At 72.7% G+C, this 115,343-nt stretch carries 42 protein-coding genes and 4 pseudogenes (1 of these 46 running past the window's edge); 31 read left to right on the plus strand and 15 right to left on the minus strand.

Going from position 1 to position 115,343, the window contains the following annotated elements; all coding sequences use genetic code 11:
* The 3 genes from ACIP89_RS33440 to abc-f form a co-directional block, all read left to right on the plus strand.
* Positions 1-95: adenosylhomocysteinase (locus ACIP89_RS33440; protein WP_388403288.1), on the plus strand; the 95-nt coding region annotated here is incomplete at its 5' end.
* A gap of 181 nt (positions 96-276) precedes the next feature.
* Positions 277-1,098 (plus strand): BTAD domain-containing putative transcriptional regulator, encoded by an 822-nt coding sequence (locus ACIP89_RS33445; protein WP_401932214.1) that lies wholly within the window; start codon positions 277-279, stop codon positions 1,096-1,098.
* Between the two features lie 384 nt (positions 1,099-1,482).
* On the plus strand, positions 1,483-3,138 hold the full coding sequence (gene abc-f / locus ACIP89_RS33450; RefSeq protein WP_401932212.1) for a ribosomal protection-like ABC-F family protein: 1,656 nt from the start codon (positions 1,483-1,485) through the stop codon (positions 3,136-3,138).
* Here the strand turns inward: abc-f and ACIP89_RS33455 are convergent.
* The 10 genes from ACIP89_RS33455 to ACIP89_RS33500 form a co-directional block, all read right to left on the minus strand.
* Positions 3,128-4,120, minus strand: coding sequence for a Gfo/Idh/MocA family protein (locus ACIP89_RS33455; protein ID WP_402118137.1), 993 nt, complete (start codon positions 4,118-4,120; stop codon positions 3,128-3,130). The genes abc-f and ACIP89_RS33455 overlap by 11 nt on opposite strands.
* A 32-nt stretch (positions 4,121-4,152) precedes the next feature.
* A complete protein-coding gene (locus ACIP89_RS33460) occupies positions 4,153-5,586 on the minus strand; it encodes an NDP-hexose 2,3-dehydratase family protein (RefSeq protein WP_401932209.1) in 1,434 nt (477 codons plus the stop codon).
* Positions 5,576-6,358, minus strand: a complete 783-nt coding sequence (locus ACIP89_RS33465; RefSeq protein WP_402118139.1) for a thioesterase II family protein — start codon at positions 6,356-6,358, stop codon at positions 5,576-5,578. The genes ACIP89_RS33460 and ACIP89_RS33465 overlap by 11 nt, the downstream gene beginning before the upstream one ends.
* Positions 6,355-6,948: a dTDP-4-dehydrorhamnose 3,5-epimerase family protein gene (locus ACIP89_RS33470; RefSeq protein ID WP_401934586.1), complete on the minus strand. Its 594-nt coding sequence runs from the start codon at positions 6,946-6,948 to the stop codon at positions 6,355-6,357. The genes ACIP89_RS33465 and ACIP89_RS33470 overlap by 4 nt, the downstream gene beginning before the upstream one ends.
* Positions 6,938-7,978 carry a dTDP-glucose 4,6-dehydratase gene (rfbB, locus tag ACIP89_RS33475; RefSeq protein ID WP_401932219.1) on the minus strand — a complete coding sequence of 347 codons (1,041 nt, stop codon included), beginning with the start codon at positions 7,976-7,978 and terminating at the stop codon, positions 6,938-6,940. The genes ACIP89_RS33470 and rfbB overlap by 11 nt, the downstream gene beginning before the upstream one ends.
* 70 nt (positions 7,979-8,048) lie before the next feature.
* Positions 8,049-8,954, minus strand: coding sequence for a glucose-1-phosphate thymidylyltransferase RfbA (gene rfbA, locus ACIP89_RS33480; protein WP_401932218.1), 906 nt, complete (start codon positions 8,952-8,954; stop codon positions 8,049-8,051).
* Positions 8,955-9,009: 55 nt separating this feature from the next.
* The gene (locus ACIP89_RS33485) at positions 9,010-10,149 is read right to left on the minus strand and encodes a DegT/DnrJ/EryC1/StrS family aminotransferase (protein ID WP_401934588.1); all 1,140 of its coding nucleotides are present in this window, start codon (positions 10,147-10,149) and stop codon (positions 9,010-9,012) included.
* Positions 10,146-10,592 (minus strand): sugar 3,4-ketoisomerase, encoded by a 447-nt coding sequence (locus ACIP89_RS33490; protein ID WP_401932201.1) that lies wholly within the window; start codon positions 10,590-10,592, stop codon positions 10,146-10,148. The genes ACIP89_RS33485 and ACIP89_RS33490 overlap by 4 nt, the downstream gene beginning before the upstream one ends.
* Before the next feature lie 53 nt (positions 10,593-10,645).
* The gene (locus ACIP89_RS33495) at positions 10,646-11,902 is read right to left on the minus strand and encodes a cytochrome P450 (RefSeq protein WP_402118141.1); all 1,257 of its coding nucleotides are present in this window, start codon (positions 11,900-11,902) and stop codon (positions 10,646-10,648) included.
* 58 nt (positions 11,903-11,960) lie between these two features.
* Positions 11,961-13,190: a macrolide family glycosyltransferase gene (locus tag ACIP89_RS33500; protein ID WP_401932196.1), complete on the minus strand. Its 1,230-nt coding sequence runs from the start codon at positions 13,188-13,190 to the stop codon at positions 11,961-11,963.
* A 381-nt stretch (positions 13,191-13,571) separates the two neighbouring features.
* On the opposite strand from ACIP89_RS33500, the gene ACIP89_RS33505 reads away from it, so the two are divergent.
* From ACIP89_RS33505 to ACIP89_RS33555, 11 genes and pseudogenes are all read left to right on the plus strand, one after another.
* The gene (locus tag ACIP89_RS33505) at positions 13,572-14,783 is read left to right on the plus strand and encodes a cytochrome P450 (RefSeq protein ID WP_401932194.1); all 1,212 of its coding nucleotides are present in this window, start codon (positions 13,572-13,574) and stop codon (positions 14,781-14,783) included.
* A 102-nt stretch (positions 14,784-14,885) separates the two neighbouring features.
* Entirely contained in the window at positions 14,886-27,854 is a 12,969-nt protein-coding gene (locus ACIP89_RS33510; protein WP_402118143.1) for an SDR family NAD(P)-dependent oxidoreductase, read from the plus strand.
* Positions 27,855-27,958: 104 nt separating this feature from the next.
* Positions 27,959-33,664: pseudogene (locus ACIP89_RS33515) on the plus strand (SDR family NAD(P)-dependent oxidoreductase); the annotation flags it as partial.
* The gene (locus ACIP89_RS33520; protein WP_402118145.1) at positions 33,645-44,786 is read left to right on the plus strand and encodes an SDR family NAD(P)-dependent oxidoreductase; all 11,142 of its coding nucleotides are present in this window, start codon (positions 33,645-33,647) and stop codon (positions 44,784-44,786) included. The pseudogene ACIP89_RS33515 and the gene ACIP89_RS33520, both read left to right, overlap by 20 nt.
* 29 nt (positions 44,787-44,815) lie before the next feature.
* On the plus strand, positions 44,816-49,576 hold the full coding sequence (locus ACIP89_RS33525) for a type I polyketide synthase (RefSeq protein WP_402118146.1): 4,761 nt from the start codon (positions 44,816-44,818) through the stop codon (positions 49,574-49,576).
* 78 nt (positions 49,577-49,654) lie between these two features.
* Positions 49,655-55,168 carry an SDR family NAD(P)-dependent oxidoreductase gene (locus ACIP89_RS33530; RefSeq protein WP_402118148.1) on the plus strand — a complete coding sequence of 1,838 codons (5,514 nt, stop codon included), beginning with the start codon at positions 49,655-49,657 and terminating at the stop codon, positions 55,166-55,168.
* A gap of 13 nt (positions 55,169-55,181) precedes the next feature.
* On the plus strand, positions 55,182-56,390 hold the full coding sequence (locus ACIP89_RS33535; RefSeq protein ID WP_402118149.1) for a hypothetical protein: 1,209 nt from the start codon (positions 55,182-55,184) through the stop codon (positions 56,388-56,390).
* 85 nt (positions 56,391-56,475) lie between these two features.
* Positions 56,476-57,783, plus strand: coding sequence for an activator-dependent family glycosyltransferase (locus ACIP89_RS33540; protein WP_401931444.1), 1,308 nt, complete (start codon positions 56,476-56,478; stop codon positions 57,781-57,783).
* The gene (locus tag ACIP89_RS33545) at positions 57,780-58,523 is read left to right on the plus strand and encodes a class I SAM-dependent methyltransferase (protein ID WP_401931445.1); all 744 of its coding nucleotides are present in this window, start codon (positions 57,780-57,782) and stop codon (positions 58,521-58,523) included. The genes ACIP89_RS33540 and ACIP89_RS33545 overlap by 4 nt, the downstream gene beginning before the upstream one ends.
* Before the next feature lie 7 nt (positions 58,524-58,530).
* Complete coding sequence (locus tag ACIP89_RS33550; protein ID WP_402118151.1) at positions 58,531-59,205, plus strand: 4'-phosphopantetheinyl transferase; 675 nt, start codon at positions 58,531-58,533, stop codon at positions 59,203-59,205.
* A gap of 345 nt (positions 59,206-59,550) precedes the next feature.
* A complete protein-coding gene (locus ACIP89_RS33555; protein WP_402118153.1) occupies positions 59,551-61,497 on the plus strand; it encodes a helix-turn-helix domain-containing protein in 1,947 nt (648 codons plus the stop codon).
* Positions 61,498-61,996: 499 nt separating this feature from the next.
* On the opposite strand, the pseudogene ACIP89_RS33560 reads toward ACIP89_RS33555, so the two are convergent.
* A pseudogene (locus tag ACIP89_RS33560) lies at positions 61,997-62,701 on the minus strand (IS701 family transposase); the annotation flags it as partial.
* A gap of 475 nt (positions 62,702-63,176) precedes the next feature.
* Between ACIP89_RS33560 and hflX the strand changes: the two are divergent.
* Positions 63,177-64,589: a GTPase HflX gene (hflX, locus tag ACIP89_RS33565; protein WP_401931451.1), complete on the plus strand. Its 1,413-nt coding sequence runs from the start codon at positions 63,177-63,179 to the stop codon at positions 64,587-64,589.
* A gap of 69 nt (positions 64,590-64,658) precedes the next feature.
* On the opposite strand, the gene rfbH is transcribed toward hflX, so the two are convergent.
* Positions 64,659-65,960 (minus strand): lipopolysaccharide biosynthesis protein RfbH, encoded by a 1,302-nt coding sequence (gene rfbH / locus ACIP89_RS33570; protein ID WP_401931453.1) that lies wholly within the window; start codon positions 65,958-65,960, stop codon positions 64,659-64,661.
* Positions 65,961-66,170: 210 nt separating this feature from the next.
* Between rfbH and ACIP89_RS33575 the strand changes: the two genes are divergently transcribed.
* Positions 66,171-66,413, plus strand: a complete 243-nt coding sequence (locus ACIP89_RS33575) for a DUF5302 domain-containing protein (RefSeq protein ID WP_401931454.1) — start codon at positions 66,171-66,173, stop codon at positions 66,411-66,413.
* Between the two features lie 973 nt (positions 66,414-67,386).
* Complete coding sequence (locus tag ACIP89_RS33580; RefSeq protein ID WP_401931456.1) at positions 67,387-67,692, plus strand: hypothetical protein; 306 nt, start codon at positions 67,387-67,389, stop codon at positions 67,690-67,692.
* An 810-nt stretch (positions 67,693-68,502) separates the two neighbouring features.
* Here ACIP89_RS33580 and ACIP89_RS33585 read toward each other — a convergent pair.
* Positions 68,503-69,060 (minus strand): DUF3291 domain-containing protein, encoded by a 558-nt coding sequence (locus ACIP89_RS33585; protein WP_402118154.1) that lies wholly within the window; start codon positions 69,058-69,060, stop codon positions 68,503-68,505.
* A gap of 402 nt (positions 69,061-69,462) precedes the next feature.
* Between ACIP89_RS33585 and ACIP89_RS33590 the strand changes: the two genes are divergently transcribed.
* From ACIP89_RS33590 to ACIP89_RS33615, 6 genes and pseudogenes are all read left to right on the plus strand, one after another.
* Positions 69,463-71,040, plus strand: coding sequence for a class I adenylate-forming enzyme family protein (locus ACIP89_RS33590; protein ID WP_402118156.1), 1,578 nt, complete (start codon positions 69,463-69,465; stop codon positions 71,038-71,040).
* A gap of 66 nt (positions 71,041-71,106) precedes the next feature.
* Entirely contained in the window at positions 71,107-72,393 is a 1,287-nt protein-coding gene (hemA, locus tag ACIP89_RS33595) for a 5-aminolevulinate synthase (RefSeq protein ID WP_401931461.1), read from the plus strand.
* Positions 72,393-73,943, plus strand: a complete 1,551-nt coding sequence (locus ACIP89_RS33600; protein WP_401932165.1) for a long-chain fatty acid--CoA ligase — start codon at positions 72,393-72,395, stop codon at positions 73,941-73,943. The genes hemA and ACIP89_RS33600 overlap by 1 nt, the downstream gene beginning before the upstream one ends.
* 82 nt (positions 73,944-74,025) lie before the next feature.
* Positions 74,026-92,604 carry an SDR family NAD(P)-dependent oxidoreductase gene (locus ACIP89_RS33605; protein ID WP_402118157.1) on the plus strand — a complete coding sequence of 6,193 codons (18,579 nt, stop codon included), beginning with the start codon at positions 74,026-74,028 and terminating at the stop codon, positions 92,602-92,604.
* 41 nt (positions 92,605-92,645) lie between these two features.
* Positions 92,646-104,027: pseudogene (locus ACIP89_RS33610) on the plus strand (SDR family NAD(P)-dependent oxidoreductase); the annotation flags it as partial.
* A gap of 184 nt (positions 104,028-104,211) precedes the next feature.
* A complete protein-coding gene (locus tag ACIP89_RS33615; RefSeq protein WP_402118159.1) occupies positions 104,212-106,239 on the plus strand; it encodes a HelD family protein in 2,028 nt (675 codons plus the stop codon).
* Positions 106,240-106,280: 41 nt separating this feature from the next.
* Here the strand turns inward: ACIP89_RS33615 and ACIP89_RS33620 are convergent, their stop codons facing one another.
* Positions 106,281-106,853 (minus strand): TetR/AcrR family transcriptional regulator, encoded by a 573-nt coding sequence (locus ACIP89_RS33620; protein ID WP_401932158.1) that lies wholly within the window; start codon positions 106,851-106,853, stop codon positions 106,281-106,283.
* A gap of 144 nt (positions 106,854-106,997) precedes the next feature.
* Here ACIP89_RS33620 and ACIP89_RS33625 point away from each other — a divergent pair, with 144 nt between their 5' ends.
* The 5 genes and pseudogenes from ACIP89_RS33625 to ACIP89_RS33645 all read left to right on the plus strand — a co-directional run bounded on the left by ACIP89_RS33625 (position 106,998) and on the right by ACIP89_RS33645 (position 111,547).
* The gene (locus ACIP89_RS33625; protein ID WP_401931471.1) at positions 106,998-108,467 is read left to right on the plus strand and encodes an MFS transporter; all 1,470 of its coding nucleotides are present in this window, start codon (positions 106,998-107,000) and stop codon (positions 108,465-108,467) included.
* A 503-nt stretch (positions 108,468-108,970) separates the two neighbouring features.
* Entirely contained in the window at positions 108,971-109,387 is a 417-nt protein-coding gene (locus ACIP89_RS33630) for an HAD family hydrolase (RefSeq protein ID WP_402118178.1), read from the plus strand.
* A 222-nt stretch (positions 109,388-109,609) separates the two neighbouring features.
* A complete protein-coding gene (locus tag ACIP89_RS33635; RefSeq protein ID WP_402118161.1) occupies positions 109,610-110,194 on the plus strand; it encodes a short chain dehydrogenase in 585 nt (194 codons plus the stop codon).
* A 19-nt stretch (positions 110,195-110,213) separates the two neighbouring features.
* Positions 110,214-110,849: pseudogene (locus ACIP89_RS33640) on the plus strand (transposase); the annotation flags it as partial.
* A 98-nt stretch (positions 110,850-110,947) separates the two neighbouring features.
* Entirely contained in the window at positions 110,948-111,547 is a 600-nt protein-coding gene (locus ACIP89_RS33645; protein ID WP_402118162.1) for an SMI1/KNR4 family protein, read from the plus strand.
* A gap of 194 nt (positions 111,548-111,741) precedes the next feature.
* On the opposite strand, the gene ACIP89_RS33650 is transcribed toward ACIP89_RS33645, so the two are convergent.
* Positions 111,742-113,211, minus strand: a complete 1,470-nt coding sequence (locus ACIP89_RS33650) for an FAD-dependent monooxygenase (RefSeq protein ID WP_402118163.1) — start codon at positions 113,209-113,211, stop codon at positions 111,742-111,744.
* Between the two features lie 68 nt (positions 113,212-113,279).
* On the opposite strand from ACIP89_RS33650, the gene ACIP89_RS33655 reads away from it, so the two are divergent.
* The 3 genes from ACIP89_RS33655 to ACIP89_RS33665 form a co-directional block, all read left to right on the plus strand.
* Complete coding sequence (locus ACIP89_RS33655; protein WP_402118165.1) at positions 113,280-113,903, plus strand: TetR/AcrR family transcriptional regulator C-terminal domain-containing protein; 624 nt, start codon at positions 113,280-113,282, stop codon at positions 113,901-113,903.
* Positions 113,904-114,193: 290 nt separating this feature from the next.
* A complete protein-coding gene (locus ACIP89_RS33660) occupies positions 114,194-114,532 on the plus strand; it encodes a PRC-barrel domain containing protein (protein ID WP_402118179.1) in 339 nt (112 codons plus the stop codon).
* 522 nt (positions 114,533-115,054) lie between these two features.
* Positions 115,055-115,343, plus strand: partial view of a hypothetical protein gene (locus ACIP89_RS33665; protein ID WP_402118166.1) — the 5' portion only. Its footprint extends 1,079 nt past the window's final position; 289 of the gene's 1,368 nt are visible here — the first part of the coding sequence; it begins with the start codon at positions 115,055-115,057; its stop codon lies off the right edge, out of view.

The following is a 115,343-nucleotide window of genomic DNA, read 5'->3' on the forward strand; positions in this document are numbered from 1 at the left end:
TCGGCGTGAAGCTCACGACGCTGCGCCCGGAGCAGGCGGCGTACATCGGTGTCGAGGTCGACGGCCCGTACAAGTCCGACCACTACCGCTACTGACCTGGGAATCCGGTCAACCGACCGAGGGAGACCGTGCCAGCTCTTCCTTCCCTGGAAGGGCCGGCAATAGAGACCGGCTCGACAGGCGCTGGAGAAATCCGGGCCCGCCCCCGGTACTTCGCTAGCGTTCGTCGGCGAAGCCTGAAAATCGATGCGAACTCGACCACGTACGGAGGAAACCGTGAGGATTCAGGTTCTGGGTCCGTTGAGTGCCGAGGTCAACGGGGGATCGATTGTTCCGACGGCAGGGAAGCCGCGCCAGATCCTGGCTCTTCTCGCGTTGTACCCGGGACGGGTGATCCCCGTGCCGACGCTGATGGAGGAGATCTGGGGAACCGGGCTCCCGCAGAGCGCCCTCACCACCCTCCAGACCTACATCCTCCAGTTGCGCCGCCGGCTGGGCACGGCCATGGGGCCGGGCGCCCCCGGCGGGGCCAAGGACGTGCTCGCCACCCGGCACGGCGGCTACCTGATGCAGATCGCCCCCGAGACGGTCGACGTGCACGAGTACGAGGGGCTGGTCGCCAAGGGGCAGCGGGCCTTCGAGGCCGGCGAGGACGAACAGGCCGCCGCCCTGCTGCGCACGGCGCTCGCCCTGTGGCAGGGTCCGGCGCTCGTCGACGTCCGCGTCGGCCCGATCCTGGAGATAGAGGTCATGCGGCTGGAGGAGAGCCGGCTGGTGACGGTGGAGCGCCGGATCGACGCGGACCTCCGCCTCGGCCGGCACACCGAACTCATCGTCGAACTGGCCGAACTGATAGCGCGTCACCCGCAGCACGAGGGACTGCACTCGCAGGCCATGGTGGCGCTCTACCGCTCCGGCCGCCAGGCGTCCGCGCTCGACGTCTACCGGCGTCTGCGCACCCGGCTCATCGACGACCTCGGTGTCGAGCCCTCACCACAACTCCAGCGCCTGCACCGGGCGATGCTCATGGTGGACCCCGCACTGGACATGGCCTCCGGACCGCGCCGCAGCTCCACGTTCGACCTCTACGCCGCGTAGAATGCCGCCCGGGGCAAACGGGTTCGAGCGGATCTCAAGCGCGGTGTGCGAAGGTCCGGCCGAGGGCCGGCGCCAACAGCCGCGCCGAGCCGGAGAACCCGCGCACGCCGACAACCCTGCCCGAGCGCATCCGTCGGCGGACCGGTCGAGGGGGATGAGTTCCTCCACCCCGCGTCCGGGGCCCTCCCGCACGGCGTGGTCTTGCGGGAGGAAGGCCGTGCGGAAGATCCTCGGTGAGGGCGCCGAGGACGGCGCGGGCCCCGTACCTACGTCAGGGAGGCACTCGGCCGCAACCACACCGGGAAGCTCAACCTCGCCAAGCAGTTCGCGGAGAGTCCGGTCCCCGCTCTCCGACCCCGCACCACCAGGAGTACGCATATGCGCATGTCCTCGCCCACGGCATCACGGGCGCATTCCCAGCTCACGCTGGAGGAGGTCATCAAGCGGTACGACGACCACGTCGTGCTCGACCGGGTGTCCCTCACCGTCAAGCCGGGTGAGAAGGCCGGCGTCATCGGCGACAACGGCTCAGGCAAGTCCACCCTGCTCCGGCTGATCGCCGGAGCCGAGGCCGCGGACAACGGCGAGGTGACCGTCACCGCCCCCGGCGGCGTCGGCTACCTGCCGCAGCGCCTCGACATGCCGGCCGGAGCCACCGTCAGGGATGTCCTCGACCGCGCCTTCGCGGACCTGCGTGCCGTGGAGAAGCGTCTCCACGAGGTCGAGGACGCGCTGGTGGACGACGACCCGGAGCTCCTCGCCGAGTACGGGAACCTGCTCGCGGAGTTCGAGGACCGCGGCGGCTACGAGGCCGATGCCCGTGCGGACACGGCGCTGCACGGCCTCGGACTGCCCGGACTCGACCGCGACCGTCCGGTGGACACCCTCTCCGGCGGCGAGCGATCCCGGCTGGCGCTGGCCGCCACCCTGGCCGCCGCCCCCGAGCTGCTGCTCCTCGACGAGCCCACCAACGACCTCGACGACCAGGCCGTGGACTGGCTGGAGAAGCGACTCCAGGACCACCGCGGCACCATCGTCGTCATCACCCACGACCGCGCCTTCCTGGAGGCCGTCACCTCCGCCATCCTGGAGGTCGACCCCGACCGGAAGACCGTCAACCGGTACGGCAACGGCTACCAGGGCTACCTCGCCGCCAAGGCCGCCGCCCGCGCCCGCTGGGAGCGGGAGTACGAGGAGCACCTCGCCGAGATCGAACGGCAGGAGACCCGCGCGGCCACGGCGGGACGGATGCTGGCCTCCATCGCCAAGAAGGGCCCCTGGGCCTTCAGCGGTTCCGAGCACCACCGGGCCAGGTCCTCCTCGTCCTCGACCTCCAGCAAGGCCCGCAACGCCAACGAGCGGCTGAACCGCCTCCACACCGACCCGGTGCCGAAGCCGCCGGAGCCGCTGCGCTTCACCGCCGACATCGTGGTGGGCGACGAGACCGCGGAGGTGCCGGAGGGCCCCCTCACCGAGGTCTCCGGCTTGCGCGTCGACGGGCGCCTCGCCCTCGACTCGCTCTCCCTCGCCCATGGCGAGCGGCTGCTGATCACCGGACCCAACGGCGCGGGCAAGAGCACCCTGCTGCGGGTGCTCGCCGGCGACCTGGAGCCCGACGCGGGTACCGTGCGGCGGGCCGAGCGGATCGGCTGGCTGCGCCAGGACGAACTGCCCAAGGACCCCCGGCGCACGGTGCTCGCGGAGTTCGCCGACGGCCGCCTCGGCCACGCCGACGAGTACACCGAGCAACTGCTTTCCCTGGGCCTGTTCCGGGAGTCGGAGTTCAGCCTCCCGGTCGGCTCCCTGTCCGTGGGCCAGCGTCGCCGCATCGACCTGGCGCGGCTGGTCACCCGGCCCGTGGACCTGCTGCTCCTGGACGAGCCCACCAACCACCTGTCCCCGCTGCTCGTCGAGGAGCTGGAGCAGGCCCTGGTGGACTACACGGGGACCGTGGTGGTCGTCACGCACGACCGGCGGATGCGCCGGGCCTTCCGGGGCTCGCACCTCGAACTGAGCGGGAAAGCCGCCGTCACCGGCTGACGCGGACCGCCGCCGCGCGGATCTCGTCCAGCAGCCCGGCCTGCCGCCGTGATTCCTCACCGAGGAGCGGCAGGCCGGGCCGCCGCGCGCCGGGTGCGCGCACGGACGCGGCGAAGAACCGCAGTACCGCCTCGAAATGGTCCTCTGCGGGCACCCGGATCTCGGTCTGCCCGGTGCCGGTGGCCAGCCGGACCACCGGCTCGTGATCGGGCGCCGTCGTGTACACGTGGTCCACGGACAGGGTGCCGGCGCTGCCCTGGATCTCGTACCAGGACCGGTAGTGGTGCTCCATGCCGAACCGGAGCTGCGCCACCGCGCCCTCCGGGGCGGCCAGCAGTACGGCCCCGGACAGGTCCACGCCGTACTCCTCGTCGGTGCGCAGCACCGCGCCGGCCACGGTCAGTCCGCAGCCGAGGAAGCGCAGGGCGGCCCGCAGCGGGTAGACCCCGCTGTCGAGCAGGGCCCCGCCCCCGGTCCGCGGGTCGTAGCGCGTGTCACTCGGCGGGCGCGGCGGGATCGTGAACGCCGCCGAGACGGCGCGCACCTCGCCCAGGACCCCGTCCGCGAGGAGGCCCGCGACCCGCCGCTGGGTGCCGTGGTGGAGGAACATGAAGTTCTCCAGCAGCACCAGGCCGCGCTCCCGCGCCAGTTCGTACAGGGCCTCGGCCTCCGCACCGCGGGTCGCGAGCGGCTTCTCCACCAGGACGTGCTTGCCGGCGCGCAGGGCACGTTCGGCCCAAGCGGCGTGGTGCATGGTGGGCAGGCAGAGGTAGACGGCGTCCACCTCCGCCCGCCCGAGCAGGTCCTCGTACGAGCGCGCGGGGGTGCCCCCGAACAGGTCCGCGAACGCCTTGGCCCGCGCGGGGTCGCGGGCGGCCGTGGCGGCCAGTTCGAGTCCGGGGGTGCGCAGCAGCGCGGGCAGGGTGCGGCGCGCGGCGATGTCGCCGCAGCCGAGGAGTCCCAGGCGCAGGGGAGCGGGCATGACGTCCTCGGTGGGAGGGGGCGGAGGGGCGGTCAGTACAGGGTGTGGGCACAGACGACGAGTGTGCGCAGTTCGACGTTGAGGTAGTTGCCGTGCGCCATCAGCTCGGTGAGCTGGGAGAAGGTCACCCAGGCGTAGTCGCGCGGCACGTCCTCGCTGAACTCCCCCGGCACTTCGAGGATCGTGTACCTGTTCTCCGCGTGGTAGAAGCGGCCGCCCTCCTCGGACTGCACCGCGTCGTAGTGGATCCGCGCGGCCGGGGCGGCCAGTACGTCCGCGAGGAAGGGCGGGTACGGATCGGTCCCCGGGCCCGTGTGGTCGGCGGGCCGGCAGTGCACGGTCGGCGCCAGCTCGGCCACGTTCAGGTGCCCGACGTCCACCCGGGCCTGCACCAGGGCGTGCAGGGTGCCGTTGATCCGCTTGACGATCAGGGCCATCAGGCCGGGCACCTGAGGCTGGATCAGGGGCTGGGTCCAGGAGGCGACCTCGCGGTTGCTGGCCGAGATGTCGGCCCCGATCACCCGGAACCGGCGTCCCCCGGCGTGCCCGATCTCCTCGTCCGTGAACGTCCAGCCGTCCTCGGCGACCTCGGCGAGCGGCACCCGGTGCTGGACCAGCTCGCGCAGTGCCCGTATGCCGGTGAGCCAGCTGAGCACCTCGCCGGTGTCGTGCACCGAGGGGGCCGACAGGCCGTGGAAGGAGCGCAGGACCGGATCCAGGTCCACGCCGTCGGGTTCCGCGCCGGCGGTGGGCAGGCAGGCCAGGATGGAGCGGGTGTCCATGTTGACCACGTTGTCCAGCCGCAGCAGGCGCAGCAACTGTCCGAAGGTCAGCCAGCGGAAGCCGTCGCCGATGTCCCCGGTGCTGGTGTCCTCGTCGATCTCGATGATCATGTTGCGGTTGCGCTTGGCGAGGAACCAGTCGGCCTGCTCTGACTGGAGCACGTCCACGAGGACCCGCGCCCGCCCCCGTTCGAGGAACAGGTCCAGGAACGGGATGCCGAGCCCCTGGTGGACCCCGGTGAAGTTGCTGCGCGTGGCCTGCACGGTGGGGGAGAGCTGGAGGGTGTTGATGTTGCCCGGCTCCATCTTGGCCTGCATCAGGAAGTGCAGGACGCCGTCGATCTCCTTCACGACGATGCCGAGCAGGCCGACCTCCGGCTGGACGATGATCGGCTGCTTCCAGCCCCGCTCCGGCAGCCCGTCCGCGGTGACGTGCAGGCCCTCCACGGCGAAGAAGCGGCCCGACTCGTGGCGCAGGTTGCCGTCGCCGTCGAAGTACCAGCCCCGCAGCGCGGCGAACGGTACCCGGGTGACCCGGAAGCTGCCCGCGCGGGCCTGTTCGGCCAGCCAGCCCAGCACCTGGTCCATGGGCGTGGCCGCGCTGTCGGGGGTACGGGCCGACACCAGCAGGCGGTGCGCGGTGTCCGTTCGGTCTGCGGTCCGGGCCAGGGTGTCAGCGGACATGTTCCAGCGCCTCCTCGATGATGTGGCAGACGGATTCCGAGCGGTCGTTGAGGAAGAAGTGCCCGCCAGGAAGCACGTGCAGGTCCACCGGGCCCCCGGCCACCTCCGACCAGCGCCGCGCGTCGTCGACGGACACGTTGGGGTCGCTGTCCCCGGTGAGCACCGTCAGCGGCACGGACAGCGGCGCTCCGGCGCGGTGCCGGTAGGCGCCCGCCATCCCGTAGTCGTTGCGGAGCGCGGGCAGCACCATCCGCAGCAGCTCCTCGTCCTGGAGGAGCGCCGGATCGGTGCCCTGCAACGCGGAGATACGGGAGATCAGGGCCCGGTCGTCCAGCAGGTGCGCGGTGTCCGTGCGCGGCACCGTGGGTGCGCGACGGCCGGATACGAACAGGTGCACGGGCTCCGTGCCGGAGCCGGTCAGCCGGCGCGCGGTCTCGTACGCCAGGGTGCCGCCCAGGCTGTGCCCGAACAGGGCGAACGGGCGGCCGGTCCACTCCCGCAGCTCCGGCAGCACCGCCTCGGCCAGGGCGTCGACGGACTGGATGAAGGGTTCCCCGCGCCGGTCCTGACGGCCCGGGTACTGCACCGCCAGGACCTCGACGCCGGAGTCGGCGAGACTGTCGGCGAAGCGCAGATAGGCGGTGGCGGAGCCGCCGGCGTGCGGGAAGCAGACCAGCCGGACGGCCGGGTCCTCGACGGGCCGGTAGCGGCGCAGCCACACGCCGGAGGGGGAGGAGGGGGAAGCGGGCTCGCGGGTGGCGGGAACGGTCACGGCCGGATCAGCTCCCCGCCCGTCGGTACGTACCGCGGCAGCCTGCCGGAGGCGACGACCTCCGCGAGGGAGGGCGCGGCCGCGTCCTTGGCGGAGCGCACCGGCGGTTCCGCGAGCTCCCACGGCAGGCCCAGTCCGGGATCGAGCGCGTCGAGGTCGACCATGGCCCCGGGCACGTACTCCGCGGACAACAGGTAGTTGACGCAGGTGCCGTCCTCCAGGGCCAGGAAGGCGTGGCCGATGCCGCCGGACATGTAGAGGGCGATGCCGTCCCCGGCGTCCAGCCGGTTCACGGCGTACCGGCCGAAGGACGGCGAGCCCTGACGGAGATCGACCATCACGTCGAGGATCGAGCCCCGGACACAGGTCACCAGCTTCCCGGCGTCGGCCGGAACGTCGTTGCAGTGCACCCCGCGCAGGACGCCGCGCCGCGAGACGGAGTTGTTGACCTGGCGGACCTCGAAGGGCAGCCCGGTCGCCGCCGTCAGCTCACTGTGCCTGGCGGCCTCGTAGAAGTGGCCGCGCTCGTCCTCGAACCGCTCCGGCAGCAGCCGGTACGTGCCGGGTATGCCGGTCTCGTCAATGCGCACGGGCACCTGCCCGCTGCTCCGCGTCCCGCCCGGCGGCGGCCGCCCCCGGGAGTGCGGCACGCTCCTTCAGCGGCTCCCACCACGCCCGGTTCTCCCGGTACCAGGCCACCGTGGCCGCCAGGCCCTCGGCGAAGGGCACCCGCGGCTCGTATCCCAGCTCGCGGGAGATCTTCGAGATGTCCACCGAGTACCGGCGGTCGTGCGCGGCCCGGTCGGTGACCCTCCGCACCGCCGACCGGTCCCGGCCGCACAACTCCAGCAGGTGTCCGGTCAGTTCGAGGTTGGTCAGCTCCGTGCCGCCGCCGATGTTGTAGATCTCGCCGGCCCGGCCCTTCGCGGCGACCAGGGCGATGCCCCGGCAGTGGTCGTCCACGTGCAGCCAGTCGCGGCTGTTGAGGCCGTCGCCGTACAGGGGCACGTCGAGCCCGTCGACCAGGTTGGTGGTGAACAGCGGGATCGCCTTCTCCGGGAACTGGTAGGGGCCGTAGTTGTTGGAGCAGCGCGTCACGCACACCTCCAGGCCGTGCGTGCGGTGGAAGGCCAGCGCCATCAGGTCGGAGGAGGCCTTGGAGGCCGCGTACGGGGAGTTGGGCAGCAGCGGGTGCTCCTCCGGCCACGAGCCCGAGTCGATCGAGCCGTACACCTCGTCCGTGGAGACGTGCACGAAGCGCGCGGTCTCCGCCTCGACGGCCGCCTGGAGGAGGGTCTGGGTGCCGAGCACGTTGGTGCGCACGAACTCGGAGGCGTCGGCGATCGAGCGGTCCACGTGCGACTCGGCCGCGAAGTGCACCACCAAGCCGGTCCCGGCCATCAGCCGCCCGACCAGCTCCCTGTCGCAGATGTCGCCGTGGACGAACTCCAGACCCGGGTGGTCGCGGACCGGGTCGAGGTTGGCGGGATTCCCGGCGTAGGTGAGGGCGTCCAGCACCACCACCCGTGACCCGTCGAGGTCCGGATAGGCCCCGGACAGCAGTTCTCTGACGAAGTGCGAGCCAATGAAGCCCGCGCCTCCGGTCACCAGGACTCGCATCTCCAACAGGCCTTTCCGGGGAAGGGGACGGGACGGTGGGTTCAGTGGGTTCAGTGGGTTCAGTGGGGGGTCAGGCGGCCGAGGAGTCGGCGGCCTGGCCTTCGGCGGCGGCCCGGCGGGCGATGTCCCGCACGTAGTCGCCGTAGCTGGAGGCGCCCAGGTCGCTGCCGAGGGCGAAGCACTGTTCCGGGCTGATGAAACCCGTCCGCAGGGCGATCTCCTCCACGCAGGCGATCCGCTCGCCCTGGCGCTGCTCCAGCAGCTGTACGTACTGCCCGGCCTGCAGGAGCGAGTCGTGGGTCCCCATGTCCAGCCAGGCGAACCCCCGGCCCAGCGGGTTCAGCCGGGCCCGGCCCTGGGCCAGGTACGCGCGGTTGACGTCGGTGATCTCCAGCTCGCCGCGGGCCGAGGGCGTCAGCCGGCGGGCGATGTCCACCACGTCGTTGTCGTAGAGGTAGAGGCCGGTCACCGCGAGGTTGGAGCGCGGCTTGACCGGCTTCTCCACCAGGGAGAGCAGGGAGCCGTCGGCGTCGATCTCGCCGACCCCGTACCGCTGGGGGTCCTTGACCGGGTAGCCGAACAGCTCGCAGCCGTCCAGGCGGGCCGCGGCCTGCGCGATCAGCTGGGAGAAGCCGGGGCCGTGGAAGACGTTGTCCCCGAGGATCAGCGCCACTTGGCTGTCGCCGATGTGCTCCTCGCCGATGAGGAAGGCCTCCGCGATGCCGTGGGGCTCCTCCTGCTGGGCGTAGCTCAGGCGGATGCCGAGCTGTCGTCCGTCGCCGAGCAGCGCGCGGAACATCTCCAGGTGGTCCTTGGCGGAGATGATCTGGATGTCGCGGATACCCGCCAGCATCAGCACCGACAGCGGGTAGTAGATCATCGGCTTGTCGTACACCGGCAGCAGCTGCTTGGACAGCGCGCCGGTCAGCGGGCGCAGCCGGGTGCCGCTGCCACCCGCCAGGACGATGCCCTTCATCGGACGGCGGGAGGCGGGGTCGCCGAGTGCCGAGAGGGCCGGGACCTTCATGACGTCAGACATGGCTGTTCTCCGTGGCGTGACGGACCGCCGCGATGACGGTCTCCGCGTCCCGCGCGATCAGTTGCGGGCCCATGGGCAGGCTCAGCACCTCCGCCGCCAGCCGCTCGGAGCGGGGCAGTGGCGCGGACGGGGTGCGCGCGTAGGCGCCGGATCGGTGGACGGCGATCGGGTAGTGGACCAGGCTCTCCACCCCGGCCCCGGTCAGGGCCTGCCGCAGCTCCTCGCGGTGCGCGGTGCGCAGCACGTACTGGTGCCAGACGGGCTCGGCCCAGGACCGGACGGCCGGCGGGACCACCCCCGGCAGGCCGGAGAGGCCCTCGGTGTAGCGTGCGGCGATCGTGCCCCGGCGCGCGTTCCACGCGTCGAGGTACGGCAGTTTCGCCCGGAGCGCCGCCGCCTGCATCTCGTCCAGCCGGGAGTTGGTGCCGCGCACCTCGTGCCGGTACTTCTCGCGGGAGCCGTAGTTGCGCAGCAGCCGGATCTTCCCGGCGAGCTCCGGGTCGGAGGTGACCACGGCCCCGGCGTCGCCCAGCGCGCCCAGGTTCTTGCCCGGGTAGAAGCTGAACGCCGCCGCGTACCGCGAGCCGATCCGCCGGCCCCTGTAGCGGGCCCCGTGCGCCTGGGCCGCGTCCTCCACGACCGGAATGCCCCGGGGCGCGGTGACGGCCTCGATCGCGTCGAGGTCCACCGGGTGCCCGTACAGGTGCACCGGCATGACCGCCCTGGTCCGCGGGGTGATCGCGGCCGCGAGGCGGTCGGGATCGATCAGGTACGAATCGGCCTCCGGCTCCACGGGGACCGGGCGGGCCCCCGTGGCGGACACCGCGAGCCAGGTCGCGATGTACGTGTGCCCGGGGACGACCACCTCGTCGCCCTCACCGATGCCCAGCGCCCGCAGCGTCAGCTCCAGGGCGGCCAGGCCGCTGCCGACGCCGACGCAGTGCGCGTTCTCGCAGTACCGGGCGTACTCCTCCTCGAACGCCTCCAGCTCGGGGCCGAGGAGGTAGCGTCCGGAGCGCGACACCCGCAGTACGGCGGCGTCGATCTCCGCCTGCACACCGTCGAGGGCGTGCAGGTCCCGCAGGTCGTGGAAGGGAACGCGTGCCGGGCGGGCCGGCGCCGGGGCCGTCACAGCCCCCTCCTCGCGTGCCGCAGGAACTCGTCGTAGTCGCGGTAGTAGTCCGACTCGTCGTAGTGCCGCGAGGCCAGGACCACGCTGACCGCGTCTTCCGAGAAGTCGCTCAGGTTCCGCCACACCATCGGCCCGATGTACAGGCCCCGGCCGGCGTCGTCGAGACGGTGCTCCGCCTGGTTCACCCCGTCGTCCACGGTGATCGTGAAACTGCCGTGGACGGCGATGACGAGCTGCTCCAGCGCCCGGTGCGCGTGCCCGCCGCGGGACGAGCCGGTGTCCAGACCGTGCAGGTAGTACACCCGCTCGATCGGGAAGCCCGCCGTCCACTCGGACTCGACGACCGAGAGGTTGCCCCGTGCGTCGTTGTGCTGCTCCAACTCGATGAAGGCACAGGGCTTGACCCTGCCCACCTTCGGTTCTGTGATGATGCCCACCGACATGCGATCGCGCTCCCTGGTTGCCCTGTCCGGCCGGTGCCTCAGGCGCGGCTGGATCAGCCGCGGACGACGGAGACGGGGAGGTGACGCGGGGTCAGCTGGTCCGCCTCGTAGAACTCCGCCTTGTCCAGGTCGACCTCGAACGACGAGAAGGCGTCGAGGACCAGGTTGAGGAACACCTTCGCCTCCATCCGGGCCAGGAACGCGCCGAGGCAGTGGTGGATGCCGTGGCCGAAGGCCATGTGCTTGTTCGCGGTCCGGCGGACGTCGAAGGTGTCCGGGTCCGGGAACTGCCCTGCATCGCGGTTGGCCGAGGCGCTCCACGCCGTGACCATCTGGCCGGCCTTCATCGGGACGCCGAGGATGTCGGTGTCCTCCTTCAGCAGCCGGAAGATGTTGTTGAAGGGGCTGCGGTAGCGCAGCGTCTCCTCCACCGCGCCCGGGATCAGCGAGCGGTCGGCCCGCAGCTCGGCCTGCACCTCGGGGTGCTGGTCCAGCACGATGAACAGGTTGCCGAGCAGGGTCGCGCTGGAGATGTGGCCCGCCGTGAGCAGCAGCGCCACGATGTTGACGATCTCCTCGTCGGTGAGGCGGCGGCCGTCGACCTCGGACTCGATGAGCCCGCTCATCAGGTCGTCGGACGGTGTGGCCCGCTTCTCGGCGATCTTCGCGTACAGGTACGCGGCCCACTCCTTGATGGCGGGGCCCATGGTCTCCGCGAAGTCGGCCGGGAGGTTGGGGTACTCCATGCCCTCGTTGTTGAGGATCACGTCCACCCACTCGCGGAACAGGTCCTGGTCCGAGGCCGGGACGCCCAGCAGCTCGGCGATCACCGTCACCGGCAGCGGGTACGCCAGATCCGTCACCACGTCGATCTCGGTGCGGTCGCCGAAGTCTGCGAGGAGCTTGCCGGTGATCTCCGCGATACGCGGCTCCAGCGCGGCCATCCGGCGCGGGGTGAACGCCTGGCTGACCAGCTTGCGCAGCGGGCCGTGCTTCGGCGGGTCGATGCCGCCGAAGGTGCCCGGTCCCATCAGCAGAGCCAGCTCCTCCGGCACCGGGAAGACCGGCGAGAAGTCGGAGGAGAAGATCTGCGGGTTGGTGGAGACGGTGTTGTAGTCCTCGTACGAGAACACCTGCCACGCGAAACGCGTCGAGTCCCAGAACACGGGGGCCTCGGCGCGGCAACGCGCGAACCACTCCAGCAGCCCCTCGGCGTCGGCCTCGGCCGGCTGCGCCAGCGGGTGCGGCGCCTCGGTCTCCGGGATGTCCGCGGCCACGGCCTCTGTGTCCTCGGCGATCTGTGTCGTCATATCGGCTTCCTCAGCTGGTATTCGGCAAGAGTCTGGAAAGGGGGGAGGGGCGGGCGGTTCAGCCGACGGCGGGCGCCGGCACCAGGAGCCGCTCGACCGCGTCGGCGGCCGCGGTCGGGCCGCCCGCGGACTCGATCTCCTGCCGCAGCCACGCCACCTTCGCGGCGACGGACTCGTCGGCGGCCAGGGCGAGCACGGTCTCGCGGATCTTCTCCGGGGAGATGTCCTTGCGCAGGATCTTGGCGCCCACGCCCAGTTGCTCCACCCGGGTCGCCGTCGCGTGCAGCTCCGCCATCTGCGGCACCGAGATGACCGGGACGCCCTCGGAGACGGCCTGGAGCACGGTGCTCGTACCGCCGTGGTTGATCATCAGGGACGCGTGCTTGAGCACGGCCCCCTGCGGCACGAAGGAGTGCACCCGCACGTTCGGCGGCAGCTCGCCGAGACCGCCCTCCGCGACCCCGCCGGCGTGTGCGACCACCACGTCCCAGTCCAGGTCCGCGAAGGCGTCGACGCAGGCGCGGAAGAACTCCGGCTGCTTGTTGTACAGGGTGCCCAGGCTGACCAGCGCGAGCGGGCGGCCCGTGGTGGGCGCCTCCCAGTCGCCGTGGAAGCTGTTGTCGCTCGTGCACGGGCCGACGAAGGCGACCTCCTCACCGAAGGTCTCGCCCGCGTACTGGAAGGAACGCGGCAGGTAGACCAGCGCGGGACCCGAGTGCACGTCCTGCGCGAACTCCCCGATGCTCTTCTCGACGCCGTGCTCGGCCAGCAGGCCGGCGACGGCACCGAACAGCTCCCCGGTCTCCGGGTCCTCCTGCTGCTCCTCCGCCGTGTCGACCGGCGGGTGCAGGGACCAGTGCTCGTTGGCCACGTACGTCGGTGTGCTGCGGATGACCGGCACGCCCCACTTCGCCGCCAGGACGGCCCCGCTCCAGAAGGAGGACGGGTCGCACACGAACACGTCCGGACGGCCCTCGGACTCGAAGTGGGCCTCGAACCGTGGAAGCGTCTGCCGGGTCAGCTCCAGCATCCACTTCATCATGTTCACGAACTCCTGCTGGTCCGTGTACTCGGCGGAGTCCTGCTGCGGCACCATCGTGGCCAGGAAGCGGTCCTGGTCCATCGGGTAGGGGACGAACTCCGCCCCCGTCGCGAGCACCCGTTCGCCGTAGCTCTCGGACAGGGCGTAGGTGACCCGGTGGCCGCGCGCGACGAGTTCCCGGGCGACGGACAGCGTCGGGTTGACGTGACCGGCCGCAGGGAGAATGAAGAAGGCGATATGTGCCATCGGGGCAGCCTTTCGAGGCAAAACGGATACGGCTTTTCGATGCAGCTCTTCGATGTGACTCTTCAGCGCAACTTTTCGGCGAAAATCTTCGGCGCAAGTCTTCGGTACTTCGGTGCAGGTCTTCGGTGCAACGGAAAATTACGGCCCCTCACTTGTGCGGCGCAAGGGGAGACCTGACACAGTCGTCTGCGTTTCTCCATTCTGAACAGCCCGTGTCGTGCCCGGCTCAAATCGCTGTCGTGCGCTGCTTGTGCATCGCTAAAATCCGACTCGAATTTCCTGGCCAATTCGCGGTGACTTGACACAATCAAAAACTCGCCGATGGCAATGGTGCGGTGCTGCTGTTCGGTGTCAGGGTCCGCGTACAGAGGAGATTCAGTCATGACCTGCCCTCATGCCGTCGCCGGATCCGTCCGGACGTATCCGTTCGGCGACCGAGTAGACCTCGCGCTCGACCCCGCGTACGCCGAACTCCGGTCCGGCGAGCCCGTGGCACGGGTCCGCATGCCCTACGGCGGCGAGGCGTGGCTCCTGACACGGCACGCGGACATCAAAAAGGCCTCGGCCGACCCTCGGCTGAGCATGCACGCGGGCGCCGACAAGGACGTGCCCCGCGCCGCCCCCCGCGGACTCGACTCCGTCGGCCTCATGGGCATGCCCCCCGAGGACCACGCCCGGCTGCGCCGGCTCGTCTCCCGCGCCTTCACCGCCCGCCGCGTGGCCGAGATGCGCCCCCGCATCGCCGAGATCACCCACGCCCTCGTCGACGACCTGGTCGCCGACGGCGGGCCCGCCGACCTCGTCCAGAAGCTCGCGCTGCCCCTGCCCACCTCGGTCATCTGCGAAATGCTCGGTATCCCCCACGAGGACCAGCACATCTTCCGGGCCTTCACCGAGGCCCTGATGTCCGCCAGCCGCTACACCGACGAGCAGGTCGGCCAGGCCGCCGAGGAGTACGCCGACTACCTGCGCGGATACGTGGTCAAGCGGCGCGCGCAGCCCGAGGACGACCTCCTCAGCGCCCTCGTCCTGGCCCACGACGAGGGCGAACGCCTCTCCGAGAACGAACTGCTCATGCTCATCGGCGGCATGCTCATCGGCGGCCACGAGACCACCGCCAGCCAGATCGCCGGCCACGTCCTGGTCCTCCTGCGGGACCGCGGCCGCTACGAGCGGCTGTGCGCCACCCCCGGACTCGTGCCCGCAGCCGTGGAGGAGCTCCTGCGCGTCGTCCCGCTGTGGAACAGCGTCGGACCCACCCGCGTCGCCACCGAGGACGTCGAGATCGGCGGCGTGACCATCCGCGCCGGCGAGGCCGTCGTCTACTCCCTCGCCTCCGCCAACCACGACGGGACCGTGTTCGAGGACGCCGCCGGCGTCGTCCTCGACCGTGAGCCCAACCAGCACCTCGCCTTCGGCCAGGGCCCGCACTTCTGCCTCGGCGCCCCGCTGGCCCGCGCCGAACTCCAGTGCGCCCTGGAAGTCCTCACCGGCCGGCTGCCCGGACTGCGCCTCGCCGTGCCCGCCGACGAACTCGCCTGGCACCGGGACATGCTCGTCCGCGGACTCGTGGAGCTCCCCGTCACGTGGTGACGGGCGCTCCGGCACCCGGCCTCCCCGGCAGTACCGACCCTCCCGGGTCCTCCGAAACCGCTCGTGGATTTTCCGCACCTCATCTCTGGCTATGGAGAATTAATGACCCCCAAGACCGGTGAACAGCTCGTGGGTGACAACGACATAGCCGTCGTGGGGATGGCGTGCCGACTGCCCGGGGCCGATACACCCGAGGAATTCTGGCAGCTCCTCCGAACCGGAAACCACGGAATCACCCGGCAGGAGGACGGCACCTGGCGGGCCGCCCTGGAGAACCACGGGGAATTCGAGGCGGAGTTCTTCGGGATGAGCCCGGCACAGGCCGCCGCCACCGACCCGCAGCAGCGACTCGTACTCGAACTCGGCTGGGAGGCCCTGGAGCACGCCGGAATCGTCCCCGGCCGGCTCTCCGGCACCCGCACCGCCGTGTACGTCGGAGTCGCCTCCGACGACTACGCGGCCCTCGCCCTCGCCCACGCCGACACCGCTGGCGGCTACAGCGCGGCCGGCCTGCACCGGGCCATGACCGCCAACCGGCTCTCGTACCACCTCGGACTGCGCGGCCCCAGCATGGCCGTCGACACCGCCCAGTCCTCCTCGCTCGTCGCCGTGCACCTCGCCTGCCAGGGACTGCTCCGCGGCGAGAGCGACCTCGCCGTGGTCGCCGGAGTCAACCTCATCCTGTCCGGCCACAGCACCACCACCATGGAGTTGATGGGCGCCCTCTCCCCGGACGGCCGCTGCCACACCTTCGACGCCCGCGCCAACGGTTACGTACGCGGGGAGGGCGGCGTCTGCGTCGTCCTCAAGCCGCTGCGCCAGGCCCTCGCCGACGGCGACCGCGTCCACTGCGTCGTCAAGGGCGGCGCCATCAACAACGACGGCGGCGGCCCCAGCCTGACCACCCCGCACCGGGACGCCCAGGAGGCCGTCCTCCGCGAGGCGTACGAGCGCGCCGGCGTCCGCCCCGAGGACGTCGACTACGTCGAACTCCACGGCACCGGCACCCGCGCCGGCGACCCCGTGGAGGCCGCGGCCCTCGGCGCCGTCATCGGCACCGCCCGCACCCCCGGCGCCCCGCTCGTCGTCGGCTCCGCCAAGACCAACGTCGGCCACCTCGAAGGCGCCGCCGGCATCGTCGGCTTCCTCAAGGCCGCGCTCGCCGTCCGAGAGGGCGAACTCCCGCCCAGCCTCAACTACGAGATCCCGAACCCCGACATCCCGCTCGACGAGCTCAACCTGAGTGTCCGGACCGACCTGCGGACCTGGCCGACGGACGAGGGCTCCCGGCCGCGCCGGGCCGGCGTGTCCTCCTTCGGCATGGGCGGCACCAACGCGCACCTGGTGCTGGAGCAGGCCCCGGCCCCGCTCCCGGCCGAGCCCGCCACCCGTACCCTGCCCGTCCTCCCCGTCATCGTCACGGGCCGCACCGCGGAGGGCCTGCGCGACCAGGCCGCCCAGCTCAGCGCGTACGTCGAACACGGCCCGGAGCACAGCCTCCTGGACACGGCCTGGACCCAGGCAGCCGCCCGCACCGTCTTCGGCCACCGCGCCGTGGTCCTGGCCGGCGACCGCGAGGAACTCCTCACCCGCCTGGAGCGCTCCGCCGTCCACGGGGTCGCGGGCGAGACGGGTCGTCGGGTGTTGGTGTTTCCGGGTCAGGGGACGCAGTGGGTGGGGATGGGTGCGGGGCTGTTGGAGTCCTCGCCGGTGTTCGCTGCCCGGTTGCGTGAGTGTGCGGATGCGTTGGCGCCGTTCGTTGATTTTGATGTGGTTGAGGTGGTGCGTGCGGGGGGTTCGCTGGACGGTGTGGGTGTGGTGCAGCCGGTGACGTGGGCTGTGATGGTGTCGCTCGCTGAGGTGTGGCGTTCTCTTGGGGTTGTTCCGGATGCGGTGGTGGGGCATTCGCAGGGGGAGATAGCGGCGGCTGCGGTGTCGGGTGCGTTGTCTCTTGAGGATGCTGCCCGGGTGGTGGCGTTGCGGGCGGGGGTGATCGGCCGTGAGCTGGCCGGGCTCGGTGGGATGGCGTCGATTCCCCTGCCACTCGCGCAGGTCGAGGAACGTCTTGCCGGTGTCGAGTGGACGGGTCGGCTGAGTGTGGCCGCGGTGAATGGTCCGTCGAGCACGGTGGTGTCGGGTGACGCCGACGCGATCACGGAGATCGTGGCCGCGTATGTGGGTGAGGGGGTGCGGGCTCGTCAGGTTCCGGTCGACTACGCCTCGCACTCCGCGCACGTGGAGCGGATCGAGGCCGAACTCCTCGATGTGCTGGCTCCGGTCGCGCCGCGTCGTTCGGAGATTCCGTTCTACTCCACGGTGACCGGTGAGCTGGTTGATACGACGCAGCTGGACGCCTCGTACTGGTACCGCAATCTCCGTCAGACCGTCCGTTTCGAGGAGACGGTCCGGCTGCTCCTGGACCGGGGCTTCGGCACCTTCGTCGAATCCAGTGCCCACCCGGTGCTTGGTATCGGTGTTCAGGAATGTGCTGATGCGGCCGGGCTCGATGTGCTGATCAGTGGTTCGTTGCGGCGTGAGGAGGGTGGCTGGGAGCGGTTCCTGACCTCGGCGGCCGAGTTGTTCGTCCGGGGCATCGACATCGACTGGAGTGTCCTCTTCGACGGCACCGGGGCCAGGACCGTAGACCTGCCCACCTACGCCTTCCAACGCACCCGCCACTGGCTCACCGAGGACGGCTCCGCGGAGCAGGGCCGGGCCTCCGTGGCCGATGCCGACGAGACCCTGCTCAGCCGCGAGCTGCGCGGACGTTCCGAGGTCGAACAGCTGCACCACGTACTGGAGTTGGTGCGCGTCCACGCCGCCGCCGTACGCGGCCGGGCCACCGGCGATTCGATCGCGCCCGAGAAGACCTTCAAGCAGCAGGGCTTCGAGTCCGTCAACGGCATCGAGCTGCGCAACCGGCTGCGGGCCGCGACCGGCGTACGTCTGCCCGCCACCCTGATCTACGACTGCCCGACCCCCCTGGCCGTCGCCCGACTGATCCGCGACGCCGCCGCCGAGGCCGCCACGGCGGCTCCGGCCGCGCCGCCCGCGGCCCCGGCCGGGGTACCGGCCCGCCGGGAGCAGCCGGCCTCCGGCCAGGACGAGGACGCCATCGTGATCGTGGGGATGGCGTGCCGTTTCCCGGGTGGGGTGGGTTCGCCGGAGGGGTTGTGGGAGTTGGTGTCGTCGGGGGTGGATGCGGTGTCGCCGTTCCCGGGTGACCGTGGTTGGGGTGTGGAGTCGCTGTTCGATCCCGAGCCGGGGGTTGCGGGGCGTTCGTATGTGCGTGAGGGGGGTTTCCTTCACGGTGCGGGTGGGTTCGATGCGGGGTTCTTCGGTATTTCGCCGCGTGAGGCGGTGGCGATGGATCCGCAGCAGCGGTTGCTGCTGGAGACGTCGTGGGAGGCGTTGGAGCGGGCGGGTGTTCCGGCCGACTCGCTGAAGGGCTCCCGCACCGGCGTCTTCGTCGGCGCCATGACCCAGGAGTACGGTCCGCGCCTCTACGAGAACGCCCAGGGCTACGAGGGCTACTTGCTCACCGGCAACACGGCCAGCGTCATGTCCGGTCGTATCTCCTATGCGCTGGGTCTCGAAGGCCCTGCGGTCACGGTCGATACGGCTTGTTCCTCCTCGCTGGTGGCCCTCCACCTCGCCGCGCAGTCGCTGCGTTCGGGCGAGTGCGACTTCGCTCTCGCCGGCGGCGCCTCGGTGATGGCGAGCCCTGGCATGTTCGTGGAGTTCTCGCAGCAGCGGGGGCTGGCGTCGGACGGTCGGTGCAAGGCGTTCGCGGAGAGTGCGGACGGTACGGGCTGGGCCGAGGGTGTGGGTGTGCTGTTGGTGGAGCGTCTGTCGGACGCGGTGGCCCGGGGGCATCGTGTGCTGGCGGTGGTGCGGGGTTCTGCGGTGAATCAGGACGGTGCGAGCAATGGTCTGACGGCGCCGAACGGTCCTTCGCAGCAGCGGGTGATCAGGGCGGCGCTGGCCAATGCCGGCCTGGGGACCGCGGATGTGGATGTGGTCGAGGCGCATGGCACGGGGACCCGGTTGGGTGACCCGATCGAGGCTCAGGCTTTGTTGGCCACGTATGGGCGGCGTCCGGTGGAGCAGCCGTTGTGGCTGGGTTCGTTGAAGTCGAACATCGGTCATGCGCAGGCTGCTGCTGGTGTGGGTGGTGTCATCAAGATGGTGATGGCGCTCCAGGAGGGTGTGCTGCCTCGGACGTTGCATGTGGATGCGCCGTCCTCGCAGGTGGACTGGGATGCGGGTGCGGTCGAGCTGCTGACCGAGTCGCGTCCGTGGCCGGAGACCGGGCGTTCACGCCGCGCGGGTGTCTCGTCCTTCGGTGTGAGCGGGACCAATGCGCACGTGATTCTGGAGCAGGCTCCTGTGCCGGATGCGGTGGCGGAGCCGGTGGTTCGTGAGTTGCCGGTGGTTCCGTTGGTGGTGTCCGCGAAGTCGGCGGCCGCTTTGGAGGCGCAGTCTTCCCGGTTGCGGGCCCGGTTGGAGGCGGATTCCGCGCTGCGTCCGCTCGATGTGGGCCTGAGTCTTGCCGCCGGGCGCTCGCACCTGGAGCACCGTTCGGTCTCCCTCGGGGACTTGAAGGTTGAGGGTGTGGCCGGGGCACCGGGTCGTCGGGTGTTGGTGTTTCCGGGTCAGGGGACGCAGTGGGTGGGGATGGGTGCGGGGCTGTTGGAGTCCTCGCCGGTGTTCGCTGCCCGGTTGCGTGAGTGTGCGGATGCGTTGGCGTCGTTCGTTGACTTCGATGTGGTCGAGGTGGTGCGTGCGGGGGGTTCGCTGGACGGTGTGGGTGTGGTGCAGCCGGTGACGTGGGCTGTGATGGTGTCGCTCGCTGAGGTGTGGCGTTCGTTCGGGGTTGTTCCGGATGCGGTGGTGGGGCATTCGCAGGGGGAGATCGCGGCTGCCGCGGTGTCGGGTGCGTTGTCTCTTGAGGATGCTGCCCGGGTGGTGGCGTTGCGGGCGGGGGTGATCGGCCGTGAGCTGGCCGGGCTCGGTGGGATGGCGTCGATTCCCCTGCCACTCGCGCAGGTCGAGGAACGTCTTGCCGGTGTCGAGTGGACGGGTCGGCTGAGTGTGGCCGCGGTGAATGGTCCGTCGAGCACGGTGGTGTCGGGTGACGCCGACGCGATTACGGAGATCGTGGCCGCGTATCAGGGCGAAGGGGTGCGGGCTCGTCAGGTTCCGGTCGACTACGCCTCGCACTCCGCGCACGTGGAGCGGATCGAGGCCGAACTCCTCGATGTGCTGGCTCCGGTCGCGCCGCGTCGTTCGGAGATTCCGTTCTACTCCACGGTGACCGGTGAGCTGGTTGATACGACGCAGCTGGACGCCTCGTACTGGTACCGCAATCTCCGTCAGACCGTCCGTTTCGAGGAGACGGTCCGGCTGCTCCTGGACCGGGGTTTCGGTACTTTCGTCGAGTCCAGTGCTCACCCGGTGCTGATCATGGGTATTCAGGAGACCGCCGAGGGTAAGGATGTCCTGGCCGGTGGTTCGTTGCGGCGTGAGGAGGGTGGCTGGGAGAGGTTCCTGACCTCGGCGGCCGAGTTGTTCGTCCGTGGCGTCGACATCGACTGGACCGCTCTCTTCGACGGCACCGGGGCCAGGACCGTAGACCTGCCCACCTACGCCTTCCAGCACGAGCACTACTGGTTCGAGCCCGTTGCTCCGTCCGCCCCCGCCGCCGACCACTCCGGCACGGACTCCTGGCGCTACCGCACCACCTGGAAGGGCCTGAGCGCCAAGGACCCCGCCGCCCGCCTCTCCGGGCGCTGGCTGCTCGTCCTCCCCGAAGGCGTCGGTGTCCTCGCCGACGAGGCCGAGGCCGCCCTCGTCCGGCACGGTGCCCGGACCGAACGCCTGACCCTGGACACGCGCACCGCCACCCGCGAGACCCTGGCCGGCCGGCTGGACTCGTACCGGACCGAGGGCGAGACCTTCGACGGAGTGCTGTCCCTCCTCCCCCTGGCAGGGGGCACGGAAGCAGTTCTCGCCTTCCTCGCGCTCCTCCAGGCCGCTGCCGACACCGACCTCGCCCCGGCCGGGGTGTGGGCCCTGACCCGGCAGGCCGTGGCCGTCGCCCCCGGCGAGCTGCCCGAGGACTCCGGGGCGCAGGTGTGGGCCTTCGCCCGGGTCGCCGCACTCGAACTGCCCGCCCTCTGGGGAGGCGTCGTCGACCTGCCCGCGCAGCCCGACGCCCGCGCCTTCGACCGGATGGCCACCGCGCTGGCCCAGGGCGGTCGCCCCGGCGCCGAGGACCAGGTCGCCGTCCGCGCCTCCGGCTCCTACGGCCGCCGGGTGACCCGCGCGGGCCATCCCGCCGGGACGGCGGAGGACGCCCGCTGGACTCCCCGTGGCACGGTGCTGGTGACGGGGGGTACGGGTGCTCTCGGTGCTCATGTCGCCCGCTGGCTCGCCGGTGCGGGGGCCGGGCATCTGGTGCTGACCGGGCGCCGTGGCCCGGATGCTCCCGGGGCTGCCGGGCTGGCCGGGGAACTGCGCGCCCTGGGCGCCGAAGTCACCCTCGCCGCCTGTGACGTCTCCGACCGCGAGGCACTGGCCGCCCTCCTCGACGCCCACCCGCCCACCGCCGTCTTCCACACCGCCGGCGTGCTCGACGACGGGGTGATCGGCTCCGTCACCCCCGAGGCCTTCCGCAGGGTCCGGGCGCCGAAGGCCGACGCGGCGCACCACCTGCACGAACTCACCCGCGACCGGGGACTGGAACTGGACGCCTTCGTCCTCTTCTCCTCAGTCACCGGCACCTGGGGCAACGGCGGCCAGGCCGCCTACGCCGCGGCCAACGCCTCCCTCGACGTCCTCGCGGAACAGCGCCGCGCCGAGGGCCTGCCCGCCACCTCCATCGCCTGGGGCCTGTGGGGCGGCGGCGGCATGGCCGAGGGTGCCGGCGAGGAGAGCCTGAGCCGCAGAGGCATCAGGGCCATGGACCCCGACGACGGCATCGAGGCCCTCCACCGCGCTCTCGACCTGGGCGATACCTGCGTCACTGTCCTGGACGTCGACTGGGCCGACTTCGCCCCGCGCACCGCCGCTCTGCGCCCCGGGCCCGTCTTCGGCACCGTGCCGGAAGCCCGGCACGCGCTGGAGGAGGCGCGGCAGCAGGCCTCCGCCGGCGCCTCCATGGGCCCCGCCGAGGGACTGGCCCAACGGCTCGCCGCCCTCCCCGAGGCCGAACGGACCCGGACACTGGTCGAGCTCGTGCGCGGCGAGGCCGCGGCGGTGCTGCGGCACCCGAGCACCGACGCCGTCCGCCCCGACCGGGCGTTCAAGGACACCGGCTTCGACTCCCTCACCGCGCTGGAGCTGCGCAACCGCATCGCCGGTGCCACCGGTCTGCGGCTGCCCGCCACCGTCGTGTTCGACCGCCCCAACCCGGGCGCGCTCGCCACGTACCTGCTCGGCAAGCTCCTCGGAGACACCCCAGAGGCGGCCCCCGTCCCCGTCCCCGCCGTCCGAGCGGCCGGGGACGCGGAGGACCCGATCGTGATCGTGAGCATGGCCTGCCGCTTCCCCGGCGGGGCCGACACCCCCGAGGCCCTGTGGGACCTGGTCATGGCCGAGCGCGACGTCATCGGCGCCGCGCCCACCGACCGAGGCTGGAACCTCGACGAGGTCTACGAGCCCGACCCGGAGTCGGGTCGCCGCGGCACCACGTATGTCCGCGAGGGCGGGTTCCTCCACGAGGCAGCCGAGTTCGACGCCGACTTCTTCGGGATCTCGCCGCGCGAGGCGCTGGTGATGGACCCGCAGCAGCGGCTGCTGCTCGAAACCTCCTGGGAGGCCCTGGAGCGGGCCGGCATCGACCCGCTGTCCCTGCGCGGTACCCGTACCGGCGTGTACGTGGGCCTCACCCACCAGGAGTACGCCTCCCGGCTGCACGAGGCCTCCGAGGAACACGAGGGCTACCTGCTCACCGGCAAGTCCGCGAGCGTGGTGTCCGGGCGCATCTCGTACGTGCTCGGCCTCGAAGGCCCGTCCGTCTCCGTGGACACCGCCTGCTCCTCCTCCCTGGTCACCCTGCACATGGCCGCGCAGGCCGTTCGCGCGGGGGAGTGCGACCTCGCTCTCGCCGGCGGTGTGACGGTCATGGCCGCCCCCGGTCTGTTCGTGGAGTTCTCCCGGCAGCGCGGGCTCGCCGTCGACGGCCGCAGCAAGGCCTTCGCCGACGCCGCCGACGGCACCAGCTGGGCCGAGGGCGCGGGCATGGTCGCCGTCGAGCGGCTGTCGGAAGCCGTCCGCCAGGGCCACCGGGTGCTCGCCGTCATCCGAGGCGACGCCGTCAACCAGGACGGCGCCAGCAACGGCCTCACCGCCCCCAACGGCCCCTCCCAGGAGCGGGTCATCCTCCAGGCCCTGGCCAACGCCGGTCTGGGGACCGCGGACGTGGACGTGGTCGAGGCGCACGGCACGGGCACCAAGCTCGGTGACCCGATCGAGGCACAGGCACTGCTGGCCACGTACGGGCAGCGCTCGGCGGAGCAGCCGCTGTGGCTCGGCTCCCTGAAATCGAACATCGGCCACCCGCAGGCCGCTGCTGGTGTGGGTGGTGTCATCAAGATGGTGATGGCGCTCCAGGAGGGTGTGCTGCCTCGGACGTTGCATGTGGATGCCCCGTCCTCGCAGGTGGACTGGGATGCGGGTGCGGTCGAGCTGTTGACCGAGTCGCGTCCGTGGCCGGAGACCGGACGCCCACGTCGTGCGGGGGTGTCCGCGTTCGGTGTGAGCGGGACCAACGCGCACGTGATTCTGGAGCAGGCTCCTGTGCCGGATGCGGTGGCGGAGCCGGTGGTTCGTGAGCTGCCGGTGGTGCCGTTGGTGGTGTCCGCGAAGTCGGGGCCGGCGCTCAGGGTGCAGTCCGAGCGGTTGCGGGCCCGGCTGGGGGCGGAGGGTGCGCCGCGTCTGCTGGATGTGGGGTATTCGCTGGTGACGTCGCGGTCGGTGTTCGAGCACCGTCAGGTCACGCTCGGTTCCCGGATTGTCGAGGACTCGGTGGGTCCGGTGGGGCGTCGGGTGTTGGTGTTTCCGGGCCAGGGGACGCAGTGGGTCGGGATGGGCGCGGGGCTGTTGGAGTCCTCACCGGTGTTCGCCGCCCGGTTGCGTGAGTGTGCGGATGCGTTGGCGCCGTTCGTTGACTTCGATGTGGTCGAGGTGGTGCGTGCGGGGGGTTCGCTGGACGATGTGGGTGTGGTGCAGCCGGTGACGTGGGCTGTGATGGTGTCGCTCGCTGAGGTGTGGCGTTCTCTTGGGGTTGTTCCGGATGCGGTGGTGGGGCATTCGCAGGGGGAGATAGCGGCTGCGGCGGTGTCGGGTGCGTTGTCTCTTGAGGACGCTGCCCGGGTGGTGGCGTTGCGGGCGGGGGTGATCGGCCGTGAGCTGGCCGGGCTCGGTGGCATGGCGTCGATTCCCCTGCCGTTGGCGCAGGTTGAGGAACGTCTTGCCGGTGCCACCTGGGCCGGTCGGCTGAGTGTGGCCGCGGTGAATGGTCCGTCGAGCACGGTGGTGTCGGGTGATGCCGATGCGATCACGGAGATCGTGGCCGTGTATGTGGGTGAGGGGGTGCGGGCTCGTCAGGTTCCGGTCGACTACGCCTCGCACTCCGTGCATGTGGAGCGGATCGAGGCCGAACTCCTCGACGTGCTGGCTCCGGTCGCACCGCGTCGTTCGGAGATTCCGTTCTACTCGACGGTGACGGGTGAGCTGGTGGATACGACGGGGCTGGACGCCTCGTACTGGTACCGCAATCTCCGCCAGACGGTCCGTTTCGAGGAGACCGTCCGGCTGCTCCTGGACCGGGGCTTCGGCACCTTCGTCGAGTCCAGTGCCCACCCGGTGCTGATCATGGGTATTCAGGAGACCGCCGAGGGCAGGGACGTCCTGGCCGGTGGTTCGTTGCGGCGTGAGGAGGGTGGCTGGGAGAGGTTCCTGACCTCGGCGGCCGAGTTGTTCGTCCGGGGCGTCGACATCGACTGGAGTGTCCTCTTCGAAGGCACCGGGGCCAGGACCGTGGACCTGCCCACCTACGCCTTCCAACGCGCCCGCCACTGGGCGCCGACCTCGCCCGCTGGCGTCGGCGACGCCGCGGCCGCCCGCTTCGGCATGGTGTGGGAGACCCACCCGCTGCTCGGCGGCGCGCTGCCGGTCGCATCGACCGGCGAGACGGTGTTCGCCGGCCGGATCTCGCTCACCGAGCACCCGTGGATCGCCGACCACGCCGTCCGCGGCCGGACCCTGTTGCCCGGCACGGCCTTCGTCGAGCTCGCCCTGCACGCCGCGGCCGCGACCGGCTGCGCCACCGTGGAGGAGCTTTCCCTGGAGGCCCCGCTCGTCCTCGACGGCCACCGCGCCGCGCAGGTCCAGGTGCGCGTGGAGACCGCGGACGAGCAGGGCCGCCGGCGGCTGACCGTCCACTCCCGCCCGGAGGACACCGCCGGAGCCGAAGAAGCCGCGTGGACGCGGCACGGCGAGAGCCTCGTCGCCCCCGCCGCTCCCTCCGCACCCCCGGCCGTCGCGGACTGGGCCACCGTCTGGCCGCCCGCCGGCGCCGAGGAGGTCGAACCCGCCGACGTCTACGGGCAGTTCTCGGACCTCGGTTACGAGTACGGCGAGGTCTTCGCCGGCGTCGAGGCCCTGTGGCGCGGCGACGGCGAGGTGTTCGCCGAGATCCGGCTGCCCGCTCGGGCTCGGGCCGACGCGGCCGGCTACGGCGTGCATCCCGCGCTGCTCGACGCGGCCCTGCAGCCCTGGCTGGCCGGCGGGCTGCTCGACGTGCCGGACGGCTCCGTGCTGCTGCCGTTCGCGTGGAAGGGCATCACCCTGCATGCGGCGGGCGCGGACTCGCTGCGCGTACGCCTCACCCCCACCGGGGAGGGCGCCGTGCGCCTTGAGGCCACGGACCTCACCGCGGCCCCCGTCCTCACGCTGGACGCCCTCGTGATGCGGCCCCTGGCACAGGACCGGCTGGACGCGTTGCTCGGCGCCGCCGCCGAGAGTGCGCTCCCCCTCTACCGGGTGGCCTGGCAGCGGCCCGCCGGCCGCCACGCGGCCGAGCCGCCGGCCCGCCCGGCGGTACTCGGCACCGACGGTTTCGGTCTCGCCGCCGCGGGCCTCGCCGGGGCCGGGGTGTACGCGGACGCGGCCGCGCTGCGCACCGCAGTCGAGGAGGGCGCCGCCCCGCCGGACGCCGTGGTCGCGCAGTTCCCGGCCGATCCGGAGACCACGCCGGAGGACGTGCGCGCCCTCACCGCCCAGGGCCTGGCCCTGGTGCAGGACTGGCTCGCTCAGGACGGGCCCCTCGCGGAGGTCCCCCTGACCGTGCTCACCGGGCAGGCCCTCGCGGCCACCGAGAACGACACCGCGGAAGGACTCGCGGCTGCCGGCCTCTGGGGGCTCGTGCGGTCCGCCCAGACCGAACACCCGGGCCGGTTCGTGCTCGTCGACACCGACGGCACGCCCGCTTCGGCGGACGCGCTCGGCGCGGCGCTCGCCACCGGCGAGCCCCAGTTCGCCCTGCGGGCCGGCGAGGTACTCGTTCCGGCCCTCACCCGCGCGGCGGCCGCCGGCACCGGCACCGCTATCACCGGCACCGGCATCGATAACAACTGCACCGGCAACACCGGGGCCGCGTTCGACCCCGAAGGGACCGTGCTGGTCACCGGGGCGACCGGCACTCTCGGGCGGCTGCTCGTTCGCCACCTGGTCATCGCCCACGGCGCCCGCAGACTGCTCCTCGTCAGCCGCAGCGGCCGGAGCGCGGCCGGGGCCGCCGAGCTGGAAGGGGAACTGACCGCGCTCGGCGCCCGCATCGAGATCGCCGCCTGTGACATGGCCGACCGCTCCGCCGTCGCGGCCCTGATCGCCGCCATCGACCCGGCGCACCCGCTGACCGCCGTGATCCACGCGGCCGGCGTACTCGACGACGGGGCGCTCACCGCCCTCGACGCCGAGCGGCTGAACACCGTACTGCGGCCCAAGGCCGATGCCGCCCTCCACCTGCACGAGCTGACCCGCGGCCTGCCGCTGTCCGCCTTCGTGCTGTTCTCCGGCGCGGCCGGCCTGCTCGGCCGCCCCGGCCAGGCCAACTACGCCGCGGCCAACACCTTCCTGGACGCCTTGGCGCAGCACCGCCGCGCGGCCGGGCTGCCCGCCGTCTCCCTGGCCTGGGGCCTGTGGGGCGAGGCCAGCGGAATGACCGGGCACCTCTCCGAGGCCGACCTGCGCCGTATGCGGCGCTCCGGCATCGCGCCCATGACCAATGACCAGGGCCTCGCCCTCTTCGACCTGGCTCTCGCGGGCCAGGGAGACGCGGGCGCCGACGCCCTGCTCGTACCGCTGCGCCTGGACGCTCAGGCCCTGCGCCGTGAGCGGACCGCGCACGGTCCCCAGGCCGTTCCCGCCCTGCTGCGTGAACTGGTCCCGGCTCCCGCCGCCCCGAGGGGCGCGGCCGTCGTACCGGCAGCCGCGTCGCTCGCCGAAGCCGCCACCGGCTCCGGCTCCGGCTCCGGTGAGAGCGCCGCCCAGGCGCTGACCCGGCGCCTGGCGCCGCTCGGCGCCGCCGCCCGGGGCCGGGAGCTGCTGGCGCTGGTCCGGGCCGAGGTGGCCGCCGTACTCGGCTTCGCCGGGCCCGAGGCGGTCGAACCGGCCCGCGCCTTCCGCGAGATCGGCTTCGACTCCCTGACCGCGGTCGAACTCCGCAACCGGCTCAACGCCGTGACCGGACTGCGCCTGGCGGCGTCCCTGGTCTTCGACCACCCCACCGCCCAGGCCGCCGCCGTGCACGTCGGCGAGGAGCTGGACACCGCCGCGGGCGGCGGCCGGGAGGCCGGCGAGGCCGCCCTCGCCGGACTGGAGGCCCTGGAGGCCGCCGTGACCGGGCTCGCAGAGGACGACATCCGTCGCGAGGTCGTCCACCGTCGGCTGGCCGCCCTGGTCACCGTCCTGGGCGGGCACCCGGCCGGCACGGCCACCGCCCCCGAGCCGGCGCTCGAACTCGCCGACGACGAACTTTTCGCCTTCATCGAGGAGCAGTTGTGACGGGAAGCGCCGCCAACGGCACCAGCACCAGCACCAGTACCAGTACCGGCACGGACGACACCGGCAGCACCGACAAGATCCGCGACTACCTCAAGCGCGTGACCGCGGAGCTCGTCAGCACCCGTACCCGGCTGCGCGCCGCCGAAGAGGAGGCGGAGGCAGCCCGGGAGCCGATCGCCATCGTCTCGATGAGCTGCCGCCTCCCCGGCGGGGCCGACACCCCCGAGGCGCTCTGGAAGCTCCTGGAGTCCGGCACCGACGTCGTCTCCGCGCTGCCCGAGGACCGCGGCTGGGATCTGGAGGCGCTCTACGACCCGGACCCGGACGCGCACGGCACCAGCTACGCCCGCGAAGGCGGATTCCTCTACGACTGCGCGGACTTCGACCCGGAGTTCTTCGGGATCTCCCCGCGCGAGGCCCTCGCCATGGACCCGCAGCAGCGGCTCCTCCTGGAGACTTCCTGGGAGGCCCTGGAGCGGGCAGGTCTCGATCGCGAGGCCGTGTGCGACAGCCGTACGGGCGTGTACGCGGGCGTGATGTACGACGACTACGGCGCCCGTGTCCCGCACGTCCCCGGCGGCCGCATGCCCGAGGGCCTTGAGGGCTACCTCGTCAACGGCAGCGCCGGCAGCGTCGCCTCCGGCCGGATCTCCTACACCTTCGGCCTGCGCGGCCCCGCCGTCACCGTCGACACCGCCTGCTCCTCCTCGCTCGTCGCCGTCCACCTGGCCGCGCAGGCCCTGCGCGCGGGGGAGTGCGACCTCGCGCTCGCGGGCGGCGCGACCGTCCTGTCCACGCCGACGATGTTCATCGACTTCTCCCGGCAGCGCGGGCTCGCCGCGGACGGCCGCTGCAAGGCGTTCGCCGAAGGCGCCGACGGCACCGGCTTCGGCGAGGGCGCCGGCATGCTGCTGCTCCAGCGGCTCTCCGACGCCCGGCGCGAAGGCCGTACCGTCCTGGCCGTCATCCGGGGTTCCGCCGTCAACCAGGACGGCACCGGAGCGGGCCTCACCGCCCCCAACGGCCCCGCCCAGCAGCGGGTCATCCGCGCCGCCCTCGCCAGTGGCCGGCTCACCGCCGACCAGGTCGACGCCGTCGAGGCACACGGCACCGGCACCAGGCTCGGCGATCCCATCGAGGCACAGGCCCTGCTCGCCACGTACGGCCAGGGCCGGCCGGCCTCCTCGCCGCTGCTGCTCGGCTCCCTCAAGTCCAACATCGGGCACACACAGGCCGCCGCGGGCGTCGCGGGCGTCATCAAGACCGTGCTGGCACTGCGGCACAGCGCCCTGCCCCGGACCCTGCACGCGGACGCGCCGTCCACCCGGATCGACTGGTCGGCCGGCGCGGTCTCGCTCCTCACCGAGCACACCCCGTGGCCCGAGCGGCCGGGGGAGCCCCGCCGGGCCGGCGTCTCCGCGTTCGGGGCCAGCGGCACCAACGCCCACGTCATCCTGGAGGAGGACCGGACACCGGCCGAGCCACCGGCCGGGCCCGCACCGACCGGGCCGCCTGCCGTCCCCGCACCCGCCGTCCCCGAGCACGGGCAGGACCCGACGGCCCACCCGGTCTCCGGCAGCCTCGCCTGGGCCCTTTCCGCCCGCGACGGGGTCGCCCTGCGCGCCCAGGCGCGGCGGCTCGCCGGCCACCTCGCCGCCGCCGACCGCGCCGGGAACCCGGCGGACCCGGCCGCCGTGGCCTCCGTACTCGCCCATTCCCGAACCGCGTTCCCCCAGCGCGCCGTGGTGCTCGGCGCGGATGCCGGCGAACTGCTGCGCGGAGTCGAGGCCCTGGCCGCCGGAGAGGGCACAGACCCGGCCCGCGTGGTCACCGGCCGCGCGGCCACCGGCCGCCGCACCGCCTTCCTCTTCACCGGCCAGGGCAGCCAGCGCCCCGGCATGGGCCGCGAACTCTACGATTCCCAGCCGGTGTTCGCCCGCAGCCTCGACGAGATCTGCGCCGCGTTCGACCCGCACCTGCGGCGTCCGCTGCGCGAGGTGATGTTCGCCGAGCCCGGCTCCGCCGATGCCGCGCTGCTCGACCGCACCGAGTACACCCAGCCCGCGCTGTTCGCGCTGGAGGCCGCCCTCTACGCCCTCGTCACCTCCCGGGGCCTGCACCCGGAGGCCGTGGCCGGGCACTCCGTCGGTGAGATCACCGCCGCCCACGTCGCCGGCGTGCTCACCCTCGCCGACGCGGCCCGCCTGGTCGCCGCCCGGGGCCGCCTCATGGGCGAGCTGCCGGGGGGCGGCGCCATGGGCGCCATCGCCGCGAGCGCGGAGGAGATCGAGCCCCAGCTCGTCGGCCGCGAGGGCGAAATCGCCCTCGCCGCCGTCAACGGACCCGACGCCGTCGTCGTCGCCGGGGACGGGGACGCCGTCGGCGAACTGGTCGAGCACTGGAAGAGCCGCGGTCGAGCCGCCAAGCTCCTGAAGGTCAGTCACGCCTTCCACTCGCCGCACATGGACGGCATGTTGACACAGTTCGAAACGATCGCTCGCGGTCTCGAATACGGACTGCCCAAGATTTCTGTCATGTCGAACCTGACCGGAGAGATCGCGGAAGGCGACGTGCTGGGCGCGGACCACTGGGTCCGCCACGCGCGCCGCCCTGTGCGGTTCCTCGACGGTCTGCGCGCCCTGCGCGCCGAAGGCATCGACACCTTCGTCGAACTCGGTCCCGAAGCCGTGCTCACCGCGATGAGCCGCGCCGTCCTCGATACCGACGAGCCGGACCGGCGGCAGACGGGCCCGGCCGCCGTCGCCTTCTCCGTACTGCGCAGGGGCCGCCCCGAGGCCACCGCCTTCGAGCAGGCCATGGCCACCGCCCACGTGCACGGCCTGCCCGTGGCCACCGCCCCCGCGCCGAGCCCCGGTACCGGCACCGCCCTGGCCGCCCAACTGCCCACGTACGCCTTCCAACGCAGCCGCTACTGGCTCGACGCCCCGGCCCCGCAGGCCCCGCTGGACGCCGCCGGCCTCTCCCCGGCCGGCCACCCCCTGCTGGCCGCCGTCGTCGAACTCCCCGACGCCGGGGGCACCGTGTGGACGGCCACCCTGTCCACCCGCACCCACCCGTGGACCGCCGACCACACCCTCGCGGGCCGTCCGGTGCTCCCCGGCACCGCCCTCCTCGAACTCGCCCTGACCGCCGCCGGCGAGGACGGTGTCGCGGAACTCGCCTTCGAGAACCCACTCGCACTGCCCGAGGACGCGCCCGTACGGCTGCGCCTGTGGCACGGCCCGGCCGCCGCCGACGGCACCCGGCCGGTCGCCGTCCACTCCGCTCCGGCCGGTGACCGGGCCGACGACCCCGCCGACGACGGCTGGACCCTGCACGCCACCGGCCGCACCGAGCCCGCCGCCCCGCCCGCCGACGGCCCCGACCTCACGGGCCTGGCCGGCACCTGGCCGCCCGAGGGCGCCGAACCCGTCGCGCTCGACGGGGAGTACGAACGGTTCACCGAGGCCGGCATCGGCTACGGCCCCGCCTTCCAGGGACTGCACACCGCCTGGCGGCTCGGCGAGGACGTCTACGCGTACGCCGCCCTGCCCGAGCCCGAGGCGGCCGAGGCACCCGGATACGGGATCCACCCCGCCCTCCTCGATTCCGCCCTGCACGCCGTCACCGCCACCCGCGAGGACGCCCACGGACTCGTCCCCTTCGCCTGGACCGGCGTCACGCTGTACGCGGCGGGCGCCGACGCCCTGCGGATCCGGATCTCCCCGGCCGGCCCCGACGCCGTAGCGGTCACCGCCGCCGACCCCGGGGGCCGGGCCGTCTTCGCCGCCCGCTCCCTCGCCATGCGCCGCGTCTCCGCCGACCGGGCCACCGCCGACCGCGTCGCCGCCGACCTGCTGCGCCCCGACTGGCGCCCCCTGCGGGCCGCGCCCGCCGCCGGTGCGGCCACCGTCCGGGGTACCGACTGGTACCTCGTGGGTGACCACGACCCGGCCGTGGCCGAGGCCCTGACCGCCGCCGGCGCGCGCCCGCGGTACCGCGCCGACCTACCGGACCTGGACGACGTGCCCGCCGGGGACGGCACACCCGTCCAGGTGCTCGCCGACCTGCGCGGAGCACGGGGCCCGCACGAGGCAGGGGCCCGCGCCCTCGGACTCGCCCGCTCCTGGCTCCTGGCCGCACACCTCGCCGGGGCCCGACTGACCCTGCTCACCCACGGCGCCGTCGACTGCGCCGGCCCCGTTACCGACCCCGCGGCCGCCGCCGCCTGGGGCCTGCTGCGCTCCGCCCGGACCGAGCACCCCGGCCGGTTCGCCCTCGTCGACCTCGACACCGCCCCGGCCTCGTACGCCGCCCTGCCCGCCGCCCTCACCCGCGGCGACGCACCCGGCCAGCTCGCCCTGCGCGACGGCACCCCGCACGCCCCGGCCGCTGTCCGCGCCGCACCCGGCACCGCCCCCGGCACCGTCTGGAACCCCGAGGGCACCGTCCTGGTCACCGGTGGCACCGGCGGTCTCGGCTCCGTTGTCGCCCGCCACCTGGTCCACCGGCACGGCGTGCGCCGGCTGCTGCTGACCAGCAGACGCGGCCCGGACGCCCCGGAGGCGGCCCGGCTCACCGCCGAACTCACCGGGGCCGGCGCCTCGGTCCGCGTCGCCGCCTGCGACGCCGCCGACCGCGAGGCCCTCGCCGCACTCCTCGCCGGACTGCCCGCCGCCCACCCCCTGACCGGCGTGGTCCACACCGCGGGCGTACTCGACGACGGCCTGGTCACCGACCAGAGCGCCGACCGCCTCGCCGCCGTACTGCGGCCCAAGGCCGACGCCGTCCGGGTCCTGCACGAACTCACCCGCGACCGCGACCTCGACGCGTTCGTGCTCTTCTCCTCCGCAGCCGGATTCCTCGGCAGCGCCGGACAGGCCACCTACGCCGCCGCCAACGCCTACCTGGACGCCTTCGCCTCCTGGCGGCGCGCCCAGGGCCTGCCCGCCCTCTCCCTCGCCTGGGGCCCCTGGGCCGGCGAGGGCATGGCCGGCGAACTCTCCGGGGCCGACGCCGCCCGGCTCCGCCGCAGCGGGCTCGTCCCCCTCTCGCACCCCGAGGCCCTCGCCCTCTTCGACGCGGCCCGCACCCGCGAGGAACCGGTTCTGATGCCCCTGCGCATCGACCCCGCCGCGGCCCGCGACGCCGGCAGCGCACTGCCCGAGGTCCTGCGCACCCTCACCGGACCCGCCGCCCGCCGGCCGGCCGCGCGCACCGCACGGCCGGCCGCCGGGCCCACCGACGCGGAACGGCCCGCCGGGTTCGCCGACCGGGTCGCGGCACTGCCCCGCGCCGAACGCGCCGCGTTCCTCCTCGATCTCGTACGCACCGAGGTGGCGGCCGTACTCGGTCACGCCGGCCCGGCCGAAATCGTTCCGAACCGCAGCTTCAACGAAGCCGGCTTCGACTCGCTCACCGCCGTGGAACTGCGCAACCGGCTCACGGAGGCCACCGGACTGCGGCTGACCGCGACCCTGGTCTTCGACCATCCGACGCCCCTGGCCCTCGCCGAACACCTCGACGGGGAACTGCCGGGCGCCGAGGCATCCGTACTCGCCCTGCTCGACCAGCTCACCGAGGCCGCGAGCCGGGCCGGCAGTTCCCCGGACCTCGGAGAAGAGGCCCGGCAGACCATGGCCGACCGCCTCACCGCACTGCTCGCCGACCTCGGCACCGCCGCCGCGGACCCGGCCGGGCACACCCCGGATCCGGTCGCCCCGGACACCGGCGATGTCACCGAACTACTCCATTCCGCCTCCGACGACGAGCTGTTCCAGCTGTTCGACAATGACTTCCGCACTGCCTGAAGTCCGGCACCGACACCTCCAGGGGAGAGCTGTGTCTGCTAACGACACCCACAACGACGCCACCGGCAGCGAGGGCAGGCTCCGCGACTACCTGCGCCGTGCCATGACCGAGCTGCACGAGACCCGAGAGAAGCTGCGCGCGGTCGAGGAGCGCGGCAGCGAACCCATCGCGATCGTGGGGATGGCGTGCCGTTTCCCGGGTGGGGTGGGTTCGCCGGAGGGGTTGTGGGAGTTGGTGTCGTCGGGGGTGGACGCGGTGTCGCCGTTCCCGGGTGACCGTGGTTGGGGTGTGGAGTCGCTGTTCGATCCCGAGCCGGGGGTTGCGGGGCGTTCGTATGTGCGTGAGGGGGGTTTCCTTCACGGTGCGGGTGGGTTCGATGCGGGGTTCTTCGGTATTTCGCCGCGTGAGGCGGTGGCGATGGATCCGCAGCAGCGGTTGTTGCTGGAGACGTCGTGGGAGGCGTTGGAGCGGGCGGGTGTTCCTGCCGACTCGCTGAAGGGCTCCCGCACCGGCGTCTTCGTCGGATCGATGTACCACGACTACGGCACCGACCGGGCCGTCGGCGAGGACGCGGGCGGCTACGGCGGCACCGGCAACTCCGGCAGTGTGGTCTCCGGTCGCATCTCCTACGCGCTGGGTCTCGAAGGCCCTGCGGTCACGGTCGATACGGCTTGTTCCTCCTCGCTGGTGGCCCTGCACCTCGCCGCGCAGTCGCTGCGCTCGGGCGAGTGCGACCTCGCCCTCGCCGGCGGCGTCACCGTCATGGCCACACCCAGCACCTTCGTGGAGTTCTCGCAGCAGCGGGGGCTGGCGTCGGACGGTCGGTGCAAGGCGTTCGCGGAGGGTGCGGACGGTACGGGCTGGGCCGAGGGTGTGGGTGTGCTGCTGGTGGAGCGTCTGTCGGACGCGGTGGCCCGGGGGCATCGCGTGCTGGCGGTGGTGCGGGGTTCTGCGGTGAATCAGGACGGTGCGAGCAATGGTCTGACGGCGCCGAACGGTCCTTCGCAGCAGCGGGTGATCAGGGCTGCGCTGGCCAATGCCGGCCTGGGGACCGCGGATGTGGATGTGGTCGAGGCGCACGGCACGGGGACCCGGCTGGGTGACCCGATCGAGGCTCAGGCTTTGTTGGCCACGTATGGGCGGCGTCCGGTGGAGCAGCCGTTGTGGCTGGGTTCGTTGAAGTCGAACATCGGTCATGCGCAGGCTGCTGCTGGTGTGGGTGGTGTCATCAAGATGGTGATGGCGCTCCAGGAGGGTGTGCTGCCTCGGACGTTGCATGTGGATGCGCCGTCTTCGCAGGTGGACTGGGATGCGGGTGCGGTCGAGCTGTTGACCGAGTCGCGTCCGTGGCCGGAGACCGGGCGTTCCCGCCGCGCGGGTGTCTCGTCCTTCGGTGTGAGCGGGACCAACGCGCACGTGATTCTGGAGCAGGCTCCTGTGCCGGATGCGGTGGCTGAGCCGGTGGTTCGTGAGTTGCCGGTGGTTCCGTTGGTGGTGTCCGCGAAGTCGGCGGCCGCTTTGGAGGCGCAGTCTTCCCGGCTGCGGGCCCGGTTGGACGCGGATTCCGCGCTGCGTCCGCTCGATGTGGGCCTGAGTCTTGCCGCCGGGCGCTCGCACCTGGAACACCGATCGGTCTCCCTCGGGGACTTGAAGGTTGAGGGTGTGGCCGGGGCACCGGGTCGTCGGGTGTTGGTGTTTCCGGGTCAGGGGACGCAGTGGGTGGGGATGGGTGCGGGGCTGTTGGAGTCCTCGCCGGTGTTCGCTGCCCGGTTGCGTGAGTGCGCTGATGCGTTGGCGCCGTTCGTTGACTTCGATGTGGTCGAGGTGGTGCGTGCGGGGGGTTCGCTGGACGATGTGGGTGTGGTGCAGCCGGTGACGTGGGCTGTGATGGTGTCGCTCGCTGAGGTGTGGCGTTCGTTCGGGGTTGTTCCGGATGCGGTGGTGGGGCATTCGCAGGGGGAGATCGCGGCTGCCGCGGTGTCGGGTGCGTTGTCTCTTGAGGATGCTGCCCGGGTGGTGGCGTTGCGGGCGGGGGTGATCGGCCGTGAGCTGGCCGGACTCGGTGGCATGGCGTCGATTCCCCTGCCACTCGCGCAGGTCGAGGAACGTCTTGCCGGTGCCGAGTGGACGGGTCGGCTGAGTGTGGCCGCCGTGAATGGTCCGTCGAGCACGGTGGTGTCGGGTGACGCCGACGCGATCACGGAGATCGTGGCCGCGTATCAGGGCGAAGGGGTGCGGGCTCGTCAGGTTCCGGTCGACTACGCCTCGCACTCCGCGCACGTGGAGCGGATCGAGGCCGAACTCCTCGATGTGCTGGCTCCGGTCGCGCCGCGTCGTTCGGAGATTCCGTTCTACTCCACGGTGACCGGTGAGCTGGTTGATACGACGGTGCTGGACGCCTCGTACTGGTACCGCAATCTCCGTCAGACCGTCCGTTTCGAGGAGACGGTCCGGCTGCTCCTGGACCGGGGTTTCGGTACTTTCGTCGAGTCCAGTGCCCACCCGGTGCTTGGTATCGGTGTTCAGGAATGTGCCGATGCGGCCGGGCTCGATGTGCTGATCAGTGGTTCGTTGCGGCGTGAGGAGGGTGGCTGGGAGAGGTTCCTGACCTCGGCGGCCGAGTTGTTCGTCCGTGGCGTCGACATCGACTGGACCGCTCTCTTCGACGGCACCGGGGCCAGGACCGTAGACCTGCCCACCTACGCCTTCCAGCACGAGCACTACTGGCTGGAGAAGACGGCCGCTCCCGCAGCCGCCGCCGAGGCCTCCGGTCCCGAAGCCTGGCGCTACCGCACCACCTGGAAGGGCCTGAGCGCCAAGGACCCCGCCGCCCGCCTCTCCGGGCGCTGGCTCCTCGTCCTCCCCGAGGCACTGACCGGTTCCGCGGCCGCCGAGTCCGCCCGGCAGGCCCTGGCCGACCGGGGCGCCACCGTCGAGCCGTTCGCCGTGAACCCGGCCACCGCCGACCGGTCTCTGCTGCGGGCCCGGTTCGCCGAGTCCGCCGGCCGGGCCGGGACCGAGCCGCTCACCGGCGTGCTCTCCCTCCTCGCCCTCGCCGAGGGCACGCACCCCGACCACCCGGCCGTCCCGCTCGGCCTGGCCAGCACCCTCACCCTCGCCCAGGCCGCTGCCGACGCGGGCACCGAGGCCCGGCTGTGGGCCGTCACCTTCGGTGCCGCGGCCGTGTCGCCCGCCGAGACCCCGTCCCCCGTACAGGCCCAGGTCTGGGGCCTCGGGCGGGTCGCCGCCCTCGAACTCCCCGTCTGCTGGGGCGGACTCGCGGACCTGCCGGCCGACGCCGACGCCCGCGCCTTCCAGCAGCTGGCCGGCATCCTCGCCGCCCCGGGCACCGACGACCAGGTCGCCGTCCGCGCCTCCGGCACCTACGGCCGCCGCCTGATCCAGGCGCCCGCCGCACCGGCCGTCGCCGTGACCCGCCCGCGCGGCACCGTCCTCGTCGTCGGCGACATCGCCGCCGTGGCCGGACCCCTCGCCCGCCGCCTGCTGACCGGCGGCGCCGAGCGGATCGTCCTCGCCGGGCTCACCGGCACCCTCACGGACGAGACCGCCGGGACCGAAGGGCCGCTCGCCGGCCTGGCCGACCGCACCACCGTCGTTCCCTGCGCGCTCGACGACCAGGACGGGCTGCGCGCACTCCTGGCCGCGCACACCCCCACCGCCGTCTACGTCGCCCCGCCGACGACCCCCCTCACCCTGCTCACCGAGACCACGATGGAGGGCTTCGCCGCCTCCGTCGGGGCCAAGACCGACCTCGCCACCCGCCTCGACGCCCTGCTGGCGGACGCGGAACTCGACGCGTTCGTCGTCTTCTCCTCCGTCGCCGGTGTCTGGGGCGGCGCGGGCCAGGGCGGCTACGCGGCCGGTACGGCGTACCTCGACGCCCTCGCCGAGGGCCGCCGCAGCCGCGGACTGCCCGCCGCCTCCGTGGCCTGGACCCCCTGGCAGAGCGTCGCCGCCGGCCCCGCCGCCGAGCAGCTGTTCCGTACCGGCCTGTCCTTCCTCGACCCGGAGCGCGCCCTCGACGTGCTCGACGGGATCGTCGGACGCGGCGAGACCGGCATCGCCGTCGCCGACATCGACTGGGAGCGCTTCGAGCCCGCGTACACCGCCGCCCGCCCCTCGGCCCTCCTCGACGAACTCCCCGCCGTCCAGCGGCTCCGGGCCGCAGAGCGGGCCGCCGCGGACGAGCGGGACAGCACCGGCACCGGCCTCGCGGCCGCCCTGCGCGACAAGACCGACCAGGAACGGCAGCGCGAGCTGGTGCGCCTCGTGCGCACACACGTCGCGGCCGTCCTCGGCCACGCCACCGGCGACGGCATCGCCGCCGAACGGCCCTTCAAGGAACTGGGCTTCAACTCGGTCACCGCGGTCGAACTCCGCAACCGGCTCCGGGAGGCCACCGGCCTGAGCCTGGCCCCCTCGCTCGTCTTCGACCACCCCACCACCGCGGCCGTCGCCCGCCACCTCGGCGAGCTGGCCGGCGGGGTGCGGGAACCCGACACCGCGGCCCCGTTCGCCACCACGCCCGCCGGCGGCGACAGCGAGCCCATCGCCATCGTCTCCATGGCCTGCCGCTTCCCCGGCGGCATCAACACGCCCGACGAACTGTGGCAGCTCGTGACCCACGGCGGCGACGCCATCACCACCTTCCCCACCAACCGGGGCTGGGACCTCGACGGACTGTACGACCCGGACCCCGAGGCCCAGGGCCGCACCTACGTCCGCGAGGGCGGGTTCCTCCACGAGGCCCCCGACTTCGACCCGGAGTTCTTCGGGATCTCCCCGCGCGAGGCCCTCGCCATGGACCCGCAGCAGCGGCTCCTGCTCGAAACCTCCTGGGAGGCCTGCGAGCGCGCCGGATTCGACCCGAACGTCCTGCGCGGCACCCGCACCGGCGTGTTCGTCGGCACCAACGGCCAGCACTACATGCCGCTGCTGCAGAACAGCGAGGAGGACTTCGACGGCTACCTCGGCACCGGCAACTCCGCCAGTGTCATGTCCGGCCGCCTCTCGTACGTCTTCGGCCTCGAAGGCCCCGCCGTCACCGTCGACACCGCCTGCTCGGCCTCGCTGGTCGCCCTGCACCTGGCCGTCCAGTCGCTGCGCCGCGGCGAGTGCGGCATGGCCCTGGTCGGCGGTGCCACCGTCATGTCCACCCCGGAGATGCTGGTCGAGTTCTCCCGCCAGCGCGTCATGTCCCCCTCCGGGCGCTCCCGCGCCTTCGCGGCCGGGGCCGACGGCGTCGCGCTCGGCGAGGGCGCCGGCATGCTCCTCGTCGAACGGCTCTCCGACGCCGAGCGCAACGGGCACCCGGTGCTCGCCGTCATCCGCGGCTCCGCCGTCAACCAGGACGGCGCCAGCAACGGCCTCACCGCCCCCAACGGCCCCTCCCAGCAGCGCGTCATCCGCCAGGCCCTCGCCGACGCCGGACTGCGCCCCGAGGAGATCGACGCCGTCGAGGCGCACGGCACCGGAACCGAGCTGGGCGACCCCATCGAGGCCCAGGCCGTACTGGCCACCTACGGCGAGGCCCGGCCCGCCGACGACCCGCTGTGGCTCGGCTCGGTCAAGTCCAACATCGGCCACACCCAGGCCGCCGCCGGTGTGGCCGGCGTCATCAAGATGGTCCTCGCCCTGCGCGGCAGCACACTGCCCCGCACCCTCCACGTGGACGAGCCGACCCCGCGGGTCGACTGGACGGCGGGAGCGGTGTCCCTGCTCACCGACGACGTGCCCTGGCCCGAGCGCGCCACCCCGCGCCGCGCCGCCGTGTCCGCCTTCGGCATCAGCGGCACCAACGCCCACGTCATAGTCGAGGAGGCCCCGCGCTCCGACACCGCGGCCGGCCCGGCCGACGACAGCGCCCAGGACGGCGGCCAGGCCACGGACTGGTGGGACGAGGTCACCGTCCCGCTGCTGTTCTCGGCCCGCTCCGACTCGGCCCTGCGCGCCCAGGCCGCCCGGCTGCGCGCCGGGCTCGTCGAGCACCCCGGCATGCACCCCGCCGACGCCGGCTACACCCTGGTCGCGGCCCGCTCCCGCTTCGAGCACCGGGCCGCCGTCATCGGCGAGAGCCGTGAGGAACTCCTCGACGCCCTCAACTCCCTCGCCCAGGACCGGCCGCACCTGGCCGTGCTCCGAGGCACCGCCGGTCCCGGCGACCGCATCGCGTTCGTCTTCCCCGGCCAGGGCTCCCAGTGGCCCGCCATGGCCGAGGGGCTGCTCGACCGCTCGCCGGCCTTCCTCGCATCCGCGCAGGCCTGCGACGCCGCGCTGCGTTCGTACCTCGACTGGTCCGTCATGGACGTGCTGCGTCAGGTGCCCGGCGCCCCCGCGCTCAGCCGCGTCGACGTGGTCCAGCCCGTGCTGTTCACGATGATGGTGTCCCTGGCCGAGGCCTGGCGGGCCATCGGGGTGCACCCCGACGCCGTCGTCGGCCACTCCCAGGGCGAGATCGCCGCCGCGTACGTCTCCGGCGGCCTCTCCCTCGACGACGCCGCCCGGATCGTGGCCCTGCGCAGCCAGGCCTGGCTGACCCTGGCAGGCAAGGGCGGCATGCTCGCCGTGTCCCTGCCCGCCGAGCAGATCCGCTTCCGGCTGGCGCGGTTCGGCGACCGGCTCTCCGTCGCCGCCGTCAACAGCCCCGGCACCGCCGCCGTCGCGGGCGACCCCGAAGCCCTCCGCGAACTCCTGGAGGAGCTCACCGCAGAGGGGGTCCACGCCCGCGCCATCCCCGGCGTCGACACCGCCGGGCACTCCGCCCAGGTCGACGCCCTGAAGGACCACCTCATGGAGGTCCTGGCACCGGTGTCCCCGCGCACCTCGCAGATCCCCTTCTACTCCACCGTCACCGGCGGACTCCTCGACACCGCCGCCCTCGACAGCGCGTACTGGTACCGCAACATGCGCGAGCCCGTCGAGTTCGAGCGGGCCACCCGCTCCCTGATCGCGGACGGCTACGAGGTCTTCCTGGAGCCCAGCCCGCACCCGATGCTCGCCACCTCCGTGCAGGAGACCGTCGCCGACGTCGGCGGCCGGGCCGCCGTCCTCGGCACCCTGCGCCGGGAGAAGGGCGGCGCCCGCTGGTTCGGCGCCGCGCTCGGCATGGCCCACATCAGCGGGGTCGAGATCGACGCCGACGCCCTCTTCGGCACCGACTCCCGCCGCGTCGATCTGCCCACCTACCCCTTCCAGCGCAAGCGGTACTGGTACCACGCACCCGCCCGCCGCGGCGACGCCGCAGGCATCGGCATCCGCGAGGCCGGCCACCCGCTGCTCGGCGCCGGCGTCGAACTCCCCGAGTCCGGCTCGGTCGCCTACACCGCCCGGCTCGGCTCCGACACCCAGCCGTGGCTGGCCGACCACGCCCTCATGGGGACGGCACTGCTGCCCGGCGCCGCCCTGGTGGACCTCGCCCTGTGGGCCGGCCGCCAGCACGGCTGCGACCGCCTCGACGAACTGATCCTCCAGGCGCCCGTGGTCCTCCCCGACAACGGCGCCGTCGAGCTGAACCTGCTCGTCACCGCCGCCGACGACGACGGCAGGCGCACCCTCACCGTCCACTCCCGCGAGGCAGGCGCCGACCCGGGCTCCCCCTGGCGCCGCCACGCGGAGGCCGTCGTGGCCCCCGCGGAGGACGGACCCGCCCCCGCCGGCCCGGCCGTATGGCCCCCGGCCGCCGCCCGGCCCGCCGACACCGGCCCCGACGCCTTCTACGAACAGTTCACCGACCGCGGCTACGACTACGGCCCGCTCTTCCGGGGCTTCCGCACCGGCTGGGCCGACGGCACCACCGTCCACGCAGAGGTCGCCCTCCCACCGCAGGCCGGCGACGCCACCGCCGGCTTCGGACTCCACCCCGCGCTCCTCGACGCCGCCCTGCAGGCCATGAACCTCGGATCGTTCTTCCCCGAGGACGGCAAGGCCCGCATGCCGTTCGCCGTCCGCGGCGTCCGCCTGTACACCGAAGGCGCCGCCCGGCTGCGCGTCAGCATCTTCCCGGCCGGCGCGGAGGCGGTGCGACTGCTGTGCACCGACGACTCCGGCCGGCCCGTCCTCTCCGTCGACGAACTCGTCGTACGGACCGTCTCCGACGAACAGTTCGCCGTCGGCCCCGAGGGCCGCGCCAAGCGCAACGGCGCCCTGTACGAGGTCGACTGGCAGCCGCTGCCCGCCGCCCCGACCCTGCCCGTACGCCGGATCGCCGTCGTCGGCGACGACCACGCCAAGGTCGCCTCCGCGCTGGAGACCACCGGCACCTCCTGCGACTGGTACCCGGGCCTGGCCGAACTGCTCGAAGCCGCCACCGCCGGACAGGCGCCGGACACCGTCGTCGTCTCCATCCCGCACCTGCCCCGCCCCGACGCCGCGTCCGCGCACACCACCGCCCACCGGGCCCTGGACCTTGCCCAGACCTGGCTGGAACACGGCAGCGCCCTCACCGGCACCACCCTCGCCCTGGTGACCCGCGGCGCCGTCGCCGCGGGCGCCGACGACGAACTCGGCGACCCCGCCGCGGCCACCGTCTGGGGCCTGATCCGCTCCGCCCAGTCCGAGGAGCCCGGCCGCTTCACCCTGCTCGACGTGGACAACGACTCCGTCAACGGCACCGCCCTGGCCGCCGCCCTCGCCTGCGGCGAACCCCAGGCCGCCGTCCGCGGCACCACCGTCCGCGTCCCCAGGCTCGCCAGGCCCGGCACCGGCGCCGCCCTCGGCGACAACCTCGCGCCGCCCGTCGGCACCACCGCCTGGCGGCTCACCACCAGCGGCACCGGAACCATGGAAGGACTGCGCCTCGCCGAGGCGCCCGACACCCTGGGCGAACTCCAGGACGGGCAGGTGCGCGTCTCCGTACGCGCCGCCGGCCTCAACTTCCGCGACACCCTCATCGCCCTCGGCATGTACCCGGGCGAAGGCGTCATGGGAGCCGAGGGCGCGGGCGTCGTCACCGAGATCGGGCCCGGCGTGACCGGACTCGCCCCCGGCGACCGCGTCCTCGGCATGTGGACCGGCGGCTTCGGCCCGTACGCGATCGCCGACCACCGCATGGTCGCCCCGATCCCCGCCGGCTGGACCTACGCCGAGGCCGCGTCCGTGCCCGCCGTGTTCCTCACCGCCCAGTACGCCCTGACCCGCCTCGCCAAGGCCGCACCCGGCCAGAGCGTGCTGATCCACGCGGCCGCCGGCGGCGTCGGCATGGCAGCCCTCCAACTGGCCCGCCACCACGGACTGACCGTGTACGCCACGGCCAGCACCGGCAAGTGGGACACCCTGCGCCGTCTCGGCCTCGGTGACGGGGCGATCTCCGACTCCCGCACCGTGCGGTTCGCCGACGAGTTCCTCGCCGAGACCGGCGGCAAGGGCGTGGACATCGTCCTCAACTCCCTCGCCGGCGAGTTCGTCGACGCCGGCCTGCGGCTGCTCCCCGGAGGCGGCCAATTCCTGGAGCTCGGCAAGGCCGACGTCCGCGACCCGCGGCAGATCGCCGCCGACCACCCCGGCACCGTCTACCAGGCCTTCGACCTGGTGCAGGCCGGTCCGGAGACCGTCGGCGAGATGCTTCGCGAACTGCTCGCCCTCTTCGAGGCGGGGGTCCTCGAACCCCTGCCGCTGACGGCCTACGAGATCCGGCACGCCCGCGAGGCGTTCCGCACCCTCAGCCAGGCCCGCCACACCGGCAAGCTCGTCCTCACCCTGCCGCCGTCCTTCGGGCCGTACGGCACCGTCCTGGTCACCGGTGGCACCGGCACCCTCGGCAGCATTGCCGCCCGCCACCTGGTCGCCGAGCACGGCGTCCGCCACCTCGTGCTCGCCGGCCGCCAGGGCATCGAGGCCGAGGGCGCCCGCGACCTCGCCGCCGAACTGACCGCCCTGGGCGCCGAGGTCGCCGTACGGGCCTGCGACGCGGCCGACCGCGAACAGCTCGCCGCGCTCCTCGCGGACATCCCGCGGGACCAGCCACTGACCGCCGTGGTCCACACCGCCGGCGTCCTCGCCGACGGCACCCTGCCCACACTCACCCCGGAGGGCCTGGACACCGTCCTGCGCCCCAAGGTCGACGCCGTGCTCAACCTGCACGAACTGACCCGCGGCCTCGACCTGTCCGCCTTCGTCCTCTACTCCTCCTCCTCCGCGCTCTTCGGCAGCCCCGGCCAGGGCGGCTACGCGGCGGCCAACGCCTTCCTCGACGCCTTCGCCGGCTACCGCCGCTCCCTCGGCCTGCCGGCCGTCTCGCTCGCCTGGGGCCTGTGGTCCAGCAGCAGCCGCATGGCCGGACACCTCGACCAGAGCGGAATGCACCGCCGGCTCGCCCGCGGCGGCGTCATGCCCCTCACCGACGCCGAGGGACTCGCGCTCTTCGACGCCGCACAGGCCGTCGACAGCCCCCTCCAAGTCCCGATCCGGCTCAACCACGCGGCCCTGCGCGCCGCCGGACCCGTTCCCGCCTTCCTCGGCCCGCTCGTCGGCGGCACCGAGAACCGGACCGACCGGCGCGACCAGGACGGACCCGGGGAAACCCTCGCCGAGCGGCTCGCCGGCCTGGCCCCCCAGGAGCAGCAGGAACTGGTCCTGGAGACCGTACGGATCCACGCCGCGGCCGTGCTCGGCCACGGCGGACCGGAGGGCATCATCGTCGACCGGGCGTTCAAGGTGCTCGGCTTCGACTCCCTCACCGCCGTCGAGATGCGCAACAGGCTGGCCGAGGCCACCGGTCTGCGCCTGGCGGCCACCCTGGTCTTCGACCACCCGACCCCGGCGGCCCTCGCCGCGCACCTGCGCCGCGAACTGGCGCCGGAGGAGGGGGCCGCGTCCGCGGCCGCCCCGGCCCCGGACGCCCGCGGCACCTCCGTCATGGCGGAACTCGACCGCCTGGAGGTCCTGTTCGGCGCACTCGCCGGACAGACCGCCGACGGCACCGCCACCCCCGACGAAACGGCGCACAAGGAGATCGCCAACCGGCTCACGGCCCTCACCGGCCTGTGGGGCGGCATCGGCGGCGGCACCACGCATCCCGCGGACGCGAAGGCCGAATCGGTCGCCGAGTCCATCGAGGACGCCGACGACGACGAGATCTTCGCATTCATCGACGAGCGGTTCTGAACCGCACAGCACGTGACGGGTGACGAGACATGGCGAACGAAGAGAAGCTCCGCGAGTACCTGAAGCGGACCACGACCGAACTGCACCGCACCAGCGAGCGCCTCAAAGAACTGGAGGCACGGGCCCACGAGCCGATCGCGATCGTCGGCATGGCCTGCCGCTTCCCCGGCGCAGGCTCCCCCGAGGACCTGTGGGACCTCGTGTCCGGCGGCACCGACGCTGTCTCGCCCTTCCCGGGCGACCGCGGCTGGGACGTCGAAGGGCTCTACGACCCCGACCCGGACGCGGCCGGACGCTCGTACTGCCGCGAAGGCGGCTTCCTCGGGTCCGCCGGGGCCTTCGACCCGGCGTTCTTCGGGATCTCGCCGCGCGAGGCGGTGGCGATGGACCCGCAGCAGCGGCTGCTGCTCGAAACCTCCTGGGAGGCCCTGGAACGCGCCGGGATCGCCCCCCGGTCCCTGGCCGGGTCCCGCACCGGCGTGTTCGTCGGCGCCTGGGACGGCGGCTACACCTCCGGAGTGCACGAGCCCTCCGCACAGCTGGAGGGCGACCTGCTCACCGGCGGGGTGGTCAGCTTCACCTCCGGCCGCATCTCCTACACGCTCGGCCTCGAAGGCCCGTCCGTCTCCGTGGACACCGCCTGTTCCTCCTCCCTGGTGGCCCTCCACCAGGCCGCCCAGTCGCTGCGCTCGGGCGAGTGCGACCTCGCTCTCGCCGGCGGCGTCACCGTCATGTCCACGCCCGCCGTCTTCGTACAGTTCTCCCGCCAGCGCGGCGTGGCCGCCGACGGACGCTGCAAGGCCTTCGCCGAGTCCGCCGACGGGTTCGGCCCCGGAGAGGGCGCCGGCATCATCCTGGTGGAACGGCTCTCCGACGCCGTGCGCAAGGGACACCGCGTCCTCGCGGTACTGCGGGGCTCGGCCGTCAACCAGGACGGCGCCAGCAACGGCCTCACCGCCCCCAGCGGCGCCGCCCAGCAGCGCGTCATCCGCCAGGCCCTCGCCGACGCCCGGGTCACCGCCGGCGACGTGGACGTAGTCGAGGCGCACGGTACGGGCACCAAGCTCGGCGATCCCATCGAGGTGCACGCCCTGATCGACACGTACGGCAGCGCGCACACCCCGGAACGACCGCTGTGGCTCGGCTCGTTGAAGTCGAACATCGGCCACACCCAGGCCGCCGCCGGTGTCGGCGGCGTCATCAAGATGGTGATGGCACTCCAGCAGGGCCTGCTGCCCCGGACGTTGCATGTGGATGCCCCGTCCTCGCAGGTGGACTGGGGAGACGGCGTGGTCTCCCTCCTCACCGAGTCGCGTCCGTGGCCGGAGACCGGGCGTTCCCGTCGCGCGGGCGTCTCGTCCTTCGGTGTGAGCGGGACCAACGCGCACGTGATTCTGGAGCAGGCTCCTGTGCCGGATGCGGTGGCGGAGCCGGTGGTTCGTGAGTTGCCGGTGGTGCCGTTGGTGGTGTCCGCGAAGTCGGGGCCGGCGCTCAGGGTGCAGTCCGAGCGGTTGCGGGCCCGGCTGGGGGCGGAGGGTGCGCCGCGTCTGCTGGACGTGGGGTATTCGCTGGTGACGTCGCGGTCGGTGTTCGAGCACCGTCAGGTCACGCTCGGTTCCCGGATTGTCGAGGACGCTGTGGGTCCGGTGGGCCGTCGGGTGTTGGTGTTTCCGGGTCAGGGGACGCAGTGGGTGGGGATGGGTGCGGGGCTGCTGGAGTCCTCACCGGTGTTCGCTGCCCGGTTGCGTGAGTGTGCGGATGCGTTGGCGCCGTTCGTTGACTTCGATGTGGTCGAGGTGGTGCGTGCGGGGGGTTCGCTGGACGATGTGGGTGTGGTGCAGCCGGTGACGTGGGCTGTGATGGTGTCGCTCGCTGAGGTGTGGCGTTCGTTCGGGGTTGTTCCGGATGCGGTGGTGGGGCATTCGCAGGGGGAGATAGCGGCCGCCGCGGTGTCGGGGGCTTTGTCCCTTGAGGACGCCGCCCGGGTGGTGGCGCTGCGGGCCGGTGTGATCGGCCGCGAGCTGGCCGGACTCGGTGGCATGGCGTCGATTCCCCTGCCACTCGCGCAGGTCGAGGAACGTCTTGCCGGTGCCGAGTGGACGGGTCGGCTGAGTGTGGCGGCCGTGAATGGTCCGTCGAGCACGGTGGTGTCGGGTGATGCCGATGCGATCACGGAGATCGTGGCCGTGTATGTGGGTGAGGGGGTGCGGGCTCGTCAGGTTCCGGTCGACTACGCCTCGCACTCCGTGCATGTGGAGCGGATCGAGGCCGAACTCCTCGACGTGCTGGCTCCGGTCACGCCGCGTCGTTCGGAGATTCCGTTCTACTCGACGGTGACGGGTGAGCTGGTGGATACGACGGGGCTGGACGCCTCGTACTGGTACCGCAATCTCCGCCAGACGGTCCGTTTCGAGGAGACGGTCCGGCTGCTCCTGGACCGGGGCTTCGGCACCTTCGTCGAGTCCAGTGCCCACCCGGTGCTGGTCATGGGTATTCAGGAGACCGCCGAGGGCAGGGACGTCCTGGCCGGTGGTTCGTTGCGGCGTGAGGAGGGTGGCTGGGAGAGGTTCCTGACCTCGGCCGCCGAGTTGTTCGTCCGTGGCGTCGACATCGACTGGAGTGTCCTCTTCGAAGGCACCGGGGCCAGGACCGTAGACCTGCCCACCTACGCCTTCCAGCACAAGGACTACTGGCTGGAGCCCTCCGTACGGTCCACCCCCGCCGCCGATCCCACCGGCACGGACTCCTGGCGCTACCGCACCACCTGGAAGAGCCTCGCAGAGCCGGCATCCGGCACCACCCCGGACCTCTCGGGGCGCTGGCTGCTCGTCCTCCCCGAAGGCATCGGTGTCCTCGCCGACGAGGCCGAGGCCGCCCTCGTCCGGCACGGTGCCCGGACCGAACGCCTGACCCTGGACGCGCGCACCGCCAGCCGCGCGACCCTGGCCGGCCGGCTCACCGCGTACGGGACCGGCGAGGGAACCGAGGGAGGCTCCGCCCGGCCCTTCGACGGCATCCTGTCCCTCCTCGGGGCCGATGGGCGAGCGCACCCCGAACGCCCCGAGCCGGCCCTCGCCGTGCTCGGCACCACCCTCCTCGCGCAGGCGGCGGCCGACGCCAGCCTCACCGCGAAGCTGTGGGCCGCGACCCGCGGCGCCGTCGCCGTCTCGCCCGCCGAACGGCCCGGTTCCGAGGGCGCGCAGGTCTGGGGACTCGGCCGTGGCATCGCACTGGAACACCCCCTCCTCTGGGGCGGTCTGGTGGATCTGCCCGAGGCCCCCGACGAGCGCGACTGGCAGCGGCTGGCCGCCGCCCTGGCGGGAATCGCCGACGAGGACCAGATCGCCGTCCGCGCCTCCGGCTCCTACGGCCGCCGGCTCGTTCCCGCCGGCGGCGCCCCCGCCCGCCGCACCTACACCCCCCGTGGCACGGTGCTGGTGACGGGGGGTACGGGTGCTCTCGGTGCTCATGTCGCCCGCTGGCTCGCCGGTGCGGGGGCCGGGCATCTGGTGCTGACCGGGCGCCGTGGCCCGGATGCTCCCGGGGCTGCCGGGCTGGCCGGGGAACTGCGCGCCCTGGGCGCCGAAGTCACCCTCGCCGCCTGTGACGTCTCCGACCGCGAGGCACTGGCCGCCCTCCTCGACGCCCACCCGCCCACCGCCGTCTTCCACACCGCCGGCGTCCCGCACTCGGCCGCCTTCCTCGACACCGATGCCGACTCCCTCGCCGAGGTGTACGCGGGCAAGGTCGCCGGCGCCCTGAACCTGCACGAGCTGACGCGCACCCGGGAACTCGACGCGTTCGTCCTGTACTCCTCCGGGGCCGGGGTCTGGGGCAGCGGCGGCCAGAGCGCCTACGGCGCGGCGAACGCCGCGCTCGACGCGCTCGCCGAACGGCGCCGCGCAGAGGGGCTGCCCGCCACCTCCGTGGCCTGGGGCCTGTGGGGCGGCGGCGGCATGGGCGAGGGCGCCGGCGAGGAGTTCCTCAGCAGCCGGGGTCTGCGCGCCATGGACCCCGTACGCGCCGTGGCGGCCCTGGCGCGGGCCCTGGACCGGGAGGACGGCTGCGTCGCGCTCGCCGACATGGACTGGCCGCTCTTCGCCAAGGGGTTCACGACGTTCCGGCCCAGCCCGCTGATCGGCCAACTGCCCGGCGTGGGCGGGTCCGGCGGCGACGGAACCGCCGGGGCGCCGGACGGACAGCCCGCCGGAGCGGAGGCGGACGGGCTGCCCGCCCGGCTCGCCGCCGCCGGTCCCGCCGAGCGGTACGAGATCGTGCTCGACGAGGTCCGGGGCAGCGTCGCGGCCGTGCTCGGCCACACCGGACCCGAGGACGTCGACCCGGAAGAGGCGTTCAAGGACCTCGGGTTCAGCTCCCTCACCGCGGGCGAGCTGGCGGGCCGGCTCAGCCGCGCCTGCGGCCGCAAGCTGCCCCCCACCCTGGTCTTCGACCACCCCACGGCCGCCGCCATGGCCGCCCATCTGGCCCAACTCCTCGCCCCGGCCGCCCCGGCGGGCACCGGCACCCCCGAGGAGCAGCGGATCAGGGCCGCCCTGGCCACGATCCCGCTGGGCGTGCTGCGCGAGGCGGATCTGCTCGACACCCTGCTCGCACTGGCCTCCGCGGAGTCCGGTACGGCGGCGCCCGAGCGGTTCTCAGGCGGTGCCGGGTTCGATGGGGCGGACCGGTTCGGCGCCGCCCGCACGATCGGCGACCTCGACGAACTCGACGACCTCGACGAACTCGACGAGGCCGCGCTGATCGAGCTGGCACTGCGCGACGCGGCCTGAGCCGCGCCGCCCCACCCGGCCGCCGCGACAACGCCGTTTCGACCGCCGCTCCGCCCGACTCAGAGAGGGGCACCACCGATGGCCATGTCCTCCGAAAAACTCATGGAGGCGCTCCGGGCCTCGCTCAAGGAGACCGAGCGGCTGCGCCGGCGCAACCGGGAGCTGACCTCGGCCGCCCACGAGCCCGTCGCCGTCGTCGGCATGGCCTGCCGGTATCCGGGCGGAGCCGACTCCGCCGAGGCCCTCTGGGAGCTGGTCGCCTCCGGGACGGACGCCGTCGCGCCCTTCCCGGAGGACCGCGGCTGGGACCTCGACGGGCTCTACGACCCGGACCCCGAGTCGCAGGGAACCACCTACTGCAACCAGGGCGGATTCCTCGCCGGCGCGGGCGACTTCGACGCCGCGTTCTTCGGGATCTCGCCGCGTGAGGCCGTCGTCATGGACCCCCAGCAGCGGCTGCTCCTGGAGGTGTCCTGGGAGGCCCTGGAGCGTACCGGCCTCGACCCGCGCACCCTGCGCGGGACCGGTACGGGCGTCTACATCGGCGCCGCCCACGCCGAGTACGCCACCGACCTGGACCGGGTGCCCGCGGGCTCCGAGGGCTACCTCCTGACCGGCAACGCCGACGCCGTGCTCTCCGGCCGGATCAGCTATGCCCTCGGGCTGGAGGGTCCGGCCCTGACGGTGGAGACGGCCTGCTCCTCCTCGCTGGTCGCCATGCACCTGGCCGTCGCCGCCCTGCGGCGGGGGGAGTGCGGCCTGGCACTGGCGGGCGGCGCGGCCGTGATGCCCGACGCCGCCGCGTTCGTCGAGTTCTCCCGGCAGAAGGGCCTTGCCGCGGACGGCCGTTGCAAGGCCTTCTCCGCGGACGCGGACGGCACCGGCTGGGCCGAGGGCGCCGGTGTGCTCGTACTGGAACGGCTCTCCGACGCCGAGCGCAACGGGCACCCGGTGCTCGCCGTCATCCGCGGCTCCGCCGTCAACCAGGACGGTGCCAGCAACGGCCTCACCGCCCCCAACGGCCCCTCCCAGCAACGCGTCATCCGCCAGGCCCTCGCCGACGCCGGACTGCGCCCCGAGGACATCGACGCCGTCGAGGCGCACGGCACCGGAACCCAGCTGGGCGACCCCATCGAGGCCCAGGCCCTGCTCGACGTCTACGGACAGGGCCGCGAGGCGGACCGGCCGCTGTGGCTCGGCTCCCTCAAGTCCAACATCGGCCACTCGCAGGCCGCCGCCGGTGTCGGCGGCGTCATCAAGACCATCCAGGCCATGCGCCACGGACTGCTGCCCAGGACCCTGCACGCGGAGACCCCCACCCCGCACGCCGACTGGGCCTCGGGCGGGGTACGGCTGCTGACCGAGCCGGTGGCCTGGCCGGCCGGCCCGCGCCCGCGCCGCGCCGGGATCTCCGCCTTCGGCGTGGGCGGCACGAACGCCCACGTGATCGTGGAGGAAGCGGCAGCGGACGCCGAGGACGCGGCCGGTGCCGAAGCCCCGGCCACGGCTCCCGGATCCTCCCCCGGGGACGGGCCGGGACCGGAGCACCCGATCGCCTGGTTCCTCTCCGGCCGTTCCGCCGAAGCGCTCCGCGCCCAGGCCGGCCGGCTGCGCGCCCACCTCGCCGGACCGGCCGCCGCCGGTGCCACGGCGGAGGCCGTCGGCCACGCCCTGGCCACCACCCGGACAGCCTTCGAGCATCGGGCCGTCCTCCTCGGCGGCTCGTACGAGGAACTCACCCGCGCCCTCGGCACCCTCGCGGAGGGCGACCCCTCGCCCGCCGTCGTCACGGGAGTGCGGCGCCGCGAGGCCAGGACAGCCTTCCTCTTCACCGGGCAGGGCAGCCAGCGCCCCGGCATGGCCCGCGAACTGCGCGCCGCCCACCCGGTGTTCGCCGAGGCCCTGGACGCCGTCGCCGAACGCCTCGACCCGCACCTCGACCGCCCGCTCGCCGCCGTGCTCGACGCCGCCCCCGGCACCCCCGACGAAGCCCTGCTGCACCGTACCCAGTACGCCCAGGCCGCCCTCTTCGCCGTCGAAACGGCCCTGTTCCGGCTGCTGGAGCACTGGGGCATGCGCCCCGACGTCCTCCTCGGCCACTCCGTGGGCGAGATCGCCGCCGCCCACGCGGCAGGCGTCCTCGACCTCGACGACGCCTGCGCCCTCGTCTCCGCACGCGGCCGGCTGATGCAGGCCCTCCCGGCCGGCGGCGCGATGCTGTCCGTACGGGCCGGTGAGGACGAGGTAGGGGAGCTGCTGGCCGGCCGCGAGGACGTCCTCGCCGTCGCCGCCGTCAACGGCCCCCGGTCCGTGGTTCTCTCCGGCACCGGCGAGGCCGTCTCACAGGCGGCGGACCTGCTCGCCGAACGGGGCCGCAAGACCAAGCGCCTGACGGTCAGCCATGCCTTCCACTCCCCGCTCATGGACCCCATGCTGGAGGAGTTCCGCGCCCTGGCCGACGGGCTCACGTACCGGGCACCCCGGATCCCCGTCGTCTCCAACGTCACCGGCCGCCGGGCCACCGGCGACGACCTGCGCACCGGCGCCTACTGGGCCGGACACGTCCGCGCGGCGGTCCGCTTCGCCGACGGCGTGCGCACCGCCCGCGAACTGGGCGCGGCCACCTTCGTCGAACTCGGCCCCGACGGCGTCCTCTGCGGCATGGCCCAGGAGGTGCTGTCCCTGGATGACCCCGGTACGGAACCGGCCGCCGTGGTCCCCGTACTGCGCCGCGGCCGCCCCGAAGCCGCCACCCTGCTGCGTGCGGTGGCCACCGCCGCGAACCGAGGCGCCGCGCTCGACCGCGGCCGGCTCTTCCCCACCGCCCCGGCCCGGCCGGTCCCGCTGCCCGTGTACGCCTGGCAGCACCGCCGGTACTGGATCGCCCCCACCCCCCGTGGCGGCGGACGCGTCCCGGCCGGCGGACCCCGCCGCCACCACGTCACCTGGAGCCCGCTGCCCGCCCCCACCGGCACCCCCCTGACCGGCACCTGGCTGCTGGTCGAGTCCTCCGGGTCCGCCACCGATCACGCCGAGCGGGCCCTGCGCGCCCGCGGCGCCCACGTCCGGCGGCTGTCCGTCGACCCCGAGCGGGCCGACCGGGCCACCCTCGCCGCCCTGCTCGCCGACGCCCGGAGCGACCCGGCCGCACCCGTCGAGGGGGTCCTCTCCCTGCTGGCCGCGGAGGACCGGGCGGGGCCCGGCACCGGCCTCGTCCCGGCCGTTGTGCTGGCCACTCTGTCCCTTGTCCAGGCGATGGAGGAGACGTCCATGACGGCCCGCCTCTGGTGCGCCACCCGAGGAGCCGTGGCCACGGCCCCCGGCGAGCGGCCGAGGTCGGCGGGGGCCCAGCTCTGGGGACTCGGACGCGTCGCCGCGCTCGAACTCCCCACGCTGTGGGGCGGACTGGTCGACCTGCCAGAACCCGGGACCGATACCGATACCGAAGCCGAAGCCGAAGCCGAAGCCGAAACCGAAACCGCGGCCGCGACCGGGTCCGCGGAGAACGAGGCCTGGCGGCTGCTGGCCGGAGTCCTCGGCGGTGCCGAGGACCAGGTGGCCGTCCGCGGCTCCGGCACCCTCGGCCGCCGGCTCGCCGCGGCCCCCGCGCCGCGCGTCCCCGCCCCGTACCGCCCCCGCGGCACCGTCCTGGTCACCGGCGGCACCGGCGCCCTCGGCGGCCACCTCGCCCGCCGGCTCGCCCGTGAGGGCGCCGAGCACCTGCTGCTCGTCACCCGGCGCGGGGCCGGGGCCCCCGGCGCGGCGGAGCTGGAGGCCGATCTCCTCGCCCTCGGCGCCAAGGCCACCTTCGCGGCCTGCGACGTCGCCGACCGGGACGCGCTCGCCGCGCTCCTCGGACGGATCCCCTCCGACACCCCGCTCACCGCCGTCTTCCACGCCGCGGGCGTGCCCCAGGTCAGCCCGTTGACCGAAACCGGCCCCGAACTCGTCTCCGAGATCTACGCCGGGAAGGTCGCCGGCGCCCTGCACCTCGACGAGCTCACCCGGGGCCCCGGCCTCGACGCCTTCGTCCTCTACTCCTCCGGCGCGGGCGTGTGGGGCAGCGCCGGGCAGTGCGCCTACGCAGCCGCGAACGCCGCGCTCGACGCGCTCGCCGAACGGCGCCGCGCCGACGGGCTGCCCGCCACCTCCGTGGCCTGGGGCCTGTGGGGCGGCGGCGGCATGGGCGACGGCGAGGGCGCCGCGTACCTGCGCCGCAGGGGGGTACGCCCGATGGACCCGCAGGACGCCCTCACCGAGCTCTTCCGCGCCGTCGCCGCCGACGAGGCCCAGATCACCGTCACCGACACCGACTGGGAGCGGTTCGCCCTCGGGTTCACCTCCCGCCGGCCCAGCCCGCTCATCTCCGCCCTCGTCGCCCCTGCCTCCACCCCGGCCACAGGCGACGGGAACCCGGCCGGCCCCCGGCCGCGCGACCCGCGCGCCGAACTCGCCGCCCTCGGCCCCGCCGAACGCGCCGCGGCCGTCCGGACCCTGGTCCGCACCGAGGCCGCCGCCGTCCTCGGGTACGAGAGCCCCGACGAGATCGCCGCCGACGAACCCTTCACCCTGGCCGGGTTCGACTCCCTGGCCGTCGCGGAGTTCCGGCGCCGGCTCGCCACCGCGGCCGCCACGGACCTGCCGCCCGAGGCCTTCTACGAACACAACACCCCGGACGCCCTCGCCGCCCACCTGCTGGACCTCCTGCGGGACCCGGCCGGAGCGGCGGGACCCCGGACCGAGGACCACGGCACCGGCGACACCACCCTGGTCGCCGTCTACCGCTCCGCGGTCGCCGACAGCCGGGTCGCAGAGGCCGTCGAGGCCCTCGGCGCCGTCTCCGCACTGCGCCCGGACTTCACCGACCCCGGACAGCAGCCCGTCACCCCCGTCCGGCTGGCCGACGGGCCCGCCGGAGACCGGGGACCGCTGCTCGTCGCGGTCACCGGCACCACGGCCGCCTCCGGCCCGGCCGAGTTCGCCGCCCTCGCCGCCGCCCTGGCCGGCCGCCGCACCGTGGCCGCGTTGCCCCAACCCGGCTTCCGGCCCGGCGAACTGCTGCCCGGCAGCCTCGAAGCGCTGTGCGGGGCCCACGCCGAGGCCATCGCCCGGTACGCCGCCGGCCGGCCGTACGCCCTGATCGGCCACTCCGCCGGGGCCAACGTCGCCCACGCGCTCACCCGGCACCTGGAGGCCAGCGGCACCGGACCCACCGCCCTGGTACTGGCCGACATCTACACCCCCAGCGCCCCCGGGGCCATGGGCACCTGGCGGGACGTCATGCTCCGCTGGGCCGCGGACCGCGCGGTCGTACCGCTCGACGACACACGGCTCACCGCCATGGGCGCGTTCCACCGGCTGCTCCTGGACTGGACCCCCCGGCCCACCCGCGCCCCCGTCCTGCACCTGCGGGCCGGCGAACCCATGGCCGCGTGGACCGACCCGCTGACGGACTGGCGGTCCGTCTGGGACGGCGCCCACACCGTCACCGACGTACCCGGCAACCACTTCACGATGATGACCGAGCACGCCCCGGCCCTGGCCCGCACCATCGACGCCTGGCTCGGCGCGCTGCCCGGCGGTGACCGATGACGAGGAGTCGCACATGACAGCGGAGCTGCTGACCGACACCCCGGGCCGCGAATCTGCCCTGGCCGACGCCCGACGGGCCCGGGTCAACCAACTCGCCCGCGCCGCACAGTGGTTCGCGGGCACCCGGAACGATCCCTACGGGCTGATCCTGCGCTCCGGCACCGCGGACCCCCGCCCCTACGAGGAGCGCGTCCGCGCCGAGGGGCCGCTGTTCCACAGCGTGCCGCTCGACACCTGGGTGACGGCCGACCGCGCCGTCGCGGAGGAGGTCGTCGCCGACTCCGCTTTCGACGGCCCCGGCCCCGGCCCGGAGGCCGCCGCCGCGGACGGGCTGCCGTACCGCAGCGCCGCGCTCGCCGTGGACCGCGAGACCGCCGCCCGCCTGGCCCCGCTCACCGCCCTCGGCGGCCCCATGCTGTGGGCCCCGGAGGAGGAGTGCGTGGAGAAGCGGACGGTGACGTTCGCCCGTGCGATCCTCGCCGGGCTCGGCGACCGCTTCGACCTCGTCGAGGACTTCGCCCGCCGCCTCGTCGGCCGGGTGATCGCCGAACAGCTCGGCCTGCCGGAGGCCGCCCACACGCGGTTCGTCCAGATTCTGCCCGACTGCCGGCACGCCCTCGACGGGCTGCTCTCCCCCCAGCCGCACGCCGTCGTCCGCGCCGCGGAGCGGGCCGAGACCGCCCTCTCCGCGCTGCTCACCGACGGACTCCACGAGGCCGGGGCCGACCGCGTCCGGGCCGCCCGGACGCTCTCCGTCGGCGCCGCAGAGACCACCGCCGTGCTCGTCGCCAACGCGGTGCGCCGCCTGCTCGCCGAGCCCGGTGCCTGGCAGCGGCTGGCCGCAGACCCCGCCCTGGCCGCCGACGCCGTCCAGGACACCCTGCGCGAGGCCCCGCCCGTCCGGCTGGAGACCCGCACCGCCCGCACCGGCACCGTCCTCGCGGGCACCGGACTGCCCGCCGGCAGCCGCGTCACCCTCCTCGTCGCCGCCGTCAACCGCGATCCGAAGGCCCCCTCGGACGTCGCACCCTTCGGCCTCCCCGCAGACCTGCACTTCGCGCTCTCCGGCCGGCTGGTCACGGTGATCGCCCGCGCGGCGCTCGGCGCTCTCGCCGAGGCCCTGCCCGCCCTGCGCACCGCAGGCGAGGAGGTCGTGCGGCTGCGCTCACCGGTCCTGGGCGCCCCCGCGCGCTTCCCCGTCGCCAAGACCAAGACCACCTGATGGCGGGACCCGGCCGCGACGGCGGCCCCTGCCACCCGAGACCACGACCCCGACCGCGAAGAGCCAGACAAGGGCGGACGATGCCATGCGCGTACTGATCACGTGCTTCGCGCACAACACGCACTACTACAACCTGGTGCCGCTGGCCTGGGCGCTGCGCGCCGCCGGGCACGACGTCCGGGTGGCCAGCCAGCCGGCGCTCACCGAGGTGATCAACGGCTCCGGACTGACCGCCGTACCCGTCGGCGACCTCGACTCGATCGTCGAGCTGATGACCCAGATCGGCGGCGACCCCACTCCGTACCAGACGGGCTTCGACTTCGCCGATACGGTCACCGAGCCGATCGGCTGGGAGCACGCCCTCGGCCAGCAGACCATGATGACGGCCATGTCGTTCGCGCCGCTCAACGGCGACACGACCATCGATGCCATCGTGGAGTTCGCCCGGGCCTGGCGGCCCGACCTGGTGCTCTGGGAGCCCTTCACCTACGCCGGACCCGTCGCCGCACACGTCACGGGCGCGGCCCATGCCCGCCTCCTGTGGGGCCCCGACGTGGTCCTCAACGCACGCCGGCAGTTCCTCGAACTGCTCGCCGCGCAGCCCGAGGAGCGCCGCGAGGACCCGATGGGCGAATGGCTGACGTGGACCCTCGAACGCTTCGGCGCCACCCCCGACGCCGCCGCCGTCGAGGAGGTCGTCCGCGGGCAGGCCACCGTCGACCCGGCCCCCGCGAGCCTGCGCATCCCCGTGCCCGGCGAACTCCTGCCGATGCGCTACGTCCCCTACAACGGTCCCGCCGTCGTACCGGACTGGCTGCACGCCCCGCCCGCCCGGCCGCGCGTCTGCGTCACCCTCGGCGTCTCCGCCCGAGAGACCTTCGGCCGTGACGCGGTGCCCTTCGAGGACCTGCTGCACGCCCTCGGCGACATCGACGCCGAGATCGTCGCGACCTTCGACGCGACCCAGCTCCAGGACCGCGAGGCCCTCCCCGCCAACATCCGCGTCGTCGACTTCGTCCCGATGGACGCCCTCCTGCCGACCTGCGCCGCGATCGTCCACCACGGCGGCGCAGGCACCGGCTACACCGCCACCCTGCACGGCGTGCCCCAGATCATCGTGGCCTCCCTGTGGGACGCCCCGCTCAAGGCCCGCCTGCACGAGCGGCAGGGGGCCGGCATCGACCTGCCGCCCGAGAAGCTCGACGCCGCGTCCCTGCGCGAAGCGGTCGTACGGGCCCTCACCGACCCCTCGATCGCAGCGGCCGCGCACCGGCTGCGCGACGAGGCCCTCGCCGACCCCGCGCCGGCGGAACTCGTGCCGGCCCTCGAACGCCTCGCGGCCCGGCGGGCCCACCCGCACACCACACACCCCAGCCAAGGAGAGACGACGTGACCACCACAGCAGCCCCCGCGGACAGCGGCTACGCGGACGGCATAGCCCGCCTCTACGACCTGGTCCACCAGGGCAAGGGCAAGGACTACGCCAGCGAGGCGGCCGACCTGGCCGCCCTGATCACCTCCCGCGCGCCCGGCGCCCGCAGCCTCCTCGACGTGGCCTGCGGCACCGGCCTCCACCTGGAACACCTCACCCGGGCCTTCGACACCGTCGAGGGCGTGGAGATCTCCGCGGACATGCGGGACATCGCCGTACGCCGCAACCCGGACGTCCCCGTCCACCTCGGCGACATGCGCGACTTCGCGCTCGGCACCACCTTCTCCGCCGTCACCTGCATGTTCAGCTCCATCGGCCACATGCGCGACCAGGCCGAACTCGACGCGGCGCTGGCCCGCTTCGCCGCCCACCTCGAACCGGGCGGCGTCGTCCTCGTCGAACCCTGGTGGTTCCCCGCCACGTTCACCCCGGGCTTCGTCGGCGCGTCCATCACCGAGGCCGAGGGCAAGACCGTCTCCCGCGTCTCGCACTCCCGGCTGGAGGGCGACGCCACCCGTATCGACGTGCACTACCTGATCGCCGAGCCCGGCCGGGACATCGCACACCTCTCCGAGACCCACCTCATCACCCTCTTCACGCGCGAGGCGTACGAGCGGGCCTTCGTCCGCGCCGGCCTCGCCGTCGAGTTCCAGGAGGGCGGCCCGTCCGGGCGGGGCCTCTTCATCGGCGGCCGGACGTGACGGCCGCGTGATCGAGGAGATCCTCCCGCCCGGGACGGTCTCGGCCGACACCCGCGGGGAGTTCCCGCCGGAGCTGCTCTTCGCGGGGGAGCGGGCCCTGATCCGCGACGCCGTCGAGGAGCGGCGCCGCGAGTTCGCCACGGCCCGCGTCTGCGCCCACCGGGCACTCGCCGCCCTCGGCCGGGCCGCCGAACCGGTGCTCACCGGCCGCCGCGGCGAACCCCTGTGGCCCGACGGCACGACCGGCTCCCTCACCCACTGCGAGGGCTACCGGGGCGCCGCCCTGGCGCCCGCAGACCGCTGGCGGGCGCTGGGCATCGACGCGGAGCCGCACCTGGCGCTACCGCCGGACGTGACCCGGGAGGCCGCCTCGGCCGCCGAGCGCGAGCAGCTGCGCGAACTCGCCCGCCGCCACCCCGGCACCCACTGGGGCCGGTTGCTGTTCAGCGCCAAGGAGTCCCTGTTCAAGGCGTGGTCCCCGCTCACCCACCGGACTCTGGACTTCGGCTCCGCGGAGCTCGAACTCGACCCGTCCGCCCGGTCGTTCACCGCCCGGATGCGGATCCCCGGACCGGTGCTCGACGGCCGGCCCCTGACCGAGCTGACCGGCCGGTGGACGGTGGCGGACGGAATCCTGCTGACCGCCGTGGCCGTCCGGGCCCCCGTCCGGCACCGCTCGTGATCCGTTCGCGCCGCGAGGCAGAACGGCTCGTGATCCGGCGGAGCGACACCCCGCCCGTTCCCGGAACATCCCGCCCGCCGGGCCCGCCCCGGCCCGCGCCCACCCCTGCCGGGCCCCCGCTCCGCGGCGAACCCGCCAGCGTAGGTACGGGGCGCGCCGCTGCTCAAGGTGTGCGGAGCACCCCCCGGCGCCCCGGCACGGCCCTCCCGCGGTGGTCCGGTCACCGCGCCCGCCGCCGGCCTGCCGCAGCCCGCCCCGCCGGAAGCCGGTTGACGCCCCGTCGGCGGGCCGGTTACGTTCCCCGAGTCGTCAGGATCAGGCCGATTCATCCGCTGGGGGGCTGGGATGACAGGGGAGGACTCGCAGACCGGGACCGAGGTCCTGCACATTCTCGAACTCCTCGCGGAGGAGGCGCCGGCCCACGCGTACGAACAGCTCGTCGCACGGGCCCGCCGCTCCGGCGCCGAGCCCCACCGGATCGACCAGCTGACCCGCGCCAAGGGCCTCGCGCTGGAAGTCAACGCCCTCTTCGAGCGGCGCCGCCAGCGCGAGGCCGAACTCGCCGCGCTCGTCGGTACCGCCCTCGACCTCACCGCGCCCTCCCGGCTCGACGCCACCCTCCGCCTGATCACCCGCCGCGCCCGGCTGCTGCTCAACACGGACCTCGCCTGCACCGCCCTGGCCGACGAGACCACCGGGGACCTGATCGTCGGCACCGCCGACGGTGCCGTCAGCGCCCGCACCGCAGGCCACCGGATACCCGCGGCCGCGCTCGCCGAAGGCACCCTGGGCGAACTGCCGGGCCCCTTCTGGACCGCCGACCACCTGGCCGACGACCGGGCCGGCCACACGGACGCCCTCGAAGACCTCCTGCAGGCCGAGTCCCTCCACGCCGTGCTCGGCGTCCCGCTGCGCGCCGGCGACCGCTGCCTGGGCTTCCTCTACGTCGCCGAGCGCAGGACCCGGCACTTCACCCCCGACGACGTCTCGCTCATGTGCTCCCTCGCCGACCTCTCCGCCGTCGCCATCGAGACCGCCCGACTGCTGGAAACCGTGCAGGCCGCCAACACCGTCCTTGAGGACGCCGGGACCAGGGCCCGCGCCGGACTCAGCAACGCCCTGCAGGCCAAGAACATCCAGGACGACCTGGTCCGGCTCGTCCTTGAGGGCATCAGCATGGACGAACTCCTGGCCCGCGCCGCCGCCGAGCTCGGCGGCGGCCTCTCCGTCTGGGGCCAGGGCGGCGAACGCCTCGCCGGGCACGGCCACACCCCCCGCCCCGACAGCGCCGAACTGGAGCGCGTACGGCTCAACGCCGCGGCCACCGGCATCGCCTGCCCCCTGACCGGGGGCACGCTGGTCGTGCCGCTCTCGGTCCGTTCCGAGGACGTCGGCTCGCTCCTCTTCCACCCCGCGGAGCCGGCCACCGGCACCGACGCCTGGCCCGGCGAACAGGTCCTCTCCTACGCGCGCACCGTGTCCCTGCTGCTCGTCATGCAGCGCTCCACGGACGTCGGGGGACGGGCCGACGACGACCTCCTGGAGGATCTCGTCACCTGGGACGGGCCCGCCGAGGGCCTGGAGCGGCGCTCCCGCCGGCTGGCGGCCCGTCTGGAACGCCCCCACGTCATGGTCGTCGCCCGCCCCCGCAACGCGGCCGCCGACCTCGTCGAGAGCTGGGCCGCCGGCCACGCCCGCCGCCACCGGGGCATGAAGACCGTCCAGGGCGACCGGCTCGCCCTGCTCCTGCCCGGGGACGACCCGGCCGCCTGCGCCGACCAGGTCCGCGCGGAACTCGCCGAAGCCACCGGTGCCCCCGTCACCGCCGGGGCGGCCCGGGTCGCCCGGGGCCCGGACGCGGTCCGCCGTGCCCACCAGGAGGCCGTCCGCTGCCTGGACGCGCTCACCGCGCTCGGCGGCACCGGGCGCTCGGCCGCCGCCCGCGACCTCGGGTTCATCGGCATGCTGCTCGCCGAGGAGCACGACGCCCCCGGGTTCGTGGAACGCACCCTCGGCCCGCTCCTCGACCACGACGCCGAGCGGTTCGGCAACCTCGTCGAGACCCTCGACGGCTGGTTCACCGCCGCCGGCAGCCCCACCCGGGCCGGCGAGATCCTCTACGTACACCCCAACACGGTCTCCCGCCGGCTGGAGCGCATCACCCAGCTGCTCGGCCCGGACTGGCAGCAACCGGAACGCTCGCTGGAACTTCAGCTCGCCCTGCGCCTGCAGCGGGCGCGTATCTTCCAGGGTCCCGCACCCGACGCCCCCCGGTCATGGGAACCGGCGTGAGCGCACCGCGGCCGCGGTGCGGCTGCCGCGCCCCCGGGCCCAGCAGGCGCACCGCGTGCGCCAGCGACACCAGGGTCACGTGCCGGTGCCAGCCGTGGTACGAGCGCCCCTCGAAGTCCAGCGCCCCCACCGGCAGGCTCGTGCCCGTGAAATCGGCGTCGGCCCGCCCGATCAGCCTGCCGAGGCCCAGCAGCGTGCTCCGGCTCGCACCGGCCAGGTTCGTCAGCCACAACTCCGATGCCTGGCGGCTGTTGGGCGACCACACCCCCACCAGCGTCAGCGGGGCGTTCGCCGTCGGCACCCCGCCGAACGCCTGACGCGGCCCCGGCAGCCGTACGGGCAGCAGGGACACCATCGAGGTCTTCGGCAGCCCGGTACCCGCCGGCTCGAACCACTCCACCGGCCGGCGCTGGGAGCGCGCCAGTTCCGCCAGGTGCCCCGCCGGGGCCGACACGGACCGGCTCCCCCCGCCGGACAGGGCCGGGGCCAGCAGGCCCGTACTGCCGCCGATCCGCAGCAGGAAGGGCAGCCCGGCCCGGGAGAAGGCCCTCACCATCGACGGCACCGCCTCCTCGCGGGCGTCCGTTACCACGGGCAGCCGGGTGACCCCCCAGCCGGCCGTCTCCAGCACCATGTCCAGGGCGAGGCCCTCCGCGGAACCGGCGTCCACCGAGTCGGGTATCGCGGCCCGCTGGCGCATCTCGGTGTCCTCCAGCCAGTCGCCGGACAGCGACAGCCGCCAGTTCACCGGGGCCGCGGCGGCCCCCGAGGCCAGCCACAGTCCGTACCCGTGCTGGCTGTTGACCATCTGCCCGAGCTGCGGGACGAACCGGCGCCCCACGCCCACCGAATGACGGCCCGTCTTCGGAATGACCAGCGGGCGCACCACCCATGCCTTCGGGGCGAGCAGCTGGTCCATCCGGGCCGCAAGCTCCGCCCGCAGCGGGGACCAGTCCCATGTCGAGCAGCTGATGAAGTGGTGCAGGCTCTGCTCCGCGGAGCGTTCGTCCGTGCTCGCGGCCAGATTGCGCATGGTCTTGCGGCCGGGGGCGTGCAGGAGTCCGTTCACATACAGCTCGCCCTTGTGCCGCTGGTCGCGGCGGCGCAGCGAGGACAGCACCGACGTGACCAGGGCCCGTGACGCACCTGCCGCCGGACCGGGCGGCAGGCTCGGGGCTTCCACCGTTTGGAGAGTGGCACTCATGACGCTCCTCAAGGTCTCTGCGCCCGGAATCCGCCGGGCCCGGGGCTGCAATCGCCGGGACCCCTCCACCGTCCCCGGTGACCCGGCCGCGGCCCAGGTAGGTCGGAAACACACTTTCCGGCCCGCACCGCCCCGGCCCCCCTCGCGCCCCGGCGTACGCCCCGCACCGGCGGCGGGTGGTGGCCCGGCCACCACGCTCCGGCCCGCGGTCCCCGTCAGCGCCCCGTCAGCGCCCCGGCCCCGCCGGGCTCAAGCGATCCTTGAGCGCTCGCACCCTTGTGGCACGGAGAAAAAACCCCGAACTCCGTAGAGTGTGACGGGCCGACCTCGTCTCCTGCGGCCCGTTCCGTGAGCGTGGAAGCACGCTCACCACGTGCGCGCACCCTCGCCATGAGTGGCCGGGACCGCCCCTCGGCGGACATCAGCCTCACCGGCCGTCCTCGCCCCCGACCCCCACCCCAGTGAGAGGAAACGCATGACCGCGACAGATCACGAGTCCAACTCCGCCGCCGGCGGCCGCATCGCCGCCGCCGACGCCATCGACACCACCCAGGACACCGGGATGCGCCATGTCGCGGCCCTGTCCACCGAACTCAGGGACGTCGTCGAAGTCGAGCAGCGCCAGGTCCGCCTGGAGCGCGTGGTGCTCGTCGGCGTGTGGACCTCCGGCACGGTCGCGGAGGCCGAGAGCTCCCTCGCCGAGCTCGCCGCCCTCGCCGAGACCGCGGGCGCCCTGGTCCTCGACGGTGTCATCCAGCGCCGTGACAAGCCGGACCCGGCCACGTACATCGGCTCGGGCAAGGCCGGGGAGCTGCGCGCCCTCGTCGAGTCCACCGGTGCGGACACCGTGGTCTGCGACGGCGAGCTGAGCCCCGCCCAGCTCGTCCGCCTGGAGGAGTTCGTCAAGGTCAAGGTGGTCGACCGGACCGCTCTGATCCTCGACATCTTCGCCCAGCGCGCCACCTCCCGCGAGGGCAAGGCACAGGTCGCGCTCGCGCAGATGCAGTACATGCTGCCGCGGCTGCGCGGCTGGGGCGCCTCGCTGTCCCGGCAGATGGGCGGCGGCGGTGGCGCGGGCGGCGGCATGGCCACCCGCGGACCTGGCGAGACGAAGATCGAGACGGACCGGCGCCGGCTGCGCGACAAGATGGCCAAGATGCGCCGGGAGATCGAGGAGATGAAGACCGCCCGCGACCTCAAGCGGCAGGAACGCCACCGCAACCAGGTCCCGTCGGTCGCCCTCGCGGGTTACACCAACGCGGGCAAGTCCTCGCTCCTCAACCGCCTCACCGGCGCCGATGTCCACGTCCAGAACGCCCTGTTCGCCACCCTCGACCCGACCGTGCGCCGCAGCGAGACGCCCGGCGGGCGGGCCTACACGCTGGCCGACACCGTCGGCTTCGTACGGCATCTGCCGCACCAGCTCGTCGACGCGTTCCGCTCCACCCTGGAAGAGGTCGCGGAGGCGGACCTGATCCTGCACGTGGTGGACGGCTCGCACCCCGACCCGGAGTCGCAGATCGAGGCCGTGCGCACGGTCATCGGCGAGATCGGCGGAGAGGGCGTGCCGGAGCTCGTCGTCATCAACAAGGCGGACGCGGCATCGGCCGAGGCCATCGCGCGGCTCAAGCTCGCCGAGCCGACGGCGGTCGCGGTGTCGGCCCGTACCGGTGAGGGCATCGAAGACCTCCTGTCCCGCGTCATGGAGGAACTCCCGCACCCCGACATCGCGGTGGAGGTGCTCGTCCCGTACACGGAGGGGCAGCTGGTGGCCCGCGTCCATGACTCGGGCGAGGTGCTGGAGGAGACGCACGAGGAGAACGGCACCCGCCTGAAGGCGAACGTCGACGCCCCCCTCGCCGCCGACCTGGAGGCCTACACCGCCTGACACGTCCGACGGGCCGGCCCCCTCCCCGGGTACTGGGGAGGGGGCCGGCCCGTCGGCGGACCCGGTGGGTCAGTGGGCGCGGGTGGTGAACTCGCGGACGGAGGAGAGGACGTACTCGATCATCTCCTCGGTGATGCCCGGGTAGACGCCGATCCAGAAGGTCTGGTCCGTGATCAGATCGCTGTTGGTCAGCGGCTCGGCGATCCGGTGCGGCTTCTCGGCGTACGCGGGGTGGCGGGTCAGGTTGCCCGCGAAGAAGCGGCGCGTGTGGATGCGCCGCGACTCCAGGAAGTCCACCAGCGCGGCCCTGGTGTAGGCCGCGTCCGGGTCCACCGTGATCAGGAAGCCGAACCAGCTCGGGTCGCTGTCCGGGGTCGGCTCCGGGAGCAGCAGGCCCGGCAGCCCGTCGAGCCCGGCGCGCAGCAGGGCCCAGTTGCGGCGGCGGGCGGCGCTGAACTCCTCGACGCGCCCCAGCTGGCTGAGGCCCAGGGACGCCTGGAGGTCGGTCGCCTTCAGGTTGTACCCCACGTGGGAGAAGATGTACTTGTGGTCGTAGCCCTGCGGCAGCTTCCCCATCTGCTGGTCGAAGCGCTTCATGCAGCGGTTGTCCTCGCCCGGCTCGCACCAGCAGTCCCGGCCCCAGTCGCGGAAGGACTCCACGATCCGCGCCAGAACCAGGTTGCTCGTCAGGACGCAGCCGCCCTCGCCCATCGCGATGTGGTGCGCCGGGTAGAAGCTGGTGGTCGACAGGTCACCGAAGGAGCCGGTGCGCTTGCCCCGGTACGTCGAGTCGACCGCGTCGCAGTTGTCCTCGACGAAGAACAGGCCCCGCTGCTCGGCGAGCTGGGCGATCTCCTCCACCTGGAACGGGTTGCCCAGGGAGTGCGCGATCATGATCGCGCGGGTCTTCGGCCCGATGGCCGCGGCGATCCGCTCGGGGGTCGTGTTGTACGTGCCCAGCTCGACGTCCACGAAGACCGGCACCAGGCCGTTGTGCAGGATCGGGCTGACCGTGGTCGGGAAGCCCGCAGCCACGGTGATGACCTCGTCGCCCGGCTTCAGGCGCTGCTCCTCCAGCTGCGGGGAGGTCAGTGAGCTCAGCGCCAGCAGGTTGGCGGAGGAGCCGGAGTTCGTCAGGTGGGCCTTGCGGGTCCCGATGAAGCGGGCGAAGTCCCGCTCGAAGCGCCGGGAGCTGACGCCGGCGGCGATCCGCATGTCGAGCGCCGCGGAGACCAGCGCCAGCCGGTCCTCCGCGCTGAGCACGGCGCCGGAGACCTGCACCGGGGAGACGCCGGGTTCGAAGGGACCGGGAGCCTGTTCCTGATGGTATTCACGGACGAGCTCCGCGATCCGGTCCTTGGTCTCGCCCATGGTCGTTCCCTCCTGATGGCACCGCTGACGGAACTGTGAGCCTAGGTCCGAAAGCACAGCGAATCGGTGGAGCGCCGGTCGACTCCATCAGGTCGGGGAGAAATACCGGCGAGTGGCGAAAAATATTCCGTCGAGAGAGGAAGGGGCTCGCCCGCCGGTCGCTCGGATGGCACACTAAAACCGCTCTGGAACATGCTCAGGAGGTAATGCATGACTGATACGCCGGAAACCAACGCGGCCGAAAACAGTGCGGCCGAAACCGATGCCGTCGAAACCAGCGCGGTCGAAACCAATGCCGCCGAGACCGACGCCAAGCGCAAGTTCCAGGAGGCTCTGGAGCGCAAGTCCCGTAACGCCAGGTCCCAGCAGGCGCACCACGAGGCGCGGCTGAAGATCAATGGCGCCAGTGGTCTCAACCGCCAGCACCGGAATTTCCGGCGCAAGGCCGGCTGACTCCGAACGGGTTTTTCCGAGGGTCGCCGCGATCCCCCTGGGGGGTCGCGGCGACCCTCTTTCGTGCGCTCCTGGATCCCTGTCCGGCAGGCTCGCCAGTGTTTCACTTGAGTTTCGGTCGAGAATCACTCAATGATTTCCTGGAATGAGCTCTGCATTCAGGCCGAAATGTGCCCGTCGGAGGGTGCGGTGATTGTCTTGTCAGAGCCTGTTTCCGAACCTCGTATCAGCGGGCCAGAAGATGCCAGTCCGAAATATGCACTTTGAGAAGGCGCTCGGGGAACGGTCACCGTGATCGCTCCCCGAACGGAACTGCCGTGCCTGGTGTGGCGCGAGCGGTAGAAGCTGCGAGTGCCGTGGGGTTGGTGGCCACCAACGCCATCTCGGGCGTGGCCGTCGGTCAGTCGGGGACGATGCACCAGATGCGGTACCTGGCGGCGCCTTGGCCCTGGACGGACACGGTTCCCGGAGCGCAGTCCTGATAGGTCCATTCACTGAACGGCTTCTGCGGACCCTCCTCCTGGTGCTGCGCCTGGCGAGCGTGTGTCTGCCCATGTCTCACAAGAGGCCCGGAAAGCGATCAGGCACCGCGCCGCCTCGCCCTGTGTGTCACGCGCACGGGCTTCTGCGGGGTGCGTGCACGAGGCCTATTCCGATGGAATCAGCCAATAGATGCAGATGTCGAAGCTCTGCCCCCATTGGTGCAGGTATTCGATTCAGGCGGTGGGTTCCGTGGCGGGCCGTGCTCCCAGCAGCGGGAATGGGGGGTTCCGGCTGGCGGCAGGGACTGACGCGTCGCGGTGGAGGGGCCCGGTCAGTACCCGCCGACAGCGGGGGCGGTGGCGGTGCGTGGCGGTGTGCGCTGAATACCGTGGTGGAACGCAACTCGCCCGCACCGGTTGCGCCTTCCTTCTGTGCCCGGCCGTGAGGGCCCAGCTGGGGGCGGAGCGGTGCCGGACCGTGGAGGTCTCTGATGGCAGAAAACGCACTCGTGGGCAAGAAGGTCAAGGCCAAGCGCACGATCGTTCAGAACGGTCATGAAATCCCCGCCGGCTACGAGGGCACCATCAAGAATGTCACTACCAGCGCTGCCGCCACGACGTCGGTGACGACCGGGCACAAGGAAGTGGCCGCCGGTGGTGGCTCTACGACTCAGGAGGCGACCAGCCGCCAGGTGGACATTCCGGTCAAGCAGCGCTACGACGTCAACTGGCCCGTCTCCGACGGGACCTGGGAGTTCGTCATGCTGAACGATGACGACATCGAAATCGTCGTCTGACGGGCCCATGGGCCGCCTGTCTGGGACCGCCCTGATCGCGCACCCCGCGCTTCAGGGCGGTCCCGTCTTCGAGACCGGCTCCTCGCCGGTGGGGCCGTCGACTGCCCTGCTGTCTGCTCTGTCCGCCCGGCACGGCAGAGCAGGGGTGTTCTGGATGTGTGGGGCGGGACGCCTGTGGAGTTCAGGGACGCGCTGATGCGGTGGTTCGGCGGGTGAGACGCCTGGTCATGAGGGTGATGGCGGCCCAGGTGATGAGGGTTTCGGAGTGCTGGATGAGCCGTTCGTAGTCCCTCGCGTGCCCGCGGGCGTGCGCAGCGCCGACTCGGTCCCGCCCAACTCGATGCGGAGGCCGCGCAGTTCGATCCGTCCGTCCTGGCGGCCCGCGTAGGGCAGCAGCCCGTTCTCGTCGGCCACGGCCCAGTCACCGCTGCGGCAGTGCCGGCCGCCGGAGCCGTCGCCCGGGTCCACGAAGCGCTGCTCGGTCAGTTCCGGGCGTCCCCTGCAGCCGTTGCCGACCCCGCTCCCGCCCACCCGCGCCTCGCTCCGCGAGCAGCGTCAGGAGCTCCTCGTCGAGAAAGTGCTTGCCCGCGGCACGGAGCCGGTCGATGGCGCCGGCGCACGGGAAGTCCCCGTCCCTCCGGAACTACACCGGTCGGGGCGTTCGTGCGACAGCGGTGCGTCGGTCTCTTCCGTCTCGATTCTTCCCGGGCCCGGCGATGGAGGATTCGAGGCTCGCTGGAGGCACTGGAAGAACGCTCAAGTCTCGCTCCACACCGGCACTGGAACCGGCACCGGACGCGACGGGCTGTGTCAGTGCACCTGGTCGCGCCGCGGCCCGGTGTCTTTGAGCCTCGTCGGGGTTCCCTCCGGGTCGAACGGGCGCTGGAAGGTGAAGGCGTGCGGGGCGGAGTCGTGGGCGTGGAGGTGCGTCAGCCTCGAAACCCCGTCCTGCCAGGTGGGCTTCACGCCCTCGGGCACCCACCAGAACACGTAACCGGGGTGCTGCGTCCGCTCGAACCAGTCGTAGCGCCTGTTGAGCGCCACACGGTGCAGACCGGTGTAGAGGGCGTCGAAGACGGGTCGCAGATCGGTCCAGAGGGAGAGGGTCGCGGCCAGCGCGATGGTTTCCGGGGTACGGCCCTTGTCGTACCAGTCCGGTACGACGAACTTCCCCCATTCACCCCAGTCCAGGTCGAAAAGTGTGCCCTGGCCGCCCTCTGCCGCTTGGGCGCGGGCGAGGTATCCGGAGTGCCGGCCGATCTTCCGGTAGATGGCCTCACTGCTGTCGTGGAACTCGCGCATGAGAGGCGCGGGATCGGCGAGCGGTGACTTCAGGGCGCCGAATGTGTAGAGAGCGAGATGGGGCATGGGCCTCTTTCTGGTCGGGTGCCTGGTGCGGACTCGGTTCGGTGGCTGACGCGTGAGGCCGGATTCGTGGAGCGTGACCGATCGTTCGCAATCGCCAAAGACCAGGTGAAGGTAGCTGCCTCTGCGAGAGATGTCGAAGTTGCGTTTTCCCCGGCAAAGTGGCCTCTTGGGCGGGTCCTGGTGAGTGCTGGGGCAGTGGCGGGCCTGCTGCCAGGAGAATGCAATCGCACAGATGTACTGCACACCGCAGGTGGGCCCCTTCCTTTCGAAGAGGGATTCGAAGTCATGCGTTCAAGAAACGCATGACGATCACTAGAGCCCTGACGGAAGAAGGTTGACTTCATTCCATCGCATGTCGAAGATTAAACCGCCCAATCGGATGACATCGCTATGGAAGGTCCCATGAGCCTGCCCGAACATTGGTGGAGTAAAAGTCAGAGTTATGTCTCTGAGATCCTTTCGCTGTTCGCAGGCGAACCGGATCGAGATGTCGCCTATTGGCGTGGTAAGACCTTCTCCGGCAGTGATCTGATTCGGTCCGTGACTGAGATTTTCCTTGCGCTGCGCAATAGCGGTGTGGGCAAGGGGGATATGGTCGCGATTCTGGTCGCACCCAACAGCCCCGAGATGCTCACCGTGCGGTACGCGACGCATCTGCTCGGCGGCGTCGTGTCCTATCTGCGAACGACCAACCCCGGTACCACGGTGACGGTCCTTCCGCTGGATCACCAGATCCAGATCCTGCGCGAGACCCGGGCCGTGACCATCTACGCCGATGCCGAAGGCTCGGAGCGCGCGACGGAGCTCGCCGCCGGCAGCGGGATCCCGGTGACGCGGATCGCGCACGGGGAAGAGGCGGGCCGGACCGATGCCGCCGATATCCCGGACGCCGCGCCGTGGGAGCCGAACGCGCCGGCCTTCATCGGCTACACCAGTGGCAGCACGGGACGGCCCAAGGGCATCCGGCTGTCGGGCGGTGCGTGGGAAGCCACCCTGAGCGCCTGGATGGAGCTCGGCCGTGAGGCCGACTGCGCGACGATACTGGTGTCGACCCCGCTCAGCCACGGCGTCGCGCCATTGGCGGACGCGGTCCTCGCGCTGGGCGGAGCGCTGTATCTCCACGAGAGTTTCGACCCCGAGAAGTTCGTGGAAACCGTCTCGGAGTCGAAGGAGGTCTCGTGGACTTTCATGGCGTCGAACCACGTGTTCCAGCTCATCGACCACCTGAGCGAGCGGGGAATCCGCGACCCTGAGGCCGTGGAAGCCGCGGGCCTGGCGTCGCTGAAGCGGATTGTCTACGGCGGCAGTCCCGCGGCACCCGCGAGAATAGCCCAGGCCTTCCGGCTGTTCGGCCCGGTCCTGTGGCAGGGGTATGCCGCCACCGAATGCGGTCGAATTACGACCCTGATGCCTTCGGAGCACGGCGACCCGGATCTTGCGGCTACCGTCGGGCGGCCCTTCCCCTATGTTCGGATTGCCGTCTGCGACCCGGCTACGGGTGCGCAACTGGCGACCGGCGAAACCGGTGAGGTTCACGTCCGATCCCCTCAGATGATGGACGGCTATCACGGGGACCCGGAATTGACGGCACGAGTTCTTCGTGACGGCTGGTACTCCACCGGAGACATCGGCTTTCTCGACGAGCGAGGCTATCTGACTCTCATGGGCCGGTCGGCCCATGTCATCAAGGTGGGTGGCGTCAAGGTGCATCCCATCGTTCTCGAAGCAGAAATCCTTTCTCACCGGGGCGTTCGGCATGCCGCCGTCTACAGCGTCCGGGACGAGGACGGAAGCGAGCACATCCACGCCGCGATCGAATGCGATCCGGCTGAGGTGGTCGACGTGGAGGACATTCGCTCGGGAATCACCGAGGCGCTCTCCCCGATCCACGTGCCCGAGAAGATACACGTCTTGAGCGTGCTGCCGATGAACAGCAACGGCAAGCCCGACAAGGAGCTCCTGAAGTCGCAGTTCTCCTAGTGCCGCTCCGGCACTGGCGACCTCGTGCGCAGGTCAGTCCAATCGTTACGTCGAGAAGGCGAGTAAATGAACGTTCACCTGGCGTCCTACCTGAATGGCAAAACCGCTGGAGATCTCGCTGAAAGCAAGCGCGAGTTCCTGGAGATCGGCCGTCGTTCCGGTCACTACCCCATGGCCTCCGCCCGGCGTGACGGGGTGGACTCGGAAGTAAATGTCTGGTGCAGCAACGACTATCTGGGCATGGGGCAGAACCGGCAGGTCATCGACGCGATGCAGGCCGCGATAGAGACCCATGGCGCAGGCTCCGGAGGGTCCCGGAACATCGGCGGAACCAACCACCATCACGTCCGCCTGGAGAACGAACTGGCGGATCTGCACGGGAAGGAGACCGCGCTCCTCTTCACCTCGGGCTACACCGCCAATGAAGGCGCCCTCACCGTGCTGGCGGGGATGCCGAAGGACACCGTCGTGTTCTCCGACGCGAAGAACCACGCCTCGATCATCGACGGACTCCGGCACAGCGGCTCGCAGAAGCACGTCTTCAGGCACAACGACGTCGCCCACCTGGAAGAGCTGATCGCGGCGGCTCCCGCCGACTGCCCGAAGTTCATCGTCGTGGAATCGGTCTACTCCATGTCGGGCAACGTCGCGCCGCTCGCCGAGATCGCCGACATCGCCGACAAGTACGGTGCCACGACCTTCATCGACGAGGTCCACGCGGTCGGCATGTACGGCCCGCAGGGCGCCGGCATCGCCGCGCGGGAAGGCATCGCCGATCGCTTCACGGTCGTGATGGGCACCTTGGCCAAGGGGTTCGGAACGGTCGGCGGCTACATCGCGGGACCGGCGGCCCTCGTGGACGCGGTGCGGACCTACGCGCGCTCGTTCGTCTTCACCACCTCGCTGCCGCCGGCGGTCGCGGCCGCCGCGCTGGCCTCGGTTCAGTACCTGCGGTCCTCCGACGTCGAGCGAAAGATCCTCTCGGAGAACGCGCAGCTTCTGCACAGCCTTCTGATCGAGGCCGACATCCCGTTCGTCTCGACGGACTCCCACATCGTCGCGGCCTTCGTCGGTGACGACGAGCTGTGCAAGCGGGCGTCCCAGCTGCTGTTCGACCGGCACGGGATCTACGTCCAGTCCATCAACGCCCCCAGCGTGCCCGCGGGTGAGGAGATCCTGCGGATCGCTCCGTCCGCCGTGCACGACCAGAGCGACGTCGAGAACTTCGCCCAGGCTCTCCGGGGGATCTGGAAGGAACTGGACATCCGGACCGCGAGTGCCCGCGACTGGTTCACGTCCGAGCTCTGTGGCGGCGGCATCCGCACCGCCGCGAAAGCCGGACTGCTGCCGTAATGACGACGTCAGTTGCCGACGTACTGGCCGGCGCAGCGGCGCAGCGGCCCGACCACCCGGCCGTGGTCCACGAGTCCGAGCACTTCACGTACGGGTGGCTGTGGGAGCAGGCCCGCCGCTACGCCTCGGTGCTGCGTGACAACGGGGTACGGCCGGGGGACCGGGTCGCGATGCTGCTGGTCGACACCCCGCAGTTCCCCGCCGTGTACTTCGGCGTGCTCGCTGCCGGTGCCGTCGTGATCCCGCTGAACGTCATGGCGACGGCGGAGGAGGTCGATCACGTACTGACCGACGCCGACGCCCGTTTCCTGGTGTGCGCCGCCGCCTTGCTCGACCGGGCGAGCAAGGCGGCGGAGCGGCGCGGCGCGTTGCTCCTCAGCGTCGGTCCGGGCCCCGCCGGCACGGTCGACCTGGAGCGGGCGGCACAGGGCACGGCGCCGATCGGCGAAGCCGCCGTGCCGGAACCCGACGATGTCGCGGTCGTGTTCTACACATCCGGTACGACGGGTGAGCCGAAAGGCGTGATGCTCACCCACCGGAACATTCTGTACAACGTCGAGCGGATGGTCACCACTCCCTACGCGTTCCGGGGTGACGACGTCCTGCTCAGCTGCCTGCCGCTGGCCCACGGCTTCGGGCAGATCTGCGGCATGCTGACCGGCTTCCGGGCCGGCATCTCCCTCGTCCTGATGCCGAAGTTCTCCGGCCCGGAGGCCCTCGAACTCATGACGGAACACCGGTGCACGGTGTTCATGGGCGTGCCGACCATGTACGCCAAGCTGCTCGACGCGGTGGCCCGGGGAGCTCGTATCCCTCGGCTCGACCGGGTGTACAGCGGGGGCTCGGCGCTTCCCGTCAAGACCCTTGAGGCTGTCCGGAGCACGTTCGGATGCCCTGTGTACGAGGGCTACGGAATGACCGAGACCTCCTGCAGCGTCGCCTACCACTACCCCGGCCTGACGTTCCGCCCCGGAACGGTCGGTGTTCCCATCACCGGCATCACCGTCGGCACGGCTGGGCCGGACGCCGACGGGATCGACCTCCTGCCCGTCGGCGAGGTGGGCGAGATCGTGGTGCGGGGCCAGAACGTCATGGCCGGCTATCTCGGCCGTCCGGACCTCACCGCCGAGGTGCTGACCGACGGCTGGTTCCGCACCGGCGATCTCGGGAGGCTGGACGGCGACGGCTACCTCTCGGTCGTGGGCCGCAAGAAGGACCTCATCCTGCGCGGCGGTTACAACGTCTATCCGCGCGAGATCGAGGAGATCCTCGTCGGGCATCCGGCCGTGGCACAGGTGGCGGTCATCGGTGTTCCGCACCCCGTGCTCGGTGAGGAGGTCTGGGCGATCGTCGTGCCTGCCCGGCCGGCGGGCGGCGGCCCCGGATCGGACGAGGAGATCATCGAATGGGGCAAGCAGCGTCTCGCCGCATATAAATACCCTCGTCGAGTCGAATTCGTCGACGCTCTCCCGCTGGGGACCAGTGGAAAAGTTCTCAAGCGAACGCTCGTGGAGAAATACGAGAAACATTCTCCGCAGGCAGCGGCATGAATTGGCGTAGCACCCGCGGCACGGCCGCGGGTGCTACCCCTCCGTTCAAGCATCGAACGTAACAATAGGGGGCAGCTCCACCATGGGTGAATTCCAATCGGACACGTCAATACCGGCAGAGGCGATCGCCGTCGTCGGTATGTCCTGCCGACTGCCGCATGCGGAGAACCCCGCTCAGCTGTGGCAACTGCTGAGCGACGGCCGCAGTGCCATCGGGGCGCCTCCCGCGGGGCGCCCGGAACTGCCCCCCCGGCCGGGCGGCTACCTTGAGGACGTCAGCGGATTCGACGCCGGCTTCTTCGGTATCGGTCCGCGTGAGGCGTCGTCGATGGATCCGCAACAGCGGCTGATGCTTGAACTCGCCTGGGAGGCCCTGGAGGACGCCAGGATCCGCCCGTCCGATCTCGCCGAGAGCCGGACCGGCGTCTTCGTCGGCGTCATCGCCGACGACTACGCCGCTCTCACGCACCAGTACGGGATCGAAGGCATCACCCGGCACACCCTGACCGGACTCAACCGCGGCGTCATCGCCAACCGGATCTCCTACACCCTGGGTCTGCACGGGCCGAGCGCGGCCGTGGACACCGGCCAGTCCTCCTCCCTGGTCGCCGTGCACCAGGCAGCCGAGAGCCTGCGGCGCGGCGAGTCCGTCATGGCCATCGCCGGCGGTGTCAACCTCAACCTGGTGCCGGACAGCACCGTCGGCGCGGAGCGGTTCGGCGCGCTGTCACCGGACGGCCGCAGCTTCACCTTCGACGCGAGGGCGAACGGCTACGTACGCGGTGAGGGCGGCGCCTTCGTGGTGCTCAAGCCCCTGCACGCCGCCGTGGCGGACGGCGACCCGGTCTACTGCGTGCTGAACGGCAGCGCGATGAACAACGACGGGACGACCGACGGTCTCACCGTGCCGAGTCCGGCCGGCCAGCGGGACGTCCTGCGGCAGGCGTACGAGCGTGCAGAGGTCCCCGCCGAGCAGGTGCAGTACGTCGAGCTGCACGGCACGGGTACCAAGCTGGGCGATCCCATCGAGGCGTCGGCGCTGGGCGCGGTGCTCGGCGACGGCCGCGTGGCCGGAGCCGACCTGCGGGTCGGATCGGTGAAGACCAACGTCGGACACCTGGAGGGTGCCGCCGGCATCGTCGGCCTGCTGAAGGCGGCGCTCTGCATCCGGCACCGCGAGCTCGTGCCGAGCCTGAACTTCGAAACCCCCAACCCTGACATTCCGCTCGACCGGCTGAAGCTCACCGTCCAGCGTGGCCGCGAGCCGTGGCCGCGGCCGGACGAGCCGCTCTACGCGGGCGTCAGCTCGTTTGGCATGGGCGGTACGAACTGCCACGTCGTGCTCTCCGACTGGCGCACCGAGCCGGCGGCACGGGAGGAACCGCCCGTCGCGGAGGCCGGCCCGGACCTGGTGCCGTGGGTGGTCTCCGGCAGGTCGGCCGAGGCCGTGGCGGGGCAGGCGGATCGCCTGGTGTCGTTCCTGGAGGAGCGCCCGGAGGCGGACATCGCGGCGGTGGGCCGCTCGCTCGCCGTGACGCGTTCGCGTTTCGATCACCGCGCGGTGGTCGTGGGGGAGACCCGCGAGGAACTGCTCGCCGGAGCCCGCGCGCTGGCCGGGGGCATGCCCGCGGCCGGTGTCGTCACGGGTCGTGCGGCGCCGGGCGGCGCGCTGGCGTTCCTGTTCTCCGGGCAGGGCAGCCAGCGTGTGGGGATGGGGCGCGAGCTGTACGCGGCGGAGCCGGTGTTCGCGGCCGCGTTCGACGAGGTGGTCGCGGCGCTGGACGTCCACCTGGACCGGTCGCTCGCCGGAGTGATCGCGGGCGAGCCGGAGCTGCTTGAGCGGACGGTGTTCACCCAGCCGGCGTTGTTCGCGGTCGAGGTGGCCCTGTTCCGGCTGCTGTCCCACTACGGGGTGACCCCGGATTACCTGGTGGGCCACTCGGTGGGTGAGCTGGCGGCGGCCCATGTAGCGGGGGTGCTGTCGTTGGAGGACGCGGCGCGTCTGGTGTGCGCGCGGGCCCGGCTGATGGACGGCATCGCCGAGGGCGGGGCGATGGTCGCCCTGAACGCGGGAGAAGAGCGCGTCGCGGGGTGGCTGGAGGGCCGTTCCGGTGTGGAGGTGGCCGGGGTCAACAGCCCGGTCAGCACCGTGATCTCGGGCGATGAGCCGGCCGTACTCCAGGTCCTGGAACTGGCGCGCGGCGAGGGTGTGAAGGCGACCCGGCTGAAGGTGAGCCACGCCTTCCACACGGCGCATCTGGACGGGGTGCTGGCGGAGCTCACCGAGGTCGCCCGGACCCTGACCCATGCGGCTCCCCGAATCCCGGTGGTCTCTAATGTGACCGGCGAGGTGGTCGAGGAGTTCACCGCCGAGTACTGGGCTGTTCAGGCCCGTCGCGCGGTGCGTTTCGCCGACGGCGTCGCCACCCTGGCGGGCCTCGGTGTGACGGCGTTCGTGGAGCTGGGACCGGACGGGACGCTCGCGGGACTGGTGGGCGAGTGCCTGCCGGACGCCGAGGGCATGGCCGTGGTGCCGGTGCTGCGCAGGGACCGTGCGGAGAAGCGTTCCCTCCTCGCCGCCCTGGGCGCGGCGCACGCACACGGGGTGGATGTCGACTGGGAGCGGCTCCTGCCGGGGGCCGGTCTGGCCGAGCTGCCGACGTACGCCTTCCAGCGCCGGCGCTTCTGGCTGGACGGTCGGGCGAAGGACCCGGTCCAGCTCCCGGCCGGCGCGACCGGACAGAGCGGCCCGGAGCGGGTCGCGCCGCGCGGCGACACGCTGGAACTGGTGCGTGCGCACGCGGCGGCGGTGCTCGGCCACGGGTCGGCGCGCGACGTGGGCACCGACACGACCTTCAAGGAACTGGGCTTCGACTCCCTCTCGGCCGTCGAACTGCGCAACGCGCTCAACGCGGCCACCGGGCTCTCGCTGCCCGCCGGCCTCCTCTTCGACTACCCGACCCCGGCCGCCCTCGCCGGACACCTCGACGGCTGGCTCCACGGCCAGGACCCGGGCCAGGACCAGAACGACGCCGCGTACGGGGCCACCAGCCCCGACGAGCCGATCGCGATCGTGGGCATGGCGTGCCGGCTGCCGGGCGGAGTCGCCTCCCCGGAGGACCTGTGGCGCCTGGTCAGCAGCGAGGCCGACGCGGTCGGCGGATTCCCTGCCAACCGCGGCTGGGACCTCGATTCGCTCTTCACCTCCGACCCGGCCGTACCCGGCAAGACCTACGCCACCCAGGGCGGCTTCCTGTACGACGCGGACCGGTTCGACGCCGAGTTCTTCGGCATCAGCCCCCGCGAGGCGGCGGCGATGGAACCCCAGCAGCGGCTGCTCCTGGAGACGGCCTGGGAAGCCTTCGAACAGGCGGGCATGAACCCCGCCGCGCTGCGCGGCAGCCGTACCGGCGTGTACGTGGGTGCGACGGCGCAGGAGTACGGGCCGCGGCTGCACGAGCTGTCCGACGGACACGACGGCTATCTGCTGACGGGCAACACCGCCAGCGTGGCCTCGGGCCGGCTGGCCTACACCTTCGGACTCGAAGGCCCGGCGGTGACGGTCGACACCGCGTGCTCGTCCTCGCTCGTCGCACTTCACCTCGCCGCGCAGTCGCTGCGCCGGGGCGAGTCCTCCATGGCGCTGGCCGGCGGTGTGTCCGTCATGGCCACGCCCGGCATGTTCGTGGAGTTCTCCCGGCAGCGCGGGCTGTCGCCGGACGGGCGCTGCAAGGCGTTCTCCGCGTCGGCGGACGGCACCGGCTGGGCCGAGGGCGTGGGACTGCTGGTGCTGGAGCGGCTGTCGGACGCACAGCGCAACGGGCACCAGGTGCTCGGGGTGATCCGTGGTTCCGCCGTGAACCAGGACGGCGCGAGCAACGGCCTGACCGCGCCGAACGGGCCTTCGCAGGAGCGGGTCATCCGCGCCGCGCTCGCCGACGCCCGCCTGGCGCCGTCCGAGGTGGACGCGGTCGAGGCGCACGGCACCGGCACCAAGCTCGGCGACCCGATCGAGGCCCAGGCACTGCTGGCCACCTACGGCCAGGACCGCGAGGAGCCGCTCCGCCTCGGCTCGCTGAAGTCGAACATCGGCCACACGCAGGCCGCGGCGGGTGTCGCGGGCGTGATCAAGATGGTCATGGCGATGCGCAACGGGGTCCTCCCCGCGACGCTGCACGTGGACGAGCCGACCCCGCACGTCGCCTGGTCGGACGGCGCGGTCGAGCTGCTGACGAGCGCCCAGGAGTGGCCGGAGCTCGACCGCCCGCGCCGGGCGGGCGTCTCGTCCTTCGGCATCAGCGGGACCAACGCACACCTCATCGTCGAGCAGGTCACGAAGACCGGAGCTCCGGTGCAGGAGCCGCCGGTAACGGGCCCGGTGCCGTGGGTGGTGTCGGGCAAGTCCGGGGCCGCGCTGTCGGAGCAGGCGAACCGGCTGGTGTCGTTCCTGGAGGACCGGCCGGAGCTCGACGCCGTGCGCGTGGGCCGCTCGCTGGCCGTATCGCGTGCTCGTTTCGATCACCGTGCCGTGCTCGTGGGCGAGACCCGTGAGGAACTCCTCGACGCGCTGCGGGCGCTGACGCCGGGCGAGCCCGTCTCGACGGGTTCCGTCGCGTTCCTGTTCTCCGGGCAGGGCAGCCAGCGTGTGGGGATGGGGCGCGAGCTGTACGCGGCGGAACCGGTCTTCGCGGCCGCGTTCGACGAGGTGGTCGCCGCGCTGGACGTCCACCTGGACCGGTCGCTCGCCGGAGTGATCGCGGGCGAGCCGGAGCTGCTCCGGCGGACGGTGTTCACCCAGCCGGCGTTGTTCGCGGTCGAGGTGGCCCTGTTCCGGCTGCTGTCCCACCACGAAGTGACCCCGGACTATCTGGTGGGCCACTCGGTGGGTGAGCTGGCGGCGGCCCATGTGGCGGGAGTGCTGTCGTTGGAGGACGCGGCGCGTCTGGTGTGCGCGCGGGCCCGGCTGATGGACGGCATCGCCGAGGGCGGGGCGATGGTCGCCCTGAACGCGGACGAGACCCGTGTCGCGGGATGGATCGACGGCCGTCCCGGTGTGGAGGTGGCCGGGGTCAACAGCCCGGTCAGCACCGTGATCTCGGGCGATGAGGCGGCTGTGCTCCAGGTCCTGGAGCTGGCGCGCGGTGAGGGTGTGAAGGCGACCCGGCTGAAGGTGAGCCACGCCTTCCACTCCGCGCATCTGGACGGGGTGCTGGCGGAGCTCACCGAGGTCGCCCGGACCCTGACCCATGCGGCTCCCCGAATCCCGGTCGTCTCGAACGTCACCGGTGAGGTGGTCGAGGAGTTCACCGCCGAGTACTGGGCCGTCCAGGCCCGGTCGGCGGTCCGTTTCGCCGACGGCATCGCCACCCTGGCCGGCCTCGGTGTGACGACGTTCCTGGAACTGGGCCCCGACGGGACACTCGCAGGACTGACGGGCGAATGCCTGGCCGACACCGACGGCATCGCCGTGGCCGCGCTGCTGCGCAAGGACCGCGCGGAGAAGCGCTCCCTCCTCGCCGCCCTGGGCACGGTGCACGCACACGGCGCGGGCGTGGACTGGGAAGGGTTCATCCCGGGCTCCGCTGTGGTGGAGCTGCCCACGTACGCCTTCCAGCGCGAGCGCTTCTGGCTGGACGCGCCGCGTTCCGGTGACGCGGCGGGCCTGGGCCTGACAGCGGTGAACCACCCGATGCTGGGCGCGGCGATCACGGACCCCGACGGCGATGCGGTGCAGTTCTCGGCCTCGGTGTCGTTGTCCTCGCACCCGTGGCTGGCCGACCACGCGATCGGCGGGACGGTCCTGGTCCCGGGGACGGTGTTCCTGGAGCTCGCGGGAACCGCGGCCGAGCACCTGGGCCATGCCGCAGTCGAGGAACTCACCCTCCAGACACCCCTGATCCTCCCGGAGAAGACGGGCGCCCAGCTGCGGCTGACCGTCGACCGGGCCGACACGCGCGGCGACCGGCGGTTCACCGTGTACGCGCGGACCGGCGAAGAGCAGTGGACCGGCCACGCGGCCGGCCTGCTCACTCCCTCCGCCCCCGCGCCGGGCGTCACCCTGGACCAGTGGCCCCCGGCCGAAGCCACCCCCATCCCGCTGGACGGTGTCTACGACCGCCTCGACCAACTGGGCTACGGCTACGGGCCGGCCTTCCACGGACTGCGCGCCGCCTGGCGCGCAGGCGACGACATCTTCGCCGAGGTCGCCCTGCCCGACCAGCTCCACACCGAGGCCGCGCGCTTCGGCGCGCATCCCGCCCTCCTCGACGCCGTCCTGCACCCGCTGGTCCTCGACGCCGCGGACTCGGCGCGGGACGACAGCACGATCCGGCTGCCGTTCTCGTTCTCCGGCTTCGCGCTGCACGCCGTCGGCGCCACGGCGCTGCGCGTCCGCTGGACCCGCACCGGCCAGGACACGGCCCGACTCGCTCTGGCCGACGGCACCGGCGCCCCGGTGGCCACGATCGAGTCGGTCGCCCTGCGCCCGGTCGCCCGCGACCAGCTCGCCGCCGCCGGCCCGGCCGTGGAGTCCCTGTACCGGATGGCCTGGGAGGCCGTCCCGGCGGCCGAGCCGGTCGCCGGCCGGCGGTGGGTCCGGCTCGGCGAGCCGCCCTACGCCGACCTCGCCGCGCTCACCGCCGCCATCGACGCCGGTTCCACCGCACCGGAGTTCGTGGTGATCGGCGAGCAGCAGCTCGCCGGGGGCACCACCGGTGATGACCTCGCCCGGACCCACGCCACGGCGGCACGCGGGCTCGAAACGGTCCGGGACTGGCTGGCCGCCCCCCAGTTCGCGGACAGCCGCCTCGTCCTCGTCGTACCGGACGGCGCACTGCACACCGCCCCGCTCGTAGGCCTGATCCGTACCGCGCAGTCCGAGCAGCCGGGCCGGCTGGTCCTCGTCCACGCGGACGAGGACGGCGCGGAGCTGCTCCCCGCCGCGCTGGCGTCCGGCGAGCCCGAGGTGGCGGTGCGCGGCGGCGGGTTGTCCATGCCGCGTCTGGCGCGCGCCGCGGGTGCCGCGGCGCAGCCGGCGAAGGGCCTGGACCCGGAGGGCACCGTCCTGGTGACCGGCGCTCTGGGCACGCTCGGCCGTCTGGTGGCGCGCCGGCTGGTGACGCACCACGGTGCGCGGCACCTGCTGCTGGTGTCGCGTCGGGGCGCCGAGACCCCCGGCGCCGCCGAGTTCGTGGCGGAGCTCGCGGAGTCCGGCGCCGGCGCCCGGGTGGCGGCGTGCGACGTGTCGGACTCCGACGCGCTGGCGGGCCTGCTGGCCGGGGTCGCCGCCGAGCGCCCGCTGACCGCCGTGGTGCACACGGCGGGTGTCCTGGAGGACGCCACGGTCGCCTCGCTGTCGGCCGGTCAGCTGGAGCGGGTGATGCGCCCCAAGGTGGACGCGGCCTGGAACCTCCACCGCCTCACCGAGTCCCTCGACCTCGCCTCGTTCGTCATGTTCTCGTCCATCGCGGGACTCATGGGCAACGCCGGCCAGGCCAACTACGCGGCCGCGAACACCTTCCTCGACGCCCTCGCGCAGCACCGCCGCGACCGGAACCTGCCCGCCACCTCCCTCGCGTGGAGCCTGTGGGACAGCGCCGACGGCATGGCCGGAACCCTCGCGGACGCCGACGTCGCGCGCTGGAAGCGCAGCGGCATCGTCCCGCTGACCCCGGAACTGGGGCTCGGCCTGTTCGACGCGGCGCTCGCCTCCACGGAGCCGGTGCTGGTCCCCGCCGAATTCGACCTGGGCGCCCTGCGCGCCCTGGCCGAGGAGAACGCGCTGCCCGAGCTGTTCACCGGCCTGGTCCGCGTCCGCCGCCGGCAGGCGGCAGCCACCGCCCCCGGCGCCGACTCGTCCTGGGGCCGGCGGATGAGCGCACTGCCCGCGCAGGAGCGGGCCCAGGCCGTGCTCCAGACCGTACGGGAGACCGTCGGACTGGTCCTCGGATACGGGGACGAGGCCGGCATCGACCCGGCCAAGGCGTTCAAGGAGGCCGGCTTCGACTCCCTCACCGGTGTCGAACTGCGCAACCGGCTGGGCTCGGTGACCGGGCTGCGGCTGCCCACCACCCTGGTGTTCGACCACCCGTCGCCCCAGGCGGTGGCGGACTTCCTGCTGGACCGGCTCGACGCGACCGGAACCGCCGCCGTCCCGTCGGTGGCCGCCCACGCCCCGGGACTGGACGAACCGATCGCCGTGGTCGGCATGGGCTGCCGCTACCCGGGCGGGGTCTCCTCCCCGGAGGACCTGTGGCGGCTCGTGGCAGAGGGCCGGGACGCGATCGGCGACTTCCCGCACGACCGCGGCTGGGACGTGGAGGGCCTCTTCGACCCGGACCCGGAGAAGACCGGCAAGTCGTACACGCGCAAGGGCGGATTCCTCTACGACGCCGCGGAGTTCGACGCCGGGTTCTTCGGACTGAGTCCGCGTGAGGCGACCGCGACCGACCCGCAGCAGCGGGTGCTGCTGGAGGTCGTGTGGGAGGCGCTGGAGCGGGCCGGAATCGACCCCGCCGCGCTGCGCGGCTCCTCGACCGGCGTCTACGCGGGTGTGATGTACAACGACTACGCGTCGCGGCTGGGGAGCGCTCCGGAGGGCTTCGAGGGACACCTGCTGACCGGGTCGATCGCGAGCGTCCTGTCGGGCCGGGTGTCCTACACGCTCGGACTCGAAGGACCGGCGGTGACGCTGGACACGGCGTGCTCCTCGTCGCTGGTGGCGGTCCACCTGGCCGCTCAGGCGCTGCGCCAGGGCGAGTGCTCGATGGCACTCGCCGGCGGTGTCACCGTGATGTCCACGCCGACGACCTTCGTCGAGTTCTCGCGTCAGCGCGGCCTGTCGCCGGACGGGACCTGCAAGTCGTTCGCCGCATCGGCCGACGGTACGGGCTGGGGCGAGGGCGCGGGCATGCTGGTGCTGGAGCGCCTCTCGGACGCCCAGCGGCTCGGGCACCGCATCCTCGGTGTGATCCGGGGTTCCGCGGTCAACCAGGACGGTGCGAGCAACGGCCTCACCGCCCCCAACGGCCCCTCCCAGGAACGCGTCATCCGCCAGGCCCTCGCCAACGCCCGCCTCGCCCCGCACGAGGTGGACGCGGTCGAGGCGCACGGCACCGGCACCCGGCTCGGCGACCCGATCGAGGCCAACGCGCTGCTGGCCACCTACGGCCAGGACCGCGGCGAGCCGCTGCGACTGGGATCGATCAAGTCGAACATCGGTCACACCCAGGCCGCCGCCGGTGTGGCGGGCATCATCAAGATGCTGATGGCGATGCGTCACGCGGAGCTTCCGGCGACGCTGCACGTGGACGAGCCGACGCCGCACGTCGACTGGTCGGCCGGTGCGGTGGAGCTGGTCACCGAGCACCGGGCCTGGCCCGAGGTGGCGCGTCCGCGCCGCGCGGCCGTCTCCTCGTTCGGCATCAGCGGCACGAACGCGCACGTGGTCCTGGAACAGGGCCCGGCGCCGGCCGCGGCCGCTGAGCCCGCGGTGGCGGGGCTCCCGCTGGTGGTCTCGGCGCAGAGCGCGGCGGGCCTGGCAGCCCGCGGCGGCCAGCTGCGTGAGCTGCTGGCCGCCACGAGCACGGACCCGGCGCGGATCGCGTCGGCTCTCGCCACCCGCGTCCCGCACCTCCCCTTCCGGGCGACGGTCTCGGGCGCGGACCGGGACGAACTGCTGGCGGGCTTCGAAGCACTGGCCTCGGGCTCGACCGCGCCGAACCTGGTGCGGGGCACGGCCACCGGCGCGGGCAAGACGGTGTTCGTGTTCCCGGGACAGGGCTCGCAGTGGCAGGGCATGGCCCTGGAACTCCTCGACTCCTCCCCGGTGTTCGCCGCCCGGCTCACGGAGTGCGAGCGGGCGCTGGCACCGTTCACCGACTGGTCGCTGCTGGACGTCCTGCGCGGTGCGGAGGACGCGCCCGGATTCGACCGGGTGGACGTGGTGCAGCCGGCACTGTGGGCCGTGATGGTGTCCCTGGCCGCGCTGTGGCGCTCGGTGGGCATCGAACCGGACACGGTGATCGGCCACTCGCAGGGCGAGATCGCGGCGGCCGCGGTGTCCGGCGCGCTGTCGCTGGACGACGCGGCGAAGGTCGTGGCCCTGCGCAGCCGGGCGATCGTGAAGCTGGCGGGCACCGGCGGAATGGTCTCGGTGGCCCTGCCCGCAGACGAGGTCCGCGCACTCATCACCCGCTGGGACGGCGCCATCGACATCGCCGCACACAACGGCCCGCGGTCCGTGGTGGTCGCCGGAGAGGGGACCGCCCTCGATGAGCTGGTCGCCCACTGCAAGGAGAACAGGATGCGCGCCAAACGCATCCCGGTCGACTACGCCTCCCACTCCTCCCACGTCGAGAGCCTGCGGGACGAACTTCTCGACGCCCTGTCCTCACTCACCCCGCGCGCCGTCGAGGTGCCCTTCCTCTCCACCGTCACCGGCCAGCCGCTCAAGGGCACGGAGCTCGACGGCGCCTACTGGTTCCGCAACCTCCGCAGGACCGTCCAGCTGGAGGAGGCCACCCGCACCCTGCTCGACCAGGGCCACCGCGTCTTCATCGAGGCCAGCGCCCACCCGGTGCTGACCATCGCGCTCCAGGAGACGATCGACGACACGTCCCACGACAGCGCCGTCACCGTGCCCTCGCTCCACCGCGACAAGGGCGGACTCGACGACTTCCTCGCCTCCGCGGCGCAGGCCCACGTCTCGGGCGCCCCACTCGACTGGGCCGCCGTGCTCGGCGGGCCCGGCGCGGTCGTCGACCTGCCGACCTACCCCTTCCAGCGCCGACGCCACTGGCTGGAGGGCCCGGCGACGGCCGGGGACGCGAGCGGGCTCGGCATGGCTGCGGAGCGGCACCCGCTCATCGGCGCCGCGCTCTGGCTGGCCGACGCGGACAAGCTGGTCCTGAGCAGCAGGATCGCCCTGAACACGCACCCCTGGCTGGCCGACCACGCCGTGGCCGGCACGGTGCTGCTCCCCGGCACCGCGTTCGTGGACCTCGCCATCCGGGCGGGCGACCACACCGGCCTCGACCAGCTCGACGAACTGACCCTCCAGGCACCGCTGGTGCTGTCCGGCCGGGGCGCGGTACAGCTCCAGGCCGTCGTCGACGCCCCGGACGAGGAGGGCCGGCGCGCCCTGTCGGTGCACTCCCGCCCGGAGCCCGACACCGACGACGCCCCGACCCACCCGTGGACCCTCCACGCCACCGGCGTACTGGGCCACGCGGAAGGCCCCGCCGACACCCCGGCCGGCACCGACTGGCCCCCGGCCGGCGCCGAGCCGGTCGACCTGACGGCGGCGTACGACACGCTTGCCGAGCGGGGCTTCCAGTACGGGCCCGCCTTCCAGGGCCTGCGGGCGCTGTGGCGCACCGGCCGGGAGACGTTCGCCGAGGTCGCGCTCCCGGAGGGCGTCACCCCGGGGGAGTTCGGGATCCACCCGGCCCTCCTCGACGCCGCCCTGCACCCGCTGGCGCTCGCGGAGGACGGCCGCCTGGTGCTGCCGTTCGCCTGGACCGGCGTCCGGCTGCACGCGGTGAACGCCGGCGTGCTGCGGGTACGGATCACCCCGGAAGGCTCGGGCGCCGCCCTGTCCCTCACCGACCCGAGCGGAGCGCCGATCGCCTCGGTGAAGTCGCTCAGCCTGCGGGCCGTGGACCCGGCACGGCTGACCGGCTCCGGCCCGTCCCGCCGGCCGGTGCTCCAGGTGGAGTGGACCGCCGCCCCCAAGGCCGCCCCGGCCACCGGGTGGGCCGTCATCGACGACCGCGGCCACGGTCTGCCCGCCCCCGCGGGCAGCTATCCGGACCTCGCCGGCATCGTCGGGAACCCGCCGCTGGTCGTGGTCCCCATCCCGGCAGAGGACGGTCCCGGCGCCGTGGCGCACCGGGCCCTGCGGCTGGCCCAGGAATGGCTCGCCGAGGACCGGTTCGCCGACTCACGGCTGGTCTTCCTGACCCGTGACGCGACCACCGCCCGCACGGAGGCCGGACTCGCGTCGGCCCCCGTCTGGGGTCTGGTGCGTACCGCCATGACCGAGCACCCCGACCGGTTCGGCCTGCTGGACCTGACGGACCGGGACCTCACCGAGGCCGAGCTCGGCCGCGCACTGGGCGTACCGGAGCCGCAGGTGAGCCTGCGGGACGGAGCGCTGCTCGTACCGAGGCTGGTCACATCGCCCCAGACGGACGACACCGTGCCCGCCCTGAACCCCGAGGGCACCGTCCTCATCACCGGCGCCACCGGCACCCTGGGGCAGCTCTTCGCCCGCCACCTCGTCGCCGAACACGGCGTACGGCACCTGCTGCTGGCGAGCCGCCGGGGCCCGGACGCGGCGGGCATGCTGGAGCTGGAGGCCGAACTCACCGCCCACGGAACCCGCGTGACCGTGGTCGCCTGCGACACGGCCGACCGCGCCTCGGTCGCCGCGATGCTGGACGCGATCCCCTCACCGCACCCGCTCACCGCCGTCCTGCACACCGCCGGAGTCCTCGACGACGGCACCCTGCACGCCCTCACGGCCGAGCAGCTCGACACCGTGCTGCGCCCCAAGGTCGATGCCGCACGGCACCTGCACGAGCTGACGGCCGGCCTGGACCTGGACGCGTTCGTCCTGTTCTCCTCGCTGGCCGGCACGGTCGGCACCGCGGGCCAGGCCAACTACGCCGCGGCCAACACCTATCTGGACGCCCTCGCGCAGCACCGCCAGGCCCTGGGCCTGCCCGGTACGTCCCTGGCCTGGGGCCTGTGGGCCGAGGGCAGCGGGATGACCGGTCACCTGACCGACGCCGACCTCGCCCGCATGTCCCGGGGCGGCATCGCCCCCATCGGCAGCGAGCAGGGCCTCGCACTGTTCGACGCGGCCCTCGCCACCCGCCGCCCGGTGCTCGTCCCGGCGCTCCTCGACTACACCGGACTGCGGGCCCGGAACGAGGACGGCACGCTGCCCGCCCTCTTCCACGGCCTGGTGCGTCCGCAGCGGCGCGCCGCCGCGGACGCACAGCCGGGCGCGAACCCCCTCGGTGAACGCCTGGCACTCCTGGCCCCCCAGGAACAGGAGCGCGCGCTCCTCGAACTGGTCCGCGGCGTGGTGGCCTCCGTACTGGGCCACACCGACGCCGACCAGGTCGCGACCGACCGGGCCTTCAACGAGCTCGGCTTCGACTCGCTCAAGGCGGTGGAACTCCGCAACCGGCTGAACGCGGCCGTGGGCGTGAAGCTGCCCGCGACGCTGGTGTTCGACCACCCGAGCACCATCGAGCTGGCCGGATTCCTGCACACCGAACTGCTGGGCACGGCCACCGCGCCCACTGCGGCCGAACCGGCCGCCGGCGCCTCCGACGAGCCGATCGCGATCGTCGCGATGGCCTGCCGCTACCCGGGCGAGGCCGGCTCCCCGGAGGAGCTGTGGACGCTGCTGTCCGACGAGCGGGACGCCATCGGCCCGTTCCCGACCGACCGGGGCTGGGATCTGGAGAACCTCTACCACACGGATCCCGACCACGCGGGCACCTCGTACACCCGGCACGGCGGATTCCTCTACGACGCTCCGCAGTTCGACCCCGAACTCTTCGGGGTCAGCGCCCGGGAGGCCACCGCCATCGACCCCCAGCAGCGACTCCTGCTGGAGATCTGCTGGGAGGCCTTCGAGCGCGCGGGCATCGACCCCACCTCCCTCAAGGGCACCCAGACCGGGGTGTTCGCCGGCGTCATGGCCAACGACTACGCGGCACGCCTGAAGGACGCCCCCGAGGGCATGGAGGGCTACCTTTCGGTCGGCAGCACGGTCAGCGTCGCCTCCGGCCGCATCGCCTACACCTTCGGACTCCAGGGCCCGGCGATCACCGTCGACACCGCCTGCTCCTCCTCGCTCGTCTCCATCCACCTCGCCGCCCAGGCACTGCGCAACGGCGAATGCGGGCTGGCCCTGGCCGGCGGCGTGACCGTGCTGGCCGCGCCCACCCTGTTCGTCGAGTTCAGCCGGCAGCGCGGACTGGCACCCGACGGCCGGTGCAAGTCCTTCTCCGCGCAGGCGGACGGGGCGGCCTGGGCCGAAGGCGCCGGAGTCCTCCTCCTGGAGCGGCTCTCCGACGCCCGGCGCAACGGCCGCCGGATCCTCGGCGTGATCCGCGGCACCGCCGTCAACCAGGACGGCGCCAGCAACGGCCTCACCGCCCCCAACGGCCCCTCCCAGGAACGGGTGATCCGCCAGGCACTGACCAACGCGGGCCTCACCACCGCGGACGTCGACGCGCTGGAGGCCCACGGCACCGGCACCACGCTCGGCGACCCGATCGAGGCCAGGGCCGTACTCGCCACCTACGGGCAGGAGCGCACCTCCCCCCTCCTGATGGGCTCCCTGAAGTCCAACATCGGACACTCCCAGGCCGCCGCCGGAGTGGCCGGCATCATCAAGATGGTCAAGGCGATGGAGCACGGAGTGCTCCCCAGGAGCCTCCACATCGACGAGCCCAGCCCGCACGTGGACTGGTCCGCGGGCGAGGTGGAACTGCTCACGGAGACGGTGCCGTGGCCCGAGACCGAGCGGCCGCGCCGGGCCGGGGTGTCCTCCTTCGGAATCAGCGGCACCAATGCCCACATCATCGTGGAACAGCCGCCGGCCGAGGGGACCGTCCCGCCGGCCGAGCCGATGCCGGTCGTCCCGCTGCTGCTGTCCGGGCACAATGAAGCCGCCCTGCTGGCACAGGCCGGCCAACTGGGCGCGGCGCTCGCCGAAGCCGGACCGCAGGACCTGGCATCGACCGGCCGGACCCTGGCCGGTGGCCGGGCCGGCCTCCCGCACCGCGCCGTGGTGGTGGCCGCCACCACCGCCGAAGCGGCCGACGCACTCACGGCACCGACCGTGCGGGGAACACCCGTGGACGGCCGCACCGCCTTCCTCTTCACCGGCCAGGGCAGCCAGCGGCTCGGCATGGGCCGGGAGCTGTACACCGCCTATCCCGCCTACGCCCGGGCCCTGGACGCCGTCTGCGCGGAGCTCGACCCCTGGCTGGAAGAGCCGCTGCTCGACGTCCTCTTCGGCGACGACCCGGCGCCGCTGGACCGGACCGGCTTCGCCCAGCCCGCCCTGTTCGCCACCGAGGTCGCGCTCTTCCGGCTCCTCGAAGACTGGGGCGTACGGCCGGACTTCCTCGCGGGCCACTCCATCGGCGAGCTGGCCGCCGCGCACGTCGCCGGCGTCCTCTCGCTGACGGACGCGGCGCAGCTCGTCGCGGCCCGCGGCCGGCTGATGCAGGCACTGCCCGGCGGCGGCGCGATGCTCGCCGTACAGGCCGAGGAGCAGGAGGTGCTGCCACTGCTCGCCGGACAGGAGGACCTGCTCGGCATCGCCGCCGTCAACGGCCCCACCTCCGTGGTGCTCTCGGGCGACGCCCAAGCCGTCGAGGCCGTCGGCGCCGAACTCTCCGCCCGGGGGCGCAGGACCAAGCGGCTGCGCGTCAGCCACGCCTTCCACTCCCCGCACATGGACGCGATGCTCGACGAGTTCCAGACGGTCGCCAAGGGGATCACGTTCGCCGCGCCCGCCATCCCGATCGTCTCCACCCTGACCGGGCAGCCGGTCGGCGCCGAGGAACTGGCCACGCCCGAGTACTGGGTCCGGCACGTCCGCCGGCCCGTGCGCTTCCTGGACGCGGCACGCACCCTGCAAGCCGAGGGCGTACGGACCTTCCTGGAACTCGGCCCCGACGGCGTGCTCAGCGCGATGGGACAGGACTTCCTCGACGCGGGATCGCTCCTGGTCCCGGTGTTGCGCGGCGGACGCCACGAGCCGCACACCGCCGTCACCGCCCTGGCCCACGCCCACGTACGGGGCGTGCCGGTCAACTGGGACGCACTGTTCGGCGAGAACGCCGGACCCGCCGCGGACCTGCCGACCTACCCCTTCCAGCGCCGGCGCTACTGGCTCACGGAAGGGCCCGGCGGCGGCGACGTCACCTCGGCCGGACTCGACTCCACCCGGCACCCGCTGCTCGGCGCCGTGGTGCCGCTCGCCGACTCCGACGGCGTCCTGTTCACCGGCCGGATCTCGGCCCGCAGCCACCCCTGGTTCGCCGACCACACCGTCGCCGGCACCCTGCTGGTCCCCGGCACCGCCCTGGTCGAACTCGCCCTCCACGCGGGCACCGCACTCGGCTGCGAGCACCTGGAGGAACTCGCCCTCCAGGCACCCCTGGTCCTCCCCGACGAGGGCGCGCTCCAGCTCCAGATCACCGTCGGCGGCCCCGACGCGGACGGCCGCAGGCCCGTCGCCGTCCACTCGCGCGGAGAACAGGAGGACGACATCTGGATCCGGCACGCCACCGGGACCGTGGTCGCCGCCGATCCCGCCGCGCCCGCACCCGGCCTCGCGTCCTGGCCCCCGGCAGGCGCGGAACCCCAGCCGGTCGAGGACCTGTACGACCGCCTCGCCGCCCAGGGCTACGGCTACGGCCCCGCCTTCCAGGGCCTCCAGGCGGCATGGCGGTCGGGCGACGACCTCTACGCCGAGGTACGGCCCTCCGCCGAACCCGACGGATTCGCCCTGCACCCGGCACTGTTCGACGCCGCGCTGCACGCACTGCTCCTGGAGGAGTCGGCCGGGCTCCGGCTGCCGTTCTCCTTCGGCGGCGTCCAGCTGACCGGGGCCCGGAACGGCACCGGCACCCTGCGGGTCAAGCTGTCTCCCCGCCCGGACGGAACGGTCGCGGTCGACATCGCCGACGAGACCGGCGCGCCGGTCGCCACCGTCGCCTCGCTCGCCCTGCGGACCCTCCCGGCGGGGACCGCGCTGACCCACTCCTCCCACCAGCACGTGTACGCGGTGGAACGGGCCGGCGTGGAACTCGCCGCCGCCGGCGACACGGGCATCGTGGTCCTCGGCGAAACCGATCCCGGACTCGCCGCCCAGCACTACGCCGACCTCGCCGGACTGGCCGCCGCGACGGCCGACGGCGCGGCCGCACCCGACGTGGTCGTCCTCCCCGTACAACCGGCCTCCGTGCGGGAGACCGGCCGGGTCACCCAGGACGTACTCACGGTCCTGCGGCAGTGGCTCGCCTCCGACACGCCGGCCGGAGCGCGGCTCGCCGTGGTCAGCACCGGGGAACTGGCGCACAGCGCGCTGTCCGGGCTGATGCGCACCGCCGAGTCGGAACACCCGGGACGCTTCCAGCACGTCATCACGGACGGACTGCCGGCCGGCCGCGAGCTGCTGGCCGCGGCCCTGGCCGACCCCCGGCCACAGCTCGAACTGCACCGGGGACAGGCCCGCGTGACCAGGCTCGCCAAGGTCCCGCACCCGGTGCGGACCCCGGACGGAGGCAACGCGATCGACCCGGAGCACACGGTGCTGATCACCGGCGGCACCGGCGCCCTCGGAGCCCAGGTCGCCCGGCACCTGGTGACCGCCCGCGGCGCCCGCCACCTGCTGCTCACCAGCCGGCGGGGCGGGGCGCCGGACCTCGTCGCCGAACTGACCGAGCTCGGTGCGGAGGTACGGGTCGAGGCGTGCGACGCGGCCGACCGCGACGCCCTGGCCGCCCTGCTCGCCTCGATCCCGGACGAGCACCCGCTCACCGCGATCGTGCACGCGGCCGGAGTCGTCGAGGACACCACGCTGGAGGCCATGAGCCCGCAGAGCCTCTCCCGGGTCCTGCGGCCGAAGGTGGAAGCCGCCTGGAACCTGCACGAGCTGACCGCCGGATGCGAGCTGACGGACTTCGTCCTCTTCTCCTCCGTCGCCGGCCTGGTGGGCAACGCCGGACAGGCCAACTACGCCGCCGGCAACACCTTCCTGGACGCGCTCGCCGCACACCGGCGCGCCGCGGGCCTGCCCGCCGTATCCCTCGCCTGGGGCATGTGGCAGGACGGCATGGCGAACGGCCTCGACCGCACCGACCGGGCCAGGCTCGCCCGCAACGGCATCCTCCCGATGCCGGCGGAGCAGGCACTCGCGGCCCTCGACACGGCCCTGGCCGGAGCCGGAGCGCCACGGACCGGCGACGACGCGCTCACCGGGCCGGTGCTCGCCCCGGTCGCACTGGACCTCGCGGTACTGCGCGGCCTCGGGGACGCACTGCCCGAGCTGTACCGGGGCCTGGTACGCACCGAACGCCGGGCCGCCCGGCCCGCCCAGGCACCGGCACCGGCCCCGCTGGCACAGCGGCTCACCGGCCTGACCGGGGAGGAGCAGCAACAACTGCTGCTCGACTTCGTCAGGGAACAGGTCGGCACCGTCCTCGCCCACCCGGCCCCGCGGACGATCGACGTCCAGTGCGGACTGCTGGACCTGGGCCTGGACTCCCTCACCGCGGTCGAACTGCGCAACAAGCTGAACGCCGCCACCGCACTGCGGCTGCCCAGCACGCTCGTCTTCGACCACCCGACCATCTGGGCCATCGCCGCATACCTGCGGGGCGAACTGGCCGGCGAGACGCCGGACCCGGTCCAGGCGGCCCTGGACGCGCTGGAGGCCGCTCTCCTGGCCGCCGGCCCGTCGGACGGCGACGGACCGGCGGGAACGTACGCCGCGCGGCTGCGCGGACTGTCCCGGACGGTGGACGGCCGGGCGTCGGACGGCGGCCGCGACGACGCCGACCTCGATCTGGCGAGCGACGACGAACTCTTCGCAGCACTCGACAACGAATTCGGCAGGTAGACATGAGCAACGAGCAGAAACTCCGCGACTACCTCAAGCGGGCCACCGTCGACCTGCGGGAGAGCCGTCAGCGCGTGCAGGAACTGGAGGAGCGCGCACACGAGCCGATCGCGATCGTGGGCATGGCCTGCCGCCTTCCGGGCGGTGTCGCCTCCCCCGACGACCTGTGGGAGCTGCTGCGTGCCGAACGCGACGCCGTCGGCCCCTTCCCGGAGGGCCGCGGCTGGGACCTGGAGAACCTGTACCACCCCGACCCCGACCACCTCGGGACCTCGTACACCCGCGAAGGCGGCTTCCTCTACGAGGCGGACCGGTTCGACGCCGAGTTCTTCGGCATCAGCCCCCGCGAGGCGGCGGCGATGGATCCCCAGCAGCGACTGCTCCTGGAGACGGCGTGGGAGGCCGTCGAGCACGCGGACATCGACCCGACCACGCTGCGGGGCACCCGTACCGGGGTGTACGCGGGCGTCATGTACGACGACTACGGCTCCCGGACCCCCCGTGCGCCCGAGGACTTCGAGGGCTACCTGCTGACCGGCAGCGCCGGCAGCATCGCCTCGGGCCGGCTGTCCTACACCTTCGGCCTGGAGGGTCCGGCGGTGACGGTCGACACCGCGTGCTCGTCCTCGCTGGTCGCGCTGCACCTCGCGGCCCAGTCGCTGCGCCGGGGCGAATGCTCCATGGCGCTGGCCGGCGGTGTCACGGTGATGGCGACACCGGGCACGTTCGTGGAGTTCTCCCGGCAGCGCGGGCTGTCACCGGACGGGCGCTGCAAGGCGTTCTCCTCTTCGGCGGACGGCACCGGCTGGGCCGAGGGCGTGGGCGTCCTGGTGCTGGAGCGGCTGTCGGACGCACAGCGCGCCGGGCACCGGGTACTGGCGGTACTCCGCGGTTCGGCGGTGAACCAGGACGGTGCGAGCAGCCAGCTGACCGCACCGAACGGGCCCGCGCAGGAGCGGGTCATCCGGGCCGCGCTCGCCGACGCGCGGCTGTCGGCGTCCGAGGTGGACGCGGTGGAGGCGCACGGTACGGGCACCCGCCTGGGTGACCCCATCGAGGCGCGGGCGCTGCTGTCCGCCTACGGCCAGGGCCGTGGGGACGACAACCCGTTGTGGCTGGGCTCGGTCAAGTCGAACATCGGTCACACGCAGGCCGCGGCGGGTGTCGCGGGCGTGATCAAGATGGTCATGGCGATGCGGGAGGGCGTCATGCCCTCCACCCTGCACGTGGACGAGCCCACCCCGGAGGCCGACTGGTCGGCGGGCACCGTACGACTGCTGACGCAGCCTCAGGTGTGGCCCGGTCTCGACCGCCCGCGCCGCACGGGTGTGTCGTCGTTCGGCATCAGCGGGACCAACGCGCACGTGATCCTCGAAGAGGCGCCGCGCGACCGCGACGCCGTCGCACCGGATCCGGCGCCGGAGCCGGTCCGGCCGGAACTGCCGGCGCCGTGGCTGCTCTCCGCCAAGTCGGAGCCCGCCCTCCGGGCGCAGGCGGGCCGGCTGCTGGACTGGCTCGCCGGCCACCCCGAGGCCGAGGACGCCGACGTCGCCGCCGCCCTGACCACAGCGCGCGCCCAGCTGGGCCGGCGCGGTGCCGTGCTCGGCGCCGACCGGGCCGCTCTGCTCGCCGGCCTCACGGCCCTCGCCGCCGGTTCGGACTCCCCGCACGTGGTGTCGGGCGCCGCCACCGCCGGCGAGACGGCCTTCCTGTTCACCGGCCAGGGCGCGCAGCGCACCGGTATGGGCGATGGGCTCGCTGCCGCGTTCCCCGTGTTCGCCGCCGCCCTCGACGAGGTGTGCGCGGAACTCGACCCCCTGCTGGGGGTATCGCTGCGCGAGGTCATGTCCGGCGGGACCGGCGACACCGGGCACACCGGCCTGCTGGACCGCACGGAATTCACCCAGCCCGCGCTGTTCGCGTTCGAGGTGGCGCTGTACCGCCTCCTGGAGTCGTTCGGCGTGACCCCGGACGTGGTGGCCGGGCACTCGATCGGCGAGCTGGCCGCGGCCCACGTGGCCGGGGTCTGGTCGCTGGCCGACGCGTGCCGGCTCGTCGCCGCCCGCGGCCGGCTGATGGGGGCGCTGCCGGCCGGCGGCGCCATGCTCGCCGCCGCGGTGCCGGAGGACCGGGCACGGGAACTCCTCACGGCCGGAACGGTGTCGCTGGCGGCCGTGAACGCGCCCGAGGCGGTGGTGTTCTCCGGCGAGACGGCGGCGGTCCACGCGCTGGAGGAAGAGCTGGCCGGAGAAGGAGTGAAGACCAAGCGGCTGACGGTCAGCCATGCCTTCCACTCGGCGCTGATGGAGCCGATGCTCGCCGAGTACGAGCGGGTCGCCGGTTCGGTGGAGTACCGGACGCCACGCATCGCCGTGTGCTCCACGGTGTCCGGCGGCCCGGCCGGGCCCGAGCTGCTGACGCCGCGGTACTGGGTGCGGCAGGTGCGCGAGGCCGTGCGGTTCGCGCCCGCGGTGCGCTCACTCGCGGATGCGGGCGTGCGCCGGTTCGTCGAGGTCGGCCCGGACGCGGTGCTGACGGCGCTGACCCGTCAGGTACTCAGCGACGAGGAGTCCTCCCGCTCGCTGGTCACGGCGGCGGCACGGCGCGGCACCGACGAGGCCGGCCAGTTCCTGCGGCTGCTCGCCGCGGCACACTGCTCGGGGACCGCCATCGACTGGGCGCCGCTGATCCCGGAAGGGCCGGCCCGCCACCTCGACCTGCCTGTCTACGCCTTCCAGCACCGCCGCTACTGGGTCCAGCCCGACGACGACGCCCTCGGCGACCTGAGCCGCGCCGGCCTCCACGCGCTCGAACATCCCATGCTGCGCGTCGCCGCGCCGCTCGCCGGACGCGACGAATGGCTGTTCAGCGGCCGGCTCTCCACCACCGACCAGCCGTGGATCGCCGACCACACGGCCTTCGGAACGGTGCTGCTGCCCGGCACCGGATTCGTCGACCTCGCCCTGGCCGCGGGCCGCCGGCTGGACCTGCCCGTCATGGACGAACTCGTCCTGGCGACACCACTGCTCTTCGAGGGCACCGCCGCCGTGGACGTGCAGCTCTCGGTGAGCGAGCCCGACCACACCGGCCGCCGGCGCCTGTCGGTCCACTCACGTGCCGTCACCGGCACCGAGCCGTCCCACCCGGGCGAGCCGGAGTGGACGCTCCACGCCACCGGCGTCCTCGCCCCCGCCGACGACGTGACACCGCGGTGGACGGGCGCCGACTGGCCGCCCGCCGACGGCACACCCGTCGACGGGGCGGCCCTGTACGACCGGCTCGCCGACCTGGGATTCGGCTACGGCCCTGGCTTCCAGGGCGTGCGCACGGCCTGGACCAGTGCCGGAGAGGTGTTCACCGAGGTGGCCCTGGACGAGACGGCGGTGGGCCGGGCGGCCGGCTTCGGAGTGCATCCGGCGCTCCTGGACGCGGTCTTCCACGCCGCCATCGACGTACTCGCGGAGGACCTGCCCGAAGGCAGGCTGCCGCTTCCGTTCTCCTTCGGCGGCGTCCGCGTGTACCGGCCCGGCGCCACCGCGGTCCGCGCCCGCATCATCCGCTCCGGCCCCCAGAAGGTACGCGTCGACGCCTGCGACGCCGACGGCGCCGCGGTGCTGTCGATCGACGCCGTACTCGCCCGCCCCGCGGACGCGAGCGCGCTCGCCGGAGCCCGCAGCCCGCTCTACGCCCTCGACTGGACGCCCGTGACGGCGCCCGCGGCGCCGGACCGGCAACTGGTCGCGCTGGGAAGGCCTGTGCCGGGCTGCGCCGGGACCTTCGAGGACGTCGCGGCGTTCGCGGCCGACGGTGGTCACACCGGCGCGGCCGTCGTCTGGTCGCCCCAGACGGCGCCGGCGGACGGCGACGACGTTCCCGCGGCCATCCGCACGGCCGTGCACAGCACCCTCGCGGTGCTGCGCGACTGGCTCACCGAACCCGCCTGCGCCGACTCGACGCTGGTCGTGCTGACCCGCGAAGGGGCGGGCCTGCCCGGTGAGACGCCGGACCCCGCCGCGGCGGCCGTCAGAGGCCTGGTACGCAGCGCGCAGTCGGAACACCCCGGGCGCATCGTCAACGTCGACCTCGGCACCGGCCCCGACGACGTCGCGGACCTGCGCCAACGGATCACCGCCGCGGCCGCCGCGGACGAACCACAGCTCGCGATCCGCGACGGCGCGACCCTGGTACCGAGGCTGGCCCGTGCGACCACCGGCGAACCGGCCGGCGGACACTTCGGTGACGGCACGGTCCTGATCACCGGCGGCGCGGGCGGCCTGGGCGCCGTCACCGCACGGCACCTGGTCACCCGGCACGGGGTGCGCAGCCTGCTGCTCGCCTCACGCCGTGGTTCCGCCGCGCCGGGGGTCGAGGAACTGGTCACCGAGCTGACCGCGCTGGGCGCCGACGTACGCGTCGCCGCGTGCGACGTCAGCGAACGCGCCGAGGTTGCCGCGCTGCTGGAATCCGTACCCGCGCACGAACCGCTGACAGCCGTCGTGCACACCGCGGGCGTGTCCGACGACGGCACCATCGAAACCCTGACCGCCGGGCAGGTGGACCGCGTGCTCGCGCCGAAGACCGACGCCGCCTGGCATCTGCACGAGCTGACCCGGGGCATGGACCTGTCGGCGTTCGTGCTGTTCTCGTCCGCGGCGCCGCTGCTCGGCGGGCAGGGCCAGGGCAACTACGCCGCCGCGAACGCGGCGATGGACGCACTGGCCCGGACGCGCCGCAGCGCCGGCCTGCCCGCGCACTCGCTGGCCTGGGGACTGTGGAAGCGCGGCATGGCCGAGGCGTTGAACGACGCGGGCGGCGAGAACATGGTGCGTCAGATCCGTACCCGGCTCGGTCTGTCCCCGATCGAGCCGGACACCGGCATGCACATGCTCGACAGCGCGCTGGCCTCCGAAGAACCGATGCTGATGACCGCGCTGCTCGACACCCCCGCCCTCGCCGCACTGGGCCGGCTCGGCACGCTGCCCGCGGTCCTGCGCGGGCTGATCCACGTACCCTCGCGCGGCCGGATCGACGACAGCCCGCTGCGCGGGCGGCTGCTCGACGCCCCCGCGGAGCAGTGGGAGACGCTGATCCGCGATGAGGTCCGCGCGATCGCCGCCGCGGTCCTCGGCCACGAGTCGGCCGACGCCATCGACCCCGGGACACCCTTCACCGAGCTGGGCTTCGACTCGCTCGGCGGAGTCGAGTTCCGCAACAAGGTGACCGCCGCCACCGGTGTCCAGCTCCCGTCCACGCTGGTGTTCGACTACCCGACCGCCTCCGCCGTCGCCGGTTTCCTGCGCACCCGGGTCGACGGTTCGCAGCCGGCGCGACCGCGCCCCGCCGCGACCGGTGCCAGGTCCGCGGCCGGAGCCGACGAGCCGATCGCGATCGTCGGCATGAGCTGCCGGTATCCCGGCGGCGTCGAGAATCCCGACCAGCTCTGGGACCTGATCGACAGGCGCGTCGACGCGATCACCCCGATCCCGGGAGACCGGGGCTGGGACGTCGACGACCTGTACGACACCGACCCCGGCAAACCGGGCAAGATCTATACCCGCGAAGGCGGATTCCTGCACGACGCGGGCGACTTCGACGCCGCCTTCTTCGGGATCGGGCCCCGCGAGGCGGCGGCGATGGACCCGCAGCAGCGGCTGCTGCTGGAGGCGTCCTGGGAAGCGCTCGAAGACGCCGGTATCGACCCGACCTCACTGCGGGGCAGCGACACCGGGGTCTACGCGGGCGTCATGTACCAGGACTACGGATACACGGCGCGCGAGGCCGCCGACGGCGCCGCGGACGGCTACCTGGCGACCGGATCGGCCGGCAGCGTCGTCTCCGGCCGGGTGTCCTACGCACTCGGTCTGGAAGGGCCCGCGGTGACGGTGGACACGGCGTGCTCCTCCTCGCTGGTGGCCCTGCACCTGGCGGCGCAGGCACTGCGCGCGGGAGAGGCGTCGATGGTCCTGGCCAGCGGGGTGACGGTCATGTCGACCCCGCTGCTGTTCCTGGAGTTCTCCCGGCAGCGGGCGCTGTCACCGGACGGGCGCTGCAAGGCGTTCTCAAGCGGTGCGGACGGAGTCTCGTGGGCCGAGGGCGTCGGCGTACTCGCCCTGGAGCGGCTGTCCGACGCACAGCGCAACGGACGCCCGGTACTGGCCGTGATCCGCGGCAGCGCCATCAACCAGGACGGCGCGAGCAACGGCCTGACCGCACCCAACGGCCCTTCCCAGGAACGGGTCATCGCCCAGGCACTGGCCAACGCCGGTGTGACCGCGGCCGAGGTGGACGCGGTCGAGGCCCACGGCACCGGCACCACGCTGGGCGACCCGATCGAGGCGCAGGCCCTGATCAACGCCTACGGACAGGAGCGCACCGCACCACTGCGGATCGGTTCGCTGAAGTCGAACATCGGGCACACACAGGCGGCCGCCGGTGTCGGCGGTGTGATCAAGATGGTGCAGGCGCTGCGGCACGAGGTGCTGCCGGCCACCCTGCACGTCGACGCACCGTCACCGCACGTGGAGTGGGAGGAGGACGCGGTACGGCTCCTGACGGACGCCGAACCGTGGCCGGCCGGGGAGCGGCCGCGCCGGGCGGGTGTGTCGTCGTTCGGGATCAGCGGGACCAACGCGCACGTCATCCTCGAAGAGGCACCCGCGGCCCCGTCGCGGCCGGCCGGTGCGCCGGCCCCGGCCGCTGTGCCGCTGCTGCTCTCCGCGCGGACGCCTGCCGCGCTGCGGGACCAGGCGCGCCGCCTGCACGACACCCTGCGCGAACGCCCCGAACTCGATCTGACCGATGCCGCGGCGACGCTGGCCCTGCACCGCGCACAACTCGAAGAGCGGGCCGGGGCCGTCGGCCAGGACCGGGAGGCGCTGCTGGCGGCCCTGGCCCGGCTGGCGGCCGGCGAGCCGGGACCGGGCATCGTGGACGGCGTCGGCCGGACGGGTACGACAGCGTTCCTGTTCACCGGTCAGGGCGCCCAGCGGACCGGGATGGGCACCGGACTGTACCGGGAGTTCCCGGCTTTCGCGGCCGCGCTCGACGAGGTCTGCGCGGAATTCGACGCACACCTGGAGCACGCCCTGCGGGACGTGATGTCCGGCGCGAGCGGCGAGACCCTGCTCGACCGCACCGAGTACGCCCAGCCCGCCCTGTTCGCGTTCGAGGTGGCGCTGTACCGCCTCGTCGAGTCGATGGGCCTGACACCGGACGCGGTGGCCGGGCATTCGGTCGGCGAGCTGGCCGCCGCCCACGTGGCCGGAGTGTGGTCGCTGCCGGACGCGTGCCGGCTCGTCGCGGCCCGGGGCCGTCTGATGGGGGCCCTCCCGGAGGGCGGGGCCATGCTGGCCGCCGAGGTGCCGGAGGCGCGGGCCGCGGAACTGCTGGCTGCGGTCAATACCGATCCGGCCGCCGCGGTCTCCCTGGCCGCCGTCAACGCCCCCGGATCGGTGGTCTTCTCCGGCAGCACCGACGCCGTGTCGGCACTCGGGTCGTTGCTGGCGGCCGAGGGCGTCAGGACCAACAGGCTGCGGGTGAGCCACGCGTTCCACTCCGCCCTGATGGATCCCATGCTGACCGAGTTCGCGGAGATCGCCGCGGACCTGACGTACCACGAGCCGTCCATCGCCCTGTGCTCCACGGTTTCCGGAGCCTTCGCCGACGCGTCCCTGGGCACGCCCGAGTACTGGGTACGGCAGGTGCGCGAGGCAGTGCGCTTCGCCCCCGCCGTGCGGTCCCTCCTCCGGTCGGGCGTCGGCCTCTTCGTCGAGCTGGGCCCCGACGCGGTGCTGACCACCATGACCCGCGCCACGCTGGCGGCCGACCCCGCACAGCGCGCATCGGCCGTCGCGGCATCCCGTCGCACGGTCGCCGAACCCGAGCAACTGGTCACCGCGCTCGCGACAGCGCACTGCGCGGGCCGGCCGGTGAGCTGGGCCGGCTACTTCGGCGCCCGGCCGCAGGCACGGACCGCCCTGCCCACCTATCCCTTCCAGCACGAACGATTCTGGCTGCGGCCCGCGGAGACCGCCGTGCCGCTCGCCGGTACCGACTGCGCCGGCCATCCGCTGCTGCACGCCCAGGTGCAGCTCGCCGGCACGGACCAGTGGCTGTTCACCGGCAGGCTCTCGCAGCGCACCCACCCATGGCTCGCCGACCACACGGTCCTCGGCACGGTCGTGGTGCCGGGCACCGGATTCGTGGAACTGGCACTGGCCGCCGGAGCCCGGCTCGGCGTGCCGCGCCTGGCGGAACTGGCGCTCGACGCACCGCTGATCCTCCCCGCCGACGGAGCGGACCTCCAGCTCGCCGTGGGCGAACCCGACGCCGACGGGCACCGGACCGTGACGGTCCACACCCGCGTCGCCGACACCTGGGTCCCGCAGGCCCGCGGCCTGCTCACCCCCGCCGCACCGGCCGCGGCACCGGCCTGGCCCCAGGTATGGCCTCCGGTCGCGGGCGAACGGGCCGAAGGGGCGGAGGTGTACCGCGTGCTCGCTGACCTCGGATTCGCGTACGGCCCGGCGTTCCAGCGGGTCCGCGCCGCCTGGTCGTGCGGCGAAGAGGTCTTCGCCGACCTGGCGCTCGACACCGGCGCCGCGTCCGGCGGCGCCGCGTTCGCACTGCACCCGGCGCTGCTGGACGCGGTGTTCCACGCGGCCGTCGGCCCCCTCACCGAGAGCGGGCCCGACGGCCGGCCGCCCCTGCCCTTCGCCTTCGACGGAGTCCAGCTGGCCCAGTCCGGCGCGGGCGCCCTGCGCGTCCGCATCGCCCGCACCGCGCCGGACACCTTCCGCGTGGACGCCGTCGACGAGACCGGTGCCCTGGTACTGAGCGTGGAGTCGGTCCGGGTCCGCCCGGTCGAGCGGGCCGTGCTGGCCCGGCTGCAGGGCGCGGCACCACTGTTCGACCTCGAATGGGTCACCGTGCCCGCAGCCCCCGCGGCGGACGTCCGGCACCTCGCCGTGCTCGGCGATCCCGCGGCCGTCGAGGCCCCCGAGCCGCCCACCAGCTGCGCCGACCTCGCCGGACTCGCCGCACTGCCGGAGGCCCCCCACACGGTGGTGTGGCAGGCACCCCGCGAAACCGCTGCCGGCGCGGCGGACGTACACGCCGGTGTGCTGACGACGCTCGCCCTCCTGCAGAGCTGGACCGGCGCCGAACACCCCGGGCGGCTCGTGATCGTGACGCGCCTGGCCGCCGGACTGCCCGGCGAGGAACCCGATCTGGTCGGGGCCGCCGTCGCCGGTCTGGTGCGCAGCGCACAGTCGGAGTACCCGGGCCGGATCCAGCTCATCGACCACGACGGTGACGCCCTGCCGATCACCTCGCTCGCCGACGCCGTGGCCCAGGACGAACCCCACCTGGCCGTTCGCGGGGGCCGGCTCCTGGCACCGCGCCTGCAGCCGCTTCCCGCGACCGAACCGGGCGTGCCACCGGCCTTCGACCGGGGCACGGTCCTCATCACCGGCGGCACCGGGGGCATCGGCGCGATCGTCGCCCGGCACCTGGTCGCGGAGCGCGGCGCACGGCACCTGCTGCTGGCGTCCCGGCGCGGTCCGGCCGCCGCCGGTGCCGGCGAACTGGCCGCCGAACTGACCGCTCTCGGCGCCCACGTCGAGATTGTTGAGTGCGACGTCACCGAACGCGCCTCCGTCCAGGCTCTGTTGGCCGGCATCGGCACCGACGCCCCGCTGACCGCCGTCATCCACACGGCGGGCGTCCTGGACGACGGCACGCTCGACACCCTCACCACCGCGCAGACGACACGGGTACTGGCACCGAAGATCGACGCGGCACTGCACCTGCACGAACTGACCCGCGACCTCGATCTGTCGGCGTTCGTGCTGTTCTCGTCCGCGGCACCGCTGCTCGGCGGACAGGGCCAGGGCAACTACGCCGCCGCGAACAGCGCCCTGGACGCACTGGCGCGCGTACGGCGCGGCGCGGGACTCCCCGCGCATTCACTGGCCTGGGGGCTGTGGACCGTCGGCATGGCAGGGGCACTCGGCGGGGACGGCGGCGAGCAGCACACCCGCCGGATCCGGACCAGGCTGGGCCTGGTCCCGATCGGCCCGGAGTCCGGCATGGCGCTGTTCGACAGCGCACTCGCCACGGACCGCGCGACACCGATGACCGCCCTGCTGGACATGGCCGCGCTCACCGGCCTGGCGCGCGGCGGCACCCTGCCCGCGACGCTGCGCGGACTGGTCCGGGTTCCCCCGGCCGCCGCGAGTACCGATGTCAGCCCGGCGCGGCAATGGGCCGCACTGCCCGACGCGGACCGCGACGGTGTGATCCTGCGGGAGGTGCGCGACATCGCGGCGGCGGTCCTCGGCCACCGGTCCGGCGAGGCGATCGACCCGCACGCGCTGTTCACCGAGCTCGGATTCGACTCCCTCGGTGCCGTCGAATTCCGCAACCGGCTCGCCCAACTCGCCGACCTGGAGCTGCCGTCCACGCTGATCTTCGACTATCCGACCGCCGCCGACGTGGCGAAGCTCGTACGGTCGCGGATCGAGGAACCCGACACCGAGGTGGTCGAGCAGGAACCGGCCGGCGTGCGCGGCACGCTCACGGAACTGGTCTCGTCGGCACACCGGCGCGGTGAACTGGCCGCGGCGATGCCCCTGCTGACCGCGAGCTCGGCTCTGATGACCACGTACACCGCCGATGAGGCCGCCGCACGACGACCGGCCGCGGCGCAGCTCCTGGCGCGCGGCGCCACGGCACCGGCACTGATCTGCATCCCGTCGTTCCTGGCAGGATCGGGCCCTCACCAGTTCGCCCGACTGGCCCGCGAACTCGGCGGCGAGCGACAGGTCAGTGCGCTGCGGCTGCCCGGAATGCGCGCGGGCGAGGACCTGCCGGCGACCTGGGAGGCGGCGATCGAGAGCCTCGCCGCGGCCGTCGCACCGGAACTCGAACGGGGACCCGTGGCGCTCATCGGCTATTCGGCGGGTGGTGCGGTCGCCCACGCGGTCGCCCGCCGGATCGAGCGCGGCGGCGGCGAACTCGTCGGCCTCGCGATGATCGACACCTACGCCCCGGACGAGCACGAAGCGACCCGCCGCGTCCTCATCGACGCGCTGGGGCAGATCCTGTCCCGGGACAACGCGCTGACCCCCCTCGACGACCACGGCCTGGTCTCGATGGGCGGCTACGTGCGGATCTACCCCGAGCGCGAGCCCGAGCGGATCGCCGCTCCGACCCTGAACCTGCGGGCCACCGCGACACTGAGCAGCTTCGGCGAATTCGACCCCGTCCCCGACTGGCAGCACCGAGGACCGGCCGAGTACATCGAGGCAGACCACTTCTCGATCATCGAGGACCGGGCGGCGGAGACCGCCGCGCGCCTCCGGCACTGGCTCGATTCACTCGAAGGCCATTCCATCCAGCATTCAGAAATACAGGGCAGATAAATGCGTGACATGCAAATGTGGTCGGCCGTCCTGGACCCAGCCGTAGGGGCATAGCCCCAACAAGTAAGTCAAGACTTACCTTTAGAGAGCTTCATCCGTATGGTGTGGCTCGAATCAAAGGAGCTTCTTGTTGTTGAAAAGGAATGATTCTGCTGTGCGTGCGGTTGATTCGGAGCAGGATTATGTGTCCTCGTTGTACGAGCTGCTCACCGAGCGGCTCAGCGAGGCACGAGCGCACAGAGCGAGCGTGCTGAAGGCCCCGGCCGACAGCGCCGGTGAGGCGTACGAGAGGGAAATCGCCGCCGAACGCCTGGCCAAGGAAATCGGCCGGCTGGAGGGCGCCGAAAAAGGGCTGGTCTTCGGACGGATCGACTGGACGGACGGCACCGCCCTGCGCATCGGACGGATCGGACTCCACACGGAGGAGGACGATCTGCCGCTGCTCGTGGACTGGCGCGCGAACGCGGCGCGGCCCTTCTACGAGGCGACCCCGGTCCACCCGATGGACCTGCGGCGCCGCAGGCATCTGCGCCTCCAGGACCGCACCGTCATCTCGGTGAGCGACGAACTGCTGGACGGAACCGACCCGACCCACGAGGACGTCGTGGGGGACGGCCCCCTGACAGAGGCCCTGTCGGCCAGGCGCACGGGCAAGATGCACGCCGCCGTCGCGACGCTCCAGGCCGAGCAGGACGAGATCGTCCGCTCCCGCCACCGAGGGGTGACCGTGGTGCAGGGCGGGCCCGGCACCGGCAAGACGGTCGTCGCCCTGCACCGGGCCGCCTACGTCCTGTACGCGTTTCCGCGCGCCGCGGAAGAGGGAGTCCTGGTAGTGGGCCCGAACGCCCGGTTCCTCGACTACATCTCCCAGGTCCTCCCCTCACTGGGCGAGAACGACGTCGTCCTGGCGACCTGTCAGGAACTGGCCGGAGTGTTCACGGAGGAGACGGACCCCTTCGACACGGCACGTGTCAAGGGCGGCTCCGGCCTCGCCGACGCCCTGGCCGGCCTGCTGCGCGCCCACCAGGCCCCCGCCGGTGACTTCACCGTGCGGGTCGGTCAGGAAGTGGTCCACCTGTCCGAGAAGGAAGTGGCCACGGCACGCGACGCCGCCGTGGCAGCCGTACCGGGGCACAACCCCGCGCGCCAGGTGTTCAAGGAACTCCTGGCCGATGCCGTCACCGAGGCGATGCAGCGGGACATGGGCGACATCCTTGAGCAGATCGACGCCGACACCGAGAAGATGACGGGCCTGAACCTCGACCGGTTCACCGGAGCCGCCCAGCGCCGTACCGAAGGCGCGGCCGACCCGGATCCGGCCCACGAACTGGACTTGGACGCCATCCGGGCCGACCTCCTCGACGACGCCGGCGTCGACCGGGCGGTCGAGGAGCTGTGGCCGCGACTCCTGCCGGGCGGCCTCGTGATGGAGCTCCTGACGAATGCCGACGCCCTCGCCGAGCACCTGCCCGGCCTGACCGGGCAGGAGCGGTCCCTGCTGCTGCGGGATCCGGACGACCCGTGGACCGGTGCCGATGTCCCGCTGCTGGACGAGGCGGCGAGCCTGGTCGACGGTCCCCCCGAGCGGACGTACGGGCACGTCGTCGTCGACGAGGCGCAGGAACTGACCGCCATGCAGTGGCGGATGATCGTCCGCCGGTGCCCGGCAAGAGCGATGACGCTGGTGGGCGACTTCGCCCAGGCAGGCCCCGTCGCGACAGCACGCGACTGGGCGGAAGCGCTGAGCCCCCACGTCGGACCGCGGTTCAAACTGCACAACCTGACCGTCAGTTACCGCACCACGCAGGAGATCCTGGAGAGCGTCCGGGACCTGCTCACGCGGATCGCTCCGGACCAGAAGCCCACACGGTCACTGCGCAGCGGTGAGAGCCCCCGCTCCGTGACCGCACCTCCGGACGGATCGGTCACCGCCGTCGTCCAGGAACTCCGCGCCCAGAGCGCCGCGCACCCGGACGAGCTCCTGGGGGTGATCTGCGCGGACACCAGGGTGAGCGAGCTGACGGCCCAGGGCATCGTGCACCAGGCACGCATCGTCCCGGCGTCCGAAGCACGCGGCCTGGAATTCGACGGAGTCGTCGTCCTGAACCCCGAGGAGATCATCACGGCCCGCCCCGGTGGGGAGAGAGACCTGTACGTAGCCCTGACCCGGGCCACCAAACGCCTCTGCACCATCACCGCCCAGCCCGCCTGACGGCTCCGCGCCCCCGATCCCGCCGAAGGCGCGTCGCACGGTCACAGCAGCCGGTCGACGAGCCCGTCCACGTATCCCGGAGTGAGTTCCATGCCGAACAGGACGCGGATGTACATCGGGGCGAGGACGTGGTCCAGCACGTCGAGCGCGGCGGGGGCCTTCTCGCCGCGCTCGACGGCGCGGTCGAGCATGGACTGCATCTGCCGGGTGCGTTCGTCGCGGATGCTGTCACGTGCCTCCCGGCCCAGCCGGGCCTGCTCGCCGGTGCCGGTGAGGGCGACGGCGAGGCGCACGAGTGCCAGGCCGTCGGGTCCGGTGATCTCGCGGGCGACGTTGGCCGCGTAGGCGTGCAGGTCACCGGCGAGGCTTCCGGTGTCGGGCATGGGTGACTGCGCGTTGAGGCGGGTGAGCGCCACCTCGGAGAGGAGGTCCTCCAGACTTCCCCACCGGCGGTAGATGCTGCTGTCGGCCACACCCGCGCGGGCCGCGACCTCTCCCACGGTGAAGTGGCCGTAGCCCCGCTCGCTGATCAGAGCGGTCACCGCCTCATGCACCTGTGCGCCGACGCGGGCGCTGCGCCCGCCGGGCCGTCGGGTTCGCTGTCGTTCATCCATGCCCCCACCTTAACGCAGTCGAGACTTGCGTTAAGGGGTGGCCCTCCGTATAGTCTGCTAACGCAGCTACTGACTGCCTTAAAGCGTCCAGAGGCTGACCACGCCGGTCGTGGCCGGGCGCAATCGACGATTGAGAGGAATTCCATGGCTGCATCGCCTGCGACAGTAGGCAGCCCACCGAACCGGGCCGTGCTGCTCGCGGTGACCTGCCTGGGCCAGTTCATGGTCCTGCTCGACAACACGATCGTCGGAGCGGCGCTGCCCGACATGCAGCACCGGCTCCACACGGAACTGACCGGCCTTCAGTGGATCGTCGACGCCTACGTACTCCTGGTCGCCATGCTGCTCCTGACCGGCGGCGTCTTCGCCGACCGGTTCGGCCGCAAGCGGATCTACCTGTCCGGCGTGGCGGTGTTCACCGCCGCATCGCTGGTCTGTGCCCTCGCGCCCTCGGTCAGCTGGCTGATCACCGGCCGGGTACTGCAGGGCATCGGAGCGGCGGCCCTCGCCCCCGCCTCGCTCGCCCTCCTCGTCGCCGCCCACCCCGCACCGCAGGAGCGCGTCAAGGCGATCGGACTGTGGGCCGGACTCAGCGGAATCGGCCTCGCCGCGGGCCCCGTGGCCGGCGGCGTACTGACCCAGGCCTTCGGCTGGCCCGCCATCTTCCTCGTCAACCTGCCCTTCGGCGTGGCCCTCCTGCTGGTCGGCCTGCGCTACCTCGACGAGTCCCGCAACCCGAACGCCGCGACGATCGACATCCCCGGAACTGTGCTGTCCGTCCTCGCCGTGGGCGTGATGACCTACGGCCTGATCGAGGGCGGTGCCCGCGGCTGGACGTCACCGGAGATCCTTGCCTGCTTCGCCGCCGCGCTGGTCCTCCTCGCCGCCTTCATCGCCGTCGAAGCCCGCCGCATCGCGCCCATGCTGTCCCTGCGGCTGTTCAAGCAACGCCTGTTCACGGTGTCCAACACCGCCATGGTCGTGGTCGGGTTCGCCATCATGGGCTCCTCGTTCTTCTTCTCCCAGTTCTTCGTCTACGTCCAGGGCAGCTCGATCATGCGGGCCGGCCTGCAGACGCTGCCCCAGTCCCTCGCCATGGTCGTCGTCAGCCCGTACGCGGGGCGGCTCGCCGCCCGATACGGCTTCCGCGTCGTGGTCACCACCGGCATCGCCCTGGCCGGCCTGGGCCTGATCGCACTCGGCACCGCCCACGCCGACACCGGATACGAGAACGTGTGGTGGCGCCTGGCACTCGCCGGCACCGGATTCGCCCTGGCCATGTCCCCACTCACGGGAGCCGCCATCCAAGCGGTCAGCCCGCAGGAAGGCGGCCTGGCATCCGGCGTCAGCAGCACCACCCGGCAGATCGGTGGCGTCTTCGGCGTCGCGGTACTCGGAGCCATCGTCCGCAGCCGGCAGTCCGGCGGCGCCACCTTCGAGGCCGGCCTCAACAGCGCCTTCCTCGTGGCCGGCATCGTCACCCTGATCACCGCCGTGTTCACCGGACTCTGGCTGACGAAGCCCAAGTCTGCGGAAGCCCCCGCAGCACCGCAGCCCTCCCTTGATCCGGAGACGGCCCCCACCCTGAACGACGTACCCGCGACCACCCGCTGACGACGCCCCCCGGCCACGGCCGGGGGGCTGTCAGATGTTCGGCCATGCCCGGTAGCCCGTGAGGACGGCATACCGGGCCACCAACAACCCGCCCCGCCCCGGCGGCGTCCGCGACCTGCCGGGGCGGGGCGCGGTGTGGCTTCACCCAGGCGAACCGGTAATCGTGCGACCTGATTTCGTCGTGGCCGCGGAATTACTCAATTTCGCCCTCTGGCCGGATTTCCTGTGCTCTTCGACGTGGACGGAATCCTGCTGGATTCAGCGGGCGCTCACCGGAGAATCTGGAACTCCTGGCCCCTGGGAAGGGGCCTGAACCCAGAAAAGGTATGGGACCTCACCTTCGGACGGCACCCCGTGGACACCGTCAAGAACGCGGCCGCCCATCTGGACCCAGCAGCTGAACGGAAAGTGCTCGACGAGCTGCTGGGTCCAGGAGAAGGACACGGTTACCCATCGAAGGAGCAACTGCTCTGCTGGAAGCGCTGACCGGCAGCCCGTGGGCGATCCCGACGTCCGGCGACCGAGCCTTCGTCGAAGCCCGCTTCACCGCAGAAGGGCTCCCCCTCCCGGCCGTACAGGTCAACGGCAGCGATGTGGAACACGCGAAGCCCGCGCCGGACTGCTTCGCGCTGGCCGCGTCCCGGCTCGGCATCGCGACCTCGGAGTGCCTGGTCGTGGAGGACGCACCCGCGGGCATACGCGCTGCGGTGGCAGCCGGCAGCACCGCTCTCGGCCTGAAACGACCCACCCGGAAGAATCGCTCCGGCAAGCACACCTGTGCGTTGCGTCCGTGGCCGAAGTGCGAAGCCTGCTGCCCCGGCCGGACGACGACGACGGTCCGTTGCGGCCTCAGAAAGGCCGGCCGGCCGTGGGAGTTTCTTCCAGCAACAGGACTGGAGTGGCTTCGGGTTGGACGCTAAGGGCTGCCCCGATATCGGCGTCCAAGTTCGACGCAGGGTCTGCGGAACGGCGGTGCGGCAGCAGGACTATTCACACTCGGGCTGTCTGCGCGAACGGGGTTCACCCGAATATCGACTTGTGGTTTGAGTTCTGAGGCCAGTCCGACAACCACTCGCCCGAGCCTGTGGCAGCGTGGAGAAAGACGCCGCTCGTGGGCCCCCGACCCTGACATGATCGCTGGCATGAAGGTACTTGTGATCGGAGCGACAGGAACGATCGGTAGCGCTGTCGCCAGCGCGTTGGAGGCTTCTCACCAGGTAGTCAGGGCATCCCGCAGGGGGCCGGTAAAGGTGGATATGGAACACCCGTCCTCCTTGGACTCGCTCTTCGACGAGGTGCCGGATCTCGACGCTGTGGTGTGCTGCGCCGCCAGCGGCCCGCTGGTGGACCTGGAGTCAGCGGCGGATGAAGAGATCGCGGCCGGAGTACAGGGCAAGCTGCTGGGGCAGTTCGCGCTGGTACAACGAGCCGTCCGCCGTCTGCGGGATGGCGGATCCATCACTCTGACCGGAGGCACCTTCTCCACCCCGCTGGCCGGCGGTTCGCTGGGGGCTCTCGTCAACACGGGCCTGGAAGGCTTCGTCCGCAACGCGGCCGGCGAGCTGCCGCGAAAGCTGCGCATCAATCTCATCAGCCCTGGGTGGATCAAGGAAACCCTGGAAGGCATGGGCGCAGACGGGAGTGAGGGAACCCCCGTTTCCGAGGTGGCCCAGGCGTATGTGACAGCGGTGGAAGGCACCGCGCAAGGCCAGACCATACGTCCGTAACCGTCAGGAGAAGCCGGCCCGTCAGGGTGGTGGCCGGCGGCGTTACGGCGCCCGCGAGGTACTCGCGGCGATCCTGTTCGTGGCCACGACGGGGTGTACCCGGCGGCAACCGCCGCCTGCCGTCGGCCCATCCGGGCCAACCGCACACCGACGGTTCACCGAATGGCCCCGGCCGGTATGGGGCAAGATCCACCGCCTGCTCCTGGACGAACTCGGCACCCGCGGGGAGTTGGACTGGTCCCGCTGCGCGATCGACTCGGTGAACATGAGGGCAACGAAAGGGGGGATCTGACGGGGCCGAATCCCGTAGATCGCGGCAAGAAGGGATCAAAGATCCACTTGATCACTGAGCGAGCGATCCGGTCTGCCTCTCTCGATCGGGATCTGCGCCGCGAACACCCATGACAGTCAGGGTCTCGAACCTCTGGGACGCGGCATCCCACCCGTCCGCTCACACCGTGGACCGCTGCGGCGAAAGCCCGCCAGGCTCCATGGCGACAAGGGGTACAGCGGCTGGGACGTCATCCGGACCGTGGAGCGAACGGTCGCCTGGCTCGTCCGATGCCGCCGCCTGCACCGTCGGTACGAACGCAAGGCGAGGAACTTGCTCGCCTTCGCCGCCTTCGCCGCCGCTCTGATCCGCTACCGCGGGCTTGCGAAGGGTCATCGACTCGTCGTGATCCGTAAAGTACGGCTCTATATGGGGCTGCCCAACGCGATGGAATGCGCCGCGTACACACCGTCGAGGAACTCATGACCGACTACCTGGCTGCCGTAATGGCGATGCTCGGCCCGGCCCGGAACCGCCATGCGGACCCGGCTGCCTGGGACCGTCTCCACGCAGAACTCGGCCTGCGGCTTCCGCCCGACTACCGGGTCCTTGTGGACGCGTTCGCCCCCGTCCAGATCAACGGGCACCTGTACCTCTCCCACCCCGCGACCGAGTGGTGGAACCTGGGCCAAGACATCCGCAGCAAGGTAAGGGCGTGGTCCGAGGTGCCTTGGGACGACCTCGATCTCGACGCGGACGAGGACCCCCGTCAGCTCTTCGGCCTCGACGGGCTGAGCTTCGGCACCCACACCGGGCTGTGGCCGATCGCGAGCACCGACCGAGGAGAGAGCATCTTCCTGCTCGCTGCCCCCGATACTCCGAGACTGGTGGTGAACTTTGACGAAACCTGGGCAGAGCACCGTATGAGCTTCGCGGAATGGCTCTACCGCTACCTCATCGGCGAAGACATGTGCGGACCCAACAGCGCAGCCTTTTACCCCGGACCCGTGGAGTTGCGTCGCCTTCCGATGTCCGCTGACGAACGCCCGGAACCTTGGTACGGCCCAGACCGCGGCATGTGAGAGGCCAACGCTCTTCACAGCGGCAAGCGGCCCGGTCGGCACGGTCACTGCCGGTGGGGCTGCGGTGGCCGTCCCGGGCGACCTGGCCGGTGGAGTGGACAGGTCGGCGGGCGGTGGTGACGACGAGTTGGCTGACGCAGCCGGGTGCGGCGTGCGGGCCGGGCGGGCCGGTGCGCTGGGCCGTCACCAACGGCTCAGTTCCGGTGCGTGGTGGTGAGGGCGGCGGTGAGGCTGTCGGTGAGGGCGGTGTCGTCGTGCTCTGTGCTTGCCCAGGCGATATGGCCGTCGGGGCGGACCAGGACAGCGCGGATGCCGGTGAACTCGGCCGGTGGCTGGTACGGAGTGGCGGTGTGGATGTGCAGTCCTCGGCGCGCGTACCCGGCGAGGCGGCCGTTGCCGGTGAGGTCCAGCAGGAGGTGGCGGTCGACGCGCAGCAGCGCGAACAGGCCGGTGTCGCCGAGGGTGAGGTCGGGGGCGCGGGTGCCGGTCAGCGGGTGGTCGCCGGGGGTGGTGGAGGGGTAGGTGACGTCGAGGGAGCTGACCTGGGCGGCCAGGCGGTCGTTGAGGTCGGGCAGAGTGGTGATCAGACGGGCGAGCAGGCCGCGCAGGCCGAGTCCTTCAGGGGTGAAGGCGGTCATGAGGGCGACTTGGGCGCGGCTGGTGGCGGTGAGGTCGGCGCCGACGGGGTGGCGTTCGGCGTGGTAGGTGTCCAGCAGGCCTGCGGGCGCCCAGCCGTTGAGGGTAGCGGCGAGCTTCCAGGCGAGGTTGGCAGCGTCCTGGATGCCGACGTTCATGCCGACACCGCCGGCGGGGAAGTGCTGGTGGGCCGCGTCTCCGGCGAGGAAGACGCGGCCCTTGCGGTACTGGTCGGCGAGGCGGGTGGCGTTGCCGTACCGGGAGAGCCACGCCGGGTCGCGTAGGCCGAAGTCGGTGCCGGCCATGGCGACCACGTTTTCGCGCAGTTCGTCCAGAGTGAGGTCGCCGGGCCAGGCGGCGGTGAGGTCGCGGGGGGTGATGCCGACCAGGCGGTGGAGGCCGCCGGGCATGGGGACGGCCATGAGGGCGCCTGCGGGGCCGAAGTAGCTGTAGCCCGGGGTGGGCGGATTGTCCAGGACCACGTCGCCGAGCCAGCCGAGCACGGTGGAGGGGGTGCCGGGATAGTCGATGCCGGCCGCGGTGCGTACGGTGCTGCGGGCGCCGTCGCACCCGACCAGGTAGGCCGTTTGGAGGGTGGCGGGGCCGTGCGGTCCGGTGGTGTGCACGGCGATGTGGTCGGGGTGCTCGGTGAACTCGGTGACCTTATGTCCGCGCAGGATGCGCGCGCCCAGGTCAAGGGCCTGGCCCTCCAGCAGTGCCTCGGTGCGCTCCTGGGGCAGGGCCAAGGTGTGGGGAAAGGGGCTGGGCAGGCGGCGGAAGTCCAGGCGTGAGTCGAGGGCGCCGAAGTGGCCTCCGGGCAGCGGTATGCCCTCGCTCACGAAGGGCTGGTGCGCGCCGCGGGAGGCGAAGGTCTCGATGGTGCGGGGGTGCACGGTCAGTGCGCGGGAACGGAAGTCGCGTTCGGAGCGGGGCTCGATCAAGGCGACGGTGATGCCGGCACGGCGCAGTTCGCCGGCGAGCCACAGGCCCACGGGTCCGGCACCTGCGACGACAACCTGATAGTTCATGATCTTTCTCTTTCTCGACACAGGGTCTTGGTCGGTGACCAATGTTTTGAGTGGAGTAAACTAGGTCAGTGACCAAGAAGCAAGCCGGAGGAGACACCGCGGGCCGACTCACCCGCGCCGCCGTGATCGACGCCGCCCTCCGGGTGCTGGACGAGCGCGGCCTGGACGGACTCTCTACCCGGGCGGTCGCCGACCGCCTTGAGGTGCGGATGAACACCGTGCTGTGGCACGTGAAGACGAAGGCGCGAATGCTGGAACTGATGGCCGACGCCGTCCTCGCCGGTATCCGCTACGACAACCTGCCCGACTCCCCCCTGGCACGCGCCCGTGAACTGGTCGGCCGATACCGGCACGCGTTGCTCGCCCACCGCGATGGCGCCGCCTTGGTCACCGGCACCTATCCGGCCGAAACGAACACGCTGCGCTTCGCCGACCGCCTCGTCGACGCATTCCTGGAAGCCGGTGCCGATGAGCGGCAGGCAGCGTGGACGGCCTGGACGGTCAACTACTTCACCCTCGGCCTGACCCAGGAGGAGCAGGCCGAGGGCGATGAGGACGACGCAAGGCTCGACCACGCCCTCGAACGCGACGCACACCCGGCGCTGCAGCGCGTCCTGCCTTATCTCCGGCAGAACTTCGACGAGCGCTTCGCCTTCGGCCTGGAGGCGGTTCTCTCCCGCATCCCCGACTGACAGCGCGCCCTCCGCAAGCCATCCAGACGCCGACGTGCCGGGCGACCACCACTCCCGGTCAGGGCACCTGGACCTCGGCCATGGCGCCTGGGGAAGGCGTGAGCGGCGCAGAGGCGTCCGGAGTCGGCCAGGGAAGACCCCACCCGGAGCAAACGGGTCGTTAATGGTTCTGCGGAGCATCCGGGCGATTGTCGGGCGGGTACCGGGGAAACAGCCAGATGACACGAGCGGTTGAGGCCACCGGTAGCGGTCGGCGAGAGTGAGGAGACGTGTCTGTGAGCAGTGTGTGGATGTACGGGCAGGACAGTGGCTACGCGTCCCGGCAGTCCTTGGTGGGATTCACCGTCGAGGCCACTGACGGAGACATCGGGCACGTGGACCGCCAGCAGGACCAGCCCGGCATGCAGCACCTCGTCGTCGACACCGGCGTGTGGAAGTTCGGCAGGAGCGTGCTGATTCCGGCCGGTGCCGTCACCGCCATCGACACCCAGACGCAGAGGGTGAAGGTCGCACCGTCCCGGGAGGAGATCAAAGCGGCTCCGCGCTTCGCTACTGACAGCGAGACAGCCGACCGCGCCTACCTCTCCGAGGTCGGCGACTACTACCTTTCGCGGCTCGGACGTGCGTGACCGCGTAATCGGGCACGCGGCGGTGGTCGAGGCTCGCCTCCGGAGGGCGGCGGCCTGCCCGCCCTGACCCCTCCGGGACGCGTGCTCGTCGGCTCTGTCCGGCTGCTGGGCCCCGCGCACCGACGCCGACACCGCTGAGCCGCACCACCGGACCCGTGCGCCGGAGCCCGCCCCGCACCGTACGCCGCCGCGGGGCGGGCTCTCCTGTGGTCTGGGTCTTACCGGACCGTGTGGGTGCTGGTGCGCGTGGTAGGCCTCGCTGTTGAGGCGCAGTCGCGCGGGTGACCGGTGGTTCCCGCCGGGTGCTCTCTGAGCTGCTTGACCGGGCCACCGGGCCCCTCATATGCGCGCGCCCGGCCCCTTTTTGGCGCCGGGGCCGTGTACGCCATCCGCACCGGAGCGTTCAGGCCGCCCGAACCTGCTCATGGCCTGCGGACGAGGTGACTTCCACCCCTGTACCGTGGGATTCTTTTCTTTAGCAGATTTCTTCACTGCTCATGGACAGCTTCTGGGAATGACGCCATGGCGCGGTATCAGCCCAACAAGCATTTGAGCGCGCTGCTCGCCGAGTCCGGCTGGAGTGCGGCCGATCTGGCCCGTGCGGTCAACTTGCTTGCCGGGAAACAGAGTTTGACGTTCCGTTACGACCGCACGTCGGTCGCTCATTGGCTTTCCGGTTCCCGGCCGCGCTCTCCGGTTCCGGACCTGGTGGCGGCAGCGTTCAGCAACCGGACCGGCCGCCCGGTCACCACCGGGGAGACCGGGCTGGAGACACCGGCCGCTGTCCCCTTCATGCGTATCGAACCGGGCG

The sequence above is a fragment of the Streptomyces sp. NPDC088730 genome (assembly GCF_044751215.1).
GTDB lineage: Bacteria > Actinomycetota > Actinomycetes > Streptomycetales > Streptomycetaceae > Streptomyces.

Coding starts and splice junctions, on each gene's coding strand:
- abc-f (WP_401932212.1), top strand. CDS start 1,483: ATGTCCTCGCCCACGGCATCACGGGCGCATTCCCAGCTCACGCTGGAG.
- ACIP89_RS33455 (WP_402118137.1), bottom strand. CDS start 4,120: ATGCCCGCTCCCCTGCGCCTGGGACTCCTCGGCTGCGGCGACATCGCC.
- ACIP89_RS33460 (WP_401932209.1), bottom strand. CDS start 5,586: ATGTCCGCTGACACCCTGGCCCGGACCGCAGACCGAACGGACACCGCG.
- rfbB (WP_401932219.1), bottom strand. CDS start 7,978: ATGCGAGTCCTGGTGACCGGAGGCGCGGGCTTCATTGGCTCGCACTTC.
- rfbA (WP_401932218.1), bottom strand. CDS start 8,954: ATGAAGGGCATCGTCCTGGCGGGTGGCAGCGGCACCCGGCTGCGCCCG.
- ACIP89_RS33490 (WP_401932201.1), bottom strand. CDS start 10,592: ATGTCGGTGGGCATCATCACAGAACCGAAGGTGGGCAGGGTCAAGCCC.
- ACIP89_RS33495 (WP_402118141.1), bottom strand. CDS start 11,902: ATGACGACACAGATCGCCGAGGACACAGAGGCCGTGGCCGCGGACATC.
- ACIP89_RS33500 (WP_401932196.1), bottom strand. CDS start 13,190: ATGGCACATATCGCCTTCTTCATTCTCCCTGCGGCCGGTCACGTCAAC.
- ACIP89_RS33505 (WP_401932194.1), top strand. CDS start 13,572: ATGACCTGCCCTCATGCCGTCGCCGGATCCGTCCGGACGTATCCGTTC.
- ACIP89_RS33510 (WP_402118143.1), top strand. CDS start 14,886: ATGACCCCCAAGACCGGTGAACAGCTCGTGGGTGACAACGACATAGCC.
- ACIP89_RS33520 (WP_402118145.1), top strand. CDS start 33,645: ATGACTTCCGCACTGCCTGAAGTCCGGCACCGACACCTCCAGGGGAGA.
- ACIP89_RS33525 (WP_402118146.1), top strand. CDS start 44,816: ATGGCGAACGAAGAGAAGCTCCGCGAGTACCTGAAGCGGACCACGACC.
- ACIP89_RS33530 (WP_402118148.1), top strand. CDS start 49,655: ATGGCCATGTCCTCCGAAAAACTCATGGAGGCGCTCCGGGCCTCGCTC.
- ACIP89_RS33535 (WP_402118149.1), top strand. CDS start 55,182: ATGACAGCGGAGCTGCTGACCGACACCCCGGGCCGCGAATCTGCCCTG.
- ACIP89_RS33540 (WP_401931444.1), top strand. CDS start 56,476: ATGCGCGTACTGATCACGTGCTTCGCGCACAACACGCACTACTACAAC.
- ACIP89_RS33555 (WP_402118153.1), top strand. CDS start 59,551: ATGACAGGGGAGGACTCGCAGACCGGGACCGAGGTCCTGCACATTCTC.
- hflX (WP_401931451.1), top strand. CDS start 63,177: ATGACCGCGACAGATCACGAGTCCAACTCCGCCGCCGGCGGCCGCATC.
- rfbH (WP_401931453.1), bottom strand. CDS start 65,960: ATGGGCGAGACCAAGGACCGGATCGCGGAGCTCGTCCGTGAATACCAT.
- ACIP89_RS33575 (WP_401931454.1), top strand. CDS start 66,171: ATGACTGATACGCCGGAAACCAACGCGGCCGAAAACAGTGCGGCCGAA.
- ACIP89_RS33580 (WP_401931456.1), top strand. CDS start 67,387: ATGGCAGAAAACGCACTCGTGGGCAAGAAGGTCAAGGCCAAGCGCACG.
- ACIP89_RS33585 (WP_402118154.1), bottom strand. CDS start 69,060: ATGCCCCATCTCGCTCTCTACACATTCGGCGCCCTGAAGTCACCGCTC.
- ACIP89_RS33590 (WP_402118156.1), top strand. CDS start 69,463: ATGAGCCTGCCCGAACATTGGTGGAGTAAAAGTCAGAGTTATGTCTCT.
- hemA (WP_401931461.1), top strand. CDS start 71,107: ATGAACGTTCACCTGGCGTCCTACCTGAATGGCAAAACCGCTGGAGAT.
- ACIP89_RS33600 (WP_401932165.1), top strand. CDS start 72,393: ATGACGACGTCAGTTGCCGACGTACTGGCCGGCGCAGCGGCGCAGCGG.
- ACIP89_RS33605 (WP_402118157.1), top strand. CDS start 74,026: ATGGGTGAATTCCAATCGGACACGTCAATACCGGCAGAGGCGATCGCC.
- ACIP89_RS33620 (WP_401932158.1), bottom strand. CDS start 106,853: ATGGATGAACGACAGCGAACCCGACGGCCCGGCGGGCGCAGCGCCCGC.
- ACIP89_RS33625 (WP_401931471.1), top strand. CDS start 106,998: ATGGCTGCATCGCCTGCGACAGTAGGCAGCCCACCGAACCGGGCCGTG.
- ACIP89_RS33635 (WP_402118161.1), top strand. CDS start 109,610: ATGAAGGTACTTGTGATCGGAGCGACAGGAACGATCGGTAGCGCTGTC.
- ACIP89_RS33645 (WP_402118162.1), top strand. CDS start 110,948: ATGACCGACTACCTGGCTGCCGTAATGGCGATGCTCGGCCCGGCCCGG.
- ACIP89_RS33650 (WP_402118163.1), bottom strand. CDS start 113,211: ATGAACTATCAGGTTGTCGTCGCAGGTGCCGGACCCGTGGGCCTGTGG.
- ACIP89_RS33660 (WP_402118179.1), top strand. CDS start 114,194: ATGTACGGGCAGGACAGTGGCTACGCGTCCCGGCAGTCCTTGGTGGGA.